Source organism: Pseudomonas fluorescens, assembly GCF_000968015.1.
GTDB lineage: Bacteria > Pseudomonadota > Gammaproteobacteria > Pseudomonadales > Pseudomonadaceae > Aquipseudomonas > Aquipseudomonas fluorescens_W.
The window spans coordinates 1-103,435 of the sequence record NZ_LACH01000003.1; the positions used below are offsets into that span (position 1 = coordinate 1).

Sequence of the window (103,435 nt, forward strand, 5' to 3'; positions counted from 1 at the left end):
CCGTGAAGAACCTTTTTTTTGCCCATTACGCAGGCAACGAACGTCACCGTTCGCTGGAGGTCAAACGATTACACGTCACCAAGGAGGCGTCTGATGGTTACTCACTTCAAAGTCGGCGGGCATCTGGCCTGCGGTCACAAAGGCAGCAAACTCGTTTCAACCACCGAACTGACCCGGGTGAAATGCAGAAGCTGCCGCAACACCGACGCGTTCAAGGATGCACGCAAAGACCAGCGCAACGCTGCACGCCGCGCCGCACGCAAAGCCAAAGTTACGCACACCGCCAATGACTGGCGCGCGGCTTGGGTCGAACGACTCACCGCTATGGAAGGACTGCAACGATTGCCTCGTGGTTTCACCGGTCAGCCTTTCGTTTAGCTGACAGCATCGGTGGCCGGATCGAACTCATTCGATCCGGTCGCTGGCGCCATGATTTCCAGCAACGACATGCGTTTGAAGGCCTCGACCAGACCACGCCCCTCCTCGGGTGCGCATGAGATGGCCAGCCGCATCGTCGCCTCCCCCAGAGGCCAGATCAGAAACGCAGATTCCCGAACCCGCAACGCATCGCTATCGAGGAATACCCGAAGCATCGCGTCAGCCAATAACCCGCCCGCAATACGACTCTCCTGCCGTTCCGCGAGCCAGCTGGTTCTTCCAGAATTTCAGCGAGGCGCACTTCCTGGGACCTATCCTTCAAGGGGAACTGGCCCTCCCCGTCGGTCATATCGCAGAGCCCTTCATCGACGCAGAAAACATCGCCGAAATCGCGGTCGAGGCGCTGACCAAACCAGAACACTCAGGCCAACTCTATGAACTGACGGGCCCACGAGCGCTGACGTTTGCCGAAGCCGTCGACGAAATCGCCCATGCGACAAAACGCGAAATACGTTTCGCCGCAGTTCCGCCGGAGGCTTATCGTCAGGCGTTCGAGCAGGAAAAACTTCCCGCACAACTGATCGACCTGGTGCTGTATCTCTTCACCACCGTGCTTAATGGCCGCAATACACCGATTGCCGATGGCCTACAGCGTGCGCTGGGTCGGCCGGCGGGAGACTTTTCCGACTATGTTCGGCGTACGGCAGCTCCGGGCGTCTGGGCAAATGAAGGATGAAATCGAAGCGGCGCGCGCTTTAGATTGGGATCACGGGTATGCGCTAGTTAGATGAGCGAGGTGTGCACTATCGCCATGCCTTTTTTGGCGGCAAACAGATTTCTCGACTAGGGTTTTATCGAATCGAAATAGCGCCGACGGTGTTGGCGGGCACTCATCAAGGAGGGGACAGATGACATCAATTCGAGATACCGAGAAAACCTATCGCACCTGGTCCAGCCCAATCTTGCTTGAACTCAAGGAGAGAGAAGACCAGCTAGACGCTGCAGCCCGCCAGGCCCTTCAGAATGTCTTGGTCGAGAGAAGGCTTGTCGATACCGGCAACCCTGCTGGCGAAGATCGACGCGGCGCTAATCCAGGGGTTAGCGGCCGAGGTCAATAACTACCACGGGCTAAAAAACAGCAAGCCAGAAACGTAAAAGGGTTTGCATCAGCTTTCGCTCGCAAACCCTTGGTTTCAGATGGCACCACAACGACAAACGCCGGAGCGGTCGCATGTTGTCTTGCCAGAAGGCAATGATCTTTGCGAACGCCAACGCACTGCGGTCATCCTTGAAGAGCTAGACCAAACCTGCTCGTGACTAGCCATACCCGTTTGCTTACGAGTCACTGGGGGGGTAAGGGTGTAGTGATAGTGGACCGCCCCTGTGTCTGGATGAACCAGCCAGTAGTCCTCCTTGTCTTTTTTAAGCCGATAGCACTCTTTCGGATTTTTGGCAGAAGTAAAACAAATCACTCCATCTTTGACTGTCCAGCGTTCTGTTTCTGGAGGGCTGCCTGACAATTCAAAAATTTCGGTACCGTCGGCATTAAAACTCAATGTATATGGGAGGCCAGTCCTTCCAATGTTATTCAACTTATTCCCAATTAAGGTGCTACGGACTTGACTATCATCAAGTGCTACAGCTGAAGGTGTTACTGGCTTGATACCACCGCCACCAGAAGACGCGCAGCCTGATAGAAAAAGAGCCATAAGCGTGTAACTCCAGCCTTTCAGGTTCATACGGCACCTCTTTTTGTGGTTACTGTGAGAACTTACTTGAGCCTAGGTGTAATGCCTGAGCATCGCCAGGAGCCTGGCGGCCACACGACATTCGGCCACCTGTCATGCATTCGTCACACCGACCAAGCACACTGCAGTCAGCCAAAGGGATTTGGCCACGTGCATAAAGAGCCCGGCCAAGTGCCGGGCTCTTTCGTATCTGCAACATGCTTTTCACGAAGTGCTGACAGAACGGAGCGCAGATTGAACGGACAAAAGGATTTGACCCCATACAGAGAGCCCGCAATACGCGGGCTTTTTGTCGTCAGCCATTCCCACTGCCAAGCTCGCCACTAAGAAAGTCTCACCAACCAAGTGAATTGCGGACCAACTCGAAAATAGCGGACCAGAAACAAACAAGGGTTTGCATCAGCTTTCGCCCGCAAACCCTTGATTTAAGATGGTGCCCGAAGCCGGAATCGAACCGGCACGCCCTTACGAGCGGGGGATTTTAAGTTATTCGTGTCATGACATTGCTCGATCTTACCCAACATTGATTCTTCTTGCTAAAGCTTACTAATTCTTTACGGATCAGTGACTTACAGAGGAAAACAGTAGAGATTGAGCTTACTAGGGCTTCGTCAGCATTACCCAGGATTCCCCGCAAAAGTTTCCATGAGGTTTCCTTGGGTTTCCACCGCTGAGGGCTCGCACGATTTGAGTTCATGACATGCGCGACAACAAATTCCGCTTTACAAAAAGCTCGATCGAAACCCGTTGCATTTGCCCCACAGGAAAAACCGAGGCAATTTTTTACGATGACATGGCCGGTGGATTCGCGATTCGCGTCACAGCTGCTGGCGTCAAAACGTTTGTCGTCATCAAAAAGCTGGCCGGCAAAACCCATCGCATCACGCTCGGCCAGTACGACAGACTCACCTCAAAAATCGAAGCCATCAGGAATAAAGCCTCTGTGATTTCTGGTCAGATGGCCAAGGAAGTCGAGGAAAAGGTAACCCAGAAAAAAGCATCCGCTATCACCCTGCGCCTGGCCTTCGAAACCATGCTGGAAAACAAAGAAAAATTGTCCGAAGGAAGCATTGCAGACTACCGAAAATCTTTTGATAACCACCTTATCGATTTTGAACAGCTCCCGCTTATTGAATTCGATCACGACCTTGTAAAGAAAATCTTTAGGGACATTACCAATCAAAAAAACAAACAAAATAAGCCAAAACTAAGGACAGCCAACAAAGCTCTTCGCATTTTAAGCATTACGTTTAACTTCGCGATGGCCTGGTACGCCAAGGGCAGGCAGTGTCCCATTACGTATAATCCTGTCGATATTTTGAAAGTCACAAAGCAATGGCATGTCAATGAGCGCGATAAAACACGGGTTCAGCCGGACGATCTGGGTGATTTTATCAACGCCTGTTTTGATATCGAAAGTGCTGGCCCGCAGAGGCGAAGACCATCTGTACTCAGCCAGTGCTCATCTAACATCTTGTTCATGACTTTCTCGGGCATGCGCCCTGCTGAGTCGGCTGGTATTAAAAAAAGCATGGTTGATCACGAGTATAAAGCGATCAGATTTGAAAATGATGAAGGAACCATTGTCCTTAAAAATGGCAAACGATTTCACTTGGTACTCAACGACGTGGCCTACGCCCAAATTCTTTACGCAATTTCAAAATCTGAAAGTGAATATGTATTTCCGAGTATTAACGGTGGGCCCCTGCATGAGTCGTGCACCAGAGATTTCCTAAAAAAAGTAGAAAAAAGGATGCATGAATCCTACAAGCGTAAAACTTTGCGAGCCTCATTTATTTCGGTGGCAGACTACATTGGCATCAGCGGATACCATCAGAAAGTTTTGGTCAACCATTCCGGAAAAGGCCAGGACGTAGACGTCACTGACGGCTATAAAACAGTCACGGTCGCCGAAATTTTGGAATCGAGCATGAAGGTAGAGGCCAAGCTCATTGAACTTTCAGGTATGACTAAGGAGTATCTGTGCAGAGGACTGCTTGATCAGATCGAGCGCAAGAATGTCCTGACATTTAAAAAAGCAGAACTGAAACTGACAAAAGCAGGCTGAAACTCAATGATTGCTGGGTAATAAATGATTTTTTGTGACTAAGATGGAACTACTAGTGCCATTTGTGGCTTCTTTGTGCGCCAAATTTGGCTATTTTGCTGCCAAAAGTGTCAACCTTATCGTCAAATATGACCACTTCACCGCTCACTGAATAACCTGAAAAGTAAGGTTGGCCAGGATAGGTATACCCCATGTCGCAGTACAGGAGTGTGAAGTCACAGTGCGTTAGTGTGAAATCGCAATGACGAGTGCGAATGTCACAGTCATATAGTGCGAAAATCACTCCCCCTTAGTGCGACACACATCATTTTCGCTATGACCCAGTGCGCTTTTGCATTGTCACTCTGTGGATATTTAGTTATACCTGAAAAAATAACTTTCACCACCTCAATCTCCACCTGCATAATAAAACTATAGAGCATTGAATAGCCAGTTGTGTCTATGATAGACATATACTGCTCACTCTCCTTCGGAGGTTGCGCCATGGAAAACAATAATAAGAAAAGAGTCGGCAAACCAAAATCAGCACCAGAACTTAAACGTGACAAGCCATTTATTGTCCGGCTTAACTCTATCGAGATGGATACTATTAAAGCCAAATGCATGGAGGCAGGCTATCAAGCAATTGGCCCTTTTATTCGGGATCACTTGATTGCCATCAAGCCAAAATCTAAGACATCGATCCCAGGGGCCAACATTCATATTGCTCAGATGATTATCCGTGTGGCAGTGATGTTAGACGATGGCGCGCCAACGGAGTCAATAATTCAAGAGCTTCAGAAAATCAACAACACGATATTGGGAGTATAAGAAGATGATCGGAAAGATCACAGAAAAAAGCACTGGCTCGTTCAAAAACCGAATTGAGTATATCTTTGGTTTGCGAAAGCATGAACACGCACTGACTCAAATCAGGACTATCGCAAAGAACTGCTTGGCTCCTGACCCTCTCCGTCACGGGCACAATAGAGGCGACATTGATGTCCTGGGGATGATTGAAGAGTTTGACTCTGTAGAGCGCATGCGGAGCGGCTCAATCGATTCAGAGCGAAAGATCAAACCCGTTTGGCACGCAATCCTGGCCCTGCCCCCAGGCGAGTCCCTCACTGATCAACAGTGGAAAGAGGCTGTGCAGGTCTATATGAACAACATGGGCTTCGATGAGAGCTGCAAGTGGGTCGCGGTGCTTCATGGGGACACCGAGTCCCAGCATGTCCACATCGTTGCAAACCGCATCCGCCTGGACGAGACGTTCTCAATGGTCAAAGACAGCAACGAGAGGTCGGCCAGCTGTGACAGCACATCCGATATTGAGGATATGTTCAATCTGACCAAAGCCCCTTCTCCAACCGAAACCTGGGGTACGGCCATCACCAGGGCTGCACTGGAAGCCGCTGAGCGAAATGACGACATCCCCCGCAAGCACAAGATGATCGCAAAGATCGCAGGCGCTGTAGAGATCACGCAGGCTGCCCAGGGTGACATGTTCATGCTGATCCGCTTACTGCGCCGTCAGCGTGTTTTTGTCCACTTCACAAAGAATGCCAATGACCAGCCCAAAGGTATTGCTTATGAGTTTCAGGGCGTAGTCATCGCGGGCCGGAAACTCAAGCGCTCCCGCCTCACCTTTCAAAAACTTACAACACAAGAAGGAATTTCCTATGACCCCGAAACCTTTCAGGCACTTGAGATCGAAGCTGCTCGAAGAGATCAAGACGATCAAAAACACGCTACAGAAAGATTCTGGTACTTCAGCTTTTTCTCCCGAACCCGCCGATTTGCCGTCAAATTTGAGCCCAAATCACGGAGTCAGCGAGAAATTGACGAGCTTGTTGAAGCAATCCAGGCTTTCCTAAGTGCGATTTTCGGTGTGCCATTCGAGTCAAAAAAGGAACGGGAGCGCAGGGATGCTGAGTATATTGAGTACATACCAGCGGTGAATTTGACCAGGGCGATGTTTGGTATTCGGGAGCGTCAGCCTTGTGACATCTTGCTGGATCCTTGAGATAGGAGGCGCATCGGTAATTCAGTTGATGCGCTTCGTGATCAGAGCATCGCGTACCTATAGACGGAGTAGTGGCAAAACAGTAGCCTACTGTATGAGTTTTCTCAGGTGAAGTTTTGCTCACTAGCAGATACAAAAATAGGGAAAGAGGATGTCAAAAGTTAAGGATCAAAAGTTTGTACTATTACGAAACAAACCTACTGTATTAACTCGGGCTGGATTCTGGAAAGTTCCTCACAACAATAGTCCGGACGAAGTCTACCTAAAAATTGGTAGATACAAAAAACCTAAAAACTTTTACGAAAGTGAAATCGTAGAGCTAAGCGAGCCCAAAAGCGAGCTTACTCTGGATGGCGAAGAGTTCACAAATCTAGTTTCATTTATCCAAGATAATTACGAACCTTTTAAAAATGGCGCTAAAGCATATCTACCTCTAAGCACTCCCTATGACATATCTATCGCCCAGCAGCTTAAGAAACTATTGGACGAGAGCGATCGATCCCAGATGCTACAGTTCCTGTTGGATAACGACGTAATTCCAGAGGAATTAGAAATTGGACTGGCTCATGCTAGGCGCGCTAGGGCAATAGACGAATATATTCAATTGTTAGAGAGTGATCATACCGAAAACAAATGGCAACATTGGTTCGAGGTGAATAGCTGGGTACTCGGCAGCGACTTTGTTAAGGTATTAGACGAGCGGAACATAGACACAAAAAATATTTCTGACTTCTTAATGGAAAGCTACGATGGCTTTTTAGATATAGTTGAAATAAAAAGACCTGAAGGCGGCTTGCAATTCTGGAGCTCTTCACTTGACCATGGCAATTATATACCTCATTCAGACCTCATTAAGGCAATCACACAAGCATCTAAGTATATTCACGAAGTCGAAAGAGAGGCCGACAGCATAAAATTTTATCAGCGGGTTGGTGGGATAAAAACGATCAAACCTCGCTGCACGTTGATATATGGCCGATCTAATGAGTGGAATGAAGAACAGCAAGAAGCCTTTAGGATATTGAATTCTAGCTATCATAATATGAGCATAATGACCTTTGATCATGTTTTAGCTAGAGCATATAGAATCCTGGGGAGAACGACCCATGTTTGACATATACACGATCCTTTTTTTGGATTTTACTCGGAACACACTGATTAACTTAAACTTAATAAAAAAAGCCGAAAAATCTGCCTAGCATCCAGCAGCGCATGATGCGGCAACTCCTCCACCTCGGGCAGCTCGGCAGGGTCTTTGTTGTCAAAAATCCTGGAGATGTCCACGGGACGGTTGCTGACTTTTGCGGGCCATTTGCCGTTTAGGTATGCCATGTCACAGAAAAAATCCCAGTCCCAGACGGGCGCATCGGAGAGGATTTCGACTGGCCCATCGAACTGATTTAGAAACGCCGCAAGCCTGGCTTGGGCCTGCAGGAAGGTTATCCCATGGCTGCCGGGGTCAAGCTGAGGTAGGACGACTTCGACAACGAATTGCGAGCAGTCAGTTAGCTGATATGTGTCCGTCAGTTCGACGTAAAACTCAGCACCATTCTCGGCTACAAGCGCCAAGGAAATCAGCTTTGCGTCGGCGCTGAGCCGAGTGAATTCGGTATCAAGAAACAGCTTCATTTCCATGCATCAATGCCGAGAAAAACGATCTCCTCGCGAACACGTATTTGCTCACCGTTTATCTCGCGACATCGACATACAGTTTCCACTTTCGCAGTAACCTCGCCGTCAGGCTTACCGCCAATAAAAATCCGGCAGTCCTGAGGCATTGTCGACAACAGCTCAATAAATTTTGCTACGTTCATCCCAAACCCCCACTGTTAAATAAAAGCGCCGGGCTCGGCCACATTCATTTCCTGTACGAACCATAAATCATCACAACTTCCTCTGGCGCAGCCTTCCAATGATTGTCCTCGTCGTAAGTACCATCCCACCATTCCTGATTTTTTCTCCGAAAAAGGATGCCAAACCTCACGTGCTCGACATCCTCGAATCCGTTTTCGTAACCAGCAGTCACGACCCGAGTCTTTGGATCCTGCTTTGACAGCAAATAAATAAGCTCTTCGACGTTCATACGCGCATGCCTAGGAGTCTGAAAAATGACGAAAAGGCCTCTGGGGCATCGCTGTACTGCATGCTCCTGCCAGGGCCGACAAGCAGATAAACAGTGTTCCGCGTCACGAAAATGGACTTGTCGAAAAATGAAAGCATTTGACTCGTACGGACTGTTTTGTCGAACCGATTTTGAGTGTCTTTGAAAACGTTGAGTGCGCACACAACGAATGGTTTTAGGTCGTCGTAGCCGGGGGATGCTGCTTCTGGAGGGGTTTCTACGTGTACCAAGTACCAGTCACTAACAATAGTTGCCGGCTTGTTATAAATTTCCATGCTGTGAGCGAAAACAGACTCGGCATCCTCCAGCGACATGCCGCTGCCCTCGGCCAAAAAGCTTTTTTCGATCCAGCGGTTGCGTAGCGACGCAACTGATTTTTCGAACTCGGAAATCGGTGAGCTGCGATGGTCGGACATATGCAAGCCTCTTTCCATAAAAAACATATAATAGTAGATACTTATTAATATGGCTAGGCGACAGACAAGCGGGTAACGCTGACCTCCAGTGGCACACTATTGTTAAAGCCAACCTGCGTGGCCCGGATTTTGAACGTGAGCTGGTCGAAAAGCAGGCCAGAATTGACGCCACGCTCCCCTGTAAACTCCCAGCTTTCCCCAGCAACACCGCTTTGTTGCCAAACCTGCCTGCCGCTGTGGAAGACGGTGATTTCGTAGGTTGACGCTGAGGCTTGGGAAATGTCGTCGTCGTAAAAAATCACCTCCTGTCCTGACCCACCTCGGGCTCTCCAAGATAGGGTCGCTGCGCCGTTAATTTGGCCTCCGGCTGAGCCGTTTACGCGCAGTTGGCCTGGCGGAAATGGTTGGTCGTTTGATCCTTCGATGGTGTACGAAATTTCCTGGGCTTCGTCGATTGTTTGCCGGCGAGTTTGAGTTTGTACCAATGTTTTGATGTAAACCGTCGAGCCTGCGGAGAACTGACCATTTGTTATGCCGTGACCCTCGCTTACCGCCCAGATTTTTTGGCTCGGAGGGTGTGCTATCGGGGTCGTGCCGAAGAGCCCGCGCCTGATGTTGTTTAGCTGGCAGGTGGTGCTGGCTAGCTGAGTCACCGATTCGTAGCTTAGCCACTCGCCGTCGATGTACATTATTCCCAGCGCTTGGCGGTTTTCGCTGACGCTGTAGCTGTCGAGATCGTCGATATTTCCACGAATTATCGGGCCATCTGTCTCTGTCCAGGCTCCTGCCGGCATTGCTTCGACGAGTTCAAAAGCGGGGGTAAATGCAGCGTCGCCCTGCTCTGCCCAACCCTCGCCCGACTGCCTAGTGATTAGCTTGTATTGTTGTCCGGCGCTGGGCTGCCCGGCGAGGACGAGTAGTGACCTGGTGAGTCCTGCGGTGCTGGTGAAAATCGCCGGGGCTTCGACAATTTCTACCGCTTGTGGACTGACAGGATCGAACGTCGGCTTAACCCAGATTTTGTCTGACCCATCGCTGTAAACGGTATTAGTCACGCCGAAGACGTCCTGGGTCAGGCTCAGCTTTATTGTGCTGTCCTCAAGCGACCCTAAGTCCACCCCCATTACTCTCATGACCATATTTTCCACTGCCAGCGGTGGCCACGAAAGCAGGACGACATCGCACATTTCTGCATCGAACATCGACCGATTGCACTCAACAACACACGTTGCCAATGGAACTGAAAGCGGCCTCATTTCACGCTGAGCGATTTTTGCCGCCAGCGCAGCAGTTGAGACCGATGGGGTGTCGTAGCTAACGCCATCGCTGTCGCCTTTGTGGATCCTTAGGCCCAGGTTTTGAGCTGTGGCTGTGCGCTCAGTGAAGCCATCGGCGATCGACAGGTACTTAATTTTTACTTCGTTCACCGCTGTATCCAGGGATCCACGGTTGAAATTTGAAAGGGATTTGATGTTCGAAGCATCGACAACAGCCAGGGACGAAATGTCGTAATCCTCACGCACGATTTTGAGTTTTAGCTTGCCTGTGGCGGCGTCGGTCACCAGATTGCCGTTGATGATTTTCAGCAGGTCATCAACGATCGCCGAGGCTGTTTTCGACGAGTCAACGACACCAGACACGCCGTACCCTTCGCTGAAAAGAGTTTGGGCAACAGACTCAAAGGTGGCGATGTCGACAAGCGACTTTGAAATCGAAGCGCCGAATCGTTGGTCAGTCAGGAATTCATAAATCACGTACGCTGGGTTTGCGTCATCACCGATGATTTCCAGGGCCGCGTTGCCGGCAGGGGATTTTGGAAATCTGGAGCAAACAAAGCTGATTTTTGCGGGGGTTTCCGAATTGCCAATGTAGAATCCTTCGAGCACTGCATGGCACAGCGAACGCAGCGGCGAAACGATGTCAATGCCTACGACGCGCTGAAGGTAAGCATTTGCCGCCTGGGCAAGATCACCATTATAAAAACTGACAGTCCCACCAACCCCGCCATTTTTCTCTTCGCCACCAAACAGCTCTGGTTTGTTGATTTCAAACGAACCGTTTTTTATCGTGCCTTCCCACGCGACATCGTTATCAAACCAAACTTGTTTTAAAGTAACATCAGGGCCGTGACAAATCCCGAGCTGTACGCCCATGTAATATTTATAGCCAACTGTTACTTTTTTTGAACTAAAACCGGTTTTGACTTTTTGTTTAATGGCATTGGTGCGCAAGTCCCCGTACCAGAGGACATTAGACCCACCGAGCTTTCGAGTGCCATATAAAACTTGAACAGGGCGCTCTGCTGCCGTCGGAAAACTGAAGTCTTCAATGCCTGCTGGCTTGGCATTCTCAGGGGACTTGGCCATACGCATGACAACAAGCATCATAATAAGCATGATAACGAAGTAAGCAGCAAGTACCATTTCTTTTATTCTTCTAATTATACGAAAGGGTTTTCGTCGGGAATAGTCAGACAGCCATAAAAATTGTCAAAGTTCCCGAATGAGTGGCATGCCTGTGCTGAACGATTGCAGCCTTTTGCGAGTTTTACCTGATCGCCGGGGGAAAGGGAGTCGATTCCGGAAATTAGTTGGACATAGCCGGTACTGGTATCAATATCGGTAATCATCCTAAAATCTGTTTCGTCAAACGACAGTAGGCCAGCCAAATAGTATTCAGCGTCATGATTAAATCCAGAAAGATAAACAATTCTGCCGCCATCTTCGACACTAATTACTGCCTGCATTTCCTGGTAGTTTGTGATATCAAGGCCGCACAAGTCATCATAAAGATGGTGATTGCACTGGGCTTGATATCCAAATCTAAGAACTTGGCGTCGCAGCAAGGCGCTGGATGGATTGCACTGGACTGTTGCTACAGAGTTATTCCAGGTCACAGAACTAACTTCGCCGGCAAATACGTTAACGAATAGCTTGGGATTGTCCCGTTGCGAGCGGAACACCTTTAGTGTGACGTGTTTTGACGGCAGATGAGCCCGAAATAGCAGCGGGATAGCGGAGTCGCCGGGCATGTTGATCTCAAGTTTATTCTTATAGTCTTCTGACGTTCGCTGAACCTTTGACCGTTTCAAAGCCAGTGGCTGATAGATGATGCCATCGGTGTGCAAGTGTTGCTTAGTTCCGGACGTGTAAGCGTAGTAAGCCGAACCAAACTCAAAAAAATAGAGTTCAACGGGTTTATTAAGTGATAGTGATCTCTCGATCGATTTCAGCGTCAGCATTCAGCAACTGCCTTATTATTTTTGTTATTGTGCTGTCAGCGGTGGTATCGAAGATGTAATTAAATTCATCTGATTCGAAACGACCCAGGAACAATGGCGCTATATATTCCACGTCTTTTATTGAAACATTTGAAACTGGCTCAGCCAAATCAATGACTTCAGTGTTGCCCAGGCCGTCGCTTGCACTTTCTACGTTTCGATATAGCGTGATTCCATTATACAACTTAATTGCGATAGCCGGAGCAAACGACTTTGATTTCAAGAAGTTTTTGTAGTTGGCTTTTTTGACAACAATCTGGAGCGTCGCTGACTCAACATCATTGTTTAACTCCAGGCCTACGAGTGGGCTTTCTACATAAAACTCTCCCTGCCCTCCTCGTTCTAGCTCGGCAAAATCTTCAAATCGCATGCGGTCAAACTCATTAAAGTATCTCCAGCCAAATTGAAAAAACTTAACCGCGCCTTGCTGACGATCATAGTTATAACGCCTGCCAATATTTGGATCTAACGTCTCCCGTAATTTTAGATAGCTGATGGAAACGTCCTGAGATCGATCCGGGCGAATATCCAGTACCCGCCTGTTGTTAAACTTTGTGAAGTCATCACACGCCATTGGCTTAACGTACTCAACTTCATCAAAGTCGAATGTCGCCGTTGTCGTCTCTACATTCATACCTTGGACAACCGAATTAGTTTCCTCAGCTATCCAGGCCTGTTCTACCGGCACAAGTCGAGCCGCGTAAGAGAAGTTTTTCTTAGCCAAATGGTTAAACGAGACAACCTGTCCAGAAACCCCAGCAACCTCGAAAACCTCCCAAGTATCTCCCTCAACAACAATCACTTTGCTTGCAAAACGAATGTAGTTGTTCATGGAGTCGACCGTAATCGATCCTTGGCCAGCGGTTAGCGGAGCGGAAATGGATGACTGAAAAGGCCAGAGCGGTACCAGGTATTTCCCGGAGAAATTGCCCACCAGGTTTCCGAATAAGTACTGGTCAGCGTCGGACAACCCGTATTGGTAAGTGGCGGACATTCGAGGTTTGTCGCGCAGGGAAATACGTTGCTCAGTCCCGTCATAGCTCTCAATCACCTCGGTCAGATATGAGTGCTTTATCTCTGGCCGAACCGACCAGTCGATTCCAAAATTCAGGACAATGGCGCGGGTCGCCGTGAGGCTGAAATCATGTGAGCCGGCTGCGCCGAAATCGAACGATGCCCTGTAGCCAACGTCGCCCGTATTTTGGTTAAGAAAAACCTGATACTGCGCCGCTTCGAACGACAGTAGTAGCCCCGATTTCGCCCCGATCAAATCCACGCCATCGACCCCGAATTGAGTCACCCCGGATAGAGAAATGGAAGATCGATACGAGTGCCAAATCGAAAATTCAAACGTTTCATCGGACGAGATCAACCCCGCATCGATCACAGCTGGTGTCACGAAGACGTTGTCGAAAAAGACGTCGCCCCAGGTCACAGCATCATGCCCTGCCCAGCACCAATTTAGGTTGGAATATCCGCTGTAGGCATAAGCACCGCCCAAGCGTTTGTGAGCAAACACAAGTGCAGGCTGCAGATCGAACTCGTACCCGCAGTAAGTGCCCTGCCCGCTGATGAACTGAAATCCAGGGGAGACTCTATGCATCGACTTCCACCCCAAAACCCAGGTTAAACAGCGGCTGGGTTGAGACTGCCGGCGTCTGTTTTCCGAAAAACGGGAAGATTTTGTACGTCCTGTTGCCGACAATGTATGTCTGCTCTGCTGTCATCAGATCGCAATTAATGAAATACAGATCGTCGAATTCCGCGAACGGACAGTAAGCGCCTTCGTGCTTTACAAATGTGTAGATCGGCATGAGCGCTGACAGGCCATTGAGACGATTTGAGCTGCGAGCTGAGCTGCCAATATCGCCTACGGTGGTCGTGCTGCTGGGGGAAAAATTTGGAACACGGATGGCGTTGTTGTAATTAAAACTGCTGCATATGCCCTGTCCGGGGTCGGCGGGGTATGCGAAACCGAGTACCCATCCTGCGAAATCTGACTTCGCAATTTTACAGGCAGTTGTCGCTGTGCTCGTGTCGAACGGGATGTTCCAGGTGCTCGAAAATGTTCCGCTCGCGCCAGTCAAAAACTGCCCGCCACTGCCGGGGTCTAGCGTGTCGTGCGCCCCGAAAATAATGTGGCTATATCGCTCGGTTTCGTACTCAGCAATCAGCAATACCTTGGTGTCAGTTGTGAACAAATGGAAAATTCCAGAGCTCCCAGTTTGGGCATACATACGCACAAACGGTGTCCCTGGCTGTTCGTTCCACTTTGCTGCAGCCGAAAAGCTATCGTTGGCACGTACGTCGATACCAGTCTTGCCAAAACCAGTGGCTTTGTAGTCAAGAGTTGGTGTGTAGTCGTCGAAATTCCGCAGGCTAAAAAACATGCCATTTTTCTGAATGTGCAGCCGTTTTCCGAAGGTAGTGTCTGCTGAATTGACGTAGGCATGGAGATCCACAGCCCAGCCTTCAACGACCAGCTTATCTTTCAGCAGCTGCAGGAGATTTTCGGACGATGAATAAGCGCCAGTTTGATATTTCATTAATTGAGCCTGAAAGCGTAGTACTGCGAGCCCCGGAACACGTTCGGCACGAGTAAATATTGGATTGAATCGATCGTAATCACTGACTCTGCCGATGCGCCTACATTGCTGCACGCAAAGATCCCATCAAGGTACCCGAGCCACATGCCATCGTCGGGTGCCAGGCCAGCCGCTGGCGTCGACGAAACGATCATCGCGTTGTAAATAACGTGCTCGCCAGCTAGCGTTTTACCCAGATTTGCCAGACCGCCGTCAAACGGCCAAACATAGGCCCGCTCATACAAATACGAAGGTTTGAAATCTAGCGAATCCCCGGAATCCGAACGAGACACTTCCTGCCACCCGCCACCTGGCAAACACACACGACCTGGCCGGCTCTGCCCGCCATAAAATGGGTACGCTGATGCCGAGGATGACGTAGAAGACCACAGCTCAGCGTCGCCAGATCCACCCACATAGCATGGAAATGGATATTGGTCGGTCGGAGCAAACGGCAAGATCAATCCGGCGTAAAAGCTGTGATACGTATTTGAAATCCGACACACCCCGGCAAGCCGCCTTTCCGACACAGACAACCACACCTGAAACGCCTGATTATGCAGAGGAATGCGGGGTAATTTGAGCCCGCCCACAGGCGTCGGCAGAGATCCAATTTGGTCGGCAATGGCACGAGCAGCGTCATACAACCGAAACGCCTGGAACTCGACATTTACGCCATCAATAAGCAGTGCCAGATATCCCACGGCGGGAATCTTCAAAACCTTTTCGACTGCGGTATCCCGCACAAGAGTCCACCCCTCACCGACAGCCCTCGCGAGGAGTTTGCTCACAAAATCGTTTTGATCAGTTGCAGTAAAAGTGTAGAGAGCCATGGTCTTCTTATTATAGTTGGCTTTTATATATTATAGCATTTACATTAACTTGATTTCAGACTTGTTTGCACGGATGTGATTCATAATTACCCGCTCTCCGTCCGACCCTTCGAGCGCGCTGGCAATACTTGGCACATCAATAACGTTGTTAATCGTGACCCGCCCTGAGTCGCCACCTGAAGCTTTACCTTTACCAATGTTATTGCGGTGACGAGGATCCGAAGCGGTCAGCATTTCTTCGCCTCTTTCGGCAATTACTGGCACTTCATTTGCTTTCAACCCGACTATCCCCCCAGTGTGATATTTCATAGCACCGCCGAAGGCCCAGCCTGGTACATTTCTGCTTCGGCCCGAGCCACCAATTAATCCACCGTCATGCTTCACCGCCGCGCCTGCCGCACTTGCCGCTGCCCCGCCAGGGATCATGTTAAGTACCGTTTGAATGGCCATCTGAATGAGCAATTTCGCAATCATTTTTGCGATGTCAGCGAGCACAGACTGAGCCATTTCACCAAACGCTTCCTTGGCCGATTTTGTACCGCTGATGAACTCTGAAAAAGCCCCCGCAAACCCTTCACCCAAGCTTCCATTCAGCTCTTCAACAAGAGATTGAATATTGAAGACCTCGCTCTTCGCGTCCGAGAGCGATTGCTTAGCCCTATTTTCGTCATCAGGATTGCCCGTAACTCCCGCAGCGGCCTCCCCCTTCGCCCCAAGTTCATCGACCTTGTTAAGGTAGTCGAATGGAGAAATCTGATGACGCTCAAGCTTCAGCTTTAGAGCTGCATACTGCCGGTCGATCTCGTCCAACTCAGCTTTTGCTTTCTTGGCCGCTACTAGCTCCTGGGCCGCTTTTGAATCACCGCCGAGCTGTTCGAGCACCCGCTTTGTATCAGCAAACTCCTTCTCAATTTCCTTCAAATCCGCTTGATAATTACTCCCCCGAATACGAAGCAAGTCGACATCCAGCTGGTTCTGGATCGCCTTAATCTGAGCCTGGGAATCCGCCAGCGCCGTGGCCCGATCGGCCTTCAGAATGGCTTCCTGGTTTGCCAACGCGGAGCTAAGATTCAACTGCTCCTGCTTCTTCAGAGTGATCTGACTTTCAATGTCCTCTATCGATGCCAGCGCAGTACCACGATCCGAGTCGATCACTGCATTTCCCAAGACTTTTTGCTGAGCTCCGAGCTGGGCCTGCAGGACTTTGATGTCTTCCCCAATGGACTTTTTCCGCTGATCACTTATCTCAGCGTTTGCTTTCAAATCGATCGCCAGTCTTTTGTCCGCGATTTCATTTGCTGACAAAGTCTGAGCTGCGGCTTGGGCATCCAGGGCTTTTTGTTCCAGCTCCCGGCGCGTGTCGATCGACTCGATAGTTTTGTCGATCTCAAGCTTTGCCAGGTCAGCCGCTAGTTTTGCGCGGGTAGCGGCGATGGTGGCTGCTGTTTGGGAATTGACCAGGTTGTTCTTGGCATCACCGCCTTTGCTTACCGCCGACTTGTTGCGCTCAGTGTCTTCAGCGACCAGTTTTTTGTTGTTCTCCTGAATCTTGGCGCCATTTTCAAGCATTTTGCTGGTGACATCGGTAATCGCACCGGCAATACCACCGACGCCAGTAACCGTCGCTCTTACCGCTTGCCTGCCGAGTTCATCGAATGTTTTACTCGCAGCGTCCGTAGACTTAGCAACATCCTGCAGAAAAGAGGACGAGAAATTCAGGTCTACTGGTTTATTTAGATTTTTTACAGACTCTGCGAGGTATGCTTGAACTCCATTGAGAGACTCGGCCATTGAACTTGCGATTGAGCCAGGAATTTTATTCAGTAAACTTTGAATGCCTGGAACAAATATTTCTCCAACTAATTTCAACACATCAGCGAAGGCTCTGCTGTAAAAACTAACAAAACTGGATGCAAACTTTCCTAAGTATTTCAGGATCGTGTCGAAGCCCAGCGCTAATAATGTTACTGTGTCCGATGCGCCTTTTGATAGGCCGAAAAACACAGCAAAGAATGCATCGCCTACCCGACCAATGGCAGACAAAACGCCACCTGTGGCCGACACGAACGACCTGAAACTCTCTCTACCGGAATTAGCCATCCCCTCCGTTTCAGTTCTCACATCGGTAGTTCCTTGGAGGAACATTTCGATCAAGGCCTGGAATTCAGGAGCTGCAGTGGCAACAGACTGTTTGAAACCGGAACTAATAGAGGTACTTAGTTGACTAAAAGCGGAATTTAGTTGTTGAACATTTTTGGCATCCAGGCTATTTAATGTATAGCCCGCTTGCTTAGCCTGTTCCATCAGATTTTTAAATTCAGCGCTACCATTCTGCAATACCGGCAAAAGATTGCGAAGATTATCTGAGCCAATTTGATCCAAGAAAGTGAATTGCGCGGATGAGGACATCCCTTTCATCACATCGGAGATTTTTGTCAACTGCTCCAACGGATTCAACTTCATGAAATCCTTGGCGCTTACTTTCATAATCTGGAAGAAGTCTATTGCCCCGCCAGAGTTTATGGAGTTAAATTCTTCAATCTTTATCCGTACTTCTTCTAGCGCATCAGTAAACTGTTCCGGGCCGACGTTGGCCCCCTTGAACGCGGCATACTGAGCAGCCGTTAAATCCTCAATACTTATATTGAGTTTGCGAGCTACCACATCCAAATTTGAAAGTTCGGCAACCGTCTCTTTAATAGCGGTAGCTCCAGCGAATGCCGCCATCAGGCCCACAATTTTAGTCGCAGCGCCTTTAAGGACGTTCGAAGCTTCGTCACGCGCACGCAGGACGAGCTGGATAACGGTATTCTGTGGCATATACGCCCTTCTTATTATTGGCTAAGCTGGTCGATAATTTTTTTAAAGGCTTTTCCATCGCCTGTAGCGCACGCAATCCTGGAATGATGATTGGTTAGAACATCCCCCATCAAATACTCTCTCAATCTTCTTTTGTGCACTTCGGTTAGATACAGTAGTTTCTTGAGGGAATATTTATAAGGATCTAAACTTGCGTGGCCATTCGCGATAAGTAATTCACAGTTATCAATGAGGACTAACGCGAATTCCTGGGGATCAAGTTCGTCCGGACTTTCAGCGCGCTTGCGATCAGACTCATACTTTTCTATTTTTTGAGCAGCTGTAAGATTGTCGGCATCAATTTTTCCAGGCTTTTTTTTAGACCTTCTGGAAACGTTAATTCGAAAATAGTGCTTAGAAGTTCAATTTGGATCGGAAAAGGAAGCTGACGAATATATTCCTGGGCATCGCGCTGGCGACATCCACATGCAACACAAGCAGCGGCAAACTCCGGAAACGAGCCCAAAATCTCCTTGGAAGTCTCAATGTTTTTCAGATCCTCCTTCGCGTTGCGTAGAAAGATTGAGGCCAGTACTGTTTTGTATCCGTCGACGAGATAAACAAAATCCTCGGTATTTAGCCCAAAAGCGTCAATTGACACAGCCGACTTCTCAGCGATGGATTGGTTAATAACAACTGTGCGATACGGAATGATGATATCGAGTAACGACATTGGCCTTTTTCTTCTTATTATTATTATGCGGCTTTACTAAATTATAACAGAGCCCACGCTTGTTCGGGTTTGTTCTCAAATGATTTGGCATGCGGGCATTTGCTGGGTATAGTTATTTTCAATCTATATCTAACTTTTTAGTTCTTGCATACTATGCAGGGCACGGGCTCATATGTAGTATAGGAACTATAGACAACCGCAAGAGGAGTCCACCATGTTTTTTGAAATCGAAGAAAAGCCAGCTGATCCAGACGGCATTACATATGACACTAACGATGAGATTAGAGAGCTAATCCGAAAGCACGCAAGTGAACGTGCAGCGAAGGATTATCCATTCGACAATTATCAAGACTGGTTCAGCGAAGTCGGGCATATCGTCAGGAGCACCCTGCTCATCGATTTCGATCAAGAGTGGGTGATCGAAGAGCAAGCGATGGACACATTTAACCTCTTCCGTAAGGCGCTCAATAATGAATGAGTCGATGCCAGAACTCATGAGACGTCTTTGCTTTGAGCACAACCAATTGCGCGTACCTGGAAGCCCTACTGGGGTGGCCTGGGAACGCGCGATGGTCGAGGATGTGGCTGAGTTGATCGAGACGCAGATCCTCGACAACGTTGACTTGGGAGGCTCGCACGACATGTTTCATTTCGAGGTTGGAAATGCCTTGCGTGACCTGGGCGCTGGGCGGAAGTACGACAAGGCTATCCAAGAAGCAGGTATCAACCGAATTTGGTACAAGTACAACCACTGACCGTCCTGGTGAAGATGAGGGCTCCGGAGAGCCCTTTCTACGCTTGTATTAGGTATCTGACGCCTAGCCAGATTGCAGCCACACCAAGAACCATCGGGAACGCTATATCAACGACTAGTACTCTGACGTTTTGTAAAGTAAGCAGATTTCTAAACCAACCGTCAAATCTAGCCAGCGAAGCGGGTATTCTTTCACTTTCAACAGCTTTGGTTGATGCCATCAGCTCATGTCGCAGCTGGAGTAATGCATTCTCAAGCTTTGTAAAACCTTTGTCTCTTTCAGTGACTCCGGCAACACCTGGACTTACCGGTGTAGGACTATCTATTTCGGTTTTAAGCAAGGCGATGCGATTTTCAATTTCATCGACTTTAGCACCAAGCGGCTTCATCTGACGCGCCTGACCGACCCACCAATTATATAAGGTGGACTGCTTGGGATCGCCCGGATAATCTCCATTATGCGACGCAAGCATGCCAGTTGTTACAAAGGCAACTTTGGTACCAGTAATTCGTAAGCGCCACTCCATAAATGATTCGACCGCATACCAACCAAAGTGCACATATGTCCAGCACAGGGCGATGAGCAGCCCCAGAATCAGTTTGTAAGAAGTTATACCTTTGAGGGTTATTCCGGCCAGCGAAAACTGATCGCCTGGTTCAATTTTAGCTAGAACCAAGCAAGCCATTGCGATCGACAGACTAATGACCACTCGTTTAGTCTTAGCCGCTGGTTCTGATAAATCGTAACCCACGGGGCTGCCCAACACCCTCTCGACTTCGTTCATGCATTTCCTCGCCAAAAATGTCCAGCCCTATATAAGCCGGACATTCTACACTGTCAGGCGCTTACAGCGTGCTCTTCTTTGTAGTACCGCGACAGCCCAGCTCCCGCTACCGACCTAGAAAGCTGCACAGTACCCTTTAGCTCCAGCTCACCAAAATCAGTGCCGATCAACTGGCGTTGAGTCATGGGGCTTAGCGACACGTTGTAAATAGTCACTTTAACTGGACTGTTACCTTCCTCGACGTTCATACCGTCAAACACGATGTACAAGTCCATGTCCGAAGTGATCATCGCTTCCAGTCGCTTGGTACTAACCGTTGAATATTGAACAGCAACTTCATCACCATCAACGATACCAGCGCTTTCTGGAAAATAGATATGGCCATTACTTACGACATAATCCTCTCCGGCTACTAGCACTGTGGAGCCAGAAACTTCGGTGACTGACGCAACGCTAGCAATAATACCGTCAGGTACAATCGACCGTCCTTTGAACGCCTGGGCAGTAAAGGTTTTGCTGACAACAGCAGCATCTTTTACAATCTCAGAGAACGCGCCAAGGGCTACGTTTTCCGGACTCACACTTTTAAGTGTAAAAGTAGCCTCAATAGTTGTTTTGACTGTTTTCGACTTTGCAATCCCCTGACTCCCAGACATCGTGTCCTGCATCTCAACTTTGTCAGCGGTAATAGCCATTAACGCTGAACTGAGCTGGCCAAGGTTAAAAAAACCGCCCTTTGGTTTACCAGTTGATTTATCAATTCGCGAAGCCAGAACTGCACCATTGCCAATCCAGCCGACAGTGTTGTCAGGTGAGTTAAATCCTACAGACATTTTGTTTACCCTTTATTATTATAGTTTTGGGTGTTTATTTGTGCTCAAACGAGCGCGACTCTTTGTGTCCAAATCACTTGCCAGGCTGAGAAGTTGCTGCCGTTTTTGAGGCCAGAAAAGAGTTCTTCTATAGATTGTAACATGGGCAGGTTGGTGTTTGTTTTGGTGTTGCCCCGATATTTATCAATCAGAACTGCAATTTCATTGGCTACGTTCATTGCTTGTCGCGAAAGACCCTTGGTGTCCTGGTCACTTTTTGCAATTACGAATGCGCCATATACTGCGTCAACTTCCAGCCTAATTCTCTTTTCAGGAATAGGGCCACCGGCACAGCCTAGGAGGACATACGATTTTCCGCCGTCGAGCTTAATGGACTTCAGTGTTTCATCGCTGAGAGTGCCGGAAAAAAGCTCAACTTTTGGTTTGCTTTCGATTTTCTCAATTTCGGCTTTTAGATCTTCGAGGTGCTGAGTGAGATTCATGCTAGTGCCTTCTCGATTTGTTCTACCATTATTTTCTCATACTCTTCAAGCCACTGTTTCGGAAGTCCGCGACTATCAGGGAAGAAAGCCCTTCGTTTTACAGTTATTCCGTATTGATGGTTATCGGCGTAAATGAGATTTGAGCCGAGATCAAGATCGAGGTCATCGACTTGGTGTTTAATGCTGTTTAGCAACCGCCCTGTGTCGATCAGGGGTTGACCCTGGCGGTGGGAAATTCCAGGCCATGAGCCGCCGTAGGGATCTACCGATTTCCTAAAATTCGCTTTGATTCGGGCTACCCACCTGACGCCGATTTGATTCAGGCCTTGCTTTATGTGGGGGTTGCGGGGGCCCAGGCGCTTAACTTTATCTGCCAGGGCCTGGAGCTGAGCCGTGTTGATTTCGAGCTCTACAGGTGGAGCTCCAGGGCCGCTACTAAAACTAATCACGATCGGATGATCCGAACGTTATGAAATCCAGTTTTGACGCTGGACTGCTCCGACGTTTGGAGGCGGTTGCGACCGCTTGCAAGGCCTTCGAACCAGCGGGTGGCGTCTTCGTAGCGCTTACGTAATTCGTCACCTGGGTTGTCGCTCCAAGCGTAGTAACGAGCGATGTCGAGCACGTGACCACGGATGTCTCCGATCGCCAGTTCATCCACCAAGGGCGTAGCCAAGCCTCCGGCTCGAATGTACGAGTCCGCTAGCCTGGACGACTTTTCGATTGCCCTGGGGATTCGAGACTCGCCGTCCTCGGGTACGTCATCCGTTCCGAATTCGTCGAGATAGTTTTGGTATGTCGCGTAGCTCATAAAAAGCGTTTCTCTTAACCAATTGTTGTTATTTTTATAGAGGCCTACCCTCAACGGGTCATTCTCTCTTTAAAAGGAAATAGACCGTTGAGGGTGAAACCATTTGGCTAAGAAAAACGCTCTCTAAACCAGATCGACTTTTCTCAGCTCAGCGAGCGACAGCACATGCAGATCATCCTGATCAACGAAGCTCTCAATCCTTACGCCGCTTTTCCACATTTTGTACCGCACCGGGCCGAGCCATTTGACCTGGTCAGCCTCGCTTTGCTTACCCAGCCAGCCTTCAAAATTTTCGTCAACAGGCTCTTCGTCGTCAAAAATCGCGATCATCGTTGTCCGACAGCCGGGGTGGAACGGAGGCATTTTCCTGGCCCCATCGGCAACCCTGAAAACCTTCCCGTCCAAAGACGCACAGATGCGGGTTGTGCGCATATCCAGCACAGACGACAGCTGGTATTTCTCTACGCCAGCTTCTTCAAACCCTTTCATATCGGCGCTGGCCGTAACATGAGCCCCAGCAGTCCGAACCAAAATTTCAGCATTGCGCTTTGACGTTTTGAACGGATTGCTCGGGTCGTTAATCAGCGATGCTACGATCTTGTCAGATGAGAGTCCGTTGACGATTCCCAGCCTGACAGTGCGCTTAATGGCCGTTTGTGTGGCCAACTCCTGCTCACTGACCCACTCCTTCAAAAGCTTTCCATCAAACGGGTCGGACTCTACAAAAGAGCGAATGAAATCTTCCGATACCAGACTCTCAGACATCCCTATTTTGAAAGCCCGGTCACTCCAGTCGAGCTCGTACTGGTAAAGCGCCGTCAGCTCATCAACAAGATCAGACTCCATCGCTGAATATTGGTCAGACACCGCTCGATCGATCCGTTTGAGCATGCCCATCCGACCAAAAGTGTTCGCCAGGTCATTCCTTCCCATCGCGTCAATCAGTTCAGCTTTTACTTCACTCCGTAGCTTCTGCAGTCGCTGAACAGCCTGTTTCGCGATCCTGGTGTACTGCCCACGCAGCTGGATCTGATGTCCGATGATTTTGTCAGCAGCCGACTTAGCCATGCTTCATGCGAGCCAGAGCTCGACCTCCGCACGCCTGCGTTTAACAAGACCAGGCAGCTTCACACCCTTGGCGTGCACCCAGCGCATGAACTGTTCCGGGGCATCAGCAAGCTCACCACGGTTGATCACGCGCCGCAGGGTCGAGATCTCCAAATTCCCCGCGCCGCAGTTGAAACAGAAGTCGATAAGCGCCGAGAGCTGACTATCACTTAGCCGCACAGTAATGAGCCGGTTAACAGAGGCTGCAGCCTTGGCCAAGTCAGATACCAGCAACGCCCGAGCCTGCTCAGCGGTGATCGCCGGAAACCGGGACAAGTCTTCCCACGACTTTCGGCTCAGCAAGTGCCCATAACCAATCGTCGGCAGCCCCACAGGATCGTGATACGGCTCAATCAACGAAGTGCGCCGATCAGGGTCATGCAGCCCATCAAACTCCGGCCTCGAAGCCAATTCAACAGCCTGGCGCGGCACGTAAATACCCATCTCACCGCTTCCACTTATTCAGCGCACGGTGTCCGAACCAGTAACTAACAACAATGATCAGCAGTTGTTCGTCGAACTCGCCCCAAGTTTTGAGAATCGCTTCCGCACCACCCGTGCCATTTTCAAACACATGAAACATTGTAAGTTTGTAGGTTATATAGAAACCCACAACAGCATAAGTAATTGCAGGACGTGCTAGGCGAATAGCAGCATCAATAATAACTCCAACTAGAGCGATAAACGAGGTCATCCAGACACCAATCCCAGAACCCTTGGCAGCACCTAACAACTTATCAGCATAAGTTTCTTCGGGCTTGCGAACAGCAATGGACTCTTCGATGTCAGCTTTAGCGTTAATTTCCTCCATGCGCCAGGTATGCTCCGAAGCAGCGCTTTCCAGGCGCAACTTCATCAGCTCCAGCTCGTGAGAGTTGTCCTGCTTGCGAGTGAAATACTTCAAAAGCTCGGGCAAAAAAGGAGCCATAAATCCAAAAAATGCCGAAAACATCGCAATCATTTCGACGCTCCTTTGACTAGAAGAGCGTCAATCCGCGCACTGATCTTATCCAGTTTATCCTCAACCCGCTTTGTATCTTCTTTGCGCTCAAATTGATAGGTAGAGATCTGAGATTGGAGGACATCGACGCGCTGATTTGTTAGCTCAACTTGCTTGTCCAAGCCAGAGTAAGCCAACAGCCCGGCAGCAAGCATACCCACCAATTGCAGGAGGTTGGCTAGGGAAATGCCGAGAGAGTTCATGTTTGTAGGTGGGGCCGGAGGAGTCGCTGACATTATTTTCTTCTTATTATTATTATTATCGTCAACAGAGTGATCTTCGCCACCCTTTTATATATTGTAACACGTCAAAAATCTTCAGGTGCCAACTTACATCACCAAGATTTTTGCGGCCAAATTACATTTTCGGTGTCAGTGGAATTCGTGATATCGCGTAGTGCCTGGCGGTACTCCGCAATTAATCTGAGCTTTTCGGGGTTTACTTCAGAGCCTGAAATCCTAGCTTCGTCGTAAGCCATGTTGATTGCGTGATCACCACCGAGCAGGAGTATGTCACGGGTTTCTCGGATCTGTCGCCAGGACTCAGCAGTGTCCTTTACAAACACCAGCTGGCCATCTTCGACTTTGGGCACCAAACCGCTATTTACGCTTTCCAAGTATGAAATAAGGTCGGTGGTTTCAATAAATGGATAAGAGACTCCAAGCGAATTCGAAATGCTAATAACAAAGCCTGTAGTCTCGTTATAGTAAGCTCTCATATCGTCACATACCATTTCATTCGGCTTGTCGCACTGGCAATCTTGGGCACTCTGAATATCGTATCGGATGGGAAGTTCATAGCATTGATTTGAACACTACCTACTTGGCCATTTACAGATCCAGTACTGCCTGTTTTTCCGCAAATAACCATCTCGCCGGTTGTTGAGTCGTAGTCTATAAATCCATAATTGTTCATTTGAGGGCAGTCTTGCCAAGAACTACCTCCGTCAAACGAAAGTTTAGGCCTGGTTAAATTGTGGCCTGTGAGCGCAATGAAATTGTCGTCATGGCAGACTCCTGTCGAGTAATAGCCTGCTGGCACAGCGATCTCGGTAATGACATCCGAACTGGCATTTAGGCGATATTTAACAGAGCCTGAACCGAAATAAATGTAATTAGAATACCCAGCAATAGCGGTCGTAAACTCACCCGACTGCAATAAAGTTAAAGATACCGAATTTGAAGTCACGGCGAGCCTGTAGATACCGTACAGACTATTAATTATGCCCAGGTAGTAGATGTTTCCGTTCCGCGACTGATAAGCATATCCGTCAGCAGAGGAAAAAGAACCGATACTAGTGGATACTGATGTGTTAGCAGTGTTTTTGCTGTCGACATACACCACTCCGGTTTTTCGATAGAAAAATAAATCTGTCTTTGAAGATAAAGTTGCAGCACCAACTATATCAGTCAGCGTGGCACCTCCAGCCGCGTAGGCCACAGAGCTCACTCCGAGAAGATCTACATAATAAATTGACTCAAGGGTGCCAGTGGACTTCTTATCCTTAAAATAGAGCCCATTCACAGTCTTGAATATATTCTTGGTGTTTGCCTGGTAATATGCAGTTGATGTTTGTAGAACACCCGCAACGTATATTCTGATATTTCCAGTTTCGCTTATTACTCTTACCTGTCCAATTTTTCTAATGCAAAAAGCCTCAACAGTATTAGACCTGATCTCGCTATTTGCATTAACCGAAATCGGAGAGCTCCCGAATTCCCCGTAATTAAGCTTACCCGCAAGTACCGGGAAACTCGCCGTGGCGTGTAGGGAACCATTACATTCCAGGGCATCGGCATAGACTCCGTCCGGGCGCAGCACAATGTCCCCTGTCTGCAGGCCCTCGCCCGTGGTAACAAGCCCAGCAAATTCGCTCAGTGTAAGCGCCTCGGAAGCCCCTGGCTTATGTACGTGCATGCGCATCGATGGGTCGCCCGACCATCCCGGCAGATCACTGATTGTCTTCTTCGAACTCATATATCAGCACTTCTAAATCGTTGGTGTATTCGGGGGTAAAAGACCCAGGAGCCATTTCGAACAGCACTGCATCCACGGGCAATGATTCGAAAAGGTGTGGTCTCTTCGGCGCCAATCGCAGCCCAAAGAGAGCAGCAGGGCCGATGTTTTTGATCATTTGACTGCGTGTACCCAGCATCGCGCAGACTCTTCACCAGCCATCAGCCTCACAGAGATCTTGGAGCCACGATCGACGGCAATGAATGAACCGCCCCTAGCATCTATTGGCGGTGAATCAGCAGTAGCATCAGATCCATCGGCAGCAAAGTGGATGATCGATTTGCAAAACAGGTAAACAGCCTCGCTTTCGCAGGGCTCTGATGTCAGCACATCGACAGTCGTGGTGAGATCACCAGCAGCCAGGAGCTCACCAGGCGCAACGATCGGCAGTGGCTCACGCTCACGCGTCTGCGCAGTAAAGAGCCCTATCCGTTTCATTCGTCACCGCCGTCAGCTTTCTTCGCTCGACCACGGCGCTTCGCAGGTTCAGGTTCGCCAGGAACGACATACCCGAGCCCCAAGAAATGCTCATGCGCCCTGCTCCCAGGCTCAACGATCACAGCGTGACCATCAAGCTCAAGTCCAATAACTGGAATTTCTTTACGCATTTGTTCTCAAACCTCTGTTCCACGTGAAACATCTATTAGCAGTTACATACAGGTTAGGCCCAGCCAGGGGCTGGGCCCGGACTGTCAGTGACCGCCGAGACGCAGGGCACGCTCAGGACAAACGGTTTTGAGGCCACAGAGGGTTTCGAATTTCCACTGAGTAGACTCGGTGCGAGGCTCGTACCAGCGCAGCATGCGCAGCGAAATGCCGGTGCGTGGGTCGGACATTTGCGCAATGTTCACACCAGCCGCGTCCTCAGGAACTTCCAGATTGCGGAAAGCGATGAGGAACGCGGATTTGGTGAACGCCAGATCCACTGGATGGTCATCGAGCACGCTCACAGCGGCGCCGGACGCGATGTTTTCGAGAACTGCTGGATATACAGGGACTACTGAGCCAGCAGTGTCAGCGGTGACAACGAAGGTCTGGTGGCTACCAGCAACTGTGACCACGTCACCTTTTACAAACGTTGCTCCGGAAACACCGGCTAGTGAAAGCACGGTGGCGCCTGCAGACGCCTGAGCAGCCAAGGTCATGCCTGCGTTGGCAGCTGCAGTGCCAGCAATGTGGTACGGAGCTTGTACATCGCTGTACAAATCGAAGCCGTATTTGCGACCGATCAAGCCCTGGCTAACAACATTGGCATCGCCAGTTTCGTTGATCTTCGAAAACTCCAGCAGCAAATCTGCCTCGGTGTCAGAAGTGAGGACGATGTTGCGGCCATTCAGGATCTTGCGATTCTGCATTTCTTTGCGTGCGGCGATCAGATCTGCCTTATCACGGCCTGCAGTGGACGCCGGATTGCCCGAGATATACGGGACATCCTTGTACAAATTAAACAGATTTTTGTTAATCGTGCGGGCCAGGGAGTCAACAGCGGCCTCGGCGGCGGACGGCAGAGTCAGCGAATTCGCGTGCGACAGGAATTCAGCGTCCTTCATGGCGAACTGTTTGTACAAATGACGATCCAGCTTTACATCAACCTTGCCAGCGGTGATGTCTTCGGATTGCGAGCCAGCGGAATCAGTTGGGTGGTCTTCGGCATCAGAAAACTCGATCGGCTTGGCGATGCGGATTGTGTCGCCGTGGTTTTTCGACTCGTCGGCGGTATTAACGCTAACAAGCTGAGGCATGGTCAGCTGACCAAACAAACGGTCGATGGCCAGTGGCAAAATCACCTCGGTCATCAGCGCTTCAGTGTCATTGCCGTGGCGCACGAGTGCCAGGATTGGGAGCATTGCAGTCATTACTTCACCTGTTTTTATTTTTATTGGTGATTGATAAAGGAGTTGTTGACGCTACATCAGCCCACAAGGCTCGATGTTTCCCGGCACAGCCGGAGGGGCCCGGAGGCCCCGAAGGTAAATCAGTTGATTACGATCTCGCCAGACGCTCTTTTTGCGAGCAAAGCTTTCTTTTCTTCTGCATTCGCGGCAATCAAAGTGCGTTGCCAATCAGCTGTGCTGACCGTTTTGCCAGTGCCATTGACGCCACGGGCGCCACTACCTGGGATGTTTTTGAAGTAGTGAGGTTTGGTGGCGGTCAATCCGGATACCCACTCCTCAGGAGTCAGAGGTCTGCCGGTTTTGCCAAAGACCACGTTGCCGCTGGAATCACGGGCTACCAAATCGCCGGACTCGCCGAGCTGCCAAGTGCTGCCGGCAACCGACATCAAATCGTCGAGCGCTGATGGATGGAAAAATTCGTTTTTGAGCGCAACCTGACCGATGGTTTGTTTGATTTGGAACTGTTTGAGCTTGCCTTTTTCACCGTCAACGGCTTTGCGCAGCTCTTCTTTTTCAGCCTGCTCTGCCGCCAGTTTCTCTTGCCAGCTTTGACTGTTGGCATTGATGCGCTTATCCAGCAGAGCTTGGAAGTCGAGCTTGCCGGCTTTCAAGGCATCCAGGTCATCTTTTTCCTGAATGCCACTTTCAAATGCCTTCATGCGCTCGGACAGAGTTTTCTTCTCGTTGAGCAGCTCGGAGTTTTTATTTTTGAGCGGAGTGACTTCTTTTTCGATGTGAGCTTTAAGGAAGTCCTGGAATGCTGGGCTCTCGGAGAGTTTGTTAAAGTCTACTTCATTGATTGGATCTTCTTCGCCAAAACGGACGAGATTTACCAGACGGCTTGCTTGAAACATTGGCATCCCCCCAAGGGATTTTGTTTTCTTGTTATGTAACTATTATAACAAACACAAATACACTTGGGGAAAACTGTGCGCGTGGCACCTATGCGCTTTTCGGCAGCCTATGGAACTGCTCGATTTTTTCTTTTGTCTCCGCTGGAAGCCTGGCCAAAGTTCTGTAAAAACTGGCAGACGGGGTTAATTTCTTGTGTTTAGTAAGATACAAAATGTTATGGATATAGCCTGTTTCTACAAGCATCTCCATCAATTCCAACTCCGCCAGGTCGATATCATATTCCTCATTAAAGATCCTCAGACGCCCAGCCGCCTCGAAAACATTGTACAGCCCCTGAGCCGTGAGCTTTAACTCAGGTTTCCTGGTACCTCGTAGGTTATGCAGGTAAAAATTTACTAGAACGAAACCGATTTTATACTGGTGCCATTCGAAACACTTTTCGATTCTGCCCACCATCTGTTCGTCTTCGGCATCGTTCAGCTGATCCAGAAGTCTTTTAACCAAGACCTCGTCGTTAAAAACTGGCAAACGAGATGGGTGCAACCAAAAAATAATCTTTAATGGCCCGAGAATCCCTGCAATCTCAAATAGGATTTCGCGCTGCTCGAATGGCAATTCATTCCTATCGCAGTCGATACCGTAGTCATCAAGCCACTCGCTGATTTGCGCACAAATAAAATCGCCATCATGCCAAATCTCTTCTTTGTCCATGTGATGCTTAGCCGCTCTAAATCCTGTTACATCACCGCTATAGAAAAAATCCAGGACAGTGTCGGACGAATTAAACATATGCTCACCACTCATTGACTTGTGCGATGACTTCCCATGTAAGAAAGTCAAGTGTTTTGGGGTCGATAGAGTCAACTTCAAAGCTATATTCCATACCTCGGAATTTGCATGCCCCACTCTTCAGCATGCCTACGATCAAGAGCTGGATGTTTAGCCAAGCCTCTTTATCGCCTTTTTCGTATCTATTTCCTTTTTTCAGTCTTTGAATCCGTATATGGCCACGCTCGGCGCGCATGCACATGTCCCGACATGCCCGTTTTTCATTTCCACGGAATTCCTGGCGTCCAGTGTGGTGATTCTTGTCTTCGTCGAACCCACCCACCAAATAAATACTGCAAATGTCACGAGTGCTGCGGTCAGCTACTGCGATTTTAAGATTGCCAAATGTAGTCATGATCTTTCTTCTTTTTATTATTAATCATGATTCATTATCGCCGTTGAGCACACTCAAAATCAATATATATTGGCACTTACTTACACATTTATTTAAACCAAAATCTGATGGCGCAAGAATAAAGGCGTTTTTCTTAGCCAATTATTTTAAAACAGCATGGCGATCGCATAGGGTTTTGATCCAGCCACCTTCCCTACTCTTTCCCGCCTGGCCACAAACCTCGCAAATATACGAAGACAAGAACTCAGCGAAATCACAGGCGTACTCGCATCTCTGGGAATTAGCGTTTGGAAACAAACTTAGATCACCATACTTTTCCTTGACGTCCCGAAATGACGAGCCATCTTCAGCGCAAATAGCACCCAGCCCCATCAACAGTGCATACCAACCGCTCCCCACGCCAACACTGCAGTCGTAAACAGCTTCGTAAGGAGCCAGGTGCTTCCGGTACAACGCTTCCCCCTCTGTCACTGGCGCCGGCCCCACTGCAGTCATGTTTGACAGCAAATCAACGCAGGCACGCGCATTCCAGTCTTGGTCGCTGATCGAGATCCTTAGATTGCCCAGTTTTTGTCGCATCTGCCGAATCGTAAACTGCACCATTCGCTTGTGCTGGATCTCGTGCCGACAGTATCCGAGAAAAGCGATGATGAGATTATCCCAAGGCTCCGTGAATTCCGGGCCGGTGGCGGCAAACTCGGTGCCCTGTCCGACGAATTCAGGGAAATCCTGGGTGATTTTGGCGTGGAGGACAGGGTTATAAACCAAGGTCTTTCCCCAGGAAATGCTCAAGTAAATGACCTTTGCCTTTGGCATTGAGTCGTTCTAGCAGTTCCTGCTTAAACTCTGAGTCACCACCAAAGAACTTGTCACGCTCATTCGGCCAGTCCAGTTCCTTCAAAATCTCGGCGAGTTCAGGTTGTTGTTGCTCAAATCGCTTAATAAACTCATCCCTGTGTCGCTCAACAAATGATTTCATAATGCTCACCAAGTCCGGTATATTCAGCAATCTTTTATATGTATCAGTAACATACTTTAAAACAATCAGCCTCAATTTATTAACATCACTTACAACAAGGTAATAATACCAATCGTTAAGTTCGTCATCCATCACCAAGAAAATACGCTTAATTCGCACTTCGAATCCCAAATAAAAAGCAATCAATGCAATCTCTCTTCGGGCTTTACAGATGAAATCATCTTCATCCTGGCAAACCTCTGATAGTTTTTTTATATTGCAAATACACCGGGTGTTGTAGTATTTATCGCCAAGGAACTTATGATCCTCGTACAGCCTTCGAAACAACTCCCGGCTATCGGAGTACAAAGTGCCGTTGTAGATTACATTTTCCCCTGACAATTTAAAATCAACAGGAAAAACCCAGCATAAATAGTTAAGAAAGTAGAGACACACGTTCCCTCCTTGCTACTTCGTCGAAGTAATCGCCTAGAACTTTAGCAACAGAAGTGTAATCGCTTACTAAATAATAGGAATAAACATCAATGGCCATACTTTGGCATTCTAAATCCAACATCATCTCGCATATAGCGATTGCCATCGCCTTACTTACAAACTCATCCTCGTTTTTTGAGAAAAAAGCGGCTTTGGCGAGGTTGCCAGCATAAGTATCAACCCATGAACTCGTTTCGAAAACAGCGTAGGCGTTGTAAACATCTTTAAAATACAACAGGATATCGGTATAACCTTTACCGTCCCAAGTGTACTCACTTTTTTCGTAATCAAAACTGAAATTACTGGACTCCATAAAGCTCAGGAAGTGCATGAGATACTTCATAGCCCGAGCTCCATGGCCAACACGGTTTCTCTTTCGTGGTCGGTAAAGCCATTCATCTTATGTTTTAGGAAATCCAGGTCGCCACGACACAGGCACTTAAAATCATTTTGGGATTTACAGTGATCGAGCAGAATGTAAATTGCAGGGTACTTATACTTAATTACACGCCTGACAAGCGGAACCAGGCTTTCCATTACTTCCAGTGAATATAACCCCAGATCAACGCCAAGCAACTTAAACCTGACCGCAAGATAATCATCAGGGGCAAAAGCCTCATCTGTTGCAAGCTTAAATTCACAGAATAGCATATTCGAAACAATATTTAATGTGCTATCGACTAACCTAAAGCCTTCCAAATTAACAACACTGCCAACAATAATATCCCTGGCATAACTTAAACAAGCTTCTCGTTTAAGATTCAGATAGATATCCATGAAGTCCTGCTCAGACTTTGCTCGTAAAGCGGCTTCGTAATAATCAGGACGAATGTACTCATACCCATCTTTTTTATAAGCGAGCTGAAACGACATCAGTACTGCTAAATCGAGATAACCGTCTAAAAATCTGGTCTCGGGCGACTAACCCAGCTCCTCAATTAAAATCGACAGGGGCTGCTCTGGCTCGGAAATTGTCAGGCGTAGGAGATTAAAATCCGGGATTTCGTCGTGGATCTCGTCCTCCAAAAATCGCTCGATGACACGATTCCGTCCCATGCGCTTCACTCCAAATCCACGCCAAACCCGCAAAAACAAAAGCTTTGGCTTCAAAAGCAGGTGCAGGAGCCAAAACTGGTGCCGTGTCATGCTGCACCTACATATATAATCAGATATTTATATATTGGCAAGGACTGATGTGGAATGCAAGCGTCCCTGGGCTTATGCGGCTTGCAGGCGTTTGAGGCAGCGGTGGAATTCGTTGAGAGTGGCGTGACAGCACATGGCCTGCCAGAGCTCTAGGGACTGCATGTCTGGGCGGGGGGCTGGTTTGCAAGTGTTCTGCTGGGCCAGTCGCAGGGCTTCATCGAGACAGAAGTCGTAGGCTGCTTGGCGGTTGACTGGGTCGTGGATGTTCAAGCCTTGGGCTGCGCCGGGGATTAACTCGACAAAGGTCATAGCTTCAAGAACTGCTTGATTGATGTTCATACCTGCTTCCTCTTGTTCGTAGTCTTTTCGCTACATTTACAGTATCCGGAGGGAGCAAGTATGAACGCAACTGGAAAAGCAGTATTTAAGCACCTGCTGGAGCAGGTGTTGTTTTTGAGCGGGAGGTTTGAAAACCGAGGCTCTTTAATCCAGACAACACCCTTTCCGCTTTAAGTTTGCCAGGCATTTTTACGAGAGATAACCACCCGAAATACAGCACAAACGGGAAAAGAATTAGCCCAATTCCGTATGCGATAATCCCAAGAAACGAAGCAAGTGTTCCAGCGCCAAAGAAATACATGCCGGTCATTCGAAGTGCTTTGGCAATGTCTTTGAGTTCGTCGATATCAAATCTGCTTCCTGCGGCATCTTCGTAAGCCAGTACGCAGAAAACCTTACCTTTATGGAGGTCGGCGATATAAAAGGTGCCTGTCTTGCCCTTCGAAATGGCTTTTCTAACATGGTTTGGAACAAACAGCGTTTTAAAATACTGGGTTTCCCCGGATGTGTTCGAGACGCGCACACGCTTGTACATGCTGAACTCGCCACTGCCGGTCGGTTCGACGACAAAGTTCTCAATTGTTAGTGCTACTTTTTTAATATCGCTCATACAAATCCCTTTTGGCGGCACGAAAGCGATACTGATATCAAAAAGACATTACAAGTTCAAGTGAAAAAATGGCGCCATTTTCACAACGCCACACGGTTAAGTGGAGCCAGCTGGCCAAGCGTTCGCCGAAAAAAGGGCCCACACGGGGCCCTTTTGTACTCAAACAGGTATCACTGAGTGCGCCAGGACTCGACTACGTCTGTGCCGAACTCGTTTTTCCACTCCTTGAGTTGACGGTGATTGCCGCCTTTGGTTTCAATAATTTCACCGCTATTCGGGTTTTTGTAGATCTTAACGTCGCGAGGCTTGCGCGTGATTTTAGTTGCGACAGCAGCTGGTGCGCGGCGACCGGCTTGCGGGTCAAGCAGATTGACGATGTTTTGCAGGCTGTAGCCGTACTCGCCAAGCAAAGCGCGCAGTTTTGTTTCGAATTCGATCTCTTTTTTGAGACCGCTATCGTTTTTCAGGGTTTCCAGCTCGGCCAACTGGTTAGCGAGTTGCTGCTCAAGTGCCCGGAATTCGGCGAGTTTTGACATGAGTGATCTCCTTATTTAAGTATCCATAATGAGTTTTCATTAAGTACACTTAGTATAAATTACCATTACGGGACTAATCAAAAATATTTTAAAAAGGCGTTGATCGACTGTATGCGCATACAGTACATTAAAGATGTAACGTACACATAAGAGGCCAGAAAAATGTTGAAGAATAAAATTCAGATCTCGGACGAGTTCGAAGTATTTCCGGTTGAAGAAATCATGTTTAACGGACGATTGCAGGATGTTTACGAAATCCGTCGAAACCTGGACGCCGGCACATCTGCGACAGTCGCAAGGCTCACTGTCCCTGGGCGATCAACAGTTGCGCATGTAATAGAGTCGGTAGAGCGGGCAATCAACAACTGCATCAACATCTAAATGAAGATGGCCTCATTCTAAATTAAGGCCCTGCGCTTATTTGACGTGATCGATAACGGCTTTTGAAAGTGCTTGAGCATCTTTAAGCGCCCGGTGCCCCTTACGGACGGGCAGCTTGCGCAGGATCTCTCCAGCCGCCACCCGGCCAACGAACAACTCAATCGGCTGGACTTCAAAAGTCGGCTCGATCCCGGCTGCTTCGTAAAGTACATCCAGCCAAAAACAGTCTGCTGGGTTGTCAGAACACAGCGTTTTGCCGTCAAACAGGCGATTCATCTCTTGCGCGACGGCTAAGGGTGGTTGGCCTTCATTGATCAACTGCCCACGGCTCAGGCAATGCATGTCTTGAGCATCGTAGCTCCAGTGATCCCAGTAGTCTGCTGGCTTGATCAGTGCTTGATACTCACCGCCTGGGTACACCACGGCTACTTCGATGGGGTAGCTGTCAGGGGAGATACCAGACGCCTCGAAGTCGATGAAATGTGTTGGCTTCATGTCCCCCCCTTGGTTAAGATGAACACTTTGTCATCAAAATCCAATCTTTCGCTTCCTCAAAAAACTCCATCACTCGCAATTGAAGTGTGGATTCGAAGTCTTTCATGGAATTTTGATAAATATCGTAATTTTCCTTAACTTTTTCATCAATCAACTCTTCATTTGTGGGTTTGCAGCCAAAGTTATCGACCCAAGGGTTTAAAGGTTGAGTACCGTACGCCTCGGCCAACAATCGGATTTTGTCTGTAACACCCAACCATGCCAAAGCGTGCTCAGGCGAAAGCTCGGTAGCCATCCCCAGCGTTCCTTGAAAGTCTGAGTACCGTGAATGAGCAGTTTCCATAGCGAATTTTAGCTTAAGGAACATGACACTGGGTGCACGAGCCGCTCGCACGGCGTCGATGTGCTGCTCTAGGCGTTGTGGTTTAAGAATGCTTGTATCTAGGACAGCAATGGCGGTTTCATGCCCGAAGACTCTTGTTCGTTCGTAAGCGTCAACAACAGACGTGAGTAGAAGGTTGAGCAATCGTTGGATTGAACGCTCTCTCTTAGCCCTAGGCCAGAGGTCAATCAGGAGATAGAAAATATACGCCGAGATCAAACCTACGAGCAAATCACCAAGCACCTCTGAAAAAGCTTCGGATGAAATTAAATTACCAAAGGTGGTGCCAAGCAGCGGTGTAGCAAGAGCAAAGTGTAATTTCACTGTGATCAGCAGCGCTAACGAGGCTCCGGCAAAACCTAGAAGTCCCTTCTCTTTTCGATCATTCCAAATCAACATCAGCAACCAAGTCTCCTGTGGAGTGCATTAGCATTGCGATTTACACCGTACTTTGGACTCAAACGCCAATTCCACTAACCAAAGAAAGGGGCAGCAACTATAGGGAATACGCCCGCAGGCACACATATATATTGGCTTTCTGGATCGTATTTCGGAATAGATACCGTTTCGAACACAGAAAATCTATTCCCTAGGAAACGATGAAATAGTTCAGGCCCCCATTGGGCCACGAGCATTATATGTACCGCGCCCAACGCAGAAATCAATGTATGCAGGGTTGCTTTTTCAAATTCTCCTTCTCGGTCGTGCTTAACTGCATTATATGAGTCATACCAGCCTAAACTTTTAGTTGTTTCGCCCTCTTCCGCGCTCCAACCTTTGAAAGGGTAAATAACTGGATAGCTAGGATAATTTTTCAGCTTGACACTCCACTCATCAAGACGAAGGAGAGGTAGCAGTTTTACGTAATCCTTAGTCGAATATGATCTCTTGGGAGTTGACCTATTTCCAGACATCACCCCTCTCCAGCACGTCTCGACTTCGGTGCAAGCTAGAATTATAAGCTCCCTCACTTTATGACCAAAGCAACAATCATTAGTAGGGTTCGGCTCAATCACTCTAAATAGAGAACTCAGCTCCTCAAACAAACTTGCAGCCGCGTGAGAGGACTCAATATAAACCCTATGATCATCTTCGGATATGGCCATTCCGTTGTATCCAGAATCGAAAGCATTTCTGGACGGTATGCCACGCCAAACCCTGGGGTGATACTTACCAGGTTCAAGAGTAAGAGGCTGAATAGTAGACTTTTTTATGTAAACATTGTTTTGGGAGGCTACCAGTGCCGCAGCATTAATTTCAGGACTGTAATCAGCGAGGTCGCTGGCGGTACCTACATAATCACTATATCTATGCCAGTGATCCAAGTTTGTTGTGAATATGCCATTAGATTTATGGGGGAGATAAACCGAAATATCATCACCTGATTCATACCAGATCGCTCCAAACTTCCCGTCGTGATCCAGAAATCCGTATGTATTCATCCTGCGTCCCCAATATTCTGAAGGGTGATGATGCCACAAAGCCTGCATTCCAGCGCCTCCCTGCGCCAGATTTGCCATCAAACAATCGATAGCTCAGTGGCTAGGCGATCGGCGTTCAGGGCGATGTCGAAGTCGTTGCGCAGGACACCACGTCTTTTGAGCTCGGACAGATATTCGAACTGAGACAAATCACCGTTGGCACGAGCAGTGGCCAGGGCCTGCAATTCCTCTGTAGATGCGTTGATGCCGTACTCTGTATGCACATCAACACTAAAACTTGGGCTGGACACACGACTAAAATGAGCCAGCATTTCAAATACGGTCTGCAGCGCCGAAGCCATTGATGTTGCCATCGCGGCAATTTGGTTGTTGTTTTCGCCGGCTTTGAGCGCCCTGCCCGTTGCTGTTTCCACTGCACCATTGTTTGCAAGCATCTCGATGCCATAAGTCGACATCAAATTCTCCAAATCCACGAGGCTTTGACGTCCCGCATTGATAGCACTGCCGCTGTGCTCTACAAATTTCAGGTCGCTGCCGGCGCTGGCTACGATCGCAGCGTCCACGCCAATTTTGATATCAGTGCCCTCTTCAATCCCTGACGCGAACAGAATCGGAACGCGGGCAACGTGCAGGATATTGCGTTGATCGCTACCGTCCTGCCAGTGCGCGACATTCATATGCGCTAGGTCAATCATCGGCGACGGACAGAACAAAGAGCCCTGAGTTTCGGCAGGATTCGCATGAACTGGAATCACCGGAATTTCCGGCAACCCAAAATCGCGCCAAGGCTCAGTCATCGCATAATCAGCCCCGCCATTTTCCTCGAACAAAGCCCACAAAACCCGGCCATCTTTTTTCCGGAATGCACGCACGCGGGACACTACTTTTTCGCCCCACTCGCCGTCCTCGATCGTCGCCTTTTCAGATATCCGGATCTCGATCAGTCGCCCGTCCTCATCAAGTTTGAAACCCAGAATGTCGTCCGCCGACAGCCAATACGCGTATGGCTTTCCGCCGTCGACAGGAGCATCAACACAGATAAAAGAAGTGCCATTCCACAGAGCATCTGCGAACACTACTGCCGCCAGCGAGCTCACCGAGGCTCCTTTGCCGTCGATATCCTTACTAAACACATCGGCTATTTCAGAATGCGTGTCAGAAGTCACAACCACAGGACGCGAGAAAGGCTTTGAGCTCAAATTCTTGACGACACGGGAAATGAAGTTGGTGAGAACTGAGCGCTTCAGGCGTTTCTGGAATGCTTGGGGTGTTTCACCAGGTTCCTTCGGCAAATAGTCAGCACCTGCTTCGCGCATGGCGTCTGTGCCACCGCGCAAAGCTCTGATTATTTTCCTGTCGGCCAGGTATTTGCCGCACACGTCGGAGCGGTCTTGGACTTTTACTTGCTGTGCCATTGGTCTTTTCGACTCTTATTGTAATAGCAGTTATTAACTCATTATACCGTTGCGAACTGCGGTGTGAGGGCGTTTCCAGGTCAATCGATAGGCCAGAGCATCCCACGCGTGGTCGTCTGGGCCTTTGGCCACGGAATCCAGTTGGTCTTCATCTCGTTGCAAAAAAGGCAGTGTTTTAAGCGCGAATTTCGCCGACGTGAAAAAGTAAATGTGGGGGTTGCTGGGATCCTGAATCTTCGTTGCGTGTAGCCTGGAAAACATTAGCTGTGCGGAGGTGACACGGGAGCCAGGAGACTTGTCCGATGCCACGAAATCCATCCCCTCAGATTTCAACTCTTTGGCCACGGTCGGGCCGTTGCCCTGGTCAACCTTGGAGCCATTATGAATCTGGTTGTCTGCCGGCCCAGGTGTAATCTTTGCGTGGTTTTTAAGCACAGATGACTGCAGCTTGAGCTCGCGCTGCTTGAGACGTGCGCCTATTTGCTTCGCTGATAGAAATAGCCCAGCGTCTGCACGCGTTTGCTTGCCAGTGCGAGGGTCAATTTCAGTGCCGTAGTCCTCACCAACGACAATTAAGCTGCCCTTTGGCGGGCAAAATTGACGACCTCCAGCAAACACGGATTCCCCATTCGCCTCTGCGTACCACAGGCAACAAAAAGGCGTGCTTTGCCCGAAGTCGAACGACCTATCCACCTTCCAACCGGCAGGAATTTCGAAAGGATCGAGCAGCAGGTTTTGGCTCCAAACCGGCCCAAACATCGCACCTGTGTCGACTGCCTCCCAATCGCCTTCAAGCCAAGCCGCACGCTTTGCAGGATCTTCGAGCTGGGCCAGGTAATTTTTGATGTAGCTTTCATCCATGTAGTGATTTTGGAAAATAGTGCCAAACAACGCACACCGCTGGCGGCTGCCATCGGCGTTGTACGTAATCTCCCCTGGACGTTTGCCCTCGATAAATCTCTCGTACACCCACGTCCTGCCACAGCCCCATGGGTTTGTGGTGGCGCGCACCTGCAGTGGCGGCGGCAGCGGCTGTGATTTTGTTGGTTGATAGGCAGTACGAAGCGTGGAAAGCATGGCTTCGTATACGTCAGGCGTTGCCCAAGTCGCCAGCTCGTCCCAGCCAATAAAGGAATACTGGTGACCGTGGAATTTCCCATCATATTCGCGGACGTGTTTTATATGACCAAAGATCAGGACTTCCCCTGTCGGAAACGTCCAACGATGTTTGCTCTCATTCCAAGTCGCCCCAGGGAAAATCTTTGGGATCAGGATCGCAGCGGTTTTGACAAGATCAGCGAGGTGTTTGAATTCTTTTCGCAGGATGATTCCCCGCCACCACGGCCCCCATCCCTTACCCACGTTTTGAAGAAAGGCCATGATCAGCGCATCGGATTTGCCGTTGCCCCGCGAGCCATGGAAAAGCACTTCCCGCGTCAGATATTGGGGCTGGCCGAGCACCAAAAACATGGTCTGTGAGCCAGGCAGTGGCTGCCAAATTATGTTCTGGACTGCTGAGGACAACGGTCTGATTTGCTGGAAAGCCCCCATTAGATCCCACCCTCAGAACCTGAAAAGCCGTTTGCGCACAATCCTGGTTTGTGTGCAAAAACAGCTTCGAGGATGGTGAGGTCTGCAAGTTTCCTGGGGTTGCAGGCATGCGGATCGGGGTCGTAGGCTTCCTGGCCGTTCCAGTAAACCGCATGCAGTGTTCTCCTGTTGCTTGAGAGCACGGTGAGAATTGCGGGGTGGTTTCGGACAACTTCGGGGCTTGCGGGGTTGCCGGGGGTGCCTAGGTGGTCGTAAAAGGCCTGGAACGTGGCATATACGGGTGTCAGCCCAATGTTAAGCAAAGCGTTGCAGGTGTCGGCAGCGGTGGTACCGGTTTGCGGGGCTTGCTGGCAGAAACAGGCGGCTGCTTGCTCGTATGTCAGCGACAAGGCGTTAGCAAATGAGGCAATGCCGCAGTCAGTTTTAGTTTTTTGAGTGATCATTGCCGGAGAGCTCATTTGTTCTTGTTTTTGCGAGCTGAAATGCGTCGGTTTGTTGCTGCTGCAGCAGTTGAGCAAGGTCGAGTTCAGGGGCCATTGTCGGGATCAGGGCGATGCCGGTGGTGATCTCGCCGGTAGAATCGGTTTTGACGGTGATTTCTTTCCGTTCGAAGTCACCGAAATCGTCGGGCATTCGGCGTGAGAGAAGCTTTTCAGCGGCTTTGACGTCGCCAGATTTGATGGCTTTTTGGATTGTGTCGATTGCCGGCAGGCAGGATAGTTTTTTCGCACGCTCAACGGACTCTACGAGCTCTACGAACAGACATTCTTCGTCAGTCAGATTATCTAGATCAGGGTTGTCGGCAAGGATGTCCCTCCCCCGTGCCTGCCATCGGTAAAAAGCAGCCTCAGAAACCTTAGCTATCGCGCACGCGAGCCCAATCGTGGTCGTTCTTTCGACGCCTTTTACGATTTCTTTTAAAAGTTTTGGATTCAGGGACGATGCGCGGGACATTAATCGAGAAACCTCACGCCATATTTTGCGATCATCAGTGCGTCTGAGATTCCATCCCTGATCGACCTATTTCCGTACTTGTTCTTTCGCCCGTAAATCTGAGCTGCCCCAAAAACGTTATGAGCGACCTCCGCAATTTGCTCTTTGCTTAGCCCTGTAAGGCTTTGACCGCCTCTCCAAGCCTGGGGGCGCTCAAGTCTGCACTGAACTCCAAGGCATTCTAAAACTGCCCTCGCGCACCCGTACGACTCACCAAACGAGAACATCGAAACAACACCCTGCCCTGGCCGAGCTCCAACCTTTTCAAGTATGGCCAAGTCAATGTGATACCCGGAAAGCTTGTTATAAAGTGCCCCTGCATCGACCTTGGACTTACCATCCACTTTTAAAATCGGCATGACAAAGCAATCGATCAACTCGAAACTTTCGTTGATGATTGCAATACCACCTGTCTGACCTGGGTCTATGCCCACTACTATTCTTTTTGTCATACACCCATTATATCAGGTGTGGTTAGTGCAGTGTTGCACTTGAGTTTGTGCGCAAGGCGTCCTTTAAGGAGTTCAGGCCTTTTCCGAAGTGCGTGACGAGCCTCTGGTACTCAGTCGTCTTGCGGAAGGTTTCTTCTTCACCGACATAGCAAAACGAGAACTTTTTCTGCTTGATCCATTCTTCCATTGTTTGCCTACTTCCGTTTACGCGTGGTTTGGAAAAAGGAACAATGATGTTTTTTTCTTGAAGGACAAAAATGAAATGGACGTTGTTTTGCTCGGCGACACGCACGTACTTCATTGCCTCGTTGATATCACCGAAGACGCCTTTAACTTCGTAAATGAGTCGATCGTTGTTTGGGTCAATACCATCGGGCAAGAACGTGTGCTCGACCACATATTTCATTTTGTAGTCTTTGTTTTCGTAGTCGCAGTCCTGTAGCCCTCCGAAGAGGAATGCCTCTACTTCAGCCCAGGAACGGAATGGTTTGGGAACTGGGGGAAGGTCTGGAAGAAAGATTGCATCTTGAATTGCAACTGGCACACGACCATACCTTTGCTCGTTGTACTTGTTCCAGTTGACCTTATGGAGTGCCAGGAGAGCCGCCTTGGTGATTTGCTTGAGCAACTCAGGGGACACATTGTCAAAGCCACTTAAAAGAGCTCTGCGGGCTGCATCGACTTCACCCATGTTGATTTTTGGCTGTTCGGAGACTACTGTCATGTTGCACCTACTTTCTTATTATTGTTGTTGTGTGCTTATGATTTAATTATATGAAAGGAGCAAAACGTGTAGCAACTACCTTTTTTCATTAATTGAAATTATTTTTAATCGAGGCGTCCATGCCTCTTTTAGTATTACTTGCCAACATAACCACGCATTTGAGTAAGCGAGTCAGGGTCGATAATGTAGTAGTACCCATTTTTCTCACCGCCATCCTTCCTTTGGGTTTTCAGGCCGTGCATTGACATGATCTCGCTTATTGCCCCCTGTTTCGAGCGGTCTGAAATGTTGGGAGAGTTCTTAGGGAGTCTGAAACCGCCTAGGATCGCTTGCTCTCGCACTTGGTTGATTCGATCATATGCTGCAACAGAGTTTTCAGGCTTCCAGACTCCGGACTGCAGACCAACATATATTTCCCTGACAATCCACTCGAACTCATTTAAACCACCGATAGACAACTTTGCGAAGTTAGCTAGTTTCACCCTGCCGACTCCCTCCCCCCAGAATTTCGCATCTTGAATTGTCAATTCGTTTTTCTTAAGGATCGTCTGGGCTTGGGCGCGAAGTGCTGAAAAGTATTCTTCTTCGTTAGAAGACCCGTTTTTGAGCACACGTTTGGCGTCGAGCTCCTGGAGCGGTTTTGCGCTCAAAAGCTTCGTGGCCGAGTCTTTCTTCAGAGCCTTGCGGGCGCTTGAGCCGGCTTTGAAGCCTTCGATGCCCTTTTCGTCATCACGCTCCATCTGTTCAATTTGGAAGCCTTGGCGGTGCATTTCGCGTGGAAGCGTGAACAGAATGTTGTCCCTGAGCCATGCGTTGCGTTTGCGATGCGCGTGGAGTTCGATGTCAAAAGGGGTCTTTTGGGAAGCGTGGAATTCGACGTCTGCGACTTCCTCTTTTCTGTTCTGGGGGTTTCTGATACCGACAGTGAATTCTTTGATTGTCCTGTTCCTGCGGAGCATTTGGACAGCTTCACGCGGCGTTACAGAGCCTTCAAACAGTCCGTAGTGTTCATCGAAGTGACCAGAGGTGATTGAAAGCGCCGACGTGATCGCGGGACTGTACACAACAACTTTGTGGTCAGTTGAGTTGGGATTGCTGATAAAAGCAGCCTGGGCGGGCCAGCTGGCGCTCTCGGCAGTTATCACCAATGCTGGTACACCGAGCTTTTCGGCAGCCTTGCCCAAGGCGCGGGCGTCCTTGGCAATGTCGCATGCGATCAGGACTTTTTTACCAGCTCCGATCGAATCGAGCGCCATGGCGCGGACTTGATCAAGCTGACCGAGTTTTATTCTGATGTCGTCGTGAGACTGTTTTTTGCAGTCGACACGCACAATATCGTGGCCACGGTTGAGTAGTGCGAGACACTGATCATTGATGTCAGCGTCAGCCATAATCGTCACCCCCCTGCTTCTGTTGGTTAGTGCTTTGAAAGTGTTCCAGACGCCTTCGCGGTCTTCTACGGAACCCTCGAAGATGTGGTTTATTACCTGACTTGCCTCGTCCACAACGACCAGGTCAACGTTTTTTAAGAATTCAGCAAACTTTAGACTGTTTATTGAGTTAACAACCAGCTTCAGGCCTAGCGCCGTTTCCATTTGTCGTGGAGCAACATCCTCATAGTGAATCAATCCCTCGATGTTCAAGTTTTTGATGATCGATCGGCGGTGCGATATGACCAGGACTTTTTTGTTGTCCGACAGATAGCTCTCGATAACTTTTTGAAGAACCTTTGACGTTTTGCCCCAACCGGTGGGGAGTTGCAGGAGTCTGTCGCGAGGTTTGTCAGCCAGGATTTCTGCGCATAGGACTTCGGGGGATTCAGGCTCGCTTTTGAACCTGTATTTATAGTCATCAGACCTTTGACTGTAATCTGCCTCCACTTTATTTATGTTTCTCGCCAGGGCTTCTGCACAAAGCTGGGCGTCAAAGCAGGATGCGTCGACAAGCAACGCTACAGAGCGTGGAATTTCAACATTGCCAAAGGATTCGCGTGCGAGTTCAAGAGCTGCTTTGTCCAAAGCCTTATATGACTTGGCCCTGGCCAGGACTTTTAAAAAAACAGTTGAGCGCCTCATGTCGTAAACGTTATCAACAATTTTGCCATTGTCGCCGTCGTATACACCGGATGCTGTCGAGTATGCAGCATATATTGCGTTAACGGAGTCGGTGGAGATGTCGATCAGCCGTTTAATCTGTGGGTATTCGGACTTAAAGTACTCCGCCTCCGCCTGCGGAAGGCCAGTGGAGATAGTCATAACACCATCGATCCCGCCTGCATAATTAATAATCACGGCTTTAGAAAATTGGACATCGCCAAGGATTTTTGATTCAAGATTTACAGTTGCCTGGGTCATTTTGCTTACCATTTTTATTGTTAGTGCTCACCGCACATTTTTATGATGCAGGATGAGCAAACCCGCGCACAACACTATTTTCAATGTTTTTTGCTTGCTGAATAATGATTGTTGGGTATACAGATTGAGCGACGTTGACGGGTATCGCTCAACATTGCCATAAGTTGTTTGTAGTTGCCAAAAGCGTTTTTCTTAACCAAATGATTTGAATCAACCATAGCTATGCTTGTATAACTGACATACGTGATCTGACAACCCTCAACGGGTACATTTCTTTTTAAAAGGAAAAGGATGGTTGCGGGTAACGAGAAACCAATTGGTTAAGAAAGACAAAATGTCTTCGCTACTCCATATACCTAACAATCAAAAATCAGCAAGCAAAATAGGTATTGTGCAGGGCTTTGCTCACCCAGCATTATATAAATGAAGACGACAAGATCTTCATCACAACAAGAGATAGACCGTCATGACAAAGTACTCCACTCAATCCACCGCAGCTACAAACGCCGTGTTGCCCCAGGTTGCCGAAGGCCTTAAATCGATTTTCGAAAAACATTTCGAACAACCGCTGGTTATTATCGAGAAAACAAAAGCTCCGACATTTATACCGGCATCATTTCGCATTCAATCAAGGAATGACGCAAACATAGATACATCAACGATGATAGTTTTCGATGTCGATCAAAAACTGGGTATGGACTATGCCGACGACATGATCCAACTCGAAGAAACCGAAGATGCGTTGATCGATCTTGGCCTTGAGCACTTTATATACACAAGTCACAGCCACACGCTCAGTGCCCCACGGTTCAGGATCGTAATTTCGGCATCACGACCTTTTTACCCCACTGAGCACAACACAATTTGCGCCGCCATCCTGGAACAGCTGGACGAGTTCTTAGGCGGACGCTTGCTGAAAGTTATCGATCCATGCTGGAAAGTCCCGTCTCAATGCTATTACACGTTCACAGTCCACCCCGACCGCCAGGCCCACGCGATCAGCTTTTTTAATCCAGGTCATCCCGCAGACGCTGACGACTACAAGCTCCACCAATCCAGATACGGTATAGAGCAGGAGTACAAGCCTGGAGCCCCCCGCAAAGCGACAGGTGCCACAGGCGCACGCGGACGTTCTTATGAGCTCAACAGAATCGTAGGTGGCATGCTCACATCGTCGACCGAGGCCGAGATCGCTAAAAGACTTTTCGAAATCGACAACACCCTGCACGCGCCAAATGGTTACTTCCGCGACCCACAGTACCCCCGCAACCGCCAGCGCCCAGGAGAGACTCCAGAAGCAGCCGCATGGCGCTCATGCGTAGCATTCACCAAGTCTCACTTGAACAGCCTTAAACGGAAAATCAGAAAGCCAGCGGACACTGCGATCGTATTCAAAAAGTCGACTTCGAGAGAGCCCATGCCCACGCATGACGCGCTGATTCAGCTCCATGCAGTTAAAGACCAGCCGACAACGAAAGGCGGTGAAAGCGTCCTTTTAGAATTAATCGTCCTGTCTGGTGAGCACGCTGGCCGGCATTTCTGGCACAGGCTCTACGGCCAGGGAAATCACGAGATGGCGATAAAAATCAGCACCTCGATTAAAGACAAAATTGCTCGTGCAACAAAAACCGAAATCAAAACAATCCAGGACACTACCCGCGCCCTGGGCAAGCCCGTGATGGCCAGAATCAAGCACAAGCCCGGTACAGGCGGATTCCCGGCTCAAAACGAAATCGGCGACCTCCATCTCAACTGACCAACCAGGGGCCGCGAGGCCCCCTTTTTGTGCGCAAACAAAGGCGCGGCAAACAAAGCCTAAAAGCAAAGCTTTGACATCAAACCCAACACCCCTTGGGACCAAAGCCCCCTCGACATTCTTGCTAGTAGAAACACTGGTTGATGTCGGACAACTCGCTATATTATAGCAACTACAAATCTTTACTTTTTCCATGCCAACGGTCAGGAAACTTTAATGCCACGCCCCAAGCTCAGCGAACACGAAAAAGTCCGGCAGCGAGCAATACGCCTGAAAATCAAGCTCGATGAGTGCGCTCAGTTACTAGCAGATGAGCTGCTTAGTGATGACCCACATACGCAGATTTTGCGCGCAAAAGCGCTGTCAGAACGCCTGACGCTGGCAAAAGCAATCTCCGATGGGATCGGTGATCGCGGCGAGGTTGAAAAGCGCCTGGCCCTTCTGCCGGGGGTTTCCGAAATTCAGGCGTTTTCTGTTTTGCCTGAGGTCAATTTGCGGATTGGGAAGATAAACAAAACTCGGGAGCAGGAGTACTTTGAGGCTCTTTCCGAATTCGACGTGCATATGTCTGAGCTGAATCGAATCGAGAATGCTGACGATCTACCACTCTCAACTCCTGCGTCCATATACCAAGCTGCATACTCGACTAACTCATACGCGTCAGGCAGGAAGCCCCGTGGCATGCTGGAGAACCTTGATCGCGATTTATCAGAGGCGATTTTCACTGGCCGCTTTGCCTTGGCACGTGCAATCGACAACGAAGCCAGGCCAAAAACCATGGGGAGGCCATCACGTTCAGTGGCATCAGTGAAAGCAGAAAATGAAAAGCGTGCTGCAGAACTGGAGGCTCTGATAGAAAAATCAGAATCAGACTTGGCTGGTGTCGAGATATTTGACCGGGCTGTAAAGATATTCCGTGACGTTTCCTCAAGTCTAAAGCGACTTATAAAGGAAGCAGATGGGATTATGCAGTCCGAAGCTAAAGCTCAGCTAACAATAGTCGAGGGGTATCTAAAAGGTTTTAAGAGAGAACGTGTCAGGTACGTTGAAAATGGTGAGCCTGACTTGCCTGTCACGCATCTAAATAGCCCTAGATTCCATTTATTGAACGCAAAATCAATGCTTGCAACAGTCAGGGAAATTTATAACGAAATCGCCATAGAAAAAGACTTGAAGAAATTCAGATCTGTCAAATAGTTAGTATTTGCATAGACTTATACACCCGTTTACATTCGACCTGACCAATGCATTTCGCGGCCTTGACCTGATAAACAACACAAAGCAGACGATCATGAAAAAAGACTTCTCTATGCACCTTCTAAACACATATTGTTCACAAGATGAAGCCGAGGAGGCTGTCGCTTTATTGAAAGGCCCGACGCGAGTAGCCAGCGAAAGGGACGATACTGACACTATCTATAATTTATTCGCAGAGGCGACATGGGCGAATTTACACAGCTTGGAAATGTATGATTTACCTGAGTTAAAAGCATTGTTGATGGATCGAGCTTCTTGGGGGCAGATTCAAATCCAAAGACACCAGGAAATATTGCGAGGACTGGAAAGAGTATCAAAAAAATATGATTTAAAACTTCCAGCCCACTGGCAATGATGGGCATTACACTTTATGAAGAAGAGATTCCAACCATGGCGATAATGTTCTGCTTAAACTCTTCATATGCAGGGCCTTTCTTACTAGCAAGGTCTTTAAGTGAATAAAAGGTATTAGTAGTCGGTGATTCGGTTTTAGCCTTCGCAATATCTAGCTTCGAAACGTTAACTACCGTCCAGCACTCTCGATAGCCTTCTTTCTTTGCTTTTTGATGACTTTTTTCCGCTTCCCCTATCCGATTATGAATATTCGAAATATCCGTTCCACTTTTAACTTCAATCGCGAGAATCTTACGAGAAGTCTTGTCAGCCATTACCTCACGAATAACAATATCTGGATCAGCCGCAAACTCTACCCATACATCTCGGCCACCGCCGTTCTTGATTTCGATCGCTTCGCGAGTAGAATTAACAATTGCGTGGCGCAGTATTTCCTCAATGATTGAGAATACGTCCACAATGCCTTTTTGACCTAGCTTGTTATTTCCGCCACCACGCATCTGCGGGCCAACTGTCAACAGTGTCAAATCATCCAGTAGATCTATATTGAGATCCGATACTCCTAGACCATTTACCAGATGAGACGCGGCCCCACATAATGCACTGCAAAGTTCTTCAATGCTCACTTGTGCCTTGGCATTGATTTTACCTGTAGTTTCCATGGCTTTAAGGGACGCAATACCAAAGCCCGTGCCATAAAACTCCTTCTGGCTGTATCCAAGCAACAGACGATAATAACCAATCAATCGAGGATTTGCTCGCAGGACTGCGGGAACCGCGAAAACCAGCTCCCCCCTAAGGCCTTTTGCTGCAAGTTTAGTTAGGTCGCTATCCGCAACAAATTTCGAAAGCTCGACGTCTATGCCAGAAATTTGCAAACCGCTTACTGTTTCCAATAGCGCGTTCTGCAACCAAAGCTCCCGGAATTCCTTAAGTTTGCTAGCAAACGAAACTTGCAGCTCAGGCAAAGGGAAGCAAAGATCCGTCTTCATGCAGCATTAATCCTTATAATTTTATTGAATATACCGCCCAAGCGTTCCAGTGCAAGATCGACGTATGCTGGGTTGAGCTCAATTCCGGCGAAATTTCTGTTTTCTTCGTTGCACACTAATCCAACTGTTCCCGAGCCGAAAAAAGGATCTAGGATAAAATCCCCAGGCTCAGAAGATGCTTTGATACATGGTCGAATTAAATCCAGTGGGAAAGTTGCAAAGTGTGCGCCAGCGTAGGGCTTGGTATTGATATTCCAAACTGTTCGCAAGTTACGCAGCCCTCCCCCATCAGCAACTTGTTTAACAGCATCCGAGTTGTAGAAATATTTTTCAGATTTGCTAAACATGAAAAGGAACTCGTGGGAGCGAGTTGGGCGATCTTTAACACTTTCGGGCATGGCATTGGGTTTGTTCCAGATAATATCTGTCCTCAGATACCATCCATCATCTTGAAGAGCAAAAGCCAGGCGCCAAGGAATACCCATCAAGTCTTTCGGCTTGAGCCCCTCAGGCGTATCAGGCCGAACAGTCATCGCTCTTGCCGGATTTTTTTTGTCGCTAGCTCTATAGCCACGATTACCACTGGTATAACCGTCACCGATATTTACCCAAAGTGTGCCGTCATCAGTCAGCACGCGTTTAACTTCGGAAAACACCATAACTAACTTCTGAATGAATTGAGGCATGGCCATTTCTAGCCCTATTTGATCCTCGATTCCGTAGTCACGAAGCCCCCAGTAAGGTGGAGAAGTCACGACACACCTTACACTTCCGCTTGGCAGACGACGCAAAACAGTAAGCGCGTCACCCTCAAATATCGTAGAGGCATCGAGATTCAGCTGTGTTTCACGTGCGACTTTTTCAATAATTGGTTGCTTCATAACTGCCTCTATATTTCTACGGCCAGCATTCTACTAGATTCCAAGGGAATTTAACAGTACTCTATTTTAATTTATAAACAAATTCGCACTCATACTTTTTAATTAACAGTATTGGTGCCGACTCTCCAATCAAAAACCAATATAAAAAATGAGTGTGCTTTTTACTTCCCCCCCACAATCCAGGTAGCGACCATATTTGAAACTAAGCAAATAGCTACTTATCCAGACCTAGAACAACAACTATATGCGGGAGATAAATAGCAAAGAGCCAGCGAGGCCCTTTTCTCCATTTCAATTGTCATCAACCAATAGAAATTTTGGCGGCGAGATCCAGCTGCATGCGAGCCAGAGCAATACAAAAATCCCAACATTCCCAGCAATGGCAGCAACTCCGAAAAATGGGTATACGAGCCCTTTAGGGATAAAAAGGTAAGCCAGGAATCCTGGAGGCCCAGCGAAAAAAGAAGACAGCGCTCCATGCCCCGCGAAATTTGGCAACAATCTGTGCACTGCAGCAACGTATTCGGCGACGGAGTGAGCATCCCACCCAGCGCAACCGGCAAAAATCGACGCTGGGAGCAGCCAATATTTGAAATACCCCCAAAAAATATGCATCACCATAACCGGCCCTCCGGAGCTCCGATGGCATATTTGATGATCTGGCCCAGCACACAAAGTGCGACGAACCAGGCCGTCCATTTTTTGAAACTGACTCTCACGAAGAGCAACCCCATGATCGCATCCATTCCAACCCCCCAATTGTTAATATCTGATTAGATAATAGGCGCCCTCCGAGCCTTGTCAAACTCCTTCCTCTGAGCCTTTTTTGCCCGACCCGAAACTTTTTTTCGTCTTTTTTGTTGTCCGACGTCAGTTTTAATCGATAAAAAACAATGAGTTACGAACAGAGTATAGAGATCGTATACCGCAGAATTTATTTGGTGTATATTGACTGGCCGAAGGCCATAACGTAACGTCTTCCATGTCATCAACGACATAACCTGCAGAAGACAGATATGACAACGACATTGGACATTCACGACGAAATCCTGCCTTGGGAAGCCTCGGAAATCATCGGCGTTTCCGAGAAAACACTTACAAAATGGCGCTGCAAAGGCATCCGCACACACGAAAACCCTGAAGTACCGCGCTCTTGGAAGCGTTTTGGGCGTGTTTATTACTCACGCAGTCGATGCATTGAGTTTCGCGAGCGCAACACCCTACCGACTGCGTAGCAACATCAGCATCACCAAACTGCGCAACAACGGATAGCAATATAGGAATGGACTCGCATAAAAAAGACGTATGTCAGACCGGCGAGCAATTCGATTGGTGACAAACGTCTTTGAAGATTTCCTCCCGCCAGCCCTGGCACACCCCTCCCCTCAAAACAAAACCCTAAACCATTCCTCGCCATATCCCCGCTCGCTCACAGCATTGATCGACCTTGCCCATGATTCCCCGTAAAAGTTTCCATGAGGTTTCCACAGCCTTAAAAAATCGCAGGCACAAAAAAAGGCCTCCGCAGAGACCTCTTCAAGTACCTGATTTAACAGGATTTATATGGTGCCCGAAGCCGGAATCGAACCGGCACGGCTTTACAGCCGGGGGATTTTAAGTCCCATGCGTCTACCAGTTTCGCCATTCGGGCGGTAGCGCGGTGAAGCAGTCTGAAGACTGTCAAATAACGATCTGGCAGTTCTGACGCCTGTGCAGCAGAGGGGGAAATATATACATCCCGTCCCGGTGAAGCAAGTTCGCGACGGCCCTTTTCAAGACTAAATCTTGCAGGACAGTGCAAATAAAAAAGCTCCGTAAATCATAGATCTACGGAGCTCGTTTAAAGTGGAGGCCGAGGTCGGAATCGAACCGGCGTAGGTGGATTTGCAATCCACTGCATAACCATTTTGCTACTCGGCCTCAAGCATTTGATGTCATGTAGCACAACATCAAACGCGTACAAACTTGAAGTAAGATTCATGATCTAACTCCTTGAAAACATTGAGCTTTTTCAGCGGTCAGTGCTTTCGATGGCGTGAATTATGTACTGATTTCCCGAGGCTGGCAACCCCTTGATTTCAAAAAAAATTCCGTCAGGTAGTTTCTATGTTTCCAGGGGGTTGCTCAGCCCAGGCCGGGGTCGTCTGTCACGTCTTCTACCGCGATCAACGGTTCAATGCCCCAGTCCCCATGCAGATACCAATCATCTCCGATCATTTCGGCCGGATGCATTGTCCTGTCGGAGCCATTGCCGCACGCCAGGGAGTTTGCTGGACAGTACCTGTCGCAGCCCCAGCAAATGCGCTCGGGATGTTTGGGGCTGATGGGAAAATTCTTGGCCATGTCGATCCCCGGTTTACCTCTAGGATGTACCTCCAACCTACATCGCTCGCGCAAAGGTGGCCTTGATAGGGATCAAGGTACGACTAAGCTTGTCTTGCCGGAAAATCGGGCACGTCATAGCGTTTCCGGCCCTTGGGCAGCCACATAAAAACACCTGGAGAAGCTTCTTATGCCTGGTAAAAAAACACCTGCCGGAGATAAAAACCCTGTTCGATTGTCGACCTGGGATGATGAAGTCGCGGAAAAATCACTCGACGCTGAAGCATTTTCCTCTCCCCCCGAATTGACCAATGCAGAACTGGTCCACCTTCGTGTCCGGGTGATTGCCCTGGAAAACCTGGTTATCGCGTTACTGACACAAGGTTCGGATCAACAGTTAGCCGTCGCCCGCGAAATGGCCGCCTACATATCACCCCGGCCCGGCTTCACCCAGCATCCTCTGACGATTCACGCGGCGGCGCAGATGAGCGACAGCGTCGACCGCGCTGAGCGATTTCGGAAGCGCTCCAAGTTGTAGGCTTAATCGCTGAAAACTTGATAACAATCATTATTATTCGCAGGAAAGCTTCCTACACTCGGGCTCCTACTCGTTAGTGCCCAGGAAGACATCATGCGTACGACCTTTTCGCTGTCTCTCGCCCTGCTCTTGCTCACACCCTTGGCTCAGGCCAAGGAATACCCGATCGGGGAACCCCAGTTGTGTCCGGGGCTGGAAGTCGGGGCGGTGTATTTGCAGCCGATCGAGATGGCGCCTGCCGGCATGATGCGGGCCACGGCGGATTCCGATGTGCACCTGGAAGCCGACATCCGGGCCACGGCGGACAATCGACAGGGTTTTCAGGAAGGCAGTTTCGTGCCTTACCTCAATGTCTCGTTCAACCTGAAAAAACAGGGCAACGAGAACGAACTCAAAGGCGATTTCCACGCCATGGTCGCCAATGATGGCCCGCACTATGGCGACAACGTAAAACTGCTCGGCCCAGGCAAATATCAGCTGACCTTCACCGTCCTGCCACCCGGCGGTCATGGGTCCCTTGGCCGCCATACCGATAAGGAAACCGGTGTAGCCCCCTGGTTTGAACGCTGCGAATTGCACTACGAGTTCATCTACGCCGGCATCGGTAAAAAAGGCGGGTATTGAATGAAGCGCCTGCAGATTGCCTGGCTGATGCTGGCCGGAGCAGTGGCGCCATTGACGGCCTATGCCGAATTACCGAGCTATGAACTCAGCTTGCGCGATGGCCACTTCTCCCCTGCCTTGCTGGAGGTTCCGGCCGGACAGCGCTTCAAGATCATCTTGAAAAATATCGGTCAAGGGCCAGCCGAATTCGAGAGCACGCCATTGCGGGTTGAAAAAGTATTGTCGCCGGGCGTGACAACCTTCGTGGTCATTCACCCCCTCAGGCCCGGCCACTACCCCTTCTTCGACGAGTTCAATCCGAAACTGCCCGAGGGCGGCATCCTCGCGAAATAACCCGTTCCAACACGGAGTTCCCATGAATCAATCAATGCTCATTGTCTGGCGCGAAAGCGTCGAGGCGCTGCTGGTGATTAGCATTCTCCAGGCCTGGGTCAGCCAGCAGCATCAGGGTGATCGACTGGCGAAGTACTTGTGGGCAGGCGTCGTGCTGGGGTTGATGCTTTCGGGCCTGCTGGCGGTATTGATTCTGTTTGCCGGTGAGGCCATGAGCGGCTCCGCCAGTGAATGGTTCCAGGCTGCACTCGCGCTGGTGGCCAGCCTGCTGATCGTGCAAATGGTCGGCTGGATGCACCGCCACGGGCGCACGCTCAAGCACGACTTACAACGACACGCCGATAGCCACCTGGCCCGGCAAGGTGGCGCAGGTCTGTTACTGCTGGCCATGCTCGCCGTCAGCCGCGAAGGCAGTGAAACGGTGGTCTTTCTTTATGGCGCCGGTGCTCAGTTGCGAGGTCCGCAGCTCGGTCTGTTTGCCATCGGCGGCGCAATGGGACTGGTGCTGTCGGCGCTGACCATTGCCCTGCTGCACAGCAGTCGTCGGTTCATTTCGTGGCAGCGGTTCTTTGCCATCAGCGAAGCTGTTTTGCTGGTACTCGGCGCGGCGTTGTTGGTCAGCGGCACCGAGCGAATCGGCGGTCAATTACTCGCCCTGGATTTACCGGAGGTGATGTACAGCCTCGTGGGTGATGCGCTTTGGGACAGCAGTGCCTTGCTCAGCGACAGCCATGGATTGGGTGGTTTTCTTGCCGGTTTTGTCGGTTATCGCGCGACGCCCAGCGGCATGACGTTATTGGTGCTGGCCGGTTATTGGCTGGCCGTCGGCGGTTGGCTGCGTCAACGGGCTACGGAAAAAGTCCCATGCCTGAGCTGACTCGCAGCAATCAATGGCTGCGGCGCCTGGGCGACGGCATGCGTCGCCATGCGGCCCTCATTCGTGCTGTGCAGTGGGTCGTCGTGCTGTTCTACGCGTTGCTGTTGGTGACCCCGGCGGTGTTGCCGCTGCCAGACAGCCAGGCACGGCTGCTCGACAACCTGACCCTGTTCGCGCAGTTTTTGTTCTGGGGCGTTTGGTGGCCGTTCGTGCTGCTGTCGATCGCGCTGTTCGGGCGACTCTGGTGTGGCGTTCTCTGCCCGGAAGGTTCACTCAGCGAATGGGCCAGCCATTACGGCAAAGGTTTGGGTGTGCCGCGCTGGTTGCGCTGGGGCGGCTGGCCAACCCTCGCGTTCTGCCTCACGACCGTCTACGGCCAGTTGATCAGCGTCTATGACTACGCCCAGGCGGCGCTGTTGATTCTGGGCGGCTCGACCGTCGCCGCGGTCGTCGTCGGGTTGCTGTTCGCCCGGGGCAAGCGGGTCTGGTGCCGTTACCTGTGCCCGGTCAGCGGCGTCTTCGCCCTGCTCGCCCGCCTGGCGCCCGTGCATTTTCAGGTCGACGAACAACGCTGGATGGACAATGCCGCACCACGCCTGCCGCCACCCAACTGCGCGCCCTTGCTCGATATCCGTCGGATGCAAGGCGCCAGTGACTGCCACGCCTGCGGACGCTGCAGCGGCCAACGCGGCGCTGTTCAGCTGATCGCTCGCTCCAGCAACCAGGAGATTCTTCACGCAACGGCGCAGACGCTTTCACCGTGGGACGCGCGCTTACTGCTGTTCGGTGTGATCGGCCTGGCCATGGGCGCGTTTCAGTGGACGGTCAGCCCATGGTTCGTCGCCCTCAAACAAACCCTCGCCCAATGGCTGGTCGAGCACGACCAACTCTGGGCCCTGGAGGACAACGCGCCCTGGTGGCTGCTGACCCATTACCCGCAGCTCAACGACAGCTTCAGCTGGCTCGACGGTTTCAGCATCGTCGTTTATCTGGGTTTGAGTTCGATGGTGTTGGGCATGGCGCTGATGATCCTTCTGCGTCTGACAGCTCGACTGGCGCAAGATCCTGCACTGTATTGGCCCTTGGCGCTGACACTCACGCCCTTGGGTGGTGCGGGATTGTTTCTCGGGCTGTCGGCCACAACAGTTAAATTGCTGCGCTACGAAGGCCTGCTGCTGGAGTGGGTACAACCGGCCAGGGCCTGTCTGTTATTGGTCGCGATGGGCTGGAGCCTGCTGCTGGGATGGAAACGGCTGGACCGCGAAGGTCTTTCACAGGTTCGTCGCTGCGCCGGCAGCACTTGCCTGTTACTCGCCATCGGCTTGGTAGGGTTCGGCTGGTGGTTGCAGTTCTGGGGCTGGGCCTGAGCCCCCGATACAACCACCCACCGGATCAACTAGACCTTAAAACGCGCCACCGTCTGGTGCAGCGCCCCGGCCATCTGCGCCAAATCGTGACCCGCCGTGTGAGTATGCTGGGCGCCGAGTAAGACCTGCTCGGACAAGTTGCGAATCCCCATCAGATTGCGATCCACCTCCCGCGCCACCAATGCCTGTTCCTCCGTGGCGCTGGCAATCATCAGGTTGCGCTCGTTGATCTGCGAGATCGACCGGGTGATTTCATCCAGTGCGTCACCCGACCGTTGCGCCACTTCAAGCGTGGCCCGAACCAGGTTGCTGCTGCTTTGCATGGCGGTCACCGCATGGCCGGTATCGAGACGAATATTGCCAATCATCTGCTCGATCTCCTGGGTGGACTCTTGAGTGCGATGCGCCAGGGCGCGCACTTCATCGGCGACCACGGCAAAACCGCGTCCAGCATCCCCCGCCCGCGCCGCTTCAATGGCCGCGTTGAGGGCCAGCAAATTGGTCTGCTCGGCGATGCTGCGAATCACGTCCAGCACCTTGCTGATGTCCTGCACCCGGCCCGCCAGTTGCTCGATGCGTTGTGAGGTGTCGGTGACGCCATCGGCCAGTGCGCCGATTGAAACCACGGTTTCCTGAACCTGTTCACGCCCGCGCTGCGCGGTTTGCTCGGACTGCCGCGAGGCCTCGGAGGTGCTGACCGCATTACGCGCCACTTCGTCGACCGCTGCGGTCATCTGGTTCACGGCGGTAGCTGCCTGCTCGATCTCCAGCCCCTGCAATTGCAGGTTACTGCTGGTCTGGCTGCTGACTGCGCTCAGTTCTTCAGAGGAACTGGCCACCTGGTCCACCGAGGTCGCGATGTGCCTGACCATGGCATTCAGACTTTGCTGCATCTGATGCATGTTCATCATCACGCTGCCGCCGACACTTGAGTTCACGGGCACCTGAATCGTCAGGTCGCCTAGAGCGATCTGACTCAAAAACCGTGCGGCATCATCCGGTTCGCCGCCCAATGGACGGGTCACACTGCGCGTGACGATCACCGCCGCGGCAATGACCAGCGCCACACAGAACAAAAATAACCCGAGCATATTGCGCCGGGCGTCGCTGTACAGTGCCTGCGCCGCCTGTTCTCGGTCGGCGAATAGTTTGCCTTGCAGCGCCATCAACTGATCCAGGCTGCCATAAACCTCGCGTTCGGCCGGCACGACCTTTTGTTTCAGCTGTGCCATGGCGTCATCGAAGGCCCCTTGGCGGATCAACACCTGCACTTGAGTGAACGCCGCAACGTAGGCTTCGCGATTCTTTTTCAGCGCGGCGTAAGCGGTTTTGCCCTCAGGCAAATAGAACAGCGGCTCAAGCGTTTCGAGTGCCTGAGTGATCCGCTTCTTGGTGGCATCGATCGACTGCTGCACTTGCTGATTGTCTTTGTCGATCAGTAGATCCCGGGTGTTCCTGGCGTTATCACGCACGCCGGTGGCGATGACCATGATCGGATCGATCTTCGGCCAGTCCTGCTTGACGATCACCACCGCCTGTTCCTTGAGCGTTGCCAGATCGTGCAACGCGTAAAACGCCATGCCCATCAATGCCAACGGCGCGATGGCAAAGCCGATGACGATCCGTTGTGCTGTGGTTAATTTGGCCATATCAAATGCTCCCCGTTTGATACCTGCCGATTGGCAGCGCATTTGAAAACCTAATGATGGATGTCCCTGTTAAACGTTAAATCTCAGCCTCGGTTACCCCCGTAACACGAAGGCTGGAAACAACTCGCGCATGGCCTCCCACAGCTCAGGAAGCAAGGCTTGTGCCGAAACGCTTGGCAGCAGCGGATCGAACATCCGCTCGGTGCGAACCAGCTGCACGGCGAAGCGTTTGACGCCGAGTTCGCTCAAGCGCTTGGCGAGGATCAGCAGACGCGCCGGCTCGAACAGATGCCAATGCACCGTGGTGCGACATTCGTAGTCGACACCGCTGGCCAGCAGATGCTCAAGGCTGCGCCAGTTGGCGGTTCCGCTGCCCTCGACCCGAGTGATCGCCTGGCAATCCTCGGGCAACGCCTTGACATCGAAACCGACCCAATCGGCCCCGGTCAGTGCCTTGGCGAACGCGGCGGGTTTGATGCCGGCGCTGTGCAAACCGATGCGAAATCCCATCGCCCGCACCTCATCCATGGCGCCGAGCAGACCGTCCTGCAAGGTCGGCTCGCCGCCACTGAACACCACCGCATCGAGCAGGTCCTGACGCCGTTGCAGAAACGCCAACACCCGCCGCCAATCCACTTCGTCTGTGCCACGAGGCGGGATCAACTGCGGGTTATGGCAGTAACGACAACGCCAGGCGCACCCCTGGCAAAACAGCACGCAGGCGAGCTGTCCCGGATAGTCGATAGTGGTCAGGGGCACCATGCCCCCGACCCGAAGCGTTCGACTCATTGGCGCCCGGCCAGCGCCGCGCTTTCAGTGAAGTGCACCCGCTCGCGGTGCTCCGACTGTTTGCCCGGATTGAACGCCGACACAGGGCGGTGATAGCCCATTACCCGGGTCCAGACTTCGCAGCGTTGACGTTGAGCCTGGGGCAATGTTTGCGATGCAGTCATGGTGTAGCTCCTTGCAGTTGAGTGGATCGAAATCAATGAACGGTGCCGAGCTTCTGTTCTTGCAGCAGCAGTGCTTCGTCGCACTTGGGGCAGAACTCATGCTCGCCATCGAGGTAGCCGTGTACCGGGCAGATAGAGAACGTCGGGGTCACGGTCAGGTACGGCAGGCGGAAGCGGCCAAGGGCTTTGCGCACCAGTTGCTTGCAGGCCTCGGTCGAAGAAATCCGTTCGGCCATGTACAGGTGCAAGACCGTGCCGCCGGTGTATTTGCATTGCAGTTCGTCTTGAAGTTCCAGGGCCTCGAAGGGGTCTTCGGTGTAGCCCACGGGCAGTTGCGAGGAGTTGGTGTAATACGGTGCTTGCACGCTGCCAGCCTGGAGAATGTCGGGGTAGCGCTTGAGGTCTTCCTTGGCGAAGCGGTAGGTCGTGCCCTCGGCCGGCGTCGCTTCCAGGTTGTACATGTGGCCGGTTTCTTCCTGGAAACGCAGCAACGTGGCGCGCACATGATCGAGCATCTTCAGGGCAAACTGCCGGCCGAGCTCAGTGTGCATGCCCTCCTCGTCGCCGGTGAAATTGCGCAGCATTTCATGCATGCCGTTGAGGCCGATGGTCGAGAAATGGTTGCGCAGGGTTCCGAGGTAGCGCTTGGTGTATGGGTACAAACCGGCATCCATGTGGTGCTGGATCACCTTGCGCTTGACCTCCAGGCTTTCCATCGCCAGTTCCATCAGCGTGTCCAGGCGCTGCAGTAATCCGCTGGTATCCCCCTTGAACACATAGCCGAGCCGCGCGCAGTTGATGGTGACGACGCCGAGCGAACCCGTCTGCTCCGCCGAGCCGAACAAACCGCCGCCACGCTTGAGCAACTCGCGGACATCCAGTTGCAAGCGGCAGCACATCGAGCGCACCTGATTGGGTTGCAGGTCCGAATTGAGGAAGTTCTGGAAGTACGGCAGGCCGTAACGCGCAGTCATCTCGAACAGGCGGTCGGCGTTTTCACTGTCCCACGGAAAGTCGTGGGTGATGTTGTAGGTCGGGATCGGAAAGGTGAACACCCGCCCTTTCGCATCGCCGGCCTGCATCACTTCGATGTAGGCGCGATTGAGCAGGTCCATTTCGACTTGCAGATCGCCGTAGGCAAATGGCATTTCCTCACCACCGATGACGGGTATCTGCTCACGCAAATCCTGCGGGCACACCCAGTCGAAGGTCAGGTTGGTGAACGGCGTCTGGGTGCCCCAGCGCGAGGGGACGTTGAGGTTATAGATGAACTCCTGGATCGCCTGGCGCACCTCTTGAAAACTCAGCCGATCCTTGCGCACATAGGGCGCCAGGTAGGTGTCGAACGAGCTGAACGCCTGGGCGCCGGCCCATTCGTTTTGCAGGGTGCCAAGGAAATTCACCATTTGCCCCAGGGCACTGCTCAAGTGCTTCGGCGGACCGGCTTCGACACGCCCGGGCACACCATTGAGCCCTTCGTGCAACAGCGTGCGCAGCGACCAGCCGGCGCAGTAACCGGCGAGCATGTCCAGGTCGTGCACATGCAAATCAGCCTCGCGGTGAGCCTGGCCGATGGCCTCGCTGTACACCTCGTCCAGCCAGTAGTTGGCGGTGACCTTGCCCGACACGTTCAACACCAGACCGCCCAGGGAATAGCCCTGATTGGCGTTGGCCTGGACCCGCCAGTCTTCACGGTCCAGGTATTCGTTCATCGAGGTCGCCACTTCGACCATGGTCCGCCGATCGCGGCGCAAGCGCCCGTGCTGTTCGCGGTAGACGATGTAGGCGCGCATGGCGAGGAAAAAACCGGCGTCCATCAACACCCGTTCAACACGGTCCTGGATTTGCTCCACATGGAGTCTCGGCAACCCTTCGAGCCTGGCCAATACCGCAATAAGCAAGCCTTCAACCTCAGCCTCGCCGTACTCCCCTGTCGCCTTGCCGGCGGCGATCAATGCCTGACGGATTTTGTCGGCATCGAAGGCGACCTGACTGCCATCGCGTTTGTGCAAGCGGTTACATCCTACTGCGATCAGCGTGCTCTGCATTTGGCCTCCAGACACTACATATAGACTTAATAAAACTTAAAACCACAACATGCAGTGAAGGCTACGGACAAAGTGCTGATCTGCAATTGATCGACATCAAGATTTGGCGGTGAAAAAAACCGCCCGGATGCGGGGAGAATAAAAAATACTTTGGTCAGCGAAGAACCAATGTGGGAGCGAGCTTGCTCGCGATGACTGCAGCACATTCAACAGTGATGTCGACTGGTCTACCGCTATCGCGAGCAAGCTCGCTCCCACATTTGATTTACTGTGTTTTAGGGACCGTGCAGGTCAGTTCAACCACCACTCATGTTCATGAACCGCACAATCTGAACCTCCCCGTCTGGGCTGAAATCGTGGCGCAGTGGCTTGCCGCGCAAGGCCTTCTGCACCGCATTGATCACCGGTTGGTCATCCAGCGGATAACGCCGCAGCAATCCTCTTAAATCCAGGGAGTCGTCCTGCCCCAGACACAGCAACAACTTCCCTTCAACCGTCATCCGCACCCGATTACAGCTGCCACAAAAGTTGTGGCTGTTGGGTGAAATGAAGCCGATCCGGGTCTCGGAATGGCGTTCCAGGCGCACATAGCGCGCCGGTCCGCCGCTGTTTTCGGTGCTGTCGAGCAGTCGATGCTGGCTGGCGATCAGCGTGCGCACTTCGTCGCTGGAACAGAACGTTTCGCCCCGGGAACGACCGACGTCGCCCAACGGCATTTCTTCGATGAAGCTGATATCGATGCGCTGGTCGATGGCGTATTGCACCAACGCCGGGACTTCATCGAAATTGCGTCCCTTCATCACCACGCAGTTGAGTTTGATCCGCTCGAACCCTGCGTCCCGTGCCGCTTCAATGCCATTGAGCACCTGGTCGAGATCGCCGTTACGGGTGATCGCCCGAAACTTCTGCCCGTCCAGGCTATCGAGGCTGATGTTCATCCGCTTGACCCCCGCGTCGACCAACGGCCGGGCCAGACGGCCCAGTTGCGAGCCGTTGCTGGTCATCACCAGTTCGCGCAAACCGGGCAAGGCGGCGATGTTGCGGCACAGCCCGACAATGCCGGGACGGATCAGCGGCTCGCCGCCAGTCAGACGGATTTTGCGTACGCCCAGGCCAACGAACAGCGTCGCCAAGCGCTGCAACTCCTCCAGCGTGAGCACCTGCTGACGCGGCAGAAACGTCATGTTTTTCGCCATGCAATACACACAGCGAAAATCACAGCGGTCCGTCACCGACATCCGCAGATAATCGATCTGCCGCCCAAAACCATCCTGCATCACAGCGTTCATCACTTCTCCCGGTTTACCTCGATGCTCACTGAACCAGCGGTGAGTCGGCGCCCTGCAGGTGGATGCCACGAATATCCGCCGCACCAATCAGGGTTTGCAGGTACTGCACCAGCGCTTTCTGCCACACGCCTTGCTGCAATTGCGTGCGAATCGCCGTCGACACCACTTCATAGGGCAACGGCATGCCTTCGATTCGCTGATCGACACTGATCACATGCCAGCCGTAGCGACTTTCCAGTGGTTTGCTGGCCAGGCCCGGTGCCAGGGTGAACAGCTGACGCTCCAATTCGGGCACGGTCTGGCCCTTGCTGATCTGCCCCAAAGAACCACCCTGAGCCTTCGACGGGCAGGCCGAATATTTCACGGCCAGCTCGGCGAAACTGCCGGGGAATTCATCCAGTTGCGCCAGCAGGACTTCCGCCTGGACATGCGCAAGCTCGCGGGCCTCGACATCGTCCGGCGCGCACTCGAGCAAGATGTGCCGCACCGCCAGCAACGGCGCACTGTGGAAGCGCCCGCGATTGTTTTCGTAGTACCGCAGACTCGACTCCTCGTCGCACTGCGGCACTTTCACCTCACGTTCAAGCAGCAAGCGCGTGGCCGCTTCTTCTTCGTTTTCACCGGCGCCAATCTCCAGCGATACCCCGAGTTCGGTGATGCGCTGCTGTAACAACTCGCGGATCACCAGCGCCCGGGCGGCCAGATACACCGCCTCCTCGCGGCTTTCGGCCGGGTGATATTGCAGCTCCTGAGCCATCGCTTCCGGGGTGATCGACACCTCGTTGACGCTGATGATCGGCCACTCCTGTTCACTGCTGGCGATCAACTGCGCCGGGGCGTCATCGGCCGCCGCAGGCTCAACCGGCAGGGCTTCAAACTGAGCCGCTGCGACCGGCGCGATGTCGAGAACAGCCTCCGCTTTTTTTGAAGAACCGCAGCCACCGCTGCCCCCGTTACCGCCACCACATCCACATCCACCTGACATGATTTTCTCCTCAGTATTTCTGACGAACGATTTGATAACGACGCCCCAGGTACCAGATCGGTGCGCTGATCATGTGTACGAGACGGGTGAAGGGGAACAGCACAAACAGGGTCAAGCCGAGAAACACATGCAACTTGTAGATCAGCCCGACTGGCGCGATGGCCGCCGCCGCTTCCACTGGCCGCAACAGCACGGTGTTCTGCGCCCAATCGGCGAGCATCACCATGACCGAGCCGTCCATGTGTTCGGTGGACGCGACGATGGTCAGCAGTCCGAGCAGTAATTGCGCGAGCAGCACCAGCAGAATCAGGATGTCAGATGGACTGGAGGTGGCACGGACCCGAGGGTCGCTGAGCCGCCGGTTAACCAGCATCAGCAGGCCGATCAGGCACAACAGACCGAAGAGCCCGCCCGAGACCATCGCCAGCAACTGCTTGTTCTCAGTGCTGATCACGTGGTGATAAATCGACGCCGGAGTGAGCAGGCCGACAAAGTGCCCGGCCAGCACGAACAACACACCGATGTGGAAGAAGTTGCTCGCCACGCGCATGCCGCGCTGATTGAGCATCTGGCTGGAGCCCGCCTTCCAGGTGTACTGCGACAGATCGAAGCGCGCCCAGCTGCCAATCAGGCAAATCGCCAGGGCGACGTAGGGATAGACCCCGAACAACAACAGGTTCCATTTAGACATTGTTTGCCTCCTTGGCTGGCACGGCGGCCAGCCCTTCATGCTGAAAATCCACCCAGTGCAACGGCACCGCGCTTTCTTCCCGGGCCTTGCCCGGTGCGCTCGGCAGCGAACTGCAACGGTCCTGCTGTTCAGCCTGGAGGAAGTCCACGGCCTCCTCTTCCCAGATCTTGTCGAGGGCTTCGAGGGAGTCGTCGCGAGGTTCCGCCGCAACCTGCGCCCGCAGGTCGGCGACCGCCTGATGCGGCTCGGCCCCGGCAATTTGCAGCAGCGCCCGGAAGCAACTGGCATAGGCGCTTTCGCGCTCTTCCAGACGTGCGGCGAGCAAGGCCAGCAAGTGCGAAACATCCGCCAGGCCCTCGCGGGCCTCGATGTCTTCGCGGGTGGACAGAAACTCCAGGTACAGCGGGATGTAATCGGGCAGCTCTTTGACGCCGATGGCAAAACCGGCTGCTTCGTATTGCGCCATCATGTCGACCATCGCCTGGCCACGGTCGCGGGACTCACCGTGCACATGCTCGAACAACAGCAGCGACAGCGAGCGCCCCCGACCGAACAGCGCACCGTAGTGCTCCTGCCCGTCCATCAGGTCATTGCCGCAGATCAACTCCAACAATTCGAACAACGCACCGCGCTGCGTCGGGCTGATTTCCCGTGACTGGATGATCGCTTGCTCCAGTTCGTCGCGCCCGCCAATCAATGTCTCGGTCGGGTAGTCGAGCAGCAGCGAAATCACTTTGAGAATTTGCATGCTCATTCCTCCCACAACTGGACGGTTTTCAGGATGTCGCGACGGTTGGCTTTCTTGGCGCCGAACATGTTGGTGTCGGAGCTGCCGCTACAGCCGCTGCCGAAACTGAAGCCGCACCCGGAACGCTCAGCGAAGGCGTCGCTCATGGCGTCTTCACGGTGAGCGCTCGGCACCACAAAACGGTCTTCGTAGTTAGCGATCGCCAGGTAGCGATACATCTCCTCGACCTGGGCCACGCTCAGGCCGACATCCGCCAGCACTTGCAGGTCCTGAACGCCGTCGACTTGCTCGGAACGTTTGTAGGCGCGCATCGCCAGCAAGCGTTTAAGCGCACGCTTGACCGGTTTTTCATCGCCAGCGGTCAGCAGGTTGGCCAGGTACTTCAGTGGAATACGCAGGCTGTCGACATCCGGGATGACGCCGTTCATACCGACGGTGCCGGCAGTGGCAGCGTTCTGGATCGGCGACAGTGGCGGTACGTACCAAACCATCGGCAAGGTGCGGTATTCCGGGTGCAGCGGTAGTGCGAGTTTCCAGTCCACGGCCATTTTGTAGACCGGTGAACGCTGGGCGGAATCAATCACCGACTGAGGTACGCCATCGGCCAGGGCCTGACGAATTACCGCCGGGTCGTTCGGATCGAGGAAGATCTCCAGTTGTTTCTCGTACAGGTCCTGCTCATTGGCGGTGCTCGCCACTTCGCTGATGCGGTCGGCGTCATACAGCAACACACCGAGGTAGCGGATGCGCCCGACGCAGGTTTCCGCGCAAACGGTCGGCATCCCGGCTTCGATACGTGGGTAGCAGAAGATGCATTTCTCGGACTTGCCGCTTTTCCAGTTGAAGTAGATCTTCTTGTACGGGCAGCCGCTGATGCACATCCGCCAGCCACGGCATTTCTCCTGGTCAATCAGGACGATGCCGTCTTCCTCACGTTTGTAGATCGCCCCGCTCGGGCAAGCCGCGGCGCACGTCGGGTTGAGGCAGTGCTCGCACAGGCGCGGCAAATACATCATGAAGGTGTTTTCGTACTCGCCGTAAATGTCCGCCTGGATCTTGTCGAAGTTCTTGTCCTTGCGGCGCTTGGCGAATTCGGTGCCGAGGATTTCTTCCCAGTTCGGGCCCCACTCGATTTTTTCCATGCGCTTGCCGGAGATCAGCGAACGCGGGCGTGCGGTGGGTTGATGCTCGCCCAGCGGCGCGGTGTGCAGGTGCTGGTAATCGAAGTCGAACGGTTCGTAATAGTCGTCGAGGCTCGGCAGGTCCGGGTTGGCGAAAATGTTCGCCAATACGCGGAATTTACCGCCGATGCGCGGGTTGATCGTGCCGTTGGCATTGCGGATCCAGCCGCCCTTCCACTTGTCCTGGTTTTCCCATTCTTTCGGGTAGCCGATCCCGGGTTTCGATTCAACGTTGTTGAACCAGGCGTATTCCATGCCTTCGCGGCTGGTCCAGACGTTTTTGCAGGTGATCGAACAGGTGTGGCAACCGATGCATTTGTCCAGGTTCAGAACCATGCCGATTTGTGAGCGAATCTTCATCTCAGTTCTCCTCAATATCGGTCGGCAGTGGACGCGGCAGATCATCACCGGATGAACCATCGAGCCAGTCGACTTTGGACATTTTGCGCACCACGACGAATTCGTCGCGGTTGCAACCGACGGTGCCGTAATAGTTGAAACCGTAGGCCTGCTGGGCATAGCCGCCGATCATGTGGGTCGGCTTGAGCACCACCCGGGTAACCGAGTTGTGGTGGCCGCCACGGGTCTTGGTGGTTTCCGAGCCGGGCACGTTCACGATCCGTTCCTGGGCGTGGTACATCATCACCATGCCGTCCTTGACCCGTTGGCTGACCACCGCACGGGCGGTCAGTGCACCGTTGATGTTGAAGCACTCGATCCAGTCGTTGTCCTCGATACCGGCGCGTTTCGCGTCGTTCTCCGAGAGCCAGACAATCGGCCCGCCACGGCTGAGGGTGAGCATCAGCAAGTTGTCGCTGTAGGTGCTGTGGATGCCCCATTTCTGGTGCGGGGTGATCCAGTTCAGGACGATTTCGATCTCGCCGTTGCTGCGCTTGCCTTTCACCCCTTCGATGGTGCGGGTGTTGACCGGCGGCCGATAACTCATCAGTTGCTCGCCGAACGCCTGCATCCACGGGTGATCCTGGTAGAACTGCTGGCGACCGGTGATGGTGCGCCATGGGATCCCTTCGTGAACGTTGGTGTAACCGGCGTTGTAGCTGACGTGATCATCTTCGAGCCCCGACCAGGTCGGGCTGGAAATGATCTTGCGCGGCTGTGCCTGAATGTCGCGGAAGCGAATCGCCTCGTGGGCCTTGGACAGCGCCAGGTGGCTGTGGTCGATGCCGGTGAATTCCGACAGCGCGGCCCAGGCCTTGACGGCGACCTGGCCGTTGGTTTCCGGCGCAAGGGACAGAATCACCTCAGCGGCGTCGATGGCCGTGTCGATTTTCGGCCGACCCTGGCTGATACCGGCATCGCCTTCTTTGTGATTGAGTTCACCGAGGAATTTCACTTCGTCTTCGGTGTTCCAGTTGATGCCTTTGCCGCCGTTGCCGTGTTTCTCCAGCAATGGCCCGAGGGACGAGAACTGTTTGTAGATGTTTGGGTAGTCACGCTCCACCACGTGCAGATTCGGCGCGTTCTTGCCCGGCTCCGGTGCGACGCCGGCGCTTTTCCAGTCGGTGCCGCCGAACGGTTGGGCCAGTTCGCCGACGCTGTCGTGCATCAACGGGATGGTCACCAGGTCCTTTTCAACGCCCAGGTGCCCTTCGGACATGCTGGAGAACGCCTTGGCGATGCCTTTGTAGATTTCCCAGTCGGAACGCGATTCCCACGCCGGGTCGATGGCGGCCGACAACGGGTGAATGAACGGGTGCATGTCCGAGGTGTTCATGTCGTCTTTTTCGTACCAGGTTGCGGTCGGCAACACGATGTCGGAATAGACGCAGGTCGAGGACATGCGGAAATCCAGCGTGGTGACCAGATCGAGCTTGCCGATGGCGCCCTCGTCCACCCATTCGGCTTCTTCAGGTTTGCAGTCGCCGACCTGGCCGATGTCTTCGTTCATCACCCCGTTTTTGGTGCCCAGCAGGTACTTGAGCATGTACTCGTGGCCCTTGCCCGAGGAGCCCAGCAGGTTGGAACGCCAGATGAACATGTTGCGCGGGAAGTTGACCGGGCTGTCCGGCTGTTCGCAGGAGAAGCGCAGCGAGCCGTCTTGCAACGACTTGACCACGTAGTCTTTCGGGTCCATGCCGGCAGCAGCCGCATCGCGGCAAATGTGCAGAGGGTTAGTGTTGAGTTGCGGTGCGCTGGGCAACCAGCCGGCGCGTTCGGCGCGGATGTTGTAGTCCAGCGCATGCTCAGGGAATTGTGATTTATCGGCCAATGGCGAGAGCACGTCGTGCATGCTCATCTTCTCGTGACGCCATTGCGAACTGTGGGCGTAGAAGAAGCTGGTGCCGTTCATTTGGCGAGGCGGACGGTTCCAGTCCAGGCCGAACGCCAATGGCAGCCAGCCGCATTGCGGACGGAGTTTTTCCTGACCGACGTAATGCGCCCAACCGCCACCGGTCTGACCGACACACCCGCAGAGCATAAGCATGTTGATCAGCCCGCGGTAGTTCATGTCCATGTGGTACCAGTGGTTCATCGCCGCGCCGACGATGATCATCGAGCGCCCCTTGGTCTTGTCGGCGTTATCGGCAAACTCACGGGCAATCTGGATGGCTTTCTCACGGCTGACGCCGGTGATCTGCTCCTGCCACGCCGGGGTGCCAGGCACCGAGGCGTCGTCGTAATCCTTGGCGACGTTTTCGCCGCCGAGGCCGCGATCGATGGCCAGGTTGGCGGCCGACAGGTCGAACACGGTGGCGACTTTGGCTACGCTGCCGTCCGCCAGCACCACGTTATGCACCGGCACGCGGCGGTACTGCACGGCATCGCCGGCCACGTGCTGGAAGTGCTCGTGGGACTCGCCGGCAAAATACGGGAACGCTACTTCGGCAACGTCATCGCCGATCAGGCTCAGCTTCAGATCGATCTCACGGCCTTCGCCGCCTTCACGGGGAAGGATGTTCCACTTGCCCTTCTCGCCCCAGCGATAACCGATGGAACCCTGAGGGGACACCAGTTCGCCGCTGACATCGAGGGCGATGGTTTTCCATTCCGGGTTGTTTTCCTGGCCGAGGTTGTCGGTCAGGTCACTGGCGCGCAGGAAGCGGTCCGGCTGATAACCGGCGCCCGGGGCCTTGTCGACCATTTGCTTAAGCAGCACCAGCACCGGCAAGTCGGTGAAGCGCTTGGCGTAGTCGGTGAAATAGGCGCTCGGTTTGTCCAGGTGGAATTCTTTGAAGATCACATGGTTGAACGCCTGGGCCAGCGCCGCATCGGTGCCTTGTTTAGGGTTCAGCCACAGGTCGGTGAGCTTGGCGACTTCCGAGTAATCGGGAGTGATTGCGACCGTCTTGGTGCCCTTGTAACGGACTTCGGTGAAGAAGTGCGCGTCGGGGGTACGGGTCTGCGGGACGTTGGAGCCCCAGGCGATGATGTAGTTGGAGTTGTACCAGTCGGCCGATTCCGGCACGTCGGTCTGCTCGCCCCAGACCATCGGCGAGGCCGGTGGCAAGTCGCAGTACCAGTCGTAGAAACTCAGGCAGGCGCCACCGATCAGCGACAGGTAACGCGAACCTGCGGCGTAGCTGACCATCGACATGGCCGGGATCGGCGAGAAGCCGACGATCCGGTCAGGGCCGTATTGCTTGATCGTATAGACGTTGGCGGCGGCGATGATCTCGTTCACTTCCTCCCAGTTGGAGCGAATGAAGCCACCCATGCCGCGTTTGCTTTTATAGGAGTCGGCCTTGGCCTTGTCCTCGACGATGCTGGCCCAGGCTTCCACCGGCGCCATGGTCTGCCGCGCATCGCGCCAGAGCTTGAGCAACGGCTTGCGGATTTTCGGGTACTTGAGCCGGTTGGCGCTGTAGATGTACCAGCTGTAACTGGCACCACGGGGACAGCCACGGGGCTCATGGTTCGGCAGATCGTTACGGGTACGCGGGTAGTCGGTCTGCTGGGTTTCCCAGGTGATCAGGCCGTTCTTGACGTAGATTTTCCACGAGCAGGAACCGGTGCAGTTCACCCCGTGGGTGGAACGCACGATCTTGTCGTACTGCCAGCGCGAACGGTAGACGTTCTCCCAGTCGCGAGACTCTTTGCGGGTCTCGCCATGACCATCGGAAAACTCGTTTTGCTTACGGTTGAAAAACCGCAATTGATCCAGTAAATGACTCACGGTGTAGTCCTCTCAGGCTTTGTCGCGGAGTCTGTGCCCCGCCCACGCAATGGGTTGGATTCGCTCGATTCAGCAGGGTGTCGCGGCGCCTTTGCGCGCGTACCACCACCACGTCACGACGATGCAGCTCAGGTAAAAGCCGACGAACATGTAGAAGGCCATCTCCGGGCCGCCGGTCTGGGCCATCGAAGTGCCGAAGGATTTGGGAATGAAGAACGCACCGAAGGCGCCCATGGCTGAGCTGAAGCCCAGGACCGCGGCTGACTCTTTGCCCGCATTCTTCAGCGCTTGTTCGCGCACAGCGGGTGGTTTGCCGGCCGAGGCTTTTTCATGCTGGGTACGGAAGATCACCGGGATCATGCGGAAGGTGGAGCCGTTGCCGACACCAGTAGTGATGAACAGCAACATGAACATGCCGAGGAAGCCGTAGAAGTTACCGCCGGTACCGTTCTGCGGCAGAAAGTGCAGCACCCCGAAGACCATCACGATCATCGCCACGAAGTTCCACAAGGTCACTTTCGCGCCACCGAGTTTGTCCGCCAGCCAACCGCCCAATGGGCGTACCAGCGCACCGACCAATGGGCCGAGGAAGGCGAATTTCAAGGCAATGACATCAGGGAACGAGGTTTTGATCAGCAGCGGAAACGCGGCGGAGAAACCGATGAACGAACCGAAGGTTGCCAGGTACAACCAGCACATCAGCCAGTTGTGTTTGCGTTTGAAAATGACGGCCTGCTCGCTGAACGAAGCGCGGGCACTGGACAGGTCATTCATGCCGAACCAGGCCAGCACCGTCACCAGGACAATAAACGGTACCCAGATGAAGCCGGCGTTCTGCAACCACAACTGACCGCCGTCCGGCAGTGCTTGCGGCGAGCCGCCCATGAAACCGAACACCCCGAAAGTAATCACCAGCGGCACACAGAACTGCATCACTGAAACGCCCAGGTTACCCAGCCCGGCGTTGAGGCCAAGGGCTGTGCCCTGCTGCGACTTGGGATAGAAGAAGCTGATGTTGGACATGCTCGAGGCGAAGTTGCCGCCGCCGAAACCGCAGAGCAAGGCAATCAACACGAACACGCTGTAGGAGGTGCTCGGGTCCTGCACGGCGAAGCCCATCCAGATCGAGGGCAACAACAGGGACGCAGTGCTCAGGGCGGTCCAGCGACGGCCACCGAAGATCGGCACCATAAAGGAATAGAAGACGCGCAAGGTCGCCCCGGACAGCCCCGGCAACGCCGCCAGCCAGAACAGCTGGTCGGTGGTGAAGGTGAAACCGATGGCGTTCAAGCGCACGATCACCGTGCTCCAGACCATCCACACCGCAAAGGCCAGCAGCAGCGCAGGAATGGAAATCCACAAGTTGCGCGTGGCGGTCTGTTTGCCGCTACGTCCCCAGAATGCTGGGTCCTCGGGGCGCCAGTCATGAATGACCGGGCCTTTGTCAGGCTTTTGCAGAACGGACATGTTCTTCTCCTAGGGCAATGCTGGAAATCGGGGACGGGGTCAGCAGCGGCGCTTTACCCAGCACCGGGCTTTTGCGTATTTCGCTGAAGTACATCCAGGTGAGGGAGACCCAGACCACGCCGTACATCAACATGAAGCAGGAAGAGCGCACGCCAGTGAGGTCCACCAGGGCGCCGAACAGGATCGGAAGCACGAAGCCGCCCAGGCCACCGGCGAGGCCGACGATGCCGGACACCGCACCCATGTTTTTCGGGTAGTCGTTGGCGATGTATTTGAAGACCGAGGCCTTGCCGAAGGCGAAGGCGATGCCCATGACAAACAGCAGCGCGGTGAACAGCGCGGGATTGAGACCGATGTGGAAATCCACCGGGCCGTTGATCGTTTGCACTTGCAGTTGGGTTTGGGGATACGAGAGCAGGAACAGGCAGATCCAGCTGACCCACAACACCCACCAGGTCACGCTTTGCGCACCCCAGCGATCCGACATCCAGCCGCCGACCGCACGCAGCACGCCGCCGGGCAGGGAGAAACAGGCCGCCAGCAGCGCCGCGCTTTGCAGGCTGAAACCGTATTCCTGCACGTAGTACTTGGTCATCCACAGCGCGAGGGCGACATAACCACCGAAGACGATCGAGTAGTACTGGCAGTAGCGCCACACTGCGGGGTCCTTCAGCGAGCTGAGTTGCTCACGCAAGGTGGCGCCGGTGGCACTGCGGTGGTCCTTGTTTTCAGCGCTGAGGAACCAGAACAACAGCGCGGTAATAAAGAGGATCGCGCTGAAGACTTTCGGCACCAGCTGCCAGCTGCCGGCAGCGATCAGTGCCGGGGCGAGAAACTTGGTCACCGCGGCCCCGGCGTTACCGGCACCAAAGATGCCCATCGCAAAGCCCTGATTCTCTTTGTCGAACCATTTGGCGACGTAGGCAATCCCGACCGAGAACGAGCCGCCGGCCAGGCCGACGAACAAGCCCAGCACCAGGAACTGCCAGTAGGCGGTGGCGTGACTGATCAGGTAAAGCGGCGTGACGCAGGCCAGCATCAACAGGAAGAACACGCTGCGCCCGCCAAAGCGGTCGGTCAGCAGGCCCAGCGGCAACCGCACCAGCGAGCCGGTCAGGACCGGGGTCGCGGCCAGCAGGCCGAACTGGGTTTCGTTGAGCTGGAGAAGGTCCTTGATCGGTACACCGAGCACGGCAAACATCATCCAGACCATGAAACAGACAGTGAAGGCCAGCGTGCTCATGCCCAGCACCAAGCCTTGTCGTACACGCGGTGGGTTCACAAATGCTCTCCAATCAATTAGCCATGGCGGCAGACTAGAGAGGCCAACCCTGCAAAAACTTGATCCATGTCAACGAAGCCCATGGGGGCATAGGCCTATGCTTGTGCGGTCTACCTCTAAGGAGGTAGTACAGGGAAACCCTAAAACCGTTTGTTTATCAGCGTCTTAAGGTTTTCTGCCAAGGTTTTTGCTGACAAGGATCAGTCGACAACTCTTTAGAGGTAGCGCGCCCGGGATCGGCGGCAAAACCCCTTCCTGGAGCTCCACGTGCTCTGTTTTCCTGAATTCTTCCGGGACCTGCGCTGATGATCCGCTGGTTGCGCAGCTCCCTGCCCGCTCGCGCCGGGCTGGCGGTGATCCTGATCGCCGTGCTCGCCCTCGCCAGTTCGTTGAGCGCCGGACTGATCGCCTGGTTCAGCCAGGGCGATGCGGCCGCCATCAACACCGCAGGCTCGGTGCGCATGGAGACTTACCACCTGAGCTGGAAACTGGCCGCGGGTGCAACCGGCGAAGAAATCATCGCCATCAGCGACAGCTTGCAAACCCGCCTCAACAGCCAGTCACTCAAGGCGGTGTTGGAAGATGGCCCGACCACAGCGCTGCAAATCAGCTACGGGCAAATCCAGCAGCAATGGAACGAGGATTTGCGCCCGGCACTGGAGCGCGGCGATGCCGCCTATTTTCAGGTCCAGGCCCTGCCCTTCATTGAACAACTGAACCAGTTCGTCAACCTGTTGCAGCGCGAAAGCGAACAAAAGCAAGGCTGGCAACAGGTGATTCAGGGCATGGCCTTATTCACCACCATGATTGTTCTGCTGCTTGGGCTCTACGAGTTGCAATGTGGCGTGGTCACGCCCTTGAAAGAGTTGGTGGATGCGACCCAGCGCTTTCGTCGCGGCGATTTCAAGGTGCGGGTCAATCATCAGTCCCAGGACGAACTGGGCCAGTTGGCCACGAGTTTCAACGCCATGGCCGAGACGATCGAAGACTCGCATCGCACCCTTGAGAGTCAGGTCCAGCAAAAAACCCTGAACCTGCAACAAGCCAATGCCGCCCTCGAGTTGCTGTACCAAAGCAGTCGAAGCCTGGCCACACGCCTGGCCAATGCCGAAGGCCTGGATGAGTTGATCCGGCGCTTCCAGCAACGCCTGCCCGGCTTGCGCCTGTCGCTGTGCCTGCAAGGACAAATGCAGGCACCGGCCCAGCAGTTGCTCGCCCTGCATGGCGCGAACATCCGCGAAGTCTGCGCCAGCAGCGATTGCGCCACGTGTCAGAAGCACCATAAAGCCAGCCCGCAAACCTTCAGCATCAGCAATCAGGGCAGCGAACTGGGCGAGCTCAAGGCGCACTTTGTCGACGGACACCCGACACAAGCCTGGGAAACCCAATTGATCCAGGCCCTGGCCAACCTGATCGGCACCTCGCTCTCGCTCAAGCGTCAACGAGAGCAGGATCATCGCCTGCTGCTGCTCGACGAACGCACGATCATCGCCCGCGAGCTGCACGACTCACTGGCCCAGGCCCTGTCCTACATGAAGCTACAAGTCAGCCGCCTGCAAACCCTGATGCGCCGTGGCGAACCGGTCGAAACCCTGGAAAACGTCACGGCCGAACTGCGCGAAGGGCTGAACAATGCCTACCGCCAGTTACGTGAGCTGCTGACCACCTTTCGCTTGCAGATTCACGATGCGGGGCTGGTGCAGGAACTCAAGGACACCGCCGAGGAGTTCTCCCGCCGCGGCGAATTCCAGGTGCACCTGCACGTCGACGCGTTGGCCTTTCAGCTATCGGCCAGCGAACAAATCCACATTCTGCAGATCACCCGCGAAGCGCTCTCCAACTGCCTGCGCCACGCCCATGCGCAGAACGCCTGGCTGCAACTGCGTCAGGACGGTGAAACCGTTCGGCTCATCGTCGAAGACGACGGGCGCGGCTTCAGCGGCAACGTCGACCAACGCGAACACCACGGCCTGAAAATCATGGATGAGCGGGCCCGCAGCTTGCGCGGTCAACTCGAAATAGTCTCCAGGGAGCCGCAAGGCACCCGCGTCCAACTGGAATTCCAACCGGAGTTTCTCGGGCAGCAAACAGAAGGTAGCGTCACATGAACCCGTCCCTGCAACACACCATCCTGCTGGTTGACGACCATCCGATGATGCGTCACGGCATCCGCCAGATGCTCGAACTCGAAGATGATTTCCTGATCGTCGGCGAAGCCAACAACGGTGAAGAAGCACTCGTTCTGATCGAGCCGCTGCAACCAGATCTGGTGCTGCTTGATAACAACATGCCGCAGATGAATGGCATTGAAACCCTGCGCCAGTTACGAGCGATGCACTACACCGGCAAAGTGTTGCTGTTTACGGTCTCGGACGCCGAAGACGATATTCGTGACGCATTGCGTCTGGATGCCGACGGCTATCTGCTCAAGGACATGGAACCCGAACTGTTGATTCAGTACATCCGCAATGCCTTGAACGGCGAATTGGTGATCAGCCCGGGGCTGACCCAAGTCATGGCCCAGGCACTGCGCTCACCGCAGCGTCAGACCGTGGTGGAACTGACCGAGCGTGAGCGTCAGGTGCTGAAAACCATCGCCAGCGGCTTCAGCAACAAGGTCATCGGGCACAAGCTGGGCATCACCGAAGGCACGGTCAAGGTTCACGTGAAAAACCTGCTGCACAAACTCGGCTTGCGCTCGCGGGTCGAGGCGGCGGTGTGGGCCATGGAGCATCTGCGCAATGCGGGCTGACGGGCATCCCTCCTTGGAGGTAGGCCGGCAGAGGCATAGGTCATTCGCCTCTTGCTCTCTACTATGACCGTCAGCGGAGGTACGCCATGCTGACCCACCCTTCCATCGTTTTAACGTTGCGTCGTCATCATCTGTTCAGCCAACTGCCAGAGAAAATCTTCGAGGAAGTCTGCGGCCTGGCCATGCTCAAACGTCTGGCCTGTCACAGCACACTCATGCACCAAGGGGATCCGGCCAAGCGCTTTTTCCTGCTGGTCAGCGGCCAGATCAAGTTGTACCGGCTCACCGGTGAAGGCCAGGAGAACCTGGTGGAGATCATTCAGCCCGGCCAGACCTTTGCCGAAGCGTTGCTGTTCAGCCAGGCCCGTCTCTACCCGGTGAGCGCCACGGCGCTGAAGGACAGCGTGCTGGTGAGTATCGAGGGCAGCCATTACCGCAACGCCCTGGAAGACCAGCCGAAAGTCTGCCTGGCGATCCTGGCGAGCATGAGCGTGCACCTGCACCTGCGTCTTCGCGACATCGACACCTTGACCATGGCCAGCGCGAGCCGTCGGGTGATCAATTTCCTGTTCCAGGAACGCAACCCGGTCAGCGGCTTGATTGTCTTGCAGGTGTCCAAACGCCTGGTGGCCTCTAAGTTGGGCATCCAGCCGGAAACCTTTTCGCGGATCTTGCACCGGCTGGTGGACAGCGGCCTGATCGCGATGGAACGCCGCAATATCAGCATCCTCGCCGAAGAGGATCTCGCGGCTTTCCAATAGACGGAATTGACCGCAGTCAATGCGCAATGCCACCGGCCTTGCACACTGAAGAAGTCCATCCATGGAGAACGCTCATGTCCCGTTCAACCTTGCCCCTGATTTACTCCTGCTCAGGCTGCTCCAACGTCGCCCAACTGGCCAATACCCTGGCCGTGCGGCTTGATCGCAGCGGCGTGGCTGAAATGTCCTGCATCGTCGGGGTCGGCGGGCATGTGGCGGCATTGGTCAACAAGGCGCGCTCGGGTCGGCGGATTTTTGCGCTGGATGGTTGCCCGTTGCAATGCGTTGAAAACTGCCTGAAGCAGCATGGTCTGCATGCGGATGTGCATTTGATACTTAGCCATTATGGGCTGCGTAAGCGTTATGGCGAGGACTGCACGCAGGCAGAGAGTGATGAGTTGTTTGAACAGATCGGGCAGTTAATTGCGAGTGATGCTCGGCAGCAAGTAAACCGGCAGGAAACGATGGCCTGAGGGCCAACGAAATTCAAAACTGTGGGAGCGAGCTTGCTCGCGATAGCGGTAGAACAGTCAGCATCAATGTTGAATGTGCCGCCGTCATCGCGAGCAAGCTCGCTCCCACATTTTGATTTTCACCGAGCATGGGATTGGTGTAGGCCGCCGTGCTTTTGATCTTGATCTTGATCTGCCCCGTCGGAAGGCCGAGCGCAGGTTCTGCGCAGTGGGCACCGCGGCAGGGATGCCGCGGTAGCCGCCCCCGGCCATGGATGGCCGATGGCGGCGGGCCCACGGAGCAGGACCGGAGCGAGGGCATGCCGAGCCTAGGCGAGGCACCGGACGTCAGGGGCAAGAGCGTTTGGTTACTTGGCGCTTTTCCAAGTGACCCGCCGTAAGGGCGGAACCCTAAGCCGCCGTGACCGCCGCAACGGATATGTACCCCAACCAAAAACACAGATCGGCTAACCGGCAGCCAACCCCTTCCCTGCCCGCTCCAGATTGCGCCACAGCCATACCGGCAACACATCAGGATCAAGACTGTCGATCAAGTTCTTCAGCGCCAGCCCCAACTCCGTATCACCCTCGATCACCAGGCGCCTGCGAAAGAACAGCGTGTCCGGATCTTCCTGACGGCTGGCCAACAGTAAAAACTCTCGCCAGTTACCGCTGATAGTCACATGCGCCGTGGCGCGTTCAGCAATTCGCAACCCTTCACGGGTCAGCGTCAGAAACCACGACAAACCCAGGTCCGGAATCCGCAGGCACAGCCAGCGCCCGCGCAACACTTCAAACTCGCCATCGCGCAACGGCTCCGCGAGGCAGCGATTGAGCGCCTGCTGCAACGCCAGGCGCTGCACCGCAAAAGGCACCCGGCGCACCAACGGCAATAACCGGTCGGCACCTTTCAACAACCACTTTTTACGATTCAACACAGGCCAACCTCCTCGACGCGCAACATGCCGGCCTGGCCATGCCAGTAGCCGTTGCAACCGTCGACGAACAGCGGCGGTGTCTCGCCCAGACGAACCCGTTGATAGGCGGCAATGACCTCGGCCATGCCCTGAGCACGAGGGCTCAGACGCAACAGATCGGCACCGCAGGCCACCAGCCCGGTGTAATCCGCCAGCAGATTGGTCACCTCGGCCGACATCGTTTGAATACCGTTAATGGTGAACAACGCCTGCCCTTCCTGACTGGTCAGCGGCAGGCCGTCGGGGTAGTTGAGGCAGCAAAACCGGCAGTCATCCTTGGGCAAGTTTTCCGCCCGAGCGGTGAAACAGCGTGCGGAATAGGCCAACGGCAAATGTCCGTAAGCAAAGATCTCGACTTCCGGCACCTCACGGCCCAGTTCGCGCACTTGATCGAGCACATCGCCAATCAGCGCCGCCGAGCATTCCACGGGCGGCACCCAACGGGTCATCCCGCAGTCCAGCAGTTGTGCCAGCGCATGACCGTTGTACAAATTCAGCGCCGGACCGCCCACGAACGGCAACTTGCGCTCGGCCAGAAACTGCACCGCGCCCATGTCGTTGGCCTCCACCAGCAATTGGCCGTTGTCGCAGAGTCGCCGCAGGCTGGAAAGCTCGGAGGCCGCTTCGATCAGCGTCAGGCTGGAGATCACTAACTGTGCCTGGCTGCATTCCTGCAACTCGCGCCCCAGCCCCAGCCATTGATCCAGTGAAAAGGCCCGGCGTTTCGAACACACGGTTTCCCCCAGATAAATCACATCCAGGGGCAAGGCCGACATCTCGGCGTAAAAGTTGCTGAGTTGCTCTTTGTCCCAATAAAACAGAACCGGTCCCAGGCTGAGCTTCATGTCGCCTCCCTCATTGCCATGATCGATGGTAAGCACCCAGGGTGGTCTGGCTGCCTTCTGACAAGCCGGCCAGCACTCGACGCCATTCCTCCTTGACCCGAAAACTGCCCGGCGAGCCACGATGGGCATCCAGTGCCGCACGCCAGACGCGGGTGACTTGTTCGACATAGGCCGGGCTGCGTTGCCGGCCTTCGATTTTTACTGCCTCGACGCCGATGGCCGTCAACTCCGGCAGCAAGTCCAGGGTGTCGAGGCTGGTAGGTTCTTCCAGCGCATGAAAGCGTTTGCCGCCGACCAGGAAGCGGCCTTTGCACAGAGTCGGGTAACCGGCGGGTTCGTCAGGGGTGTAACGGTCGATCAGCACTTCACTGAGCCGTGCGCTCAAGCCGTCGGCGTCGTCGCTCCAGCGCACCGCTTTGGCCGGCGAACAGACACCGCACAAGTTCGGCGACTCGCCGGTGATGTAGGAAGACAGATGGCAGCGCCCTTCGGCCATGATGCACAAGCTGCCAAAGCCAAACACTTCGATGGGCACCGGGCTGCTCGCGGCGACCTGGCGAACTTGCGCTAGCGACAACACACGTGGCAGCACCGCGCGACGAATCCCGTAGCGCTGCGCATAAAACTCCAGCGCCGCAGCGTGGGTTGCCGAGCCCTGGACCGACAGGTGCAACGCCAATTGCGGATGCCGTTGGCTGGCGTAGTTGAGCACCCCAGGGTCGGCGGCGATCAGCGCATCCACGCCGAAATCGGCGGCGCGATCGACCGCCCGCTGCCAACGTTCCCAGCCCTTGGGTTGCGGGTAGGTGTTGACCGCGACATAGAGTTTGCGTTGATGCTGGCGGATGTGGGCGACCGCCGCGTCGAACTGTTTGTCGTCCATGTTCAGCCCCGCGAAATGCCGGGCATTGGTGTCATCGCGAAAACCGACATAAACGGCATCGGCGCCTTCGCGCACCGCCGCTTTCAGCGCAGGCAGGTTCCCTGCCGGGCAGACCAGTTGCATGGGTAATCCTCATGGAAAAACGCAGTCCGGGGCCTAATCAGTCATGGTTGGAATGCGCTTGTGGCGAGCGAGCTTGCTCCGGGCGGCGTTCTGACGCTGGACTGCGCAGCAGGCCTGAATAACAGGGCCGCTTCGCGACCCAGCGGGAGCAAGCTCCCTCGCCACAGAGTCTAGCGAGACCGGCAGGCACGGCCTTGACGGCAATCAATTGCCATCAATGCATCAGGTCGGCGAAGGACAGGAACATCACGTTGTCGTGCTTGAGCACTTGCTGCTCGCACTCGATCACCGCCAGCCCGTCGGCCCAACACGCGGCGGTCAACATCGCCGAGCTTTGCTGAGGGTGCAGCTCCACGCTCAACTGGCCGTTAGCGTCAGGAGTGAGTCTTGCCCGCAAGTACTGCCGACGTTTGTTGCGTTGCAACCAGTCGAACCCGGCGGGCACGGCCAATGGCACCGGCAACACGTCTTTCACGCCCTGCGCCCTGAGCAGGAACGGACGTACCACCACCAACGCTGTAATCAGCGCCGCCGAAGGATTGCCCGGCATGCCGATCCAGGGTTTGCCGGCCACTTCGCCGAAGGCCAGCGGTTTACCCGGCTGAATGGCCAACCGCCAGAAATCCAGGCTACCCAGTTCTTCGATCGCCTGTTTGAGGTGATCTTCCTCACCGACCGAGACGCCACCGGAACTTAACAACAGGTCGCATTCCGAGGACGCCAGGCTCAAGGCATGCCGGCTGGCCGCCAACTCATCGGCCATGACGCCATAGTCGTGCACCTCGACGCCCCAGCCACTCAACAACGCCGCGAGGCAGTAGCGATTGCTGTTGTAAATCTGCCCCGGCGCCAATGGATCGCCCGGCTCACGCAGTTCATTGCCGCTGCTAAGCAAGCACACCTGCAACGGTCGATAAACCTCGACCTGCGCGATGCCAGCGCCGGCCAGCAACCCCACTTCTTGCGCACGCAGGCGTTTACCGGCCTGGAGCAGCAGATCTCCCCGGCGAACCTCCTCGCCTTCCTTGCGCACGTGATCGCCAGCGCTGACGGGCGGAAACCAGACGCGCTCGCCGTCGATCCGGCAGCGCTCCTGCGGCACCACCGTGTCGGCACCCGGCGGCAATGGCGCGCCGGTAAAGATCTGCACCGCCTGCTGCGCGAGCAAGGGCGAGCACGCCTGATCCCCCGCCGCAATTCGTCCGCCAATCGACAAACAGCCTCCGTCCGGTGGCAGGTCAGCGGCCCTGAGGGCGTAACCGTCCATGGCACTGTTGTCCCAGGCCGGCAGGTTGACAGGGGAATGAATGTCCGCCGCCAGCACCCGCCCTAAGGCTTGATCCAGTCCGATCTTTTGCGCCAGGGGCGGCGGCGGTGCCTGATCCAGCAGACGGCTGATGGCCTCGTCCACCGGCATCAGGTGGCCGAGGTCACACACCCGGCCGGTCATGAGCGTGTCTCGCAGGCGTCGATGACCCGCTGTGCTTGCGGTTTCAAATGCGGGGCGAAATTGCACGGGCCGGTGCGGCTGTCCAATTGTTCGAGCAGGATCTGGTTCCAGGCGGTTCGACACGCACCCGGCGAGCCCGGCACGCAGCACACCAACACGCCGTTGCTCATCCCCGCCAATGCGCGGGATTGCAGACTGGACATGCCGATTTCCGCCAGGGACACCTGACGGAACAGTTCACCGAAGCCTTCGACATGTTTGTCCAGCAACGGCAGCACCGCTTGCGGAGTGTTGTCGCGCGCGGTGAAGCCGGTGCCGCCGGTCATCAGTATCACTTGAACCTGAGGGTCGGCGATCCAGTGAGAGACCTTGGCGCGGATCTGATAAATGTCGTCCTTGACCAGATCACGGTCGATCAATACATGCCCGGCCGTTTGCAGCAAATCCGTCAGGGTCTGCCCCGAGGTGTCGGTGTCAAAGGTGCGCGTATCGCTGATGGTCAGCACGGCAATGTTCAGGGGTTCAAACGTGCGTTGCGCCAGATGGGCCATATCCAAGCCTTCCCGTAAATGAGGGGTATGGGACAAAGCGTGAACCGGAATGGCGAGCGAGCCTATTCCTCCAAGGAGGTACCTCCACAGGGACATAGGTATTACCTCTCAACCCTGTGGCGAGGGGGCTTGCCCCCGTTCGGCTGCGGAGCAGTCGTAAAAACGGCGGATGCGTTCTACTTGAAGAGTTGCGGTGGCAGGTTTTGGGGCCGCTTCGCTGCCCAACGGGGGCAAGCTCCCTCGCCACAGGTTCTGCGCTAGTTTGATAATGGGGCTCAAGGTGCCAGGCGGTTTCGTTGCCAGGCGCCATCGCGCAACCGGTAATCGAGACGGTCATGCAAGCGGTCGGCGCGCCCCTGCCAGAACTCCAGACGTTCAGGGTGCAGGCAGTAGCCGCCCCAATGCTCGGGCCGCAGCACGGTCTTGCCGGCAAAACGTTGGGTGGTTTGTAGCAACAGCGATTCAAGCTCGGCCCGATTGGCCAACGGCCGACTTTGCGGTGAAGCCCAGGCGCCCAGGCGACTGTCCTGTGAGCGGGAATCGAAGTACGCATCCGACAGCGTCGGGTCGAGCCTGGAGACCTGGCCTTCGATACGCACCTGACGCTCCAGGCCCGGCCAGAAAAAGGTCATGGCGGCATGCGGACTAGCGGCCAGTTGCTGGCCTTTGTCACTCTGGTAATTGCCGAAAAAGGTGAAGCCTTCATCACTCAAGCCCTTGAGCAGCAGGACCCGGCAGTGCGGGCGCCCTTCACTGTCGACCGTCGCCAACACCATGCTGTTGGCTTCGACAGGCGCACGCTCGGTGTCGCGGGCCAGTTTCATCCATTGCCGGAACATCGCCATCGGGTCGTCCAGCGCCGACTTGTCTTGCAGGCCAAAAAGGGTGTAGTTGCGGCGCATCTGTGCCAGGGAAAGGGGCATGACGGTGATCTCCAAGAAGGTTCCGCCCAGTGTGCAATGCACGGCGCAACACCACCTTGACCACCATCAACACTGAGCACGCCCAGCCTTATTTAAGGCGCAGACGCCGAGCCAGTTTGTGCAGGTTGCTGGGATCGACTTCCAGAATCCGCGCGGCGCTGGCCCAGTTCTCCCCGGACAGGCTCAAGGCCTGGAGGATTTTCTTGCGCTGGTAATCATCGACCGCTTCACTCAGGGGCTGGAACGGCTCATCAGCCGTCTCGTCCAGGGGACTTTCGACGACCGCGCCCTGCCCGCCCATGGCACTGTCGAGGTCCAGAATCTCGGGCTCCAGCGTCATGATCAGGGTGCGACTGGTGCCGCGACTGAGCTGCTTCAACGCGGCGCGGCTGATTACATGTTCGAGCTCGCGCACGTTGCCCGGCCAGCTGTAAGCCAGCAGCGCCCGCTCGGCCGCCGGCGACAGGCGCAAGCCGCGCAAACCAAGCCGCGCCCGATTGAGCTCAAGGAAATGCCCGGCCAGCATCAACACATCGTTGCCCCGCTCGCGCAGCGGCGGGATCGGCACCGGGTATACCGAGAGCCGGTGATACAGATCGGCCCGAAACAGACCGTCGCGGATGCTGTCCGGCAAGTGCCGATTGGTCGCGGCGATGATTCGCACATTGACATGCAACGGCTTGTCGGCACCGAGACGCTGGATCTCGCCGTTCTGCAGGGTGCGCAGCAGCTTCGCTTGCACGGCCAATGGCAATTCACCGACTTCATCGAGAAACAGCGTGCCACCGTTGGCCGCATCGAAACGTCCGGCACGGTCACTGGTGGCGCCGGAAAACGCGCCTTTGACGTGGCCGAACAATTCACTCTCTGCCAGAGACTCCGGCAACGCGGCGCAGTTGACCTGCACCAGCGGCTTATGACTGCGGAGCGACAGACGATGCAAGCGTCGGGCGAACAGCTCTTTGCCGACACCGGTCTCGCCCAGCAGCAACACTGGTAGCTCGGAATCGGCCAGTACGTCCAGTTCATTGAGCAACTGGTGAAGCACCTCACTCTGCCCGAGGATTTCGCCTTCATCAGCCGGCCTGCGCACGTCCTGAATATCGCTGCGGGACAAGCGCAGGCTGCGGTTTTCCTGCTCAAGCCGGGTGACTCGCACGGCGGCTTCGATCTGCAAGGTGCAGCGCTTGAGTTCTTCCCGCGCACGGCTGTCGAAGGTCCCGGCGTGCAGCGCATCGAGGGTGATCGCGCCCCAGATCCGCCCCTCCACATACAGGCTCACGCCCATGCAGTCATGCACCGGCAGCGGTTCGCCGACGTGGTCGTCGAGCAAGCCGTCATAAGGGTCCGGCAGGCGACTGTCGGGCTCGAACCAGGTGGGTTCGCGCGACGCCATGATCGCCGCCAGCCGCGGATGCTGGGCGATGACGAAGCGGCGGCCCAACGCTTCATGCACCAGCCCCACCGTCGCGACCGGCCTCAAACTGTCGTCATCCAGACGCAGTAAACCAACGGCGCCACTGTTGAAGTACTCGCGCAGGGTCTGGACCAGTCGTTGCAACCGCACAGCATTGGGCAACTCGACAATCAGGTCGGCCGCCAGGCTTTCACGCAGCATGGTAGTTATTACCCTCTATGGTTGGATTCACCCTAAAGCGTCCGGGTGCCTATCACCACAACTAAAAATTAAGCCATATTTTTCAATACGTTAAATATGGCATGCCGGGTGCAACGAGCCTTGGGGAACCGTTGAAATCCAAACAAGGAACCCTCTGATGAGCCTGACCCTACTGGAACAAAGCCTCGGCCAACTGGCCTGCGACATTCCCGGCGCCACGCGGATTTTTCACACCTTCAAACTGGACTTCTGTTGTGGCGGGCATAAAAGCCTGCGCGAAGCGGCTGCTGGCAAAGACCTCGACCCGGCCCTGATCGCCGATGCGCTGCACCGGCTGCAAGACACCGGCGAAACCCAACACGACTGGCGCAACGAACCGTCGGAGCTGTTGATCGCCTACCTTCTGGCGCGCTATCACGCCCGCCATCGCGAGCAACTGCCGGAACTGATTCGCCTGGCCCGTCGCGTCGAGCAGGTCCACGGTGCGCGCAGCAGCTGCCCCAACGGCCTGGCCGATCTGCTGACCGACATGCAACAAGAACTCGAAGGCCACATGCTCAAGGAAGAACAAGTGCTCTTCCCGATGCTGCAACAGGGCATCGGCCCTCAGGCCGCACCGCCGATCCAGGTGCTGCGCTTTGAGCATGATCAACATGGCGAAGCCCTCGAAAAGCTGCTCGCGCTGACCAACAACATCACCCCGCCGCCCGATGCCTGTAACACCTGGCGCGCGCTTTATCGTGGGCTGGTGGAGTTTCGTGATGACCTGATGCAACACATCCATCTGGAGAACAACGTGTTGTTTGTTAATGCCTTGAACCGTCGTCATTGATCGATTGCCGCTCACACCGAACCCGCGCCAACCCACCGGTTGACGCGGGTTTTGTCTGTCAGGGAAGGCGAGCGATCAACCGTGCCAATAGAACATCGCCTTGGCCAGGATCACGATCAACACCATGTGCCCGAGGATGCTGCGGCGAATCCAGCTGGCGCGGGTCGCGGTCAGTCGTGCGCTTTTCAGCCAGTACGCCAGCAAAAAGTAATGGCCGATGATGCTCAGGGCCAGGACGATTTTCAGGCTCAGCAACGTGCCAAAACTACTCGCCAGCGGCTGACTCAACACGCCACGGTGTTGCCACGCCAGGCTGATGCCAGCGCCGTACAACAGCAACACCACGCCATGCAGCACCTTGCGTGAACGTACTGCAATCGCTTGATCTGCGGTCGTTTGCGCGGTATCCGCCAACTGCTGGCGGGCGCGGTGCCAAATGACCACCTCGAAAAACAGCGTGCCGATGAAGGCAATCGCTGTCAGCAAGTGGGTGACCAGTAAAAAGGGATATAACACCGGCAGCCTCCATCAGTTGACGTGCTTAGCCCGGATGACCGTCCACCCGCGCCCGCAGCAGCATCGGCCCATAGCGCCAGGCGTACAGCGCAAACGCCAGCGCCCAGCACAGACCGGCCAGCCACAACGCAGGCAGGGGAAAGAACAGGATCAACACGACCCGGCTCAGACAGGCCAGGTTGAGCAAAATGAACGCCAGGGTCATGCCCGACGGCGGCTCCAGCGCGCGGCCGGTATGCCCCAGGCTGACCCGCGCAATCATCGCCAACACCAGGCCGCCCATGGCGCCTATCGTGAGGCAATGCACCGCCAGACTCAGATTGATCGGCACGCCGAAATGCCACAGCGCCATTGCGAGACACGCCACTGCCAACCAGGCATACGCCAGGTACAACGACCACAGCAACGGCACACGCCAGAGGGCGCGATCATGCCAGCGAACCAGACGCACCAGATGCCCGGCGGCCAACACGGCGAACAACAGGCCGACCCAAAGAGTGGGGTCAAGTGCAGGTCCGGCGGCATACAACAACGCCACCAGCGGCGAGCCAATCAGCAGCAGCCAGTCCAGCCAAGGCCAAGGGGTAACGCCTTCGACCTTGCCGAGTCCGCGCTGGATGAAGAACGGAATGACGCGCCCGCCGATCAACCCCATCATCGCCGCCACCAGCCAGAGGCCGGTCAGCACACCTTGGCGCTGCCAGCCTTCATGACCTTCAACCAGGCCGTACAGAGACAACCCGTCGGCCGCCGCTAACAACAACAGCACCACCGCAATCGGGTAGTTACGTGTCTGCCGCACCTTCCACAAGGTGAAGCCCATGAGCGCGGCCACCGCCAGCGGGAATGCCAATTCCAGCACCGCGAGCACCGGCCACGGCGCATTGACCAGCCAGGCCATGCGCGCCAATAACCACAGCAACGCCAGCGCGGCCAAGGGTCGACCGCTGAGGCCGGGGCGACCGGTCCAGGTCTGCACTGCCGTCAGCAGAAAGCCCGCAATGATCGCCAAGCCGAACCCGAACAACAGTTCGTGTCGATGCCAGCCCAGCCAGCCACCGGCCGGCTGCCAGCCGGAAAGCGCACCACTGAAGGCGGCCAGCCAGAGCGGAATGACCAGCACTGCCAACAGGCAACCGGCGAGGAAAAATGGCCGAAAGGCCAAACGTAACAGCGGCGCGATGGCCATCGCTTTACGGCGGTCGAGCACTTGCATAAAGCCACTCCTTTACCTTGCTGCTGACCTGACGCTAACCCGCACGCGTCGAAGTAAGTCCGGGGGCAATGATCGGGTATTGGCGATCAATTGCCTTTGTCGCAGATCAAGTGTGCAAGGGGCGTGCCCTGAAGCTTTCTCGTATTCCTGTGGCGAGGGAGTTTTCCCTTGTGGGAGCGAGCCTGCTCGCGATAGCGGCGGGTCAGCCGACATTGATGCTGAATGTACCGCCGTCATCGCGAGCAGGCTCACTCCTACAAGGGTGATCGGCTCAGGGTTGAAATGACCATTTAATGGTCATTACAACCCTAATCCTCATGGTCGTTTTTACCCTCTCATCTGACAGCCCCAATAAACAAGGGTCTCCAGGCATGGCCCGCGTCTTGCTCAAGCTTTCAGCAATCAAAGAAACCTTGATCCTTCTCGATCCCCAGGAGTCGTCATGAAAAAAGTCATCCAGCCACTGGCCTGGTTTGTGGTGTTGACCTCGGTTCTGGCGTTGGCCAGCGGCGTCTCGCTAGGCCTCGTTTGACTTGATTGCCATCCCCTCCTCAATCCTCAGGATGAATTCTTATGGTGCTTCATCGCGTCCATCACCAGATTCTGCGCAGTCATCACTTGTTCGAGCCGTTGAACGAAGAACAGCTGGATGAATTGATGAGTACCAGCCACTTGCTGAGCATCGACAAAGGCGAACCGCTGTTCCGCCAGGGTGAGCCGGCAGACTCGTTTTATTTCATCATTGCCGGTGCGGTTAAGATCTACCGACTGACACCCGATGGGCAGGAGAAAGTGTTCGAGGTGATCAGCGATCGGCAAACCTTCGCCGAGGCGATGATGCTGATGGACACCCCGAACTACGTGGCCTCGGCCGAAGCGATCTGCCCCACCCAGCTCTACCGGTTATCCAACAACACCTACATGCGCCTGCTGCAGAGCAATAGCCGACTGACCTTTGCCCTGCTGGGCAAGCTCTGCGTTCGCCTGCATCAACGGGTCAACGAAATCGAAACCCTGTCCCTGAAAAACGCCACCCACCGGGTCGTGCGCTATTTGCTGACGCAACTGGTGCGCCAGCAAACCGTTGACAGCCAATTCGAGCTGCCGATGGCCAAGCAACTGATTGCCGGGCATCTGTCGATCCAGCCGGAAACCTTTTCGCGGATCATCCGTCGCCTGATCGATGAAAAAATCATCACCCAGGACGGTCGCCAGATCGCCATTCTCGATCGTCTGCGCCTGGAACAGTTCGAGTGAAAGCCATGCCCGTCTGTTTGTATTGCCAACACGTAAACCCTGCGCAAGAAACCGAGTGCCGCCAATGCGGCATGCCCCTGCCGGCATTCGCCGCACAGGCGGGGGAACGCCGGCTGCGCCGATTCATGTGGTTCTGCATCGGCCTGACGATTTTCTGCGTGACGATGTTTTTCTGGTTGCCGCGCAGCATCTGATCCCCATACATCTCCCCTGTAGCAGTTGCCGAGCCTGCGAGGCTGCGTTCGGCTGCGCAGCAGTCGTAAATCCTGAACCCGCGTTTTAACTGATACACCGCAGTGAATGGTTTTGCGACTGCTGCGCAGCCGAACGCAGCCTCGCAGGCTCGCCAGCTGCTACAAGGACGCAAGCGACAACAGACCGTGTTTATCAAGGCTGAGTCAGCTGCCGATACAACTGCGGCAAGCGCAGGGGTAATTGCTCGGGCTGGCGGATCAAGGTGTAGCCATTGGCGCCGAACATGTAAGGCAGGTAATCCCCGGCCTCGCGGTCAATCGTGATACAGAACGGCGTCAACCCCTGACGCCGTGCCTCCAGCACCGCCTCGCGGGTGTCTTCAACACCGTAGCGGCCCTCATACAGATCCAGATCATTCGGCTTGCCATCCGTCAGCAGCAGCAACAGTTTGCTGCGGCGTTTGCTCTTGCCCAGCAGTTGGGTGGCGTGGCGAATGGCGGCGCCCATGCGCGTGTAATAACCCGGTTTGAGCCCTTGAATGCGACCGCGGGTGTTGTCGTCATAGCGCTGGGTGAAGGACTTGAGTTCCTGCATCCGCACTTGATGACGACGCAGCGAGGAAAACCCGTACAGGGCGAAATCATCACCCAGCACCGACAAGGTTTCGCCGAACAGCAGCAGGCTGTCGCGGATCACATCAATCACCCGGTGCTCATCGTTTAAATGCGCGTCGGTGGACATCGACACGTCGGCCAGCAACAGGCACGCCAGGTCGCGCCGCGTCTGCCGTTGCTCCATGAACAGACCGCGTTCCGCACACTGGCCATGCTCGCGTTCGACGTGAAAATCCAGCCAGGCCTGCATGTCCAGTTCAGACCCTTGAGGTTGCTGGCGTAACCATTGGCGGTCATTGCGCAGGTGCTCGAACTGGCGGCGCAGGCGGTGCGCCGAGGCCTTCAGCCGTGGCGGCAGTGGCTGCGCTTCACAATCGCGGGGCACCATCATTTGCAGATTGACGAAGCTGTCCTGCATTTGCTGTTTGCGATAGTCCCACTCCGGCAACTTGATGCCTTCGCCCAGGGGAATATCGTCGACATCGGCCGGTGGCAAATCCAGGTGCAGCTTGAGGCCGCCGCCCTTGCGCAGACGGGTGCGCGACAAACTCAACTCGTCCAGGTCTTCGGCGACTCTGGCCGCGTCAGGGTTTTCGCTGTCGTCTGACCAGCGATCCAGGTCAACGTGTTCGGTCCAGCTGAACAGGTTTTCCAGGCGCACGATTAACAACCCGCCGTCGCGGGTGCCTTCATCGATCCGCTTGGCGCGTTTGCTTCCACCTTTCTGCTCACCGGGCGGGGTCGTCAGTGACTCTTCCGACTCGTCACCGAGGTCGGCCGCCTGCGGGCTTGCAAGGTTTTGCGGCGGGTACAACCACAGCGGGAGCGGCCAGGCGGCCCGTTCGCTGCGGGGAAAATGTTCGACGCTGCCGGGCTCGCGCAACGCCTGACATAACGCGCGCTCCAGGGCCGCTTCGCCGGTATTCAATGTTGCCGGATCCGGGCGAAGTTGCAGATGAGCATCCACCAAACGTTTGTACCGGGCACGCAACGCGGGATAGCGCCGCAACAGCTGTTGCGTCCAGCGTTGATTGTCCCGTCCCCAGTGCCGCATCTGGCCGGCCTGGGCCGCCAGCAACGCGAGCCAACGATAGAGTTCCTCGTTCAGCGCGACTTCAGGAAACACCGCAAGGCTCGATGGCAGACGAAGGTTGGTCTCGTCGCACCACGCCAAGGGCACTTGTTTGCAGGTGCCGGCGATCTGCTGCAACACGTTGCGTCGCAACAGCAGATCGCGGTCGCTGGCCGCTTCCACGCCGACGCCATTGGCGCCGCCCATGGCGCGAAACAACAACGCCAGCGGTCGCTGCTGGTGGATCAGTTCGACCCGAGCCTCGGGAAAGTCCGGGCTGGCGCGCCGGGTGATAAAGCGATGCCAGACACTGCCGACCCACTCTTCCAGTTCGACGGTAAAGGCCATGGTTTTTTTCCTCTGAAAACCAATGTGAAACGGCCCGCTGTACCAGCCGGGCCGTCCTCCTTCAGATTGTTATTGACTCACGAACGAACAGCGGATGCGGCAGTTGCAGTAATCCCAACTGGCACCCGCCGCTTGAAGCTGAACAAGTAGCAGAGCAGCCCTGCGAAGAAACCAAGACCGGCGCCCAGACGAGCCCAGAACAGCACTTGCAGATGTTCGACCGTGGCCATGAACGGTAACGCGACGCCATCCACCGGCCAGCGTTGCAGGTAGATCTGCACGGCACCGGCAGCGGTGAGCAGCAGCGTGATCATGACCATCGACAGGGTCATCAACCAGAAGCCCCAGATCTCGAGTTGCTGCGAACGCTCGTCCGCTGCTTCGCCGAGCCCGCGCAGTTTCGGCATGGCATAGCTGATCAAGGTCATCACGATCATCGCGTAAGCACCGTAGAAAGCCAGGTGACCGTGAGCCGCCGTTAACTGTGAACCATGGGTGTAGAAGTTGACCGGTGCCAGGGTGTGCAGGAAACCCCAGACGCCAGCGCCGAAGAAGGCGGTGACCGTAGTGCCCTTGGCCCACAGCGTGGCCGCGCGGTTCGGGTGGTCCCGCCGACGGTTCTTGACCATGCTGAAGGCGAATATCACCATCGCCAGGAAGGGTAGCGGCTCGAGTGCCGAGAAGATTGAACCCACCCACAACCAAACTTCAGGTGCACCGATCCAGAAGAAGTGGTGACCGGTACCGATGATCCCCGTTATCAGCGCCATGGCGATGATCACGTAGAGCCATTTCTCCACGACCTCCCGGTCCACACCGGTGATCTTGATCAGGACGAAGGCCAGCATAGAACCCATGATCAGTTCCCACACGCCTTCTACCCAAAGATGCACCACCCACCACCAGTAGAACTTGTCGCGGGCGAGGTTGCCGGGGTTGTAGAAGGAGAACAGGAAGAACACCGCAAGCCCGATCAGCCCGGTCATCATGACCATACTGACGGTGGTCTTGCGTCCTTTGAGCAAGGTCATGCCGATGTTGTAGAGGAAGCCCAGGCAGACCACCACAATGCCCATCTTGGAGATGGTCGGCTGCTCCAGGAACTCCCGCCCCATGGTCGGCAGCAGCTCGTTGTGGGTCAGCCTGGCCAGGCCGGCATAAGGCACCAGCAGGTAACCGAGAATCGTCAGCACGCCAGCGGCGGCGAATACCCAGAACAGGATGATCGCCAGCTTCGGGCTGTGCAGCTCGCGGTCGGCCTCTTCCGGAATCAGGTAGTAGGCAGCCCCCATGAAGCCGAACAATATCCATACGATCAGCAGGTTGGTGTGCACCATCCGCGCCACGTTGAAGGGGATGATCGGAAAGAGAAAGTCTCCGATCACGTATTGCAGGCCCATGATCAAACCGAACACTATCTGACCGAGAAACAGGATCAGAGCAAACACAAAGTACGGTTTGGCCACGGCTTGCGAGGCGAATTTCAGATGCGGATTAGCAATGCTCATCGCTTAGCCCTCCTTGTTTGGCGGCCAGCCATTGGTGTTGATTTTCGAGCTCCATTTGAGGAACTCGGCGATGTCATCCACCTCCTGGTCACTCAACTTGAACTGAGGCATCGCGCGACGGCCCGGTACGCCCAGTGGCTGCATTTTCATCCAGGCATGCAGGAAGGGTTTGAAGCCCGCCTCCCCGCCGCGCCGCTGGAACACGTTGCCCAACTCAGGCGCGAAGTAGGCGCCCTCGCCCAACAGCGTGTGGCAGCCGATGCAATTGTTTTGCTCCCAGACCAACTTGCCGCGCACCACTGATTCGGTTAGCTGCGCTTCATTGCTGCGCTCTGGAAAGGTCTGTTCCGTGTGATAGGTCAAAGCCAGGAATATCAGGAAGAAGAAGATGCTTCCCCCGAAGTAGATGTTCCTGGCCATGCCTTTGGTGAAGGTGTCTGACATGGTCGCTTCCTCTTTGCTAGGCCCGTCCATCATAGGAAGCGAAGGGTCGAAACCTGCTTGATGGCGATCAAGAAAGGCAGATGGTTATGGTCGGGTATAGATCGTATGGCTGACAGAGATCGAATGTGGGAGCGAGCTTGCTCGCGATAGCGGTCTGACAGTCAACGAAGATGTTGAATGTTATGGCCCCATCGCGAGCAAGCTCGCTCCCACATTCGAGTTGTGCTGTTTTACAGATCGTATTCCTTAACGGAACAAAACCAGCGTCAGCCCCACAACGGTCGCCACCACCAGCGCCCAGCTCAACATCAAGCGGCGCCACAGTCGCGGTGCGTGGCGCATCTCCATGAAGCCGTCGGTGATCAGCCACGCCTTGCCGACTGCCACCAGCAAAATGGCAATCGACAGCAACCACGTCACCCCGGCCTGGGCCAGCACCACAGTGCAGATGCTTAACGTCGCGAGCGCCGCCCAACAGACGAGCAAAACCCTGGAAACAGTCATGAGAACCTCGTCAACTCAGCACGTAGACCAGCGGAAACAGCATGACCCAGATCAGATCGACCATGTGCCAATACAACACGCCGGATTCAAACCCGCTGCACGTATTGGCGTCGTACAGGCCACGGCGACAGCGCTCGGCCAGCCACCCGAGAATGACCATGCCGAGCACTACGTGGAGAAAATGAAAACCGGTGAGAATCCAGTACAACGTGAAAAACGTGTTGTGCTCCATGCCCAGCCCCGAGGCCAGCAAGTGCCGGTATTCCGTGAGTTTCAGCACCACGTAGACACTGGCGGCGAGCAACGCCATCAGCAGGAAGACGGCGCCGTGGCGGGATCGTGAGCGCCTGACGTGCTCCTGCGCCAGCGCGGCGAACAGCCCCGCGGTGAGCAGGCTCAGGGTCATCGCCAACCCGGTGGAGGTGTTCAGCAACAGACGGCTTTCACTGAACATCTGCGGCTTGAGCGCCTGGGTCACGGCGAATGTCAGGATCAGGATGGCGAACACCGACAGCTCGGCCAGAATGAAAAACCACATCGCCAGATCGCCCGGCAAGTGACGGCGCGAGACGCCCGTGGACTCAGCCGAAGTGGACATCAACCACGTCCATCAGCGCGGCAACGGTCAGTGGATCGTCGCTCAGCGGCTCGGCCAGGCAGGCCATGCAGGCCTCACGCGGGCTCATGCCGGAGCCGATCATCCGCGCGGTAAAAATCAGCAGTCGCGTTGAGGCGACCTCCTCCAGATCATGTTGATCGAGCCGGCGCAGCGCCTGGCCCAGCCGCACCACTTGCGCCGCCAGCGCGCTGTCCACCTGAGCCTCCCGGGCAACGATGCGTTCCTCATCGGCCACCGGCGGATAGCCGAAGCGCATCGCGACAAAGCGTTGGCGGGTGCTGGGTTTCATGCCCTTGAGCAGGTTCTGGTAGCCGGGGTTGTAAGACACCACGAGCATGAAGGACGGCGGTGCCTTCAGCACTTCGCCGGTGCGTTCCAGGAACAACTCCCGACGATCATCGGCCAGTGGATGCAACACCACCACGGTGTCCTGACGCGCCTCGACCACTTCGTCGAGGTAACAGATGCCGCCTTCACGCACCGCGCGGGTCAGCGGCCCGTCCTGCCACCAGGTGCCCTGGGCACCGATCAGGTGACGGCCGATCAGGTCGGCCGCGCTCAAGTCGTCATGGCAAGCCACGGTGTACAGCGGCAGCTTCAGCCGATGGGCCATGTGCTGGACAAAACGGGTCTTGCCGCACCCCGTCGGGCCCTTGATCAGCACCGGCATGCCGTGTCGCCAGGCTTGTTCGAACAGCGCTTCCTCATTATTCAGCGGTTGGTAGAAGGGTTCGATCGGGTGTTCGCAAGACTGGGTACGGTCCATGGGGTGCCTGTTCCAAAAGCGGATTCAAGGAACACGCTACGGGCCCCTGCGACAACCTGGCAAGTGAGATGGCCGGCAAACTTGATCGTCGTCAAGCGAACATTGGCCTGCTCGGGCATAGCCTTGCACGGCACTAAGAACCTGCGTTCTGCGCTGCCGTTTCAGCACATCGCAAAGGTCTTGCCTGAGGAGAAATGGAATGCTGATCAGCAACAGAAAAACGTTTGCCCTGACCCTCGCCACATTGTGTTCGTCACTGGCCCTGGCGGTGAGCCATGCCGCCAGCGCTGAAGAGCCCGCCGCCGCGGCCACCCCGCCCATGGTCAAAACCGTCGGCGCTCCCGACATGAGCCAGGCCGAGTTCGACTCGTCCAAGGAAATCTACTTCCAGCGCTGCGCAGGCTGCCACGGCGTGCTGCGCAAAGGCGCGACCGGCAAACCGTTGACACAGGACATCACCCAGAGCCGCGGACAACCGTATCTGGAGGCCTTGATTACCTACGGTTCTCCGGCGGGTATGCCGAACTGGGGGACCTCCAATGCGCTGACCAAGGATCAGATCACGTCAATGGCCAAGTTCATTCAGCACACGCCGCCGACGCCACCGGAATGGGGCATGGCCGAGACGCTGAAAACCTGGAAAGTACTGGTCAAACCCGAGGATCGTCCGAAGAAGCAGCTGAGCAAACTCAACCTGCCGAACCTGTTTTCGGTGACGTTGCGCGATGACGGCAAGATCGCCCTGATCGATGGGGACAGCAAGAAAATCGTCAAGCTCATCGAGACCGGTTACGCGGTGCATATCTCGCGGATCTCGGCTTCGGGTCGCTACCTGCTGGTGATCGGTCGAGACGCCCGGATCGACATGATCGACCTGTGGCCGGTGGAGCCGACCAAAGTCGCCGAAGTCAAAGTCGGCATCGAGGCGCGCTCGGTCGAGACCTCCAAGTTCAAAGGCTACGAAGACAAATACACCATCGCCGGTTCTTATTGGCCGCCGCAATTCACCATCATGGATGGCGAAACCCTGGAGCCGAAACAGATTGTTTCGACCCGCGGCATGACCGTCGACAAGCAGGAATATCACCCGGAACCCCGGGTCGCGGCGATCATCGCCTCCCACGAATGGCCGGAGTTCATCGTTAACGTCAAGGAAACCGGCAAGGTGATGCTGGTCAATTACCAGGACATCAAAAACCTCACCGTCACCTACATCGATGCCGCGCCCTTCCTGCATGACGGCGGTTGGGACAGTACACACCGCTACTTCATGACCGCCGCCAACAACTCCAACAAGGTCGCCGTGATCGACTCCAAGGAGCGCAAGTTGACCGCGCTGGTGGACGTCGGCAAAACCCCTCACCCGGGTCGCGGCGCCAACTTCAACCACCCGATCTACGGCCCGGTCTGGGCCACCAGCCACCTGGGTGATGACGGCATCTCGCTGATCGGCACCGACCCGACCAAACACCCGCAATACGCCTGGAAGCAGGTCGCCTCACTCAAGGGCCAGGGCGGCGGTTCGCTGTTTATCAAAACCCATCCCAACTCTCGCCACCTGTACGTCGACACCACCCTCAACCCGGACGCCAAGCTCAGCCAGTCAGTGGCGGTGTTCAACATCGACAAGCTCGACGCCGGCTACACCGTACTGCCCATCGCTGAATACGCGGGCATCAAGCAAGGCGCCATGCGCGTCGTGCAACCGGAATACAACAAGGCCGGCGATGAAGTCTGGTTCTCCGTGTGGAGTGGCCAGGCCGACGAGTCGGCGCTGGTGGTGATCGACGACAAAACCCTGAAGCTCAAGTCAGTCATCAAGGACAAACGACTGATCACACCCACCGGGAAGTTCAACGTCTACAACACCCAACACGACATCTATTGAGCTCCATCAATGCAAGGAAACACCATGAAAATTACTCTGTTCTCACTGTTTGCCCTGACCGCTGCGCTGAGTGTGCAGCCGGCCATGGCCCAAGACGCGCTGGAGCTGTTCAAGAGCAAACCCTGCGCAGCCTGCCACTCCATCGATACCAAGATTGTCGGCCCGGCGCTCAAGGATGTAGCGGCCAAGAACTCTGGCGTACCCGGGGCCGTGGACACCCTGGCCGGCCACATCAAGAACGGCACACAAGGCAACTGGGGCCCGATGCCAATGCCGGCAAACCCGGTGACTGAAGAAGAAGCAAAAATTCTCGCGACCTGGGTACTGACACTCAAATAACCGCCTGGAGGGCGCCATGATGGTTTATCGACACGCTGTGATTCTGGCGGCCCTCCTCCTCATTTGCGCAACCGCGGTTGCCGCGCCTGACGCCCCGCGTCAGGCGCAACTCGAACACCTACTGACCCAGGACTGCGGCGCCTGCCATGGGCTGCACCTGACCGGCGGGCTGGGGCCCGAACTGACGCGCGCAGCGCTGGCCGGCAAGTCACGGGACAGCCTGATTGCCACCGTCACCCAAGGCCGGCCCGACACCGCGATGCCCGGTTGGGCCCCGTTGCTCAGCCCCGACGACATCCATTGGCTGGTCGATCTTCTTCTCCAGGGATATCCCGCACCATGATCCGTTCAATCCTGCTGTCAGCGGCGACCGGGCTGTTGTTGTCCGCTTGCGTTCAGCCACCGTTGCGTGGCACCGGCGACTTGGGCGTGGTCGTGGAGCGCGCCACCGGTAGCGTACAAATCATCGAAAGCGACACCCACACCGCGCTGGCCCGACTCAAGGGTTTAGGCGACCTGTCCCATGCCTCGGTGGTGTTCTCGCGGGATCAGCGCTACGCCTATGTGTTCGGGCGCGACGGCGGGTTGAGCAAGATTGATTTGCTGACCCGGCGTATCGATCATCGCGTCATCCAGGGCGGCAACAGCATTGGCGGCGCCATCAGTCAGGACGGCAAGTTGATCGCGGTGTCCAACTACGTGCCCGGCGGGGTCAAGGTGTTCGATGCCGACACCCTGCAACAGGTGGCCGATATTCCGGCCACGCCGCTCGCCGATGGCACCAAGCGCTCCCGGGTGGTCGGTCTGGTTGACGCACCGGGGCAACGTTTTGTGTTCAGCCTGTTCGATACCGGCGAGATCTGGACCGCCGATTTCAGTCAGGGCAACACACCGCAGATCAGCCGTTTCACCGGCATCGGTGAGCAACCCTACGACGCCCTGATAACGCCCGATGGGCGCTATTACATGGCCGGTCTGTTCGGTGAAGACGGCATGGCGCAACTCGATCTCTGGCATCCGGAGCGCGGTGTGCAGCGGGTACTCGGCGATTACGGACGCGGCCAGGCGAAACTCCCGGTCTACAAGATGCCGCACCTGGAAGGCTGGGCCGTTGCCGACAACCAGGCCTTCGTGCCCGCCGTTGGCCGGCATCAAGTGCTGGTGATGGATTCGCGCACCTGGCAGCAGACCGCTGTGATCCCGGTGGCCGGTCAACCGGTGTTCGTCACGTCGCGCCCGGACGGTCGGCAGCTGTGGGTCAATTTCGCCTACCCGGACAATGATCGGGTTCAGGTCATCGACACCGAAACCCATGCCGTGGTCGCGGATCTGAAGCCGGGACCGGCGGTGCTGCATATGGAGTTCACCGCACGCGGCGACCAGTTGTGGCTGTCGTTACGCGACGGCGATCAGGTTCAAGTCTGGGATCCGTACCGCCTGAAGCTGCTGAGCACCCTGCCTGCCAGCGCACCGAGCGGCATCTTCTTCAGCAGTCGCGCGCAGAAAATGGGGTATTGAAATGAACCTTGAGCTGCTCAGCCGCCAACTCATCGAGCGCTTCCAGCACGGCATGCCGCTGTGCCCGTCACCGTATAAGGAGATGGCGCGGATTCTCGGTTGCCGCGAATCACAAGTAATGGCCTGCCTGGAAGAAATGGATCAGGCCGGCACCCTCTCACGCATCGGCCCGGTGTTCGAACACAGCCGCGCCGGGGCCAGCACCCTCGCCGCCCTCGCTGTGCCCGCCGAACGCCTGCAACAGGTGGCCGATCGCGTCAGTCAGTACCCCGAGGTCAATCACAACTATGCACGGGAGCATTTCTACAACCTGTGGTTTGTGTTGACCGCCCCTGATCGCCAACACATCGACCGCGTACTCAAGGAACTGGAGAACGACACCGGCCTCATGCCGCTGGACCTGCCGATGTTGACCGCCTACCGCATCGACCTGGGCTTTGCCCTGGGAGAAAACTCATGACATCTGGATTGAGCCCCCACCAAGCGCTGGCGCTGCGCCGGCACCTCGAAGGCGGATTGCCGCTGGTAGCGCGCCCCTATCAGGAACTCGCCGAACGGATAAACACCGACGAAAACCAGGTGCTCGAACAAATGCGCCAGTGGAACGAGCAAGGGCTGTTCCGCCGTATCGGCCTGGTGCTGCACCATCGCGCGCTGGGCTTTACCGCCAACGCCATGCTGGTGCTGGATATTCCCGATGCGCTGATCGACGAAGTCGGCCAGCGCCTGGGGCGAGCGCCCGGCATTAACCTCTGCTATCAACGTCCCCGGCGATTGCCGCAGTGGCGGTACAACCTGTTTTGCATGGTGCACGGGCGTCAACGTGAACAGGTGGAGGCGCAGATCCAGGCGTTGCTGGACGAACATCTGCTGAGCGACCTGCCCCATCAATTGCTGTTCAGCACCCAGGTCTTCAAGCAGTGCGGCGGTCGCTTTGCGCCCTCGCGCACAGGAGCACCGACCCATGGATGACCTCGACCGTCGCCTGATCAACCGCTTGCAATTGGGCCTGCCGCTGGTGCGCCACCCTTGGCGGGTACTGGCGGCCGAACTGGAGACCAGCAGCACTGAACTACTCGGCCGACTGCATACCCTGCTCCATGACGGAATGCTCACGCGCTTCGGCCCGATGTTTGACATCGAACGCCTGGGCGGCGCCTTCACCCTCGCCGCGCTGGCGGTCCCGGAAGAACGTTTTGAAGAGGTTGCCGAGCATCTGCAAGGCATGCCTGAAGTGGCACACAACTATCGACGCGAGCACGCCTGGAACATGTGGTTCGTGCTCGCCTGCGCAACTGAACATGACCTGACCGAGACCCTGCACCGCATCGAAACCCTGACCGGCCTGCCGCTGCTCAACCTGCCCAAAGAGGAGACCTACCATGTCGGTCTGTATTTCCCGGCCTGAAGACACCCTCATCCAGCGCCTGATCGTGTTGACCCAGGCCGGCCTGCCTTTGCTGGACGACCCGTGGGCGTGGCTCGCCGAACAGCTGGGGCTGAACATTGAAGCCACCCTGGATCTGCTCAAGCGCTTGCAAGCCGAGGGCGCGATTCGGCGGATTGCCGCCGTGCCCAATCACTACCGACTGGGCTATCGCCACAACGGCATGACGGTCTGGGATGTGCGCGACACCGACATGCCGCGTCTCGGCGCACTGATCGGCGCGCAACCCTTCGTCAGCCACTGCTATCGCCGTCCGCGCCGCACTGGCTGGCGCTACAACCTGTTCGCCATGGTGCATGGCCGCAGCAGCGATGAAATCAACAGCTACCGCGAGCACCTGCGCTACTTGCTGGGCGACGCCTGTGGGGCGGACGAGATGCTGGTGAGCAGCCGCATCCTGAAAAAAACCGGCTTGCGCCTAATGCCGGCCAGTTCAACGCATCCCTTGTAACAGCTGTCGAGCTTGCGAGGCTGCGTTCGGCGACGCAGTCGTCGTAAACCCTGCGAACGCGGTATTCCTGGGACACCGCAGTGCCTGATTTCACGACGACTGCGTCGCCGAACGCAGCCTCGCAAGCTCGACAGCTGCTACGGGCATCAGGCTTGCGTTTGCCTGTTGCTTCGCGCTGAACACGCTCTGACTGAAGGAGATTTACATGTTGAGGATCAGCCAATACCTGCGTGCGCTGGCCGGCCAGGCGCCTGCGCCCAGAACCAGTCCACCGGGCAGCAATCGGGCGCCGGTGGTGATCTGGAACCTGCTCAGGCGCTGCAACCTGACCTGTAAACATTGCTATGCCACCTCCGCCGACAGTGTCTTTCGCGACGAACTGGATACCGCCGCGGCGCTGACCGTGATCGACGATCTGCACGATGCCGGCGTCAAGGTGTTGATTCTTTCCGGTGGCGAACCGCTGTTGCGCGAGGACTTGTTTGTGCTCAGCGCCTACGCCCGGACCAAGGATTTCTTTGTGGCCTTGTCCACCAACGGCACGCTGATCGATGAGCAGAACATCGCGCAGATCAGCGCGGCGAACTTCGACTACGTCGGGATCAGCATCGATGGCCTGGAAGCCACCCATGACGCTTTCCGCCAACTCAAGGGCAGTTTCGCCCGTTCCATGCAGGCGATCCGGCTCTGCCGCGAACAGGGTATTCGCGTCGGGCTGCGCACCACCCTGACCCAGGAGAACCATCAGCAACTGCCCCAACTGCTGTCGCTGATGCGCGAGTACGACGTGCAAAAGTTTTACCTGTCGCACCTCAACTACAGCGGTCGCGGCAAACGCAGTCGCAAACTCGACGCACACCAGCAGATGAGCCGCGAGGCCATGACGCTGATCTTCGAGCGCGCCTGGGAAGACATCCAACAGGGCCGCGACAGCGATTTTGTCAGCGGCAACAACGACGCCGATGCCATTCTCCTGCTGCAATGGGCAGCCCTACGACTTCCCGAGCATTACCCACGCCTGGAAAACATGCTCCGCGCCTGGGGCGGCAACGCATCGGGCAGCGGCATTGCCAACATCGACAACACCGGCGAAGTGCACCCGGACACCTACTGGTGGCAGCACTCGGTGGGCAATGTCCGGCGCACGCCGTTCCGCACGTTGTGGCTGGATCAGCCGGATGCCCTGTTGTTGCGCCTGCGTGAACATCCCCGCGCCGTCGGCGGTCGTTGCGCACAATGCCGCTGGTTGCACATCTGCAACGGCAACACCCGCACCCGCGCCTGGGCCGAGGGTGATTTGTGGGGCCAGGACCCCGGCTGCCACCTCAGCGATGACGAAATCGGTGTGCCGCCATCAACGACCATCCCTTGCATCACCCACTGAATAGCCCGCACGGCCAACCACCTGACAAAGGCTGGGGCCGGTCAACCTGATGAAGCACCAAGGACGTCCCATGCCTCCATCGATTGCTATACCGGCCACACTTGAGTCCCCGTTCCGGCCGGGCGAAGTTGCCCTGGTCGGCGCTGGCCCCGGCGATCCACGCCTGCTGACCCTGCGCGCCTGGAGCCTGTTGATGCAGGCCGACGCCGTGGTGTACGACCGGCTGATCAGCCCCGAACTGCTGACCTTGATCCCGCTCACCTGCGCCCGCCATTACGTCGGCAAGGCCAGCGGCTGCCACAGCCTGCCCCAGGAACAGATCAACAAACTGCTGGCCGATCTTGCTGATCAAGGGCAGCGCGTGGTTCGGCTCAAGGGCGGCGATCCGTTCATTTTTGGTCGCGGCGCCGAGGAGCTGGAGTACCTGCTGCAACGGGGTGTTGATTGCCAGGTAGTACCGGGCATCACCGCCGCGTCCGGCTGCAGCGCTTACGCGGGCATACCGTTGACCCACCGCGACCTGGTCAACTCCTGCCGGTTTATCACTGGCCATTTGCAACGGGATGGCGAGTTGTCGCTGCCCTGGACCAGCCTTGCCGACAGTAGCCAGACCTTGGTGTTTTACATGGGCTTGTCGAACCTGGGGATCATCGCTCAGCGCTTGATCGAAGCCGGGCTGTCGGCCGATACGCCGGCGGCGCTGATCAGCAACGGCACGCGTCCCGACCAGCACGTCGCCCGTGGCAAGCTGCACCAATTGCCGACCCTGGCGCTGGATTGTCCACCGGGCATTCCGACACTGACGGTGATCGGCACGGTGGTCGATCTGTTCGCCGCAGAAAAACTGGAATACCCGGCACGGCTTTACCCGGCGCAAGCACTGCAACGCCACGCCAAGGTGGCGATATGAGGCGCGTGCTCCTTGCCCACCTGTTATGGATCAGTGCGGCCCAGGCCGGCGCAGCGGTTCCGGCACTTGAACACGCCGCGCAAAACTATCAGCAGCATTGCCAGCGCTGCCATGGCGCCAATCGGTTCGGCGGTGCGGGCCCGGCGTTGCTGCCGGAGAGTCTCAGCCGGATCAAACCCGATGAAATCCGCAGCGTGATTCAGAACGGCCGCCCCGCGAGCCAGATGGCCGGCTATGCCACTGTGTTCAGCCCCGCACAGATCGACGCGCTGGTGGACTACCTTCAGCAACCCCCCGCCACCCCGCCCACCTGGAGCAATGACGACATTCTCGGCAGTCACTCGCTGCTCGCAGACCTCAGCAAGCTGCCCACCACGCCCCAGCATGGCGCCGACCCGCTGAACCTGTTCGTGGTGGTGGAAGCCGGCGACCATCACATCGACATCCTCGACGGTGACCGCTTTGAGGTGCTGGCGCGATTTGCTTCGCACTTTGCCGTGCATGGCGGGCCGAAGTTCTCGCCGGACGGGCGCTTCGTCTACTTCGCCTCCCGTGACGGCTGGATCAGCCTGTATGACTTGCACAACCTGAAACTGATCGCCGAGGTCCGCGCCGGGCTCAACACCCGCAACCTGGCGGTGAGCAAGGATGGACGCTGGGTGCTGGTGGGCAACTATTTGCCCGGCAACGTGGTGGTGCTCGATGCCCGCGATCTGTCGCTGGTCAAAACCATTCCCACGATCGGGCAGGACGGCACCGCGTCACGGGTCAGCGCGGTGTACTCCGCCCCGCCGCGCGACAGCTTCATCGTCGCGCTCAAGGACGTGAAGGAAGTCTGGGAACTGTCCTGGGCCGGCACTCCCAATTTCGAACCACGACGGATCCCTGCCGGGGATGTTCTCGACGATTTCTCTTTTTCACCGGACTACAAACAGCTGCTGGCCACGTCGCGCAAAGCCCAGGGCGGTCAGGTGATCGACCTCGACAGCGGCAAGGTAATCACCGACATACCGCTGCCGGGCATGCCGCATTTGGGCTCGGGGACCTATTGGAAACGCAACGGCGAGTGGGTGTTCGCCACGCCGAACATCAGCAAGGGGCTGATCTCGGTCATCGACTTCAAGACCTGGAAACTGATCAAGGAAATCCCGACCCTGGGGCCGGGTTTCTTCATGCGCAGTCACGTCAATTCGCGGTATGCCTGGAGCGACGTGTTCTTCGGCCCCGATAACGATGCGATCCATCTGATCGACAAACAGACGCTGGAGATTGCCTACACCTTGCGCCCGATGCCCGGCAAAACCGCCGCTCATGTTGAGTTCACCCGGGATGGCCGCTACTTGCTGCTGAGCATCTGGGACACCGACGGTGCGCTGATCGTCTACGACAGCAACACCCTCAAGGAGATCAAACGTATTCCGATGAACAAGCCTTCGGGCAAGTACAACGTGGGGAACAAGATTGAGTTTGCCGAGGGGACTTCGCATTAGGCCTTGGGTGTATATCCGTTTCTGCGGTCACGGCGGCTGGCGGTTTCGCTCTTACAGCGAGTCACTTGGAAGAGCCCCAAGTAACCAAGGGC

Annotated in this window: 111 protein-coding genes, 2 tRNA genes and 3 pseudogenes; 36 read left to right on the forward strand and 80 right to left on the reverse strand. The window is 54.6% G+C overall.

What is annotated here, in order from left to right:
* Window positions 1-93 precede the first annotated feature (93 nt).
* On the forward strand, window positions 94-378 hold the full coding sequence (locus VD17_RS02905) for a hypothetical protein (RefSeq protein WP_033055175.1): 285 nt from the start codon (window positions 94-96) through the stop codon (window positions 376-378).
* On the opposite strand, the pseudogene VD17_RS02910 reads toward VD17_RS02905, so the two are convergent.
* Window positions 375-638, reverse strand: a pseudogene (locus tag VD17_RS02910) (TetR/AcrR family transcriptional regulator); the annotation flags it as partial. The gene VD17_RS02905 and the pseudogene VD17_RS02910 sit on opposite strands and share 4 nt — an antisense overlap.
* A gap of 2 nt (window positions 639-640) precedes the next feature.
* Here VD17_RS02910 and VD17_RS02915 point away from each other — a divergent pair.
* Window positions 641-1,114 (forward strand): annotated as a pseudogene (locus VD17_RS02915) (NmrA family transcriptional regulator); the annotation flags it as partial.
* Between the two features lie 172 nt (window positions 1,115-1,286).
* On the forward strand, window positions 1,287-1,496 hold the full coding sequence (locus VD17_RS32525) for a hypothetical protein (protein ID WP_046052596.1): 210 nt from the start codon (window positions 1,287-1,289) through the stop codon (window positions 1,494-1,496).
* Window positions 1,497-1,571: 75 nt separating this feature from the next.
* Here VD17_RS32525 and VD17_RS32090 read toward each other — a convergent pair whose 3' ends face one another.
* Window positions 1,572-2,117 (reverse strand): hypothetical protein, encoded by a 546-nt coding sequence (locus VD17_RS32090; RefSeq protein ID WP_185753091.1) that lies wholly within the window; start codon window positions 2,115-2,117, stop codon window positions 1,572-1,574.
* Between the two features lie 709 nt (window positions 2,118-2,826).
* Between VD17_RS32090 and VD17_RS02925 the strand changes: the two genes are divergently transcribed.
* The 4 genes from VD17_RS02925 (at window position 2,827) to VD17_RS02945 (ending at window position 7,313) form a co-directional block, all read left to right on the forward strand.
* Complete coding sequence (locus VD17_RS02925; protein ID WP_052962674.1) at window positions 2,827-4,194, forward strand: tyrosine-type recombinase/integrase; 1,368 nt, start codon at window positions 2,827-2,829, stop codon at window positions 4,192-4,194.
* Window positions 4,195-4,677: 483 nt separating this feature from the next.
* A complete protein-coding gene (locus VD17_RS02935; RefSeq protein WP_046052598.1) occupies window positions 4,678-5,004 on the forward strand; it encodes a hypothetical protein in 327 nt (108 codons plus the stop codon).
* 4 nt (window positions 5,005-5,008) lie between these two features.
* Window positions 5,009-6,199 (forward strand): relaxase/mobilization nuclease domain-containing protein, encoded by a 1,191-nt coding sequence (locus VD17_RS02940; RefSeq protein WP_046052599.1) that lies wholly within the window; start codon window positions 5,009-5,011, stop codon window positions 6,197-6,199.
* A 151-nt stretch (window positions 6,200-6,350) separates the two neighbouring features.
* Window positions 6,351-7,313, forward strand: a complete 963-nt coding sequence (locus tag VD17_RS02945) for a Shedu immune nuclease family protein (protein ID WP_046052600.1) — start codon at window positions 6,351-6,353, stop codon at window positions 7,311-7,313.
* A 44-nt stretch (window positions 7,314-7,357) separates the two neighbouring features.
* On the opposite strand, the gene VD17_RS02950 is transcribed toward VD17_RS02945, so the two are convergent.
* From VD17_RS02950 to VD17_RS02995, 11 genes are all read right to left on the reverse strand, one after another.
* Window positions 7,358-7,828, reverse strand: a complete 471-nt coding sequence (locus VD17_RS02950; protein WP_046052688.1) for a 3'-5' exoribonuclease — start codon at window positions 7,826-7,828, stop codon at window positions 7,358-7,360.
* Window positions 7,825-8,013: a hypothetical protein gene (locus VD17_RS32095; protein ID WP_185753092.1), complete on the reverse strand. Its 189-nt coding sequence runs from the start codon at window positions 8,011-8,013 to the stop codon at window positions 7,825-7,827. The genes VD17_RS02950 and VD17_RS32095 overlap by 4 nt, the downstream gene beginning before the upstream one ends.
* Before the next feature lie 44 nt (window positions 8,014-8,057).
* A complete protein-coding gene (locus VD17_RS02955; protein WP_046052601.1) occupies window positions 8,058-8,282 on the reverse strand; it encodes a hypothetical protein in 225 nt (74 codons plus the stop codon).
* A complete protein-coding gene (locus VD17_RS31190; protein ID WP_052962675.1) occupies window positions 8,279-8,737 on the reverse strand; it encodes a DUF6957 family protein in 459 nt (152 codons plus the stop codon). Before VD17_RS31190 ends, VD17_RS02955 begins: the two co-directional genes overlap by 4 nt.
* 53 nt (window positions 8,738-8,790) lie before the next feature.
* On the reverse strand, window positions 8,791-11,160 hold the full coding sequence (locus tag VD17_RS02965; RefSeq protein ID WP_046052602.1) for a phage tail protein: 2,370 nt from the start codon (window positions 11,158-11,160) through the stop codon (window positions 8,791-8,793).
* A 17-nt stretch (window positions 11,161-11,177) separates the two neighbouring features.
* Entirely contained in the window at window positions 11,178-11,978 is an 801-nt protein-coding gene (locus tag VD17_RS02970; protein ID WP_046052603.1) for a baseplate hub domain-containing protein, read from the reverse strand.
* Window positions 11,938-13,620: a hypothetical protein gene (locus tag VD17_RS02975; protein ID WP_052962676.1), complete on the reverse strand. Its 1,683-nt coding sequence runs from the start codon at window positions 13,618-13,620 to the stop codon at window positions 11,938-11,940. The genes VD17_RS02970 and VD17_RS02975 overlap by 41 nt, the downstream gene beginning before the upstream one ends.
* Window positions 13,613-14,563, reverse strand: a complete 951-nt coding sequence (locus tag VD17_RS02980; protein ID WP_046052604.1) for a hypothetical protein — start codon at window positions 14,561-14,563, stop codon at window positions 13,613-13,615. Before VD17_RS02980 ends, VD17_RS02975 begins: the two co-directional genes overlap by 8 nt.
* Entirely contained in the window at window positions 14,563-15,435 is an 873-nt protein-coding gene (locus VD17_RS02985) for a hypothetical protein (RefSeq protein WP_046052605.1), read from the reverse strand. Before VD17_RS02985 ends, VD17_RS02980 begins: the two co-directional genes overlap by 1 nt.
* Window positions 15,436-15,474: 39 nt before the next feature.
* A complete protein-coding gene (locus VD17_RS02990; protein WP_046052606.1) occupies window positions 15,475-18,255 on the reverse strand; it encodes a phage tail tape measure C-terminal domain-containing protein in 2,781 nt (926 codons plus the stop codon).
* Between the two features lie 304 nt (window positions 18,256-18,559).
* Window positions 18,560-18,967: a phage pre-tape measure protein gene (locus VD17_RS02995; RefSeq protein WP_046052607.1), complete on the reverse strand. Its 408-nt coding sequence runs from the start codon at window positions 18,965-18,967 to the stop codon at window positions 18,560-18,562.
* 214 nt (window positions 18,968-19,181) lie between these two features.
* On the opposite strand from VD17_RS02995, the gene VD17_RS03000 reads away from it, so the two are divergent.
* Together VD17_RS03000 and VD17_RS03005 are read left to right on the forward strand one after the other, a co-directional pair.
* Window positions 19,182-19,445, forward strand: coding sequence for a hypothetical protein (locus VD17_RS03000; RefSeq protein WP_046052608.1), 264 nt, complete (start codon window positions 19,182-19,184; stop codon window positions 19,443-19,445).
* Window positions 19,438-19,722: a hypothetical protein gene (locus VD17_RS03005; RefSeq protein WP_046052609.1), complete on the forward strand. Its 285-nt coding sequence runs from the start codon at window positions 19,438-19,440 to the stop codon at window positions 19,720-19,722. Before VD17_RS03000 ends, VD17_RS03005 begins: the two co-directional genes overlap by 8 nt.
* A gap of 37 nt (window positions 19,723-19,759) precedes the next feature.
* Here the strand turns inward: VD17_RS03005 and VD17_RS03010 are convergent, their stop codons facing one another.
* From VD17_RS03010 to VD17_RS03125, 23 genes are all read right to left on the reverse strand, one after another.
* Window positions 19,760-20,506 (reverse strand): hypothetical protein, encoded by a 747-nt coding sequence (locus VD17_RS03010; protein WP_046052610.1) that lies wholly within the window; start codon window positions 20,504-20,506, stop codon window positions 19,760-19,762.
* Window positions 20,507-20,559: 53 nt separating this feature from the next.
* Window positions 20,560-21,339 (reverse strand): hypothetical protein, encoded by a 780-nt coding sequence (locus VD17_RS03015; RefSeq protein WP_046052611.1) that lies wholly within the window; start codon window positions 21,337-21,339, stop codon window positions 20,560-20,562.
* A 44-nt stretch (window positions 21,340-21,383) separates the two neighbouring features.
* Window positions 21,384-21,821: a hypothetical protein gene (locus VD17_RS03020; RefSeq protein ID WP_046052612.1), complete on the reverse strand. Its 438-nt coding sequence runs from the start codon at window positions 21,819-21,821 to the stop codon at window positions 21,384-21,386.
* Window positions 21,818-22,270, reverse strand: coding sequence for a phage virion morphogenesis protein (locus VD17_RS31195; RefSeq protein ID WP_052962677.1), 453 nt, complete (start codon window positions 22,268-22,270; stop codon window positions 21,818-21,820). Before VD17_RS31195 ends, VD17_RS03020 begins: the two co-directional genes overlap by 4 nt.
* Entirely contained in the window at window positions 22,267-22,632 is a 366-nt protein-coding gene (locus VD17_RS03030) for a phage protein Gp36 family protein (protein WP_046052613.1), read from the reverse strand. The genes VD17_RS31195 and VD17_RS03030 overlap by 4 nt, the downstream gene beginning before the upstream one ends.
* A 123-nt stretch (window positions 22,633-22,755) precedes the next feature.
* Window positions 22,756-23,700: a minor capsid protein gene (locus tag VD17_RS03035; RefSeq protein WP_046052614.1), complete on the reverse strand. Its 945-nt coding sequence runs from the start codon at window positions 23,698-23,700 to the stop codon at window positions 22,756-22,758.
* A 3-nt stretch (window positions 23,701-23,703) separates the two neighbouring features.
* The gene (locus VD17_RS03040; RefSeq protein ID WP_052962678.1) at window positions 23,704-24,183 is read right to left on the reverse strand and encodes a lysozyme; all 480 of its coding nucleotides are present in this window, start codon (window positions 24,181-24,183) and stop codon (window positions 23,704-23,706) included.
* A gap of 1 nt (window position 24,184) precedes the next feature.
* Complete coding sequence (locus VD17_RS03045; protein WP_046052615.1) at window positions 24,185-24,700, reverse strand: hypothetical protein; 516 nt, start codon at window positions 24,698-24,700, stop codon at window positions 24,185-24,187.
* The gene (locus tag VD17_RS03050) at window positions 24,697-24,975 is read right to left on the reverse strand and encodes a hypothetical protein (protein WP_046052616.1); all 279 of its coding nucleotides are present in this window, start codon (window positions 24,973-24,975) and stop codon (window positions 24,697-24,699) included. The genes VD17_RS03045 and VD17_RS03050 overlap by 4 nt, the downstream gene beginning before the upstream one ends.
* A gap of 98 nt (window positions 24,976-25,073) precedes the next feature.
* Window positions 25,074-25,457 (reverse strand): phage tail assembly chaperone, encoded by a 384-nt coding sequence (locus VD17_RS03055; RefSeq protein ID WP_046052617.1) that lies wholly within the window; start codon window positions 25,455-25,457, stop codon window positions 25,074-25,076.
* Entirely contained in the window at window positions 25,454-26,716 is a 1,263-nt protein-coding gene (locus tag VD17_RS03060; protein WP_185753093.1) for a hypothetical protein, read from the reverse strand. The genes VD17_RS03055 and VD17_RS03060 overlap by 4 nt, the downstream gene beginning before the upstream one ends.
* Complete coding sequence (locus VD17_RS03065) at window positions 26,691-26,894, reverse strand: hypothetical protein (RefSeq protein ID WP_046052619.1); 204 nt, start codon at window positions 26,892-26,894, stop codon at window positions 26,691-26,693. Before VD17_RS03065 ends, VD17_RS03060 begins: the two co-directional genes overlap by 26 nt.
* Before the next feature lie 553 nt (window positions 26,895-27,447).
* Window positions 27,448-28,611, reverse strand: a complete 1,164-nt coding sequence (locus tag VD17_RS03070) for a P22 phage major capsid protein family protein (RefSeq protein ID WP_046052620.1) — start codon at window positions 28,609-28,611, stop codon at window positions 27,448-27,450.
* A 119-nt stretch (window positions 28,612-28,730) separates the two neighbouring features.
* Window positions 28,731-29,504: a hypothetical protein gene (locus VD17_RS03075; RefSeq protein ID WP_052962679.1), complete on the reverse strand. Its 774-nt coding sequence runs from the start codon at window positions 29,502-29,504 to the stop codon at window positions 28,731-28,733.
* Window positions 29,505-29,592: 88 nt separating this feature from the next.
* On the reverse strand, window positions 29,593-30,294 hold the full coding sequence (locus VD17_RS03080) for a hypothetical protein (RefSeq protein ID WP_046052621.1): 702 nt from the start codon (window positions 30,292-30,294) through the stop codon (window positions 29,593-29,595).
* A gap of 4 nt (window positions 30,295-30,298) precedes the next feature.
* Window positions 30,299-30,688 carry a hypothetical protein gene (locus VD17_RS03085; protein ID WP_046052622.1) on the reverse strand — a complete coding sequence of 130 codons (390 nt, stop codon included), beginning with the start codon at window positions 30,686-30,688 and terminating at the stop codon, window positions 30,299-30,301.
* A 141-nt stretch (window positions 30,689-30,829) separates the two neighbouring features.
* A complete protein-coding gene (locus tag VD17_RS31200; protein WP_185753094.1) occupies window positions 30,830-31,480 on the reverse strand; it encodes a hypothetical protein in 651 nt (216 codons plus the stop codon).
* Complete coding sequence (locus VD17_RS03095) at window positions 31,446-32,102, reverse strand: hypothetical protein (RefSeq protein ID WP_046052623.1); 657 nt, start codon at window positions 32,100-32,102, stop codon at window positions 31,446-31,448. The genes VD17_RS31200 and VD17_RS03095 overlap by 35 nt, the downstream gene beginning before the upstream one ends.
* The gene (locus tag VD17_RS03100) at window positions 32,083-32,484 is read right to left on the reverse strand and encodes a hypothetical protein (RefSeq protein ID WP_046052624.1); all 402 of its coding nucleotides are present in this window, start codon (window positions 32,482-32,484) and stop codon (window positions 32,083-32,085) included. Before VD17_RS03100 ends, VD17_RS03095 begins: the two co-directional genes overlap by 20 nt.
* The gene (locus VD17_RS03105) at window positions 32,481-33,014 is read right to left on the reverse strand and encodes a hypothetical protein (RefSeq protein WP_046052625.1); all 534 of its coding nucleotides are present in this window, start codon (window positions 33,012-33,014) and stop codon (window positions 32,481-32,483) included. Before VD17_RS03105 ends, VD17_RS03100 begins: the two co-directional genes overlap by 4 nt.
* A 345-nt stretch (window positions 33,015-33,359) precedes the next feature.
* Window positions 33,360-33,626 (reverse strand): hypothetical protein, encoded by a 267-nt coding sequence (locus tag VD17_RS03115; protein WP_046052627.1) that lies wholly within the window; start codon window positions 33,624-33,626, stop codon window positions 33,360-33,362.
* Between the two features lie 85 nt (window positions 33,627-33,711).
* Window positions 33,712-34,236, reverse strand: coding sequence for a hypothetical protein (locus tag VD17_RS03120; RefSeq protein ID WP_046052628.1), 525 nt, complete (start codon window positions 34,234-34,236; stop codon window positions 33,712-33,714).
* Window positions 34,237-34,406: 170 nt separating this feature from the next.
* Window positions 34,407-34,772 (reverse strand): histone-like nucleoid-structuring protein, MvaT/MvaU family, encoded by a 366-nt coding sequence (locus tag VD17_RS03125; protein ID WP_046052629.1) that lies wholly within the window; start codon window positions 34,770-34,772, stop codon window positions 34,407-34,409.
* Window positions 34,773-34,934: 162 nt separating this feature from the next.
* On the opposite strand from VD17_RS03125, the gene VD17_RS03130 reads away from it, so the two are divergent.
* Complete coding sequence (locus tag VD17_RS03130) at window positions 34,935-35,153, forward strand: hypothetical protein (RefSeq protein WP_046052630.1); 219 nt, start codon at window positions 34,935-34,937, stop codon at window positions 35,151-35,153.
* Between the two features lie 36 nt (window positions 35,154-35,189).
* Here the strand turns inward: VD17_RS03130 and VD17_RS03135 are convergent, their stop codons facing one another.
* The 10 genes from VD17_RS03135 to VD17_RS03175 form a co-directional block, all read right to left on the reverse strand.
* A complete protein-coding gene (locus VD17_RS03135; RefSeq protein WP_052962681.1) occupies window positions 35,190-35,648 on the reverse strand; it encodes a hypothetical protein in 459 nt (152 codons plus the stop codon).
* 13 nt (window positions 35,649-35,661) lie between these two features.
* Complete coding sequence (locus tag VD17_RS03140; protein WP_185753095.1) at window positions 35,662-36,435, reverse strand: hypothetical protein; 774 nt, start codon at window positions 36,433-36,435, stop codon at window positions 35,662-35,664.
* A gap of 68 nt (window positions 36,436-36,503) precedes the next feature.
* The gene (locus VD17_RS32100) at window positions 36,504-37,550 is read right to left on the reverse strand and encodes a hypothetical protein (protein WP_185753096.1); all 1,047 of its coding nucleotides are present in this window, start codon (window positions 37,548-37,550) and stop codon (window positions 36,504-36,506) included.
* Entirely contained in the window at window positions 37,550-38,887 is a 1,338-nt protein-coding gene (locus VD17_RS03145; protein WP_259674534.1) for a DUF4055 domain-containing protein, read from the reverse strand. Before VD17_RS03145 ends, VD17_RS32100 begins: the two co-directional genes overlap by 1 nt.
* 33 nt (window positions 38,888-38,920) lie before the next feature.
* Window positions 38,921-40,357: a terminase large subunit domain-containing protein gene (locus VD17_RS03150; RefSeq protein WP_259674535.1), complete on the reverse strand. Its 1,437-nt coding sequence runs from the start codon at window positions 40,355-40,357 to the stop codon at window positions 38,921-38,923.
* Window positions 40,358-40,437: 80 nt separating this feature from the next.
* Window positions 40,438-40,881: a hypothetical protein gene (locus VD17_RS03155; RefSeq protein ID WP_046052633.1), complete on the reverse strand. Its 444-nt coding sequence runs from the start codon at window positions 40,879-40,881 to the stop codon at window positions 40,438-40,440.
* Complete coding sequence (locus VD17_RS03160; RefSeq protein ID WP_046052634.1) at window positions 40,862-41,392, reverse strand: hypothetical protein; 531 nt, start codon at window positions 41,390-41,392, stop codon at window positions 40,862-40,864. The genes VD17_RS03155 and VD17_RS03160 overlap by 20 nt, the downstream gene beginning before the upstream one ends.
* Window positions 41,392-41,883 carry a hypothetical protein gene (locus VD17_RS03165; protein WP_046052635.1) on the reverse strand — a complete coding sequence of 164 codons (492 nt, stop codon included), beginning with the start codon at window positions 41,881-41,883 and terminating at the stop codon, window positions 41,392-41,394. Before VD17_RS03165 ends, VD17_RS03160 begins: the two co-directional genes overlap by 1 nt.
* A 22-nt stretch (window positions 41,884-41,905) precedes the next feature.
* Entirely contained in the window at window positions 41,906-42,607 is a 702-nt protein-coding gene (locus VD17_RS03170) for a hypothetical protein (RefSeq protein ID WP_046052636.1), read from the reverse strand.
* Window positions 42,608-42,741: 134 nt separating this feature from the next.
* Window positions 42,742-44,961, reverse strand: coding sequence for a hypothetical protein (locus VD17_RS03175; protein WP_046052637.1), 2,220 nt, complete (start codon window positions 44,959-44,961; stop codon window positions 42,742-42,744).
* A gap of 466 nt (window positions 44,962-45,427) precedes the next feature.
* On the opposite strand from VD17_RS03175, the gene VD17_RS03180 reads away from it, so the two are divergent.
* The 3 genes from VD17_RS03180 (at window position 45,428) to VD17_RS03190 (ending at window position 48,329) form a co-directional block, all read left to right on the forward strand.
* Complete coding sequence (locus VD17_RS03180; RefSeq protein ID WP_046052638.1) at window positions 45,428-46,717, forward strand: hypothetical protein; 1,290 nt, start codon at window positions 45,428-45,430, stop codon at window positions 46,715-46,717.
* 216 nt (window positions 46,718-46,933) lie between these two features.
* A complete protein-coding gene (locus VD17_RS03185; RefSeq protein WP_046052639.1) occupies window positions 46,934-47,914 on the forward strand; it encodes a hypothetical protein in 981 nt (326 codons plus the stop codon).
* A gap of 94 nt (window positions 47,915-48,008) precedes the next feature.
* Complete coding sequence (locus VD17_RS03190; RefSeq protein WP_259674536.1) at window positions 48,009-48,329, forward strand: hypothetical protein; 321 nt, start codon at window positions 48,009-48,011, stop codon at window positions 48,327-48,329.
* A gap of 13 nt (window positions 48,330-48,342) precedes the next feature.
* Here the strand turns inward: VD17_RS03190 and VD17_RS03195 are convergent, their stop codons facing one another.
* From VD17_RS03195 to VD17_RS03220, 6 genes are all read right to left on the reverse strand, one after another.
* On the reverse strand, window positions 48,343-49,320 hold the full coding sequence (locus VD17_RS03195) for an XcyI family restriction endonuclease (RefSeq protein WP_046052640.1): 978 nt from the start codon (window positions 49,318-49,320) through the stop codon (window positions 48,343-48,345).
* Window positions 49,317-50,201: a DNA-methyltransferase gene (locus VD17_RS03200; RefSeq protein ID WP_185753097.1), complete on the reverse strand. Its 885-nt coding sequence runs from the start codon at window positions 50,199-50,201 to the stop codon at window positions 49,317-49,319. Before VD17_RS03200 ends, VD17_RS03195 begins: the two co-directional genes overlap by 4 nt.
* Window positions 50,202-50,492: 291 nt before the next feature.
* Window positions 50,493-50,822 (reverse strand): hypothetical protein, encoded by a 330-nt coding sequence (locus VD17_RS03205; RefSeq protein WP_046052641.1) that lies wholly within the window; start codon window positions 50,820-50,822, stop codon window positions 50,493-50,495.
* A gap of 943 nt (window positions 50,823-51,765) precedes the next feature.
* Window positions 51,766-51,852, reverse strand: a tRNA-Leu gene (locus tag VD17_RS03210).
* A 195-nt stretch (window positions 51,853-52,047) separates the two neighbouring features.
* Window positions 52,048-52,121 (reverse strand) — tRNA-Cys (locus tag VD17_RS03215).
* A gap of 204 nt (window positions 52,122-52,325) precedes the next feature.
* Window positions 52,326-52,544, reverse strand: coding sequence for a DUF3079 domain-containing protein (locus tag VD17_RS03220; RefSeq protein WP_046052642.1), 219 nt, complete (start codon window positions 52,542-52,544; stop codon window positions 52,326-52,328).
* A gap of 169 nt (window positions 52,545-52,713) precedes the next feature.
* Here VD17_RS03220 and VD17_RS03225 point away from each other — a divergent pair, with 169 nt between their 5' ends.
* The 5 genes from VD17_RS03225 to VD17_RS03245 all read left to right on the forward strand — a co-directional run bounded on the left by VD17_RS03225 (window position 52,714) and on the right by VD17_RS03245 (window position 56,262).
* A complete protein-coding gene (locus tag VD17_RS03225; RefSeq protein ID WP_046052643.1) occupies window positions 52,714-53,061 on the forward strand; it encodes a hypothetical protein in 348 nt (115 codons plus the stop codon).
* A gap of 93 nt (window positions 53,062-53,154) precedes the next feature.
* Complete coding sequence (locus VD17_RS03230; protein WP_008153602.1) at window positions 53,155-53,685, forward strand: iron transporter; 531 nt, start codon at window positions 53,155-53,157, stop codon at window positions 53,683-53,685.
* Complete coding sequence (locus VD17_RS03235; RefSeq protein ID WP_046052644.1) at window positions 53,686-54,018, forward strand: cupredoxin domain-containing protein; 333 nt, start codon at window positions 53,686-53,688, stop codon at window positions 54,016-54,018.
* 22 nt (window positions 54,019-54,040) lie between these two features.
* Window positions 54,041-54,895: an FTR1 family iron permease gene (locus VD17_RS03240; protein WP_046052645.1), complete on the forward strand. Its 855-nt coding sequence runs from the start codon at window positions 54,041-54,043 to the stop codon at window positions 54,893-54,895.
* Window positions 54,883-56,262 (forward strand): 4Fe-4S binding protein, encoded by a 1,380-nt coding sequence (locus tag VD17_RS03245; protein WP_046052646.1) that lies wholly within the window; start codon window positions 54,883-54,885, stop codon window positions 56,260-56,262. Before VD17_RS03240 ends, VD17_RS03245 begins: the two co-directional genes overlap by 13 nt.
* A gap of 29 nt (window positions 56,263-56,291) precedes the next feature.
* Here VD17_RS03245 and VD17_RS03250 read toward each other — a convergent pair whose 3' ends face one another.
* The 13 genes and pseudogenes from VD17_RS03250 to VD17_RS03305 all read right to left on the reverse strand — a co-directional run bounded on the left by VD17_RS03250 (window position 56,292) and on the right by VD17_RS03305 (window position 72,690).
* Complete coding sequence (locus VD17_RS03250; RefSeq protein ID WP_440130553.1) at window positions 56,292-57,353, reverse strand: methyl-accepting chemotaxis protein; 1,062 nt, start codon at window positions 57,351-57,353, stop codon at window positions 56,292-56,294.
* Window positions 57,354-57,386: 33 nt separating this feature from the next.
* Window positions 57,387-57,953, reverse strand: a pseudogene (locus tag VD17_RS33005) (MCP four helix bundle domain-containing protein); the annotation flags it as partial.
* Between the two features lie 51 nt (window positions 57,954-58,004).
* Window positions 58,005-58,700 carry an anaerobic ribonucleoside-triphosphate reductase activating protein gene (locus tag VD17_RS03255; RefSeq protein ID WP_046052648.1) on the reverse strand — a complete coding sequence of 232 codons (696 nt, stop codon included), beginning with the start codon at window positions 58,698-58,700 and terminating at the stop codon, window positions 58,005-58,007.
* A complete protein-coding gene (gene nrdD, locus VD17_RS03260; protein WP_017338867.1) occupies window positions 58,697-58,864 on the reverse strand; it encodes an anaerobic ribonucleoside-triphosphate reductase in 168 nt (55 codons plus the stop codon). Before nrdD ends, VD17_RS03255 begins: the two co-directional genes overlap by 4 nt.
* A 32-nt stretch (window positions 58,865-58,896) precedes the next feature.
* Window positions 58,897-60,912, reverse strand: a complete 2,016-nt coding sequence (locus VD17_RS03265) for a ribonucleoside triphosphate reductase (RefSeq protein WP_046052649.1) — start codon at window positions 60,910-60,912, stop codon at window positions 58,897-58,899.
* Window positions 60,913-61,208: 296 nt separating this feature from the next.
* On the reverse strand, window positions 61,209-62,201 hold the full coding sequence (gene moaA / locus VD17_RS03270) for a GTP 3',8-cyclase MoaA (protein WP_046052650.1): 993 nt from the start codon (window positions 62,199-62,201) through the stop codon (window positions 61,209-61,211).
* A gap of 25 nt (window positions 62,202-62,226) precedes the next feature.
* Window positions 62,227-63,186 carry a peptidylprolyl isomerase gene (locus VD17_RS03275; protein ID WP_046052651.1) on the reverse strand — a complete coding sequence of 320 codons (960 nt, stop codon included), beginning with the start codon at window positions 63,184-63,186 and terminating at the stop codon, window positions 62,227-62,229.
* A 10-nt stretch (window positions 63,187-63,196) separates the two neighbouring features.
* On the reverse strand, window positions 63,197-63,877 hold the full coding sequence (gene narI, locus VD17_RS03280; RefSeq protein WP_046052652.1) for a respiratory nitrate reductase subunit gamma: 681 nt from the start codon (window positions 63,875-63,877) through the stop codon (window positions 63,197-63,199).
* The gene (narJ, locus tag VD17_RS03285) at window positions 63,870-64,625 is read right to left on the reverse strand and encodes a nitrate reductase molybdenum cofactor assembly chaperone (RefSeq protein WP_046052653.1); all 756 of its coding nucleotides are present in this window, start codon (window positions 64,623-64,625) and stop codon (window positions 63,870-63,872) included. The genes narI and narJ overlap by 8 nt, the downstream gene beginning before the upstream one ends.
* A 2-nt stretch (window positions 64,626-64,627) precedes the next feature.
* Window positions 64,628-66,166, reverse strand: coding sequence for a nitrate reductase subunit beta (narH, locus tag VD17_RS03290; protein WP_046047388.1), 1,539 nt, complete (start codon window positions 66,164-66,166; stop codon window positions 64,628-64,630).
* Between the two features lies 1 nt (window position 66,167).
* Window positions 66,168-69,941, reverse strand: coding sequence for a nitrate reductase subunit alpha (locus VD17_RS03295; RefSeq protein WP_046052654.1), 3,774 nt, complete (start codon window positions 69,939-69,941; stop codon window positions 66,168-66,170).
* A 69-nt stretch (window positions 69,942-70,010) separates the two neighbouring features.
* Entirely contained in the window at window positions 70,011-71,408 is a 1,398-nt protein-coding gene (locus tag VD17_RS03300; protein WP_046052655.1) for a NarK family nitrate/nitrite MFS transporter, read from the reverse strand.
* Window positions 71,386-72,690 (reverse strand): MFS transporter, encoded by a 1,305-nt coding sequence (locus VD17_RS03305; protein ID WP_185753098.1) that lies wholly within the window; start codon window positions 72,688-72,690, stop codon window positions 71,386-71,388. Before VD17_RS03305 ends, VD17_RS03300 begins: the two co-directional genes overlap by 23 nt.
* Before the next feature lie 305 nt (window positions 72,691-72,995).
* Between VD17_RS03305 and VD17_RS03310 the strand changes: the two genes are divergently transcribed.
* From VD17_RS03310 to VD17_RS03325, 4 genes are all read left to right on the forward strand, one after another.
* Entirely contained in the window at window positions 72,996-74,798 is a 1,803-nt protein-coding gene (locus tag VD17_RS03310; protein WP_046052656.1) for a HAMP domain-containing protein, read from the forward strand.
* Window positions 74,795-75,442, forward strand: a complete 648-nt coding sequence (narL, locus tag VD17_RS03315) for a two-component system response regulator NarL (RefSeq protein WP_046052657.1) — start codon at window positions 74,795-74,797, stop codon at window positions 75,440-75,442. Before VD17_RS03310 ends, narL begins: the two co-directional genes overlap by 4 nt.
* Before the next feature lie 86 nt (window positions 75,443-75,528).
* Window positions 75,529-76,203: a Crp/Fnr family transcriptional regulator gene (locus VD17_RS03320; RefSeq protein WP_033059073.1), complete on the forward strand. Its 675-nt coding sequence runs from the start codon at window positions 75,529-75,531 to the stop codon at window positions 76,201-76,203.
* Between the two features lie 74 nt (window positions 76,204-76,277).
* Window positions 76,278-76,676, forward strand: coding sequence for a putative zinc-binding protein (locus VD17_RS03325; RefSeq protein ID WP_046052658.1), 399 nt, complete (start codon window positions 76,278-76,280; stop codon window positions 76,674-76,676).
* 446 nt (window positions 76,677-77,122) lie between these two features.
* Here the strand turns inward: VD17_RS03325 and ubiT are convergent, their stop codons facing one another.
* The 7 genes from ubiT to norR all read right to left on the reverse strand — a co-directional run bounded on the left by ubiT (window position 77,123) and on the right by norR (window position 84,025).
* A complete protein-coding gene (gene ubiT, locus VD17_RS03330) occupies window positions 77,123-77,593 on the reverse strand; it encodes a ubiquinone anaerobic biosynthesis accessory factor UbiT (protein ID WP_046052659.1) in 471 nt (156 codons plus the stop codon).
* Complete coding sequence (locus VD17_RS03335; protein WP_046052660.1) at window positions 77,587-78,477, reverse strand: U32 family peptidase; 891 nt, start codon at window positions 78,475-78,477, stop codon at window positions 77,587-77,589. The genes ubiT and VD17_RS03335 overlap by 7 nt, the downstream gene beginning before the upstream one ends.
* A 10-nt stretch (window positions 78,478-78,487) precedes the next feature.
* Complete coding sequence (gene ubiU, locus VD17_RS03340) at window positions 78,488-79,483, reverse strand: ubiquinone anaerobic biosynthesis protein UbiU (RefSeq protein ID WP_033059066.1); 996 nt, start codon at window positions 79,481-79,483, stop codon at window positions 78,488-78,490.
* 214 nt (window positions 79,484-79,697) lie between these two features.
* Complete coding sequence (locus tag VD17_RS03345) at window positions 79,698-80,933, reverse strand: molybdopterin molybdotransferase MoeA (RefSeq protein WP_046052661.1); 1,236 nt, start codon at window positions 80,931-80,933, stop codon at window positions 79,698-79,700.
* Window positions 80,930-81,484, reverse strand: coding sequence for a molybdenum cofactor biosynthesis protein B (gene moaB, locus VD17_RS03350; protein WP_046052662.1), 555 nt, complete (start codon window positions 81,482-81,484; stop codon window positions 80,930-80,932). Before moaB ends, VD17_RS03345 begins: the two co-directional genes overlap by 4 nt.
* A gap of 275 nt (window positions 81,485-81,759) precedes the next feature.
* A complete protein-coding gene (gene pdxH, locus VD17_RS03355) occupies window positions 81,760-82,407 on the reverse strand; it encodes a pyridoxamine 5'-phosphate oxidase (protein WP_046052663.1) in 648 nt (215 codons plus the stop codon).
* Window positions 82,408-82,495: 88 nt separating this feature from the next.
* Window positions 82,496-84,025, reverse strand: a complete 1,530-nt coding sequence (gene norR, locus VD17_RS03360) for a nitric oxide reductase transcriptional regulator NorR (RefSeq protein WP_046052664.1) — start codon at window positions 84,023-84,025, stop codon at window positions 82,496-82,498.
* A 157-nt stretch (window positions 84,026-84,182) separates the two neighbouring features.
* Here norR and ytfE point away from each other — a divergent pair, with 157 nt between their 5' ends.
* On the forward strand, window positions 84,183-84,857 hold the full coding sequence (ytfE, locus tag VD17_RS03365) for an iron-sulfur cluster repair protein YtfE (protein WP_046052665.1): 675 nt from the start codon (window positions 84,183-84,185) through the stop codon (window positions 84,855-84,857).
* Between the two features lie 75 nt (window positions 84,858-84,932).
* Here ytfE and VD17_RS03370 read toward each other — a convergent pair whose 3' ends face one another.
* Window positions 84,933-85,373 carry a CopD family copper resistance protein gene (locus VD17_RS03370; protein ID WP_046052666.1) on the reverse strand — a complete coding sequence of 147 codons (441 nt, stop codon included), beginning with the start codon at window positions 85,371-85,373 and terminating at the stop codon, window positions 84,933-84,935.
* Between the two features lie 25 nt (window positions 85,374-85,398).
* Window positions 85,399-86,589 carry an NnrS family protein gene (locus VD17_RS03375; protein WP_046052667.1) on the reverse strand — a complete coding sequence of 397 codons (1,191 nt, stop codon included), beginning with the start codon at window positions 86,587-86,589 and terminating at the stop codon, window positions 85,399-85,401.
* Between the two features lie 573 nt (window positions 86,590-87,162).
* Here VD17_RS03375 and VD17_RS03380 point away from each other — a divergent pair.
* Both VD17_RS03380 and VD17_RS03385 read left to right on the forward strand, forming a co-directional pair.
* Complete coding sequence (locus VD17_RS03380) at window positions 87,163-87,846, forward strand: Crp/Fnr family transcriptional regulator (RefSeq protein WP_046052668.1); 684 nt, start codon at window positions 87,163-87,165, stop codon at window positions 87,844-87,846.
* Between the two features lie 5 nt (window positions 87,847-87,851).
* The gene (locus tag VD17_RS03385; RefSeq protein ID WP_033059096.1) at window positions 87,852-88,040 is read left to right on the forward strand and encodes a hypothetical protein; all 189 of its coding nucleotides are present in this window, start codon (window positions 87,852-87,854) and stop codon (window positions 88,038-88,040) included.
* A 193-nt stretch (window positions 88,041-88,233) separates the two neighbouring features.
* Here VD17_RS03385 and VD17_RS03390 read toward each other — a convergent pair whose 3' ends face one another.
* The 6 genes from VD17_RS03390 to VD17_RS03415 all read right to left on the reverse strand — a co-directional run bounded on the left by VD17_RS03390 (window position 88,234) and on the right by VD17_RS03415 (window position 93,916).
* On the reverse strand, window positions 88,234-90,075 hold the full coding sequence (locus VD17_RS03390) for a nitric oxide reductase activation protein NorD (protein ID WP_046052669.1): 1,842 nt from the start codon (window positions 90,073-90,075) through the stop codon (window positions 88,234-88,236).
* Between the two features lie 77 nt (window positions 90,076-90,152).
* Window positions 90,153-91,583 (reverse strand): cbb3-type cytochrome c oxidase subunit I, encoded by a 1,431-nt coding sequence (locus tag VD17_RS03395; RefSeq protein WP_046052670.1) that lies wholly within the window; start codon window positions 91,581-91,583, stop codon window positions 90,153-90,155.
* Between the two features lie 3 nt (window positions 91,584-91,586).
* Window positions 91,587-92,027, reverse strand: a complete 441-nt coding sequence (locus VD17_RS03400) for a c-type cytochrome (protein WP_033062194.1) — start codon at window positions 92,025-92,027, stop codon at window positions 91,587-91,589.
* 246 nt (window positions 92,028-92,273) lie between these two features.
* A complete protein-coding gene (locus tag VD17_RS03405) occupies window positions 92,274-92,531 on the reverse strand; it encodes a cytochrome C oxidase subunit IV family protein (RefSeq protein ID WP_046052671.1) in 258 nt (85 codons plus the stop codon).
* Between the two features lie 10 nt (window positions 92,532-92,541).
* Window positions 92,542-93,129, reverse strand: a complete 588-nt coding sequence (locus VD17_RS03410; RefSeq protein ID WP_046052672.1) for a cytochrome c oxidase subunit 3 family protein — start codon at window positions 93,127-93,129, stop codon at window positions 92,542-92,544.
* Window positions 93,113-93,916 carry a CbbQ/NirQ/NorQ/GpvN family protein gene (locus tag VD17_RS03415; protein ID WP_046052673.1) on the reverse strand — a complete coding sequence of 268 codons (804 nt, stop codon included), beginning with the start codon at window positions 93,914-93,916 and terminating at the stop codon, window positions 93,113-93,115. The genes VD17_RS03410 and VD17_RS03415 overlap by 17 nt, the downstream gene beginning before the upstream one ends.
* A gap of 199 nt (window positions 93,917-94,115) precedes the next feature.
* On the opposite strand from VD17_RS03415, the gene VD17_RS03420 reads away from it, so the two are divergent.
* From VD17_RS03420 to VD17_RS03470, 11 genes are all read left to right on the forward strand, one after another.
* Window positions 94,116-95,804, forward strand: coding sequence for a nitrite reductase (locus VD17_RS03420; RefSeq protein ID WP_046052674.1), 1,689 nt, complete (start codon window positions 94,116-94,118; stop codon window positions 95,802-95,804).
* A 24-nt stretch (window positions 95,805-95,828) separates the two neighbouring features.
* Complete coding sequence (locus VD17_RS03425) at window positions 95,829-96,143, forward strand: c-type cytochrome (protein ID WP_046052675.1); 315 nt, start codon at window positions 95,829-95,831, stop codon at window positions 96,141-96,143.
* 16 nt (window positions 96,144-96,159) lie between these two features.
* Window positions 96,160-96,486, forward strand: a complete 327-nt coding sequence (locus VD17_RS03430; protein ID WP_046052676.1) for a c-type cytochrome — start codon at window positions 96,160-96,162, stop codon at window positions 96,484-96,486.
* Window positions 96,483-97,661 (forward strand): cytochrome D1 domain-containing protein, encoded by a 1,179-nt coding sequence (locus tag VD17_RS03435; RefSeq protein WP_046052677.1) that lies wholly within the window; start codon window positions 96,483-96,485, stop codon window positions 97,659-97,661. Before VD17_RS03430 ends, VD17_RS03435 begins: the two co-directional genes overlap by 4 nt.
* A 1-nt stretch (window position 97,662) precedes the next feature.
* A complete protein-coding gene (locus tag VD17_RS03440) occupies window positions 97,663-98,121 on the forward strand; it encodes an Lrp/AsnC family transcriptional regulator (RefSeq protein WP_046052678.1) in 459 nt (152 codons plus the stop codon).
* Complete coding sequence (gene ahbB, locus VD17_RS03445; protein ID WP_046052679.1) at window positions 98,118-98,633, forward strand: siroheme decarboxylase subunit beta; 516 nt, start codon at window positions 98,118-98,120, stop codon at window positions 98,631-98,633. Before VD17_RS03440 ends, ahbB (VD17_RS03445) begins: the two co-directional genes overlap by 4 nt.
* A complete protein-coding gene (locus tag VD17_RS03450; protein WP_046052680.1) occupies window positions 98,626-99,069 on the forward strand; it encodes an Lrp/AsnC family transcriptional regulator in 444 nt (147 codons plus the stop codon). Before ahbB (VD17_RS03445) ends, VD17_RS03450 begins: the two co-directional genes overlap by 8 nt.
* Window positions 99,044-99,559: a siroheme decarboxylase subunit beta gene (gene ahbB, locus VD17_RS03455; protein WP_046052681.1), complete on the forward strand. Its 516-nt coding sequence runs from the start codon at window positions 99,044-99,046 to the stop codon at window positions 99,557-99,559. Before VD17_RS03450 ends, ahbB (VD17_RS03455) begins: the two co-directional genes overlap by 26 nt.
* Before the next feature lie 205 nt (window positions 99,560-99,764).
* Window positions 99,765-100,943: a heme d1 biosynthesis radical SAM protein NirJ gene (nirJ, locus tag VD17_RS03460; RefSeq protein WP_046052682.1), complete on the forward strand. Its 1,179-nt coding sequence runs from the start codon at window positions 99,765-99,767 to the stop codon at window positions 100,941-100,943.
* 70 nt (window positions 100,944-101,013) lie between these two features.
* On the forward strand, window positions 101,014-101,853 hold the full coding sequence (gene cobA, locus VD17_RS03465) for a uroporphyrinogen-III C-methyltransferase (RefSeq protein WP_046052683.1): 840 nt from the start codon (window positions 101,014-101,016) through the stop codon (window positions 101,851-101,853).
* Complete coding sequence (locus tag VD17_RS03470) at window positions 101,850-103,343, forward strand: nitrite reductase (RefSeq protein ID WP_046052684.1); 1,494 nt, start codon at window positions 101,850-101,852, stop codon at window positions 103,341-103,343. Before cobA ends, VD17_RS03470 begins: the two co-directional genes overlap by 4 nt.
* Window positions 103,344-103,435 lie beyond the last annotated feature (92 nt).

Bases quoted from the DNA above. Each gene is read 5' to 3' on its own strand.
- VD17_RS03300 (WP_046052655.1), bottom strand. From the start codon at position 71,408: ATGTCCGTTCTGCAAAAGCCTGACAAAGGCCCGGTCATTCATGACTGG.
- VD17_RS03470 (WP_046052684.1), top strand. From the start codon at position 101,850: ATGAGGCGCGTGCTCCTTGCCCACCTGTTATGGATCAGTGCGGCCCAG.
- VD17_RS03030 (WP_046052613.1), bottom strand. From the start codon at position 22,632: ATGAGCTACGCGACATACCAAAACTATCTCGACGAATTCGGAACGGAT.
- VD17_RS03045 (WP_046052615.1), bottom strand. From the start codon at position 24,700: ATGATTGCGATGTTTTCGGCATTTTTTGGATTTATGGCTCCTTTTTTG.
- VD17_RS02965 (WP_046052602.1), bottom strand. From the start codon at position 11,160: ATGGTACTTGCTGCTTACTTCGTTATCATGCTTATTATGATGCTTGTT.
- VD17_RS03430 (WP_046052676.1), top strand. From the start codon at position 96,160: ATGATGGTTTATCGACACGCTGTGATTCTGGCGGCCCTCCTCCTCATT.
- VD17_RS03205 (WP_046052641.1), bottom strand. From the start codon at position 50,822: ATGGTGATGCATATTTTTTGGGGGTATTTCAAATATTGGCTGCTCCCA.
- VD17_RS03145 (WP_259674534.1), bottom strand. From the start codon at position 38,887: ATGGCACAGCAAGTAAAAGTCCAAGACCGCTCCGACGTGTGCGGCAAA.
- nirJ (WP_046052682.1), top strand. From the start codon at position 99,765: ATGTTGAGGATCAGCCAATACCTGCGTGCGCTGGCCGGCCAGGCGCCT.
- VD17_RS03105 (WP_046052625.1), bottom strand. From the start codon at position 33,014: ATGTCGTTTCAGCTCGCTTATAAAAAAGATGGGTATGAGTACATTCGT.
- VD17_RS02975 (WP_052962676.1), bottom strand. From the start codon at position 13,620: ATGCATAGAGTCTCCCCTGGATTTCAGTTCATCAGCGGGCAGGGCACT.
- VD17_RS02980 (WP_046052604.1), bottom strand. From the start codon at position 14,563: ATGAAATATCAAACTGGCGCTTATTCATCGTCCGAAAATCTCCTGCAG.
- VD17_RS03085 (WP_046052622.1), bottom strand. From the start codon at position 30,688: ATGACTACATTTGGCAATCTTAAAATCGCAGTAGCTGACCGCAGCACT.
- VD17_RS03380 (WP_046052668.1), top strand. From the start codon at position 87,163: ATGGTGCTTCATCGCGTCCATCACCAGATTCTGCGCAGTCATCACTTG.
- VD17_RS03335 (WP_046052660.1), bottom strand. From the start codon at position 78,477: ATGAAGCTCAGCCTGGGACCGGTTCTGTTTTATTGGGACAAAGAGCAA.
- VD17_RS03225 (WP_046052643.1), top strand. From the start codon at position 52,714: ATGCCTGGTAAAAAAACACCTGCCGGAGATAAAAACCCTGTTCGATTG.
- VD17_RS02935 (WP_046052598.1), top strand. From the start codon at position 4,678: ATGGAAAACAATAATAAGAAAAGAGTCGGCAAACCAAAATCAGCACCA.
- cobA (WP_046052683.1), top strand. From the start codon at position 101,014: ATGCCTCCATCGATTGCTATACCGGCCACACTTGAGTCCCCGTTCCGG.
- VD17_RS03130 (WP_046052630.1), top strand. From the start codon at position 34,935: ATGTTGAAGAATAAAATTCAGATCTCGGACGAGTTCGAAGTATTTCCG.
- VD17_RS02995 (WP_046052607.1), bottom strand. From the start codon at position 18,967: ATGTCGTTACTCGATATCATCATTCCGTATCGCACAGTTGTTATTAAC.
- VD17_RS03000 (WP_046052608.1), top strand. From the start codon at position 19,182: ATGTTTTTTGAAATCGAAGAAAAGCCAGCTGATCCAGACGGCATTACA.
- VD17_RS03135 (WP_052962681.1), bottom strand. From the start codon at position 35,648: ATGAAGCCAACACATTTCATCGACTTCGAGGCGTCTGGTATCTCCCCT.
- VD17_RS03070 (WP_046052620.1), bottom strand. From the start codon at position 28,611: ATGACTGCAATGCTCCCAATCCTGGCACTCGTGCGCCACGGCAATGAC.
- VD17_RS03005 (WP_046052609.1), top strand. From the start codon at position 19,438: ATGAATGAGTCGATGCCAGAACTCATGAGACGTCTTTGCTTTGAGCAC.
- narL (WP_046052657.1), top strand. From the start codon at position 74,795: ATGAACCCGTCCCTGCAACACACCATCCTGCTGGTTGACGACCATCCG.
- VD17_RS03390 (WP_046052669.1), bottom strand. From the start codon at position 90,075: ATGGCCTTTACCGTCGAACTGGAAGAGTGGGTCGGCAGTGTCTGGCAT.
- VD17_RS02955 (WP_046052601.1), bottom strand. From the start codon at position 8,282: ATGAACGTCGAAGAGCTTATTTATTTGCTGTCAAAGCAGGATCCAAAG.
- VD17_RS02950 (WP_046052688.1), bottom strand. From the start codon at position 7,828: ATGAAGCTGTTTCTTGATACCGAATTCACTCGGCTCAGCGCCGACGCA.
- VD17_RS32090 (WP_185753091.1), bottom strand. From the start codon at position 2,117: ATGAACCTGAAAGGCTGGAGTTACACGCTTATGGCTCTTTTTCTATCA.
- VD17_RS02990 (WP_046052606.1), bottom strand. From the start codon at position 18,255: ATGCCACAGAATACCGTTATCCAGCTCGTCCTGCGTGCGCGTGACGAA.
- VD17_RS03435 (WP_046052677.1), top strand. From the start codon at position 96,483: ATGATCCGTTCAATCCTGCTGTCAGCGGCGACCGGGCTGTTGTTGTCC.
- narI (WP_046052652.1), bottom strand. From the start codon at position 63,877: ATGTCTAAATGGAACCTGTTGTTGTTCGGGGTCTATCCCTACGTCGCC.
- narH (WP_046047388.1), bottom strand. From the start codon at position 66,166: ATGAAGATTCGCTCACAAATCGGCATGGTTCTGAACCTGGACAAATGC.
- VD17_RS31190 (WP_052962675.1), bottom strand. From the start codon at position 8,737: ATGTCCGACCATCGCAGCTCACCGATTTCCGAGTTCGAAAAATCAGTT.
- VD17_RS03040 (WP_052962678.1), bottom strand. From the start codon at position 24,183: ATGGGTATTTACGTGCCGCGCCAGGCTGTTGAATTGGCTTCGAGGCCG.
- VD17_RS03180 (WP_046052638.1), top strand. From the start codon at position 45,428: ATGACAAAGTACTCCACTCAATCCACCGCAGCTACAAACGCCGTGTTG.
- pdxH (WP_046052663.1), bottom strand. From the start codon at position 82,407: ATGCCCCTTTCCCTGGCACAGATGCGCCGCAACTACACCCTTTTTGGC.
- VD17_RS03065 (WP_046052619.1), bottom strand. From the start codon at position 26,894: ATGCTGGGTACACGCAGTCAAATGATCAAAAACATCGGCCCTGCTGCT.
- VD17_RS32525 (WP_046052596.1), top strand. From the start codon at position 1,287: ATGACATCAATTCGAGATACCGAGAAAACCTATCGCACCTGGTCCAGC.
- VD17_RS03325 (WP_046052658.1), top strand. From the start codon at position 76,278: ATGTCCCGTTCAACCTTGCCCCTGATTTACTCCTGCTCAGGCTGCTCC.
- VD17_RS02945 (WP_046052600.1), top strand. From the start codon at position 6,351: ATGTCAAAAGTTAAGGATCAAAAGTTTGTACTATTACGAAACAAACCT.
- VD17_RS03155 (WP_046052633.1), bottom strand. From the start codon at position 40,881: ATGATCACTCAAAAAACTAAAACTGACTGCGGCATTGCCTCATTTGCT.
- VD17_RS03450 (WP_046052680.1), top strand. From the start codon at position 98,626: ATGGATGACCTCGACCGTCGCCTGATCAACCGCTTGCAATTGGGCCTG.
- VD17_RS03050 (WP_046052616.1), bottom strand. From the start codon at position 24,975: ATGTCAGCGACTCCTCCGGCCCCACCTACAAACATGAACTCTCTCGGC.
- VD17_RS32095 (WP_185753092.1), bottom strand. From the start codon at position 8,013: ATGAACGTAGCAAAATTTATTGAGCTGTTGTCGACAATGCCTCAGGAC.
- VD17_RS03400 (WP_033062194.1), bottom strand. From the start codon at position 92,027: ATGTCAGACACCTTCACCAAAGGCATGGCCAGGAACATCTACTTCGGG.
- norR (WP_046052664.1), bottom strand. From the start codon at position 84,025: ATGCTGCGTGAAAGCCTGGCGGCCGACCTGATTGTCGAGTTGCCCAAT.
- VD17_RS03230 (WP_008153602.1), top strand. From the start codon at position 53,155: ATGCGTACGACCTTTTCGCTGTCTCTCGCCCTGCTCTTGCTCACACCC.
- VD17_RS03425 (WP_046052675.1), top strand. From the start codon at position 95,829: ATGAAAATTACTCTGTTCTCACTGTTTGCCCTGACCGCTGCGCTGAGT.
- VD17_RS02940 (WP_046052599.1), top strand. From the start codon at position 5,009: ATGATCGGAAAGATCACAGAAAAAAGCACTGGCTCGTTCAAAAACCGA.
- VD17_RS03235 (WP_046052644.1), top strand. From the start codon at position 53,686: ATGAAGCGCCTGCAGATTGCCTGGCTGATGCTGGCCGGAGCAGTGGCG.
- VD17_RS03410 (WP_046052672.1), bottom strand. From the start codon at position 93,129: ATGTCCACTTCGGCTGAGTCCACGGGCGTCTCGCGCCGTCACTTGCCG.
- ahbB (WP_046052679.1), top strand. From the start codon at position 98,118: ATGACATCTGGATTGAGCCCCCACCAAGCGCTGGCGCTGCGCCGGCAC.
- VD17_RS03015 (WP_046052611.1), bottom strand. From the start codon at position 21,339: ATGTCTGTAGGATTTAACTCACCTGACAACACTGTCGGCTGGATTGGC.
- VD17_RS03415 (WP_046052673.1), bottom strand. From the start codon at position 93,916: ATGGACCGTACCCAGTCTTGCGAACACCCGATCGAACCCTTCTACCAA.
- VD17_RS03250 (WP_440130553.1), bottom strand. From the start codon at position 57,353: ATGCTCGGGTTATTTTTGTTCTGTGTGGCGCTGGTCATTGCCGCGGCG.
- VD17_RS03125 (WP_046052629.1), bottom strand. From the start codon at position 34,772: ATGTCAAAACTCGCCGAATTCCGGGCACTTGAGCAGCAACTCGCTAAC.
- VD17_RS32100 (WP_185753096.1), bottom strand. From the start codon at position 37,550: ATGGCAAATCTGGCGCAGGGAGGCGCTGGAATGCAGGCTTTGTGGCAT.
- VD17_RS03195 (WP_046052640.1), bottom strand. From the start codon at position 49,320: ATGAAGACGGATCTTTGCTTCCCTTTGCCTGAGCTGCAAGTTTCGTTT.
- VD17_RS02985 (WP_046052605.1), bottom strand. From the start codon at position 15,435: ATGGCTCTCTACACTTTTACTGCAACTGATCAAAACGATTTTGTGAGC.
- VD17_RS03115 (WP_046052627.1), bottom strand. From the start codon at position 33,626: ATGAACATCAATCAAGCAGTTCTTGAAGCTATGACCTTTGTCGAGTTA.
- VD17_RS03060 (WP_185753093.1), bottom strand. From the start codon at position 26,716: ATGAGTTCGAAGAAGACAATCAGTGATCTGCCGGGATGGTCGGGCGAC.
- VD17_RS03010 (WP_046052610.1), bottom strand. From the start codon at position 20,506: ATGAACGAAGTCGAGAGGGTGTTGGGCAGCCCCGTGGGTTACGATTTA.
- VD17_RS03080 (WP_046052621.1), bottom strand. From the start codon at position 30,294: ATGTTTAATTCGTCCGACACTGTCCTGGATTTTTTCTATAGCGGTGAT.
- VD17_RS02970 (WP_046052603.1), bottom strand. From the start codon at position 11,978: ATGCTGACGCTGAAATCGATCGAGAGATCACTATCACTTAATAAACCC.
- VD17_RS03275 (WP_046052651.1), bottom strand. From the start codon at position 63,186: ATGTCAGGTGGATGTGGATGTGGTGGCGGTAACGGGGGCAGCGGTGGC.
- VD17_RS03405 (WP_046052671.1), bottom strand. From the start codon at position 92,531: ATGACTGTTTCCAGGGTTTTGCTCGTCTGTTGGGCGGCGCTCGCGACG.
- VD17_RS03265 (WP_046052649.1), bottom strand. From the start codon at position 60,912: ATGCAGAGCACGCTGATCGCAGTAGGATGTAACCGCTTGCACAAACGC.
- ytfE (WP_046052665.1), top strand. From the start codon at position 84,183: ATGAGCCTGACCCTACTGGAACAAAGCCTCGGCCAACTGGCCTGCGAC.
- VD17_RS03150 (WP_259674535.1), bottom strand. From the start codon at position 40,357: ATGTTTTTGGTGCTCGGCCAGCCCCAATATCTGACGCGGGAAGTGCTT.
- VD17_RS03255 (WP_046052648.1), bottom strand. From the start codon at position 58,700: ATGAGTCGAACGCTTCGGGTCGGGGGCATGGTGCCCCTGACCACTATC.
- VD17_RS03185 (WP_046052639.1), top strand. From the start codon at position 46,934: ATGCCACGCCCCAAGCTCAGCGAACACGAAAAAGTCCGGCAGCGAGCA.
- VD17_RS03375 (WP_046052667.1), bottom strand. From the start codon at position 86,589: ATGCAAGTGCTCGACCGCCGTAAAGCGATGGCCATCGCGCCGCTGTTA.
- moaB (WP_046052662.1), bottom strand. From the start codon at position 81,484: ATGGCCCATCTGGCGCAACGCACGTTTGAACCCCTGAACATTGCCGTG.
- VD17_RS03035 (WP_046052614.1), bottom strand. From the start codon at position 23,700: ATGGCTAAGTCGGCTGCTGACAAAATCATCGGACATCAGATCCAGCTG.
- VD17_RS03385 (WP_033059096.1), top strand. From the start codon at position 87,852: ATGCCCGTCTGTTTGTATTGCCAACACGTAAACCCTGCGCAAGAAACC.
- VD17_RS03075 (WP_052962679.1), bottom strand. From the start codon at position 29,504: ATGTTTCAAGCAAGCCGTCTGGTAAATCTCGTCCGTTTTGGCGAAGAA.
- VD17_RS03170 (WP_046052636.1), bottom strand. From the start codon at position 42,607: ATGACAGTAGTCTCCGAACAGCCAAAAATCAACATGGGTGAAGTCGAT.
- VD17_RS03055 (WP_046052617.1), bottom strand. From the start codon at position 25,457: ATGAGAGCTTACTATAACGAGACTACAGGCTTTGTTATTAGCATTTCG.
- VD17_RS02905 (WP_033055175.1), top strand. From the start codon at position 94: ATGGTTACTCACTTCAAAGTCGGCGGGCATCTGGCCTGCGGTCACAAA.
- VD17_RS03175 (WP_046052637.1), bottom strand. From the start codon at position 44,961: ATGACCCAGGCAACTGTAAATCTTGAATCAAAAATCCTTGGCGATGTC.
- VD17_RS03320 (WP_033059073.1), top strand. From the start codon at position 75,529: ATGCTGACCCACCCTTCCATCGTTTTAACGTTGCGTCGTCATCATCTG.
- VD17_RS03310 (WP_046052656.1), top strand. From the start codon at position 72,996: ATGATCCGCTGGTTGCGCAGCTCCCTGCCCGCTCGCGCCGGGCTGGCG.
- VD17_RS03165 (WP_046052635.1), bottom strand. From the start codon at position 41,883: ATGACAAAAAGAATAGTAGTGGGCATAGACCCAGGTCAGACAGGTGGT.
- VD17_RS03395 (WP_046052670.1), bottom strand. From the start codon at position 91,583: ATGAGCATTGCTAATCCGCATCTGAAATTCGCCTCGCAAGCCGTGGCC.
- VD17_RS03220 (WP_046052642.1), bottom strand. From the start codon at position 52,544: ATGGCCAAGAATTTTCCCATCAGCCCCAAACATCCCGAGCGCATTTGC.
- VD17_RS03100 (WP_046052624.1), bottom strand. From the start codon at position 32,484: ATGAAGTATCTCATGCACTTCCTGAGCTTTATGGAGTCCAGTAATTTC.
- VD17_RS03420 (WP_046052674.1), top strand. From the start codon at position 94,116: ATGCTGATCAGCAACAGAAAAACGTTTGCCCTGACCCTCGCCACATTG.
- VD17_RS03190 (WP_259674536.1), top strand. From the start codon at position 48,009: ATGAAAAAAGACTTCTCTATGCACCTTCTAAACACATATTGTTCACAA.
- moaA (WP_046052650.1), bottom strand. From the start codon at position 62,201: ATGAACGCTGTGATGCAGGATGGTTTTGGGCGGCAGATCGATTATCTG.
- ahbB (WP_046052681.1), top strand. From the start codon at position 99,044: ATGTCGGTCTGTATTTCCCGGCCTGAAGACACCCTCATCCAGCGCCTG.
- VD17_RS03440 (WP_046052678.1), top strand. From the start codon at position 97,663: ATGAACCTTGAGCTGCTCAGCCGCCAACTCATCGAGCGCTTCCAGCAC.
- VD17_RS03020 (WP_046052612.1), bottom strand. From the start codon at position 21,821: ATGAATCTCACTCAGCACCTCGAAGATCTAAAAGCCGAAATTGAGAAA.
- VD17_RS03245 (WP_046052646.1), top strand. From the start codon at position 54,883: ATGCCTGAGCTGACTCGCAGCAATCAATGGCTGCGGCGCCTGGGCGAC.
- VD17_RS03120 (WP_046052628.1), bottom strand. From the start codon at position 34,236: ATGAGCGATATTAAAAAAGTAGCACTAACAATTGAGAACTTTGTCGTC.
- ubiU (WP_033059066.1), bottom strand. From the start codon at position 79,483: ATGCAACTGGTCTGCCCGGCAGGGAACCTGCCTGCGCTGAAAGCGGCG.
- narJ (WP_046052653.1), bottom strand. From the start codon at position 64,625: ATGCAAATTCTCAAAGTGATTTCGCTGCTGCTCGACTACCCGACCGAG.
- nrdD (WP_017338867.1), bottom strand. From the start codon at position 58,864: ATGACTGCATCGCAAACATTGCCCCAGGCTCAACGTCAACGCTGCGAA.
- VD17_RS02925 (WP_052962674.1), top strand. From the start codon at position 2,827: ATGCGCGACAACAAATTCCGCTTTACAAAAAGCTCGATCGAAACCCGT.
- VD17_RS03160 (WP_046052634.1), bottom strand. From the start codon at position 41,392: ATGTCCCGCGCATCGTCCCTGAATCCAAAACTTTTAAAAGAAATCGTA.
- VD17_RS03345 (WP_046052661.1), bottom strand. From the start codon at position 80,933: ATGACCGGCCGGGTGTGTGACCTCGGCCACCTGATGCCGGTGGACGAG.
- VD17_RS03240 (WP_046052645.1), top strand. From the start codon at position 54,041: ATGAATCAATCAATGCTCATTGTCTGGCGCGAAAGCGTCGAGGCGCTG.
- VD17_RS03200 (WP_185753097.1), bottom strand. From the start codon at position 50,201: ATGAAGCAACCAATTATTGAAAAAGTCGCACGTGAAACACAGCTGAAT.